Source organism: Allobosea sp. (assembly GCF_035944895.1).
Taxonomy (GTDB): Bacteria; Pseudomonadota; Alphaproteobacteria; order Rhizobiales; family Beijerinckiaceae; genus Allobosea.
Window position 1 is genome coordinate 1 of the sequence record NZ_DASZAT010000010.1, and the last position, 111,850, is coordinate 111,850.

106 protein-coding genes, 1 tRNA gene, 1 other RNA gene and 2 pseudogenes (1 of these 110 cut by a window edge) are annotated in these 111,850 nt (G+C 66.8%); 36 read left to right on the forward strand and 74 right to left on the reverse strand.

Features of this window, described 5'->3' with window-relative positions:
* The 7 genes and pseudogenes from VGV58_RS15545 to VGV58_RS15575 form a co-directional block, all read right to left on the reverse strand.
* Positions 1–1,101: pseudogene (locus VGV58_RS15545) on the reverse strand (DNA translocase FtsK); the annotation flags it as partial.
* A 684-nt stretch (positions 1,102–1,785) separates the two neighbouring features.
* Complete coding sequence (locus tag VGV58_RS15550; RefSeq protein ID WP_326874944.1) at positions 1,786–3,120, reverse strand: YncE family protein; 1,335 nt, start codon at positions 3,118–3,120, stop codon at positions 1,786–1,788.
* A 44-nt stretch (positions 3,121–3,164) separates the two neighbouring features.
* Positions 3,165–6,098, reverse strand: a complete 2,934-nt coding sequence (locus VGV58_RS15555; protein ID WP_326874945.1) for an FAD-binding and (Fe-S)-binding domain-containing protein — start codon at positions 6,096–6,098, stop codon at positions 3,165–3,167.
* A complete protein-coding gene (locus tag VGV58_RS15560; protein ID WP_326874946.1) occupies positions 6,095–7,624 on the reverse strand; it encodes a tripartite tricarboxylate transporter permease in 1,530 nt (509 codons plus the stop codon). The genes VGV58_RS15555 and VGV58_RS15560 overlap by 4 nt, the downstream gene beginning before the upstream one ends.
* 9 nt (positions 7,625–7,633) lie before the next feature.
* Entirely contained in the window at positions 7,634–8,134 is a 501-nt protein-coding gene (locus tag VGV58_RS15565; RefSeq protein WP_326874947.1) for a tripartite tricarboxylate transporter TctB family protein, read from the reverse strand.
* 140 nt (positions 8,135–8,274) lie between these two features.
* Positions 8,275–9,258: a Bug family tripartite tricarboxylate transporter substrate binding protein gene (locus VGV58_RS15570; protein WP_326874948.1), complete on the reverse strand. Its 984-nt coding sequence runs from the start codon at positions 9,256–9,258 to the stop codon at positions 8,275–8,277.
* A gap of 226 nt (positions 9,259–9,484) precedes the next feature.
* Positions 9,485–10,186, reverse strand: coding sequence for a GntR family transcriptional regulator (locus tag VGV58_RS15575; protein ID WP_326874949.1), 702 nt, complete (start codon positions 10,184–10,186; stop codon positions 9,485–9,487).
* Positions 10,187–10,334: 148 nt separating this feature from the next.
* On the opposite strand from VGV58_RS15575, the gene VGV58_RS15580 reads away from it, so the two are divergent.
* On the forward strand, positions 10,335–11,522 hold the full coding sequence (locus VGV58_RS15580) for a pyridoxal-phosphate-dependent aminotransferase family protein (protein WP_326874950.1): 1,188 nt from the start codon (positions 10,335–10,337) through the stop codon (positions 11,520–11,522).
* A 224-nt stretch (positions 11,523–11,746) separates the two neighbouring features.
* Here VGV58_RS15580 and VGV58_RS15585 read toward each other — a convergent pair whose 3' ends face one another.
* A complete protein-coding gene (locus VGV58_RS15585) occupies positions 11,747–12,229 on the reverse strand; it encodes a MarR family winged helix-turn-helix transcriptional regulator (protein ID WP_326874951.1) in 483 nt (160 codons plus the stop codon).
* A gap of 150 nt (positions 12,230–12,379) precedes the next feature.
* Between VGV58_RS15585 and VGV58_RS15590 the strand changes: the two genes are divergently transcribed.
* From VGV58_RS15590 to VGV58_RS15600, 3 genes are all read left to right on the forward strand, one after another.
* Positions 12,380–12,796, forward strand: coding sequence for an organic hydroperoxide resistance protein (locus VGV58_RS15590; RefSeq protein ID WP_326874952.1), 417 nt, complete (start codon positions 12,380–12,382; stop codon positions 12,794–12,796).
* Between the two features lie 75 nt (positions 12,797–12,871).
* Positions 12,872–13,894: an alpha/beta fold hydrolase gene (locus VGV58_RS15595; RefSeq protein WP_414643987.1), complete on the forward strand. Its 1,023-nt coding sequence runs from the start codon at positions 12,872–12,874 to the stop codon at positions 13,892–13,894.
* Between the two features lie 132 nt (positions 13,895–14,026).
* Positions 14,027–14,533: a cupin domain-containing protein gene (locus VGV58_RS15600; RefSeq protein WP_326874953.1), complete on the forward strand. Its 507-nt coding sequence runs from the start codon at positions 14,027–14,029 to the stop codon at positions 14,531–14,533.
* A gap of 101 nt (positions 14,534–14,634) precedes the next feature.
* Here the strand turns inward: VGV58_RS15600 and VGV58_RS15605 are convergent, their stop codons facing one another.
* The 7 genes from VGV58_RS15605 to VGV58_RS15635 all read right to left on the reverse strand — a co-directional run bounded on the left by VGV58_RS15605 (position 14,635) and on the right by VGV58_RS15635 (position 27,983).
* On the reverse strand, positions 14,635–19,443 hold the full coding sequence (locus VGV58_RS15605) for an autotransporter domain-containing protein (RefSeq protein WP_326874954.1): 4,809 nt from the start codon (positions 19,441–19,443) through the stop codon (positions 14,635–14,637).
* 737 nt (positions 19,444–20,180) lie between these two features.
* Positions 20,181–21,800 carry a GMC family oxidoreductase gene (locus tag VGV58_RS15610; RefSeq protein ID WP_326874955.1) on the reverse strand — a complete coding sequence of 540 codons (1,620 nt, stop codon included), beginning with the start codon at positions 21,798–21,800 and terminating at the stop codon, positions 20,181–20,183.
* Between the two features lie 146 nt (positions 21,801–21,946).
* Positions 21,947–23,578, reverse strand: coding sequence for an ABC transporter ATP-binding protein (locus VGV58_RS15615; protein WP_326874956.1), 1,632 nt, complete (start codon positions 23,576–23,578; stop codon positions 21,947–21,949).
* Positions 23,575–24,405, reverse strand: a complete 831-nt coding sequence (locus VGV58_RS15620; RefSeq protein ID WP_326874957.1) for an ABC transporter permease — start codon at positions 24,403–24,405, stop codon at positions 23,575–23,577. The genes VGV58_RS15615 and VGV58_RS15620 overlap by 4 nt, the downstream gene beginning before the upstream one ends.
* A gap of 3 nt (positions 24,406–24,408) precedes the next feature.
* The gene (locus VGV58_RS15625; RefSeq protein ID WP_326874958.1) at positions 24,409–25,386 is read right to left on the reverse strand and encodes an ABC transporter permease; all 978 of its coding nucleotides are present in this window, start codon (positions 25,384–25,386) and stop codon (positions 24,409–24,411) included.
* A gap of 40 nt (positions 25,387–25,426) precedes the next feature.
* Positions 25,427–27,031 carry an ABC transporter substrate-binding protein gene (locus VGV58_RS15630; protein WP_326874959.1) on the reverse strand — a complete coding sequence of 535 codons (1,605 nt, stop codon included), beginning with the start codon at positions 27,029–27,031 and terminating at the stop codon, positions 25,427–25,429.
* Positions 27,032–27,131: 100 nt separating this feature from the next.
* On the reverse strand, positions 27,132–27,983 hold the full coding sequence (locus VGV58_RS15635; protein WP_326874960.1) for a VOC family protein: 852 nt from the start codon (positions 27,981–27,983) through the stop codon (positions 27,132–27,134).
* Positions 27,984–28,312: 329 nt separating this feature from the next.
* On the opposite strand from VGV58_RS15635, the gene VGV58_RS15640 reads away from it, so the two are divergent.
* Positions 28,313–29,641 (forward strand): NAD(P)/FAD-dependent oxidoreductase, encoded by a 1,329-nt coding sequence (locus VGV58_RS15640; RefSeq protein WP_326874961.1) that lies wholly within the window; start codon positions 28,313–28,315, stop codon positions 29,639–29,641.
* On the opposite strand, the gene VGV58_RS15645 is transcribed toward VGV58_RS15640, so the two are convergent.
* The 10 genes from VGV58_RS15645 to VGV58_RS15690 form a co-directional block, all read right to left on the reverse strand.
* On the reverse strand, positions 29,638–30,471 hold the full coding sequence (locus tag VGV58_RS15645; protein WP_326874962.1) for an inositol monophosphatase family protein: 834 nt from the start codon (positions 30,469–30,471) through the stop codon (positions 29,638–29,640). The genes VGV58_RS15640 and VGV58_RS15645 overlap by 4 nt on opposite strands.
* A gap of 29 nt (positions 30,472–30,500) precedes the next feature.
* Positions 30,501–31,343: an endonuclease/exonuclease/phosphatase family protein gene (locus VGV58_RS15650; protein ID WP_326874963.1), complete on the reverse strand. Its 843-nt coding sequence runs from the start codon at positions 31,341–31,343 to the stop codon at positions 30,501–30,503.
* A gap of 1 nt (position 31,344) precedes the next feature.
* Entirely contained in the window at positions 31,345–32,184 is an 840-nt protein-coding gene (locus VGV58_RS15655) for a carbohydrate ABC transporter permease (protein WP_326876149.1), read from the reverse strand.
* 23 nt (positions 32,185–32,207) lie between these two features.
* On the reverse strand, positions 32,208–33,086 hold the full coding sequence (locus VGV58_RS15660; protein WP_326874964.1) for a carbohydrate ABC transporter permease: 879 nt from the start codon (positions 33,084–33,086) through the stop codon (positions 32,208–32,210).
* 4 nt (positions 33,087–33,090) lie between these two features.
* On the reverse strand, positions 33,091–34,380 hold the full coding sequence (locus tag VGV58_RS15665; protein ID WP_326874965.1) for an ABC transporter substrate-binding protein: 1,290 nt from the start codon (positions 34,378–34,380) through the stop codon (positions 33,091–33,093).
* 53 nt (positions 34,381–34,433) lie between these two features.
* Positions 34,434–35,474 carry an ABC transporter ATP-binding protein gene (locus VGV58_RS15670; protein ID WP_326874966.1) on the reverse strand — a complete coding sequence of 347 codons (1,041 nt, stop codon included), beginning with the start codon at positions 35,472–35,474 and terminating at the stop codon, positions 34,434–34,436.
* A 403-nt stretch (positions 35,475–35,877) separates the two neighbouring features.
* Positions 35,878–36,630, reverse strand: a complete 753-nt coding sequence (locus tag VGV58_RS15675; RefSeq protein WP_326874967.1) for an SDR family NAD(P)-dependent oxidoreductase — start codon at positions 36,628–36,630, stop codon at positions 35,878–35,880.
* On the reverse strand, positions 36,630–37,919 hold the full coding sequence (locus VGV58_RS15680) for an ABC transporter substrate-binding protein (protein WP_326874968.1): 1,290 nt from the start codon (positions 37,917–37,919) through the stop codon (positions 36,630–36,632). The genes VGV58_RS15675 and VGV58_RS15680 overlap by 1 nt, the downstream gene beginning before the upstream one ends.
* Before the next feature lie 54 nt (positions 37,920–37,973).
* Positions 37,974–39,275, reverse strand: a complete 1,302-nt coding sequence (locus tag VGV58_RS15685) for an ABC transporter substrate-binding protein (protein WP_326874969.1) — start codon at positions 39,273–39,275, stop codon at positions 37,974–37,976.
* The gene (locus VGV58_RS15690) at positions 39,247–40,038 is read right to left on the reverse strand and encodes a FadR/GntR family transcriptional regulator (protein ID WP_326874970.1); all 792 of its coding nucleotides are present in this window, start codon (positions 40,036–40,038) and stop codon (positions 39,247–39,249) included. The genes VGV58_RS15685 and VGV58_RS15690 overlap by 29 nt, the downstream gene beginning before the upstream one ends.
* Before the next feature lie 95 nt (positions 40,039–40,133).
* Between VGV58_RS15690 and VGV58_RS15695 the strand changes: the two genes are divergently transcribed.
* The 6 genes and pseudogenes from VGV58_RS15695 to VGV58_RS15720 form a co-directional block, all read left to right on the forward strand.
* Positions 40,134–41,258 (forward strand): mandelate racemase/muconate lactonizing enzyme family protein, encoded by a 1,125-nt coding sequence (locus VGV58_RS15695; protein ID WP_326874971.1) that lies wholly within the window; start codon positions 40,134–40,136, stop codon positions 41,256–41,258.
* Positions 41,258–42,130, forward strand: a complete 873-nt coding sequence (locus VGV58_RS15700; RefSeq protein WP_326874972.1) for a carbohydrate ABC transporter permease — start codon at positions 41,258–41,260, stop codon at positions 42,128–42,130. The genes VGV58_RS15695 and VGV58_RS15700 overlap by 1 nt, the downstream gene beginning before the upstream one ends.
* A complete protein-coding gene (locus tag VGV58_RS15705; RefSeq protein ID WP_326874973.1) occupies positions 42,123–42,950 on the forward strand; it encodes a carbohydrate ABC transporter permease in 828 nt (275 codons plus the stop codon). The genes VGV58_RS15700 and VGV58_RS15705 overlap by 8 nt, the downstream gene beginning before the upstream one ends.
* 5 nt (positions 42,951–42,955) lie before the next feature.
* Positions 42,956–43,840: a DUF6772 family protein gene (locus VGV58_RS15710; protein WP_326874974.1), complete on the forward strand. Its 885-nt coding sequence runs from the start codon at positions 42,956–42,958 to the stop codon at positions 43,838–43,840.
* Positions 43,840–44,175 (forward strand): hypothetical protein, encoded by a 336-nt coding sequence (locus VGV58_RS15715; RefSeq protein ID WP_326874975.1) that lies wholly within the window; start codon positions 43,840–43,842, stop codon positions 44,173–44,175. The genes VGV58_RS15710 and VGV58_RS15715 overlap by 1 nt, the downstream gene beginning before the upstream one ends.
* Positions 44,176–44,268: 93 nt before the next feature.
* A pseudogene (locus tag VGV58_RS15720) lies at positions 44,269–45,312 on the forward strand (IS3 family transposase); the annotation flags it as partial.
* 254 nt (positions 45,313–45,566) lie between these two features.
* On the opposite strand, the gene VGV58_RS15725 reads toward VGV58_RS15720, so the two are convergent.
* From VGV58_RS15725 to VGV58_RS15745, 5 genes are all read right to left on the reverse strand, one after another.
* A tRNA-Lys gene (locus VGV58_RS15725) sits at positions 45,567–45,642 on the reverse strand.
* 194 nt (positions 45,643–45,836) lie between these two features.
* A complete protein-coding gene (locus tag VGV58_RS15730) occupies positions 45,837–47,114 on the reverse strand; it encodes a solute carrier family 23 protein (RefSeq protein WP_326874976.1) in 1,278 nt (425 codons plus the stop codon).
* A gap of 167 nt (positions 47,115–47,281) precedes the next feature.
* The gene (locus tag VGV58_RS15735) at positions 47,282–49,498 is read right to left on the reverse strand and encodes a tetratricopeptide repeat protein (protein ID WP_326874977.1); all 2,217 of its coding nucleotides are present in this window, start codon (positions 49,496–49,498) and stop codon (positions 47,282–47,284) included.
* 157 nt (positions 49,499–49,655) lie between these two features.
* Positions 49,656–51,218: a 2-isopropylmalate synthase gene (locus VGV58_RS15740; protein ID WP_326874978.1), complete on the reverse strand. Its 1,563-nt coding sequence runs from the start codon at positions 51,216–51,218 to the stop codon at positions 49,656–49,658.
* Positions 51,219–51,543: 325 nt separating this feature from the next.
* On the reverse strand, positions 51,544–52,029 hold the full coding sequence (locus tag VGV58_RS15745; protein WP_326874979.1) for a hypothetical protein: 486 nt from the start codon (positions 52,027–52,029) through the stop codon (positions 51,544–51,546).
* A gap of 118 nt (positions 52,030–52,147) precedes the next feature.
* Between VGV58_RS15745 and VGV58_RS15750 the strand changes: the two genes are divergently transcribed.
* The 3 genes from VGV58_RS15750 (at position 52,148) to VGV58_RS15760 (ending at position 54,083) form a co-directional block, all read left to right on the forward strand.
* Positions 52,148–52,837, forward strand: a complete 690-nt coding sequence (locus VGV58_RS15750; RefSeq protein ID WP_326874980.1) for a YoaK family protein — start codon at positions 52,148–52,150, stop codon at positions 52,835–52,837.
* Between the two features lie 74 nt (positions 52,838–52,911).
* Positions 52,912–53,247, forward strand: coding sequence for a hypothetical protein (locus tag VGV58_RS15755; protein WP_326874981.1), 336 nt, complete (start codon positions 52,912–52,914; stop codon positions 53,245–53,247).
* Between the two features lie 101 nt (positions 53,248–53,348).
* Positions 53,349–54,083, forward strand: a complete 735-nt coding sequence (locus VGV58_RS15760; RefSeq protein WP_326874982.1) for a YbaY family lipoprotein — start codon at positions 53,349–53,351, stop codon at positions 54,081–54,083.
* A gap of 6 nt (positions 54,084–54,089) precedes the next feature.
* Here the strand turns inward: VGV58_RS15760 and VGV58_RS15765 are convergent, their stop codons facing one another.
* From VGV58_RS15765 to VGV58_RS15795, 7 genes are all read right to left on the reverse strand, one after another.
* Positions 54,090–56,165, reverse strand: a complete 2,076-nt coding sequence (locus VGV58_RS15765) for a M3 family metallopeptidase (RefSeq protein WP_326874983.1) — start codon at positions 56,163–56,165, stop codon at positions 54,090–54,092.
* Between the two features lie 23 nt (positions 56,166–56,188).
* Positions 56,189–56,914: an NUDIX hydrolase gene (locus VGV58_RS15770; protein WP_326874984.1), complete on the reverse strand. Its 726-nt coding sequence runs from the start codon at positions 56,912–56,914 to the stop codon at positions 56,189–56,191.
* Complete coding sequence (locus VGV58_RS15775; RefSeq protein ID WP_326874985.1) at positions 56,911–57,810, reverse strand: PhzF family phenazine biosynthesis protein; 900 nt, start codon at positions 57,808–57,810, stop codon at positions 56,911–56,913. Before VGV58_RS15775 ends, VGV58_RS15770 begins: the two co-directional genes overlap by 4 nt.
* On the reverse strand, positions 57,807–58,928 hold the full coding sequence (locus VGV58_RS15780; RefSeq protein ID WP_326874986.1) for an endonuclease/exonuclease/phosphatase family protein: 1,122 nt from the start codon (positions 58,926–58,928) through the stop codon (positions 57,807–57,809). Before VGV58_RS15780 ends, VGV58_RS15775 begins: the two co-directional genes overlap by 4 nt.
* 5 nt (positions 58,929–58,933) lie before the next feature.
* Positions 58,934–59,782, reverse strand: a complete 849-nt coding sequence (pdxY, locus tag VGV58_RS15785) for a pyridoxal kinase PdxY (RefSeq protein ID WP_326874987.1) — start codon at positions 59,780–59,782, stop codon at positions 58,934–58,936.
* A gap of 98 nt (positions 59,783–59,880) precedes the next feature.
* Positions 59,881–60,288 carry a nuclear transport factor 2 family protein gene (locus VGV58_RS15790; protein ID WP_326874988.1) on the reverse strand — a complete coding sequence of 136 codons (408 nt, stop codon included), beginning with the start codon at positions 60,286–60,288 and terminating at the stop codon, positions 59,881–59,883.
* A 76-nt stretch (positions 60,289–60,364) separates the two neighbouring features.
* A complete protein-coding gene (locus VGV58_RS15795; protein ID WP_326874989.1) occupies positions 60,365–60,781 on the reverse strand; it encodes a hypothetical protein in 417 nt (138 codons plus the stop codon).
* Between the two features lie 273 nt (positions 60,782–61,054).
* Between VGV58_RS15795 and VGV58_RS15800 the strand changes: the two genes are divergently transcribed.
* Entirely contained in the window at positions 61,055–61,864 is an 810-nt protein-coding gene (locus VGV58_RS15800; RefSeq protein ID WP_326874990.1) for a cupin domain-containing protein, read from the forward strand.
* Positions 61,865–62,025: 161 nt separating this feature from the next.
* Here the strand turns inward: VGV58_RS15800 and VGV58_RS15805 are convergent, their stop codons facing one another.
* Positions 62,026–63,051 carry an ABC transporter substrate-binding protein gene (locus tag VGV58_RS15805; protein WP_326874991.1) on the reverse strand — a complete coding sequence of 342 codons (1,026 nt, stop codon included), beginning with the start codon at positions 63,049–63,051 and terminating at the stop codon, positions 62,026–62,028.
* Positions 63,052–63,306: 255 nt separating this feature from the next.
* Between VGV58_RS15805 and VGV58_RS15810 the strand changes: the two genes are divergently transcribed.
* The gene (locus tag VGV58_RS15810; protein WP_326874992.1) at positions 63,307–63,819 is read left to right on the forward strand and encodes a hypothetical protein; all 513 of its coding nucleotides are present in this window, start codon (positions 63,307–63,309) and stop codon (positions 63,817–63,819) included.
* On the opposite strand, the gene VGV58_RS15815 is transcribed toward VGV58_RS15810, so the two are convergent.
* The 3 genes from VGV58_RS15815 to VGV58_RS15825 all read right to left on the reverse strand — a co-directional run bounded on the left by VGV58_RS15815 (position 63,816) and on the right by VGV58_RS15825 (position 66,908).
* Positions 63,816–65,183, reverse strand: coding sequence for a DUF3592 domain-containing protein (locus tag VGV58_RS15815; protein ID WP_326874993.1), 1,368 nt, complete (start codon positions 65,181–65,183; stop codon positions 63,816–63,818). The two genes, VGV58_RS15810 and VGV58_RS15815, sit on opposite strands and share 4 nt — an antisense overlap.
* Positions 65,184–65,250: 67 nt before the next feature.
* On the reverse strand, positions 65,251–66,042 hold the full coding sequence (locus tag VGV58_RS15820) for an ABC transporter permease (RefSeq protein WP_326874994.1): 792 nt from the start codon (positions 66,040–66,042) through the stop codon (positions 65,251–65,253).
* Positions 66,039–66,908 (reverse strand): ABC transporter ATP-binding protein, encoded by an 870-nt coding sequence (locus VGV58_RS15825; RefSeq protein ID WP_326874995.1) that lies wholly within the window; start codon positions 66,906–66,908, stop codon positions 66,039–66,041. The genes VGV58_RS15820 and VGV58_RS15825 overlap by 4 nt, the downstream gene beginning before the upstream one ends.
* Positions 66,909–67,099: 191 nt before the next feature.
* Between VGV58_RS15825 and VGV58_RS15830 the strand changes: the two genes are divergently transcribed.
* Positions 67,100–67,636, forward strand: a complete 537-nt coding sequence (locus tag VGV58_RS15830; RefSeq protein ID WP_326874996.1) for a DedA family protein — start codon at positions 67,100–67,102, stop codon at positions 67,634–67,636.
* A 190-nt stretch (positions 67,637–67,826) separates the two neighbouring features.
* Positions 67,827–68,198: a ComEA family DNA-binding protein gene (locus VGV58_RS15835; RefSeq protein WP_326874997.1), complete on the forward strand. Its 372-nt coding sequence runs from the start codon at positions 67,827–67,829 to the stop codon at positions 68,196–68,198.
* A 71-nt stretch (positions 68,199–68,269) separates the two neighbouring features.
* Here the strand turns inward: VGV58_RS15835 and VGV58_RS15840 are convergent, their stop codons facing one another.
* The 6 genes from VGV58_RS15840 to VGV58_RS15865 form a co-directional block, all read right to left on the reverse strand.
* Positions 68,270–68,650 carry a DUF1127 domain-containing protein gene (locus tag VGV58_RS15840; RefSeq protein WP_326874998.1) on the reverse strand — a complete coding sequence of 127 codons (381 nt, stop codon included), beginning with the start codon at positions 68,648–68,650 and terminating at the stop codon, positions 68,270–68,272.
* 185 nt (positions 68,651–68,835) lie between these two features.
* Positions 68,836–68,961: a hypothetical protein gene (locus VGV58_RS15845; protein ID WP_326874999.1), complete on the reverse strand. Its 126-nt coding sequence runs from the start codon at positions 68,959–68,961 to the stop codon at positions 68,836–68,838.
* A gap of 67 nt (positions 68,962–69,028) precedes the next feature.
* Complete coding sequence (locus tag VGV58_RS15850) at positions 69,029–69,250, reverse strand: hypothetical protein (RefSeq protein ID WP_326875000.1); 222 nt, start codon at positions 69,248–69,250, stop codon at positions 69,029–69,031.
* Between the two features lie 24 nt (positions 69,251–69,274).
* Positions 69,275–69,460: a hypothetical protein gene (locus tag VGV58_RS15855; RefSeq protein ID WP_326875001.1), complete on the reverse strand. Its 186-nt coding sequence runs from the start codon at positions 69,458–69,460 to the stop codon at positions 69,275–69,277.
* Positions 69,461–69,649: 189 nt separating this feature from the next.
* Positions 69,650–70,669 carry a ketol-acid reductoisomerase gene (gene ilvC, locus VGV58_RS15860; protein ID WP_091840607.1) on the reverse strand — a complete coding sequence of 340 codons (1,020 nt, stop codon included), beginning with the start codon at positions 70,667–70,669 and terminating at the stop codon, positions 69,650–69,652.
* A gap of 34 nt (positions 70,670–70,703) precedes the next feature.
* Positions 70,704–71,354: a TetR/AcrR family transcriptional regulator C-terminal domain-containing protein gene (locus tag VGV58_RS15865; protein ID WP_326875002.1), complete on the reverse strand. Its 651-nt coding sequence runs from the start codon at positions 71,352–71,354 to the stop codon at positions 70,704–70,706.
* 146 nt (positions 71,355–71,500) lie between these two features.
* Here VGV58_RS15865 and VGV58_RS15870 point away from each other — a divergent pair, with 146 nt between their 5' ends.
* Positions 71,501–72,055: a DUF924 family protein gene (locus VGV58_RS15870; protein ID WP_326875003.1), complete on the forward strand. Its 555-nt coding sequence runs from the start codon at positions 71,501–71,503 to the stop codon at positions 72,053–72,055.
* Here VGV58_RS15870 and VGV58_RS15875 read toward each other — a convergent pair whose 3' ends face one another.
* The 9 genes from VGV58_RS15875 to miaA form a co-directional block, all read right to left on the reverse strand.
* Positions 72,056–72,781 (reverse strand): haloacid dehalogenase type II, encoded by a 726-nt coding sequence (locus tag VGV58_RS15875; protein ID WP_326875004.1) that lies wholly within the window; start codon positions 72,779–72,781, stop codon positions 72,056–72,058.
* Between the two features lie 99 nt (positions 72,782–72,880).
* The gene (locus tag VGV58_RS15880) at positions 72,881–73,618 is read right to left on the reverse strand and encodes a helix-turn-helix domain-containing protein (protein WP_326875005.1); all 738 of its coding nucleotides are present in this window, start codon (positions 73,616–73,618) and stop codon (positions 72,881–72,883) included.
* A 67-nt stretch (positions 73,619–73,685) separates the two neighbouring features.
* Positions 73,686–73,904, reverse strand: a complete 219-nt coding sequence (locus VGV58_RS15885; RefSeq protein WP_326875006.1) for a hypothetical protein — start codon at positions 73,902–73,904, stop codon at positions 73,686–73,688.
* Positions 73,901–75,175 (reverse strand): FAD-dependent oxidoreductase, encoded by a 1,275-nt coding sequence (locus VGV58_RS15890; RefSeq protein WP_326875007.1) that lies wholly within the window; start codon positions 75,173–75,175, stop codon positions 73,901–73,903. Before VGV58_RS15890 ends, VGV58_RS15885 begins: the two co-directional genes overlap by 4 nt.
* Before the next feature lie 75 nt (positions 75,176–75,250).
* Positions 75,251–75,787, reverse strand: a complete 537-nt coding sequence (gene ilvN / locus VGV58_RS15895) for an acetolactate synthase small subunit (RefSeq protein WP_137879610.1) — start codon at positions 75,785–75,787, stop codon at positions 75,251–75,253.
* A complete protein-coding gene (locus tag VGV58_RS15900) occupies positions 75,784–76,497 on the reverse strand; it encodes a glutathione S-transferase family protein (RefSeq protein WP_326875008.1) in 714 nt (237 codons plus the stop codon). Before VGV58_RS15900 ends, ilvN begins: the two co-directional genes overlap by 4 nt.
* 103 nt (positions 76,498–76,600) lie before the next feature.
* On the reverse strand, positions 76,601–77,308 hold the full coding sequence (locus tag VGV58_RS15905; RefSeq protein ID WP_326875009.1) for an aspartate/glutamate racemase family protein: 708 nt from the start codon (positions 77,306–77,308) through the stop codon (positions 76,601–76,603).
* Positions 77,309–77,448: 140 nt separating this feature from the next.
* The gene (locus VGV58_RS15910) at positions 77,449–79,212 is read right to left on the reverse strand and encodes an acetolactate synthase 3 large subunit (protein WP_326875010.1); all 1,764 of its coding nucleotides are present in this window, start codon (positions 79,210–79,212) and stop codon (positions 77,449–77,451) included.
* Positions 79,213–79,422: 210 nt separating this feature from the next.
* Positions 79,423–80,418: a tRNA (adenosine(37)-N6)-dimethylallyltransferase MiaA gene (gene miaA / locus VGV58_RS15915; protein WP_326875011.1), complete on the reverse strand. Its 996-nt coding sequence runs from the start codon at positions 80,416–80,418 to the stop codon at positions 79,423–79,425.
* Between miaA and serB the strand changes: the two genes are divergently transcribed.
* Positions 80,386–81,276, forward strand: coding sequence for a phosphoserine phosphatase SerB (gene serB / locus VGV58_RS15920; protein WP_326875012.1), 891 nt, complete (start codon positions 80,386–80,388; stop codon positions 81,274–81,276). The genes miaA and serB overlap by 33 nt on opposite strands.
* Before the next feature lie 3 nt (positions 81,277–81,279).
* Here the strand turns inward: serB and VGV58_RS15925 are convergent, their stop codons facing one another.
* Positions 81,280–81,621, reverse strand: coding sequence for a DHCW motif cupin fold protein (locus VGV58_RS15925; protein WP_326875013.1), 342 nt, complete (start codon positions 81,619–81,621; stop codon positions 81,280–81,282).
* Here VGV58_RS15925 and VGV58_RS15930 point away from each other — a divergent pair.
* Positions 81,614–81,745, forward strand: a complete 132-nt coding sequence (locus tag VGV58_RS15930) for a hypothetical protein (protein ID WP_326875014.1) — start codon at positions 81,614–81,616, stop codon at positions 81,743–81,745. The two genes, VGV58_RS15925 and VGV58_RS15930, sit on opposite strands and share 8 nt — an antisense overlap.
* Positions 81,746–81,763: 18 nt before the next feature.
* Here VGV58_RS15930 and VGV58_RS15935 read toward each other — a convergent pair whose 3' ends face one another.
* From VGV58_RS15935 to VGV58_RS15970, 8 genes are all read right to left on the reverse strand, one after another.
* Positions 81,764–83,302, reverse strand: coding sequence for a Do family serine endopeptidase (locus VGV58_RS15935; RefSeq protein ID WP_326875015.1), 1,539 nt, complete (start codon positions 83,300–83,302; stop codon positions 81,764–81,766).
* Positions 83,303–83,566: 264 nt separating this feature from the next.
* Positions 83,567–83,752: a DUF2065 domain-containing protein gene (locus tag VGV58_RS15940; RefSeq protein WP_091840576.1), complete on the reverse strand. Its 186-nt coding sequence runs from the start codon at positions 83,750–83,752 to the stop codon at positions 83,567–83,569.
* Positions 83,753–83,773: 21 nt separating this feature from the next.
* The gene (gene hflC, locus VGV58_RS15945) at positions 83,774–84,700 is read right to left on the reverse strand and encodes a protease modulator HflC (RefSeq protein WP_326875016.1); all 927 of its coding nucleotides are present in this window, start codon (positions 84,698–84,700) and stop codon (positions 83,774–83,776) included.
* Complete coding sequence (gene hflK, locus VGV58_RS15950; RefSeq protein WP_326875017.1) at positions 84,697–85,890, reverse strand: FtsH protease activity modulator HflK; 1,194 nt, start codon at positions 85,888–85,890, stop codon at positions 84,697–84,699. The genes hflC and hflK overlap by 4 nt, the downstream gene beginning before the upstream one ends.
* 169 nt (positions 85,891–86,059) lie before the next feature.
* Positions 86,060–86,575: a dihydrofolate reductase gene (locus tag VGV58_RS15955; protein WP_326875018.1), complete on the reverse strand. Its 516-nt coding sequence runs from the start codon at positions 86,573–86,575 to the stop codon at positions 86,060–86,062.
* A 4-nt stretch (positions 86,576–86,579) separates the two neighbouring features.
* Complete coding sequence (locus VGV58_RS15960; RefSeq protein WP_326875019.1) at positions 86,580–87,062, reverse strand: GNAT family N-acetyltransferase; 483 nt, start codon at positions 87,060–87,062, stop codon at positions 86,580–86,582.
* A complete protein-coding gene (locus VGV58_RS15965) occupies positions 87,059–87,511 on the reverse strand; it encodes a DUF4145 domain-containing protein (protein WP_326875020.1) in 453 nt (150 codons plus the stop codon). Before VGV58_RS15965 ends, VGV58_RS15960 begins: the two co-directional genes overlap by 4 nt.
* Positions 87,512–87,701: 190 nt before the next feature.
* On the reverse strand, positions 87,702–88,496 hold the full coding sequence (locus tag VGV58_RS15970) for a thymidylate synthase (protein ID WP_326875021.1): 795 nt from the start codon (positions 88,494–88,496) through the stop codon (positions 87,702–87,704).
* Positions 88,497–88,795: 299 nt separating this feature from the next.
* On the opposite strand from VGV58_RS15970, the gene VGV58_RS15975 reads away from it, so the two are divergent.
* The 6 genes from VGV58_RS15975 (at position 88,796) to VGV58_RS16000 (ending at position 92,203) form a co-directional block, all read left to right on the forward strand.
* Positions 88,796–89,092 (forward strand): PepSY domain-containing protein, encoded by a 297-nt coding sequence (locus VGV58_RS15975; RefSeq protein WP_326875022.1) that lies wholly within the window; start codon positions 88,796–88,798, stop codon positions 89,090–89,092.
* A 92-nt stretch (positions 89,093–89,184) separates the two neighbouring features.
* Positions 89,185–89,572, forward strand: a transfer-messenger RNA (tmRNA) gene (ssrA, locus tag VGV58_RS15980).
* Positions 89,573–89,732: 160 nt separating this feature from the next.
* On the forward strand, positions 89,733–90,329 hold the full coding sequence (locus tag VGV58_RS15985; protein WP_326875023.1) for an SspB family protein: 597 nt from the start codon (positions 89,733–89,735) through the stop codon (positions 90,327–90,329).
* A 23-nt stretch (positions 90,330–90,352) separates the two neighbouring features.
* Positions 90,353–91,747, forward strand: a complete 1,395-nt coding sequence (gene fumC, locus VGV58_RS15990) for a class II fumarate hydratase (protein ID WP_326875024.1) — start codon at positions 90,353–90,355, stop codon at positions 91,745–91,747.
* Positions 91,748–91,749: 2 nt separating this feature from the next.
* Positions 91,750–91,950, forward strand: coding sequence for a DUF4169 family protein (locus VGV58_RS15995; protein WP_326875025.1), 201 nt, complete (start codon positions 91,750–91,752; stop codon positions 91,948–91,950).
* A gap of 10 nt (positions 91,951–91,960) precedes the next feature.
* Positions 91,961–92,203: a ribbon-helix-helix domain-containing protein gene (locus VGV58_RS16000; RefSeq protein WP_326875026.1), complete on the forward strand. Its 243-nt coding sequence runs from the start codon at positions 91,961–91,963 to the stop codon at positions 92,201–92,203.
* On the opposite strand, the gene VGV58_RS16005 is transcribed toward VGV58_RS16000, so the two are convergent.
* Entirely contained in the window at positions 92,187–93,095 is a 909-nt protein-coding gene (locus VGV58_RS16005; protein ID WP_326875027.1) for a LysR family transcriptional regulator ArgP, read from the reverse strand. The two genes, VGV58_RS16000 and VGV58_RS16005, sit on opposite strands and share 17 nt — an antisense overlap.
* A gap of 93 nt (positions 93,096–93,188) precedes the next feature.
* Between VGV58_RS16005 and VGV58_RS16010 the strand changes: the two genes are divergently transcribed.
* On the forward strand, positions 93,189–93,797 hold the full coding sequence (locus VGV58_RS16010; RefSeq protein WP_326875028.1) for a LysE/ArgO family amino acid transporter: 609 nt from the start codon (positions 93,189–93,191) through the stop codon (positions 93,795–93,797).
* Positions 93,798–93,896: 99 nt separating this feature from the next.
* Here VGV58_RS16010 and VGV58_RS16015 read toward each other — a convergent pair whose 3' ends face one another.
* Complete coding sequence (locus VGV58_RS16015) at positions 93,897–97,595, reverse strand: AsmA family protein (RefSeq protein WP_326875029.1); 3,699 nt, start codon at positions 97,593–97,595, stop codon at positions 93,897–93,899.
* A 96-nt stretch (positions 97,596–97,691) separates the two neighbouring features.
* The gene (locus tag VGV58_RS16020; RefSeq protein ID WP_326876150.1) at positions 97,692–99,131 is read right to left on the reverse strand and encodes an FAD-binding oxidoreductase; all 1,440 of its coding nucleotides are present in this window, start codon (positions 99,129–99,131) and stop codon (positions 97,692–97,694) included.
* 152 nt (positions 99,132–99,283) lie between these two features.
* On the opposite strand from VGV58_RS16020, the gene VGV58_RS16025 reads away from it, so the two are divergent.
* Positions 99,284–99,850 carry a thioesterase family protein gene (locus tag VGV58_RS16025; RefSeq protein ID WP_326875030.1) on the forward strand — a complete coding sequence of 189 codons (567 nt, stop codon included), beginning with the start codon at positions 99,284–99,286 and terminating at the stop codon, positions 99,848–99,850.
* A gap of 22 nt (positions 99,851–99,872) precedes the next feature.
* Here the strand turns inward: VGV58_RS16025 and VGV58_RS16030 are convergent, their stop codons facing one another.
* The 4 genes from VGV58_RS16030 to VGV58_RS16045 form a co-directional block, all read right to left on the reverse strand.
* Complete coding sequence (locus VGV58_RS16030; RefSeq protein ID WP_326875031.1) at positions 99,873–100,466, reverse strand: YdeI/OmpD-associated family protein; 594 nt, start codon at positions 100,464–100,466, stop codon at positions 99,873–99,875.
* A gap of 105 nt (positions 100,467–100,571) precedes the next feature.
* Positions 100,572–101,372 (reverse strand): ion channel, encoded by an 801-nt coding sequence (locus tag VGV58_RS16035; RefSeq protein ID WP_326875032.1) that lies wholly within the window; start codon positions 101,370–101,372, stop codon positions 100,572–100,574.
* A 46-nt stretch (positions 101,373–101,418) separates the two neighbouring features.
* Entirely contained in the window at positions 101,419–102,084 is a 666-nt protein-coding gene (locus VGV58_RS16040) for a class I SAM-dependent methyltransferase (RefSeq protein ID WP_326875033.1), read from the reverse strand.
* Positions 102,081–103,331: a BtaA family protein gene (locus VGV58_RS16045; RefSeq protein WP_326875034.1), complete on the reverse strand. Its 1,251-nt coding sequence runs from the start codon at positions 103,329–103,331 to the stop codon at positions 102,081–102,083. The genes VGV58_RS16040 and VGV58_RS16045 overlap by 4 nt, the downstream gene beginning before the upstream one ends.
* A gap of 216 nt (positions 103,332–103,547) precedes the next feature.
* Here VGV58_RS16045 and msrB point away from each other — a divergent pair, with 216 nt between their 5' ends.
* Positions 103,548–103,982: a peptide-methionine (R)-S-oxide reductase MsrB gene (msrB, locus tag VGV58_RS16050; protein ID WP_326876151.1), complete on the forward strand. Its 435-nt coding sequence runs from the start codon at positions 103,548–103,550 to the stop codon at positions 103,980–103,982.
* 71 nt (positions 103,983–104,053) lie between these two features.
* On the opposite strand, the gene VGV58_RS16055 is transcribed toward msrB, so the two are convergent.
* The gene (locus tag VGV58_RS16055) at positions 104,054–105,694 is read right to left on the reverse strand and encodes an acyl-CoA dehydrogenase family protein (RefSeq protein ID WP_326875035.1); all 1,641 of its coding nucleotides are present in this window, start codon (positions 105,692–105,694) and stop codon (positions 104,054–104,056) included.
* A 151-nt stretch (positions 105,695–105,845) separates the two neighbouring features.
* On the opposite strand from VGV58_RS16055, the gene VGV58_RS16060 reads away from it, so the two are divergent.
* The 5 genes from VGV58_RS16060 to VGV58_RS16080 all read left to right on the forward strand — a co-directional run bounded on the left by VGV58_RS16060 (position 105,846) and on the right by VGV58_RS16080 (position 111,022).
* Positions 105,846–106,760: an alpha/beta hydrolase gene (locus VGV58_RS16060; RefSeq protein ID WP_326875036.1), complete on the forward strand. Its 915-nt coding sequence runs from the start codon at positions 105,846–105,848 to the stop codon at positions 106,758–106,760.
* 120 nt (positions 106,761–106,880) lie between these two features.
* The gene (locus tag VGV58_RS16065; protein WP_414643993.1) at positions 106,881–109,262 is read left to right on the forward strand and encodes a UvrD-helicase domain-containing protein; all 2,382 of its coding nucleotides are present in this window, start codon (positions 106,881–106,883) and stop codon (positions 109,260–109,262) included.
* 32 nt (positions 109,263–109,294) lie between these two features.
* The gene (locus VGV58_RS16070) at positions 109,295–109,717 is read left to right on the forward strand and encodes a GNAT family N-acetyltransferase (protein ID WP_326875037.1); all 423 of its coding nucleotides are present in this window, start codon (positions 109,295–109,297) and stop codon (positions 109,715–109,717) included.
* 104 nt (positions 109,718–109,821) lie between these two features.
* Positions 109,822–110,406: a TetR/AcrR family transcriptional regulator gene (locus VGV58_RS16075; RefSeq protein ID WP_326875038.1), complete on the forward strand. Its 585-nt coding sequence runs from the start codon at positions 109,822–109,824 to the stop codon at positions 110,404–110,406.
* Positions 110,407–110,533: 127 nt separating this feature from the next.
* A complete protein-coding gene (locus tag VGV58_RS16080; protein ID WP_326875039.1) occupies positions 110,534–111,022 on the forward strand; it encodes a hypothetical protein in 489 nt (162 codons plus the stop codon).
* Between the two features lie 30 nt (positions 111,023–111,052).
* Here the strand turns inward: VGV58_RS16080 and VGV58_RS16085 are convergent, their stop codons facing one another.
* On the reverse strand, positions 111,053–111,448 hold the full coding sequence (locus VGV58_RS16085; protein ID WP_326876153.1) for a winged helix-turn-helix transcriptional regulator: 396 nt from the start codon (positions 111,446–111,448) through the stop codon (positions 111,053–111,055).
* A 124-nt stretch (positions 111,449–111,572) separates the two neighbouring features.
* Between VGV58_RS16085 and VGV58_RS16090 the strand changes: the two genes are divergently transcribed.
* A protein-coding gene (locus VGV58_RS16090) for an SDR family oxidoreductase (protein ID WP_326875040.1) crosses the window boundary here: on the forward strand, positions 111,573–111,850 show its 5' portion. 478 nt of this gene lie beyond the right edge of the window; the window shows 278 of its 756 coding nt (coding positions 1–278); it begins with the start codon at positions 111,573–111,575; the stop codon falls past the right edge of the window.

A 111,850-nucleotide genomic window follows, 5' to 3' on the forward strand; every position in this document is an offset into this window, starting at 1 on the left:
GTCGATGTTGCGCACACCGAGCTTCGACATCTTCTTGTAGCGCTCCTCCATCTCGCGCACCGCCCATTTCAGCGCGACCACCGCCTTCTTCGGGTCGGTGACGACGGGGGTGAGCAGATGCGGGATGCCGTCATAGACGGAAAGCTCGAGCATCTTGGGGTCGACCATGATCAGCCGGCACTCCTCCGGCTTCAGCCGGTAGAGGATCGACAGGATCATGGTGTTGATCGCGACCGACTTGCCCGAGCCGGTGGTGCCGGCGACGAGAAGGTGGGGCATGCGGGCAAGGTCGGCGATCACCGGCTCGCCGCCGATGGTCTTGCCGAGGCAGAGCGCCAGCTTGTGCTTGGTGCCCTCGAAATCCTGGGAGGCCAAGAGCTCGCGCAGGAAGACGGTCTCGCGCTTGGCGTTGGGCAGCTCGATGCCGATCGCGTTCTTGCCCTGCACCACCGCCACGCGCGCCGACACCGCGCTCATCGAGCGCGCGATGTCGTCCGCAAGCGAGATCACGCGCGAGCTCTTGGTCCCCGGAGCAGGCTCAAGCTCGTAGAGGGTGACCACGGGGCCGGGGCAGGCCTGAACCACCTCGCCGCGGACGTTGAAGTCCTCGAGGATGCCTTCGAGCAGACCGGAATTCTGCTGGATGATCTCGATCGGGATCGCGGTCGCGATCTGCGGCGGCTCGGCCAGGAATTCGATCGGCGGCAATTCGAAGCCCATCGACGCGATCGGCTTGGACACCGGCATGGCCGCGCGCAGCTTTGGAGCCGCAGGCACGACCGAGACCTTCGGCGCTGCGGTCGCAGGCGCGACCTCAGCCTCGGCCACCTTCGGCACGGGCGCAGCCACCGGAACGGCGTCGGGAGCAAGCTGCCCCATGATTCTGCGACGGGGAGCCTGGGCCTTCGGGACCGGTACCGGTGCAGCCGCCTCCACTGCGGCCGGCATGGGAGTCGGCGCGATGACCTGCAGAGCGGGTGGCGTCAGGCTCAGCTCGAAGCGATAGGGCTGCGTCCAGCCGAAGGTCATCGTCGCCGATGCAGGCGCGGGAACCGGCGCAGGCGCAGGGCGCACCGGCTCGGCTGCCACCACCGGCGCGATCGGCTGGGCCGTCGCCAGCGGCGCCCTCGCCGCGACAACCGGCGGCGCGCTTTCGAACGCTGTGTCGTCCTCCTGCTCGGCATCCGGGATGAACTCCCAGAAGGCGGCATCGGAGAGGAAGGCGAAGGGCGTCGTCACTGCCTCGGCCGGATTCTCCTCCGGCAGCGAGGAATCGAGGCCCGGCGCCATCAGCGCATCCTCGCCCTCCCCTGCCATCTCAGACTCGACCTGCGGCGACGATTCGGACGCCGGAGCCTCCAGAGCTCCACCCCCCCAGACCTGCTGCAACATGCGTTGGGGCGTGCGCCAATAGCGCACGCGACCGGGATCGACGGGCGCCTCCGGCTCGGGCTCGGGCAGCGGGATTGCCGCTTCCGCGGCAGCACGCTCGACCTCCTGCCGACGAGTCTTGTCGGGGGTGCGTCCGTAGCGGACGAGCCCCGACGCGCCGGCGCGGGAATCGGCCGGGGCCGGTGCCGGAATATCCGCGAAATCAGATAGTTGATCAGAGATTCGCGCGGCGGGAGAAGCGCTGTTCGTCTGGAGATTGCGATGGATTCGACGCATGGATCAACGCTGGCCCGACACTCACTCGACTGAGTATCGAGAGGTACCGGCGCAGGGTTAACAGCCCCTGAATTCGCGCCGCAGATTGCTGTGAATCGTGGCCCGCTCCCTGTGCACTCAATCGGCCCGGAAGGTGCCGATCATATAGCTCTCATTGCCGATCTCGGTGACGCGACCCTTCACCTCATAGCTCTGGAGATCGACGATCCAGACCACGCTGGAGTTCGATTTGCCCTTGGGCGCGCCGGTGATCGCCGCATATTTCCCGTCCGGCGTGATCGCGATGCCGCGCGGCCGCGACGGCTCGCCGCCCGGGGTCTTCAACTCGACGCGCTTGATCGTCGCAGGCTGCCCAGCGAGCGCCTTGGCGACATCGATGATGTCGATGTTGTTCGAGCGGAACTGCGTCGAGAGGATGCGCTTTCCGTCCGGCAGGAAGGCGGCGACGAAGGGCCGGGTCGGCGTCTTCTCGTCATCGGTGCCGACGCGCACGCGCGCCACCTCCGCCTTGGCGGGATCGCTGAGCGCCTTCTCGACATCGACGATCGTGACGGTGTTGCCGGGCGTGTCGGTCTGGGCATTCTCGCGCGAAGCATGGGCGACGAGCCTGCCGTCCGGGCTGGTCGAGATGCCGAAGCCGCCGGCCTGGACCGGAATGCGCGCCACCTCCGCACCGCTCTCGCCGGCGATCGCCTTCTGCAGGCTCATCACCGTGATGTCGTCGGTGCCGCCATTGGCGCCGAAGATCGTGCCGCCGCCGAGCGCGCTGATGGTGACGCCATTGGTGTCCGGGAAACAGCCGAACTTGGGATCGGGCGCGCGATGCGGGATCGGATTGGGCGGGCAGGGAAAGCCCGGCTTGCCATAGGCCTGCTCGACCTTGCGGATCACCTTGTTGGTGGAAAGATCGACGATGCTGATATGGCGCCCGCCATCCTCGTCGCCCTCCTGCTCGGCATGGGCGAGGACCGCATGCTTGCCGTCGGCGGCGATGGCAAAGCCGGTCGGGCCGAAGCCGCCGGTCTCGATATAGCCCTCGACCGCGCCGAGCGTGCCGTTGCTGGCGGGATCCAGCGCCTTCTTGAGATCGACCACCGTCACCGTGCCGGCATGGCCATGCTGGAAAGCGGCCGCCGCTTCCGGCGTCGAGCGGCCGGAATGGTTGACGACATAGGCGCGGCGCTGGTCCGGCGCGATCGCGATCGAGATCGGTTGGCCGCTGGAAATCACCGTCTTGCCGTCGACCTGGATGTCCGGGGTGACGCGCAGACGGTTGACGACGGCTTTCGGCGTCCCATCATTGGCCGGGTCGATCGCCTTATCGAGATCGATGACCAGGACGACATTGTCCCAGCGTCCGCTCGCGAGGAAATAGTCTTTCGCCATGACCTGGTGTGCGCCTCCGATCGCGCAAAGCGCCAGCGTAGTCCCGAGCAGCCTAGTCGATAGCATGATCGTCCTCCCTCGGTTGTCCCGTTCTCCGGATTCGTCGTTCGCTATGACGGCGAGTTGGTCTCCTTCAGCGCCTCGTCCAGCACCCTGACGACATGCACGGCCTCGCGGCCGGCGCCGTCATGGATCTGGTGGCGGCAACTCGTGCCATCGGCGACGACGAGGTCACCCACCCCGGCCTTGCGCACCGCAGGCAGCAGCGAGAGCTCGCCCATTGCCAAGGAGACGTCGATCGTCGCGGCGCCATAGCCGAAGGCGCCCGACATGCCGCAGCAGCTCGATTCGATCGACCTGACTTCGAGTCCCGGCACCGCCCGCAGCGTCTTCTCCACCGCGCCCATCGCGTCGAAGGCCTTTTGATGGCAATGTCCATGCAGATGGGCAACGCGCCCGGCCTGGTTCTGCAATGGCAGACTGATTTTGCCCGCGGCCATGTCGGCGGCGAGCAGTTCCTCGACCAGCAGCGCTGCCTTGGCCAGCGGCTCGACCTCGGCCTTGGGCAGGAGCGCGCCGAACTCGTCACGGAAGCTCATCAGGCAGGAGGGTTCGAGCCCGACCACACGCGCGCCCTTGGCAACGAACGGTGAAAGCGCATCGAACGTGCGCCGCGCCTCGACGCGGGCCTCGTCGACCAGCCCGGCCGAGAGGAAGGTGCGCCCGCAGCAGAGCGGCCGCCCGCCCTCCGCCGCTTCGACGCGATGCAGGCGATAGCCGCCGGCGAGCAGTACGCGCTCGGCCGCCTCCAGGTTCTCGCGCTCGAAATAGCGGTTGAAGGTGTCGCCGAAGAGCACGATGTCGCGGCCATCGCCCTTAACTGCAGACACGCTCGCCGGTACGGCCGCCTCACGCCAGGGCTTGCGCCAGACCGGCAATGAACGCCGTGCCGAGAAGCCGAGCCAGCGTTCGCTGAGCCTGGCCAGCAGCGGAATGCGGTCGCGCAGGTTCATCAAGGGCGCGAGCTTCGCGGCGAATGGCGCATAGCGCGGCAGGAAGGCGATTAGGCGCTCCTTCAGCGGCAGGCCGTGTTTCGCGTGATAGTGATGCAGGAACTCGACCTTCATCCGGGCCATGTCGACGCCGGTCGGGCAGTCGCGCTTGCAGCCCTTGCAGGAGACGCAGAGATCGAGCGTCTCCTTCATCTCCGGCGAGGTGAAGGCGTCCTCGCCGAGCTGGCCGGAGATGGCGAGCCGGAGCGTATTGGCCCGCCCCCGGGTGAGATGCTGCTCCTCGCGCGTCGCACGATAGGACGGGCACATCGTGCCGCCGACCATCTTCCGGCAGGTGCCGTTGTTGTTGCACATCTCGACGGCGCCGCCGAGACCGCCCCAATCGGACCAGTCGAGCGCCGTTTCCACCGGCACCGGCGTGGCATAGCCCGGCGGGAAGCGCATCAGGCTACGGTCGTCCATATGATAGGGCCGGACGATCTTGCCGGGGTTGAGATGGTTGCCCGGATCGAAGCCGTCCTTGACCGCCTCGAAGGCGCGGGTCAGCGGCCCGCCGAACATCGGCTCGACGAAATCCGAACGCGAGATGCCATCGCCATGCTCGCCCGAGAACGAGCCCTTGAAGCGGCGCACCAGCTCGCAGGCTTCCTCGGCGATGCCGCGCATCGCCTTCACCCCGGCTTCGGTCTTCATGTTGAGGATCGGGCGGACATGCAGGCAGCCGACCGAGGCATGCGCATACCAGGTGCCGCGCGTGCCGTGCCGCTCGAACAGGGCGGTCACCGCGTCGGTATAGTCGGCGAGATGCTCGAGCGGGACAGCGCAGTCTTCGATGAAGGAGACCGGCTTCCCGTCGCCCTTCATCGACATCATGATGTTGAGGCAGGCCTCGCGCACCTCCCAGACCGGCTTCTGCCGGGCGGGCTCGACCACCTCAACCACAGCATCCGGAAACCCATGATCGGCCATGCACTGGTCGAGCCGCCTGAGGTCCCGCTTGAGCTCGGCAAGGTCATCGCCGGCGAACTCGACAAGCAGCAGGCAGTTCGGCTTGCCCTTGGTGATGTCGGCAAGCGTGCGCACGAAGAGCGGAATGTCGGCGCCGAGCACCAGCACATTGTTGTCGACGAGCTCGACCGCGACCGGCCCGAGCGCGACGATGTGCTGCGTCGTCTCCATGGCGGCGCGGAAGTTCGGGAAATGGCAGACGCCCATGACGCGGTGCTGCGGCAAGGTCGAGAGCTTTAAGCTCGCCTGCGTCGTCAGCGCCAGCGTGCCCTCCGAGCCGACCAGCAGATGCGACAGGTTCGGCCGCGGCACGATCAGCTCGTCGAGATTATAGCCGCCGACGCGCCGCTGCACCTTGGGGAAGATCGCCTCGATCTCGTCGCGATGCCGGCCGGCCAACGCCAGCATCTGCTCCATCAAGGCCTGCGCCCGCGGCGAGGCATTGTCGCCGACCGGCCCCTCGCCGAGCGCGAAGGGCTCGCCGTCATGGAACATCGCCTTCAGGCCGACGACGTTGTCGACGGTCTTGCCATAGCGCAGCGAGCGCGCGCCGGAGGAATTGTTGCCGACCATGCCGCCGATGGTGCAGCGGCTCGCGGTCGAGGGCTCGACCGGGAAGAACAGCCCGTCCTTCTTTACATGGCCGTTGAGCGCTTCCAGCACGATACCGGGCGCGACCGAGACCGTCCGCGCGGCCGGATCGTAGTCGCGGATCGCGTTGAAGTGCCGGCTCATGTCGAGGATCAGCGCATCGCCTATCGGCTGGCCGTTCTGCGAGGTGCCGCCGCCGCGCGCGATCACCGGCACGCCGTGCTCGGCCGCGATCGTCAGCGCCGCTGCGATATCGGCCTCGCTCTTCGGGAAGGCGACGCCCTGCGGGACGATCTGGTAGATCGAGGCGTCGGTGGCATAGCGCCCGCGGGTGAAAGCGTCGAAACGCACCTCCCCTTCCAGCGCCTGCGACAGCTTCCGTTCGAAGCCGAGATTGCGGCTGTGCGGGCGCGCCAGCGCGTCCTGCGTCATCTTGTGGCCTCTGCTGTCTCGGGATCTTGCCGGCCGCGTCCGCGCAGGGCGGCAATCGCATCGCCGGCCGGCCCCCAGCATAGCAGCAGCAAGGCCAGCACGACGAGCGTTCCGACCAGCCCGTTTGCCCAGAACACGCCGAGCGAGCCGCCCGAGCCGAGCAGCGCCTGGCGGAAGGCATCCTCGGCTCGGTCGCCCAGCACCAGCGCCAGGATCATCGGCGCGAGCGGATAGTCGAGCTTCTTGAAGACATAGCCGACGACGCCGAAGATCAGCATCAGCCAGATGTCGAAGATCGAGTTCGAGATCGTGTAGGCGCCGATGGCGCAGACGATCAGGATCACCGGCGCGACAAAGGAGAACGGGATCCGCATGATCGCGGCGAAGAGCGGCACCGTCGCCAGCACGATGATCAGGCCGGCGAGATTGCCGAGATACATCGAGGCGATCAGCCCCCAGACGAAATCCTTCTGCTCGACGAACAGCATCGGTCCAGGCTGGAGGCCCCAGACCAGCAGGCCGCCGAGCAGCACCGCCGCCGTCGCCGAGCCGGGAATGCCCAGCGCCAGCATCGGCAGCAGCGCGCTGGTTCCCGCGGCGTGGGCGGCGGTCTCCGGCGCCAGCACGCCCTCGATCTCGCCCTTGCCGAAGTTCTTGCCGTGCTTCGAGAAGCGCTTGGCGAGACCATAGCCCATGAAGGAGGCGGCGATCGCCCCGCCCGGCGTCACGCCCATCCACATGCCGACAACGGCCGAGCGCAGCAGCGTCGCCCAGTAGCGCGGCAGGCCGGCCCAGGTCCGCAGCACGACCTTGAGGTCGATCTTCGCCTGCTTGCCCTTGAACACCAGCCCTTCCTCGACCGTCAGCAGGATCTCGCTGACGCCGAACAGGCCGATCACCACGATCAGGAAGTCGAAGCCGCGCATCAATTCGGTCGAGCCGAAGGTCATGCGCAGGTCGCCCGAGATCGAATCGAGGCCGACCGCCGCGAGCAGGAAGCCGATGCAGAGCGAGGCGATGATCTTGGCGCGGTTCTCCCGGCCCATGCCGATGAACGAGCAGAAGGTCAGGAGGAAGACCGCGAAGAACTCGGCCGGGCCGAAGCGCAGCGCGAACTGCGCGACCAGCGGAGCGACGAAGGTGATCAACACGACGCCGGAGAGCGCGCCGATGAAGGAGGCGGTGAAGGCGGCGGTCAGTGCCTCCGCCGCCTTGCCTTGTACTGCCATCGGATAGCCGTCGAAGGTGGTCGCGACCGACCAGGCCTCGCCGGGGATGTTGAACAGGATCGAGGTGATCGCGCCGCCGAACAGCGCACCCCAATAGATCGAGGACAAGAGGATGATCGCCGAGGTCGGGTCCATGCCGAAGGTCAACGGCAGCAGGATCGCGACGCCGTTCGGCCCGCCAAGGCCCGGCAGCACCCCAACGATGATGCCGAGGATGACCCCGACCGCCATGAAGCCGACATTGTGCCAGGAGAGCGCGACCTGGAAACCGGCGATGAGCGAGGAAAGATCGTCCATCTGTCGTCCTCAGTAGCCGAGCATGGCTTCGAGCGGGCCCTTCGGCAGCGGCACGCGAAACTGCAGTTCGAAGACCCAGAAGCAGGCGATCGGCACGAGCAGCGCCGTCAGCCCGATCGACCACCAGCGCGAGGTGCCGACCACCGCCATGAAGGCGATGATGAACAAGGCCGAGGCGACATAGATCCCGAGCGGGCCGATCAGCGCCACGAACAGGATGAGCGGCCCCAGCACCCGGACGACCTGGCGCAATTGCTCATAGGTCACGAAGATCCCGTCCGGCCGGCGGAAGGACTGCCAGAGGATGAAGAGCGAGGCGGCGAGGAATATCCAGCCGACGCGGGCCGGGAAGAAACCGTTCTGCGGCCCGCCATCCCAGCCGGCGCCACGGCCATGCGAGTCGTAGAGGACGATGCCGGCGAGCCCGATCAGCAGCAGCGCCGTGGCGATCTCGACTGGGCGGCGCGAGATGCCGGGCTCCTGGGCCTCAGCTTCGACTGGCTGTGTCATTCACCGTTCCTCGCGCGTCATCCCGGACAAGCCGCGTAGCGGCGCCGATCCGGGATCCATTCCTGAAGCGTTCCGGAATGGATCCCGGGTCTCCCTTCGGTCGCCCGGGATGACGAAGCATCCCGGCAACGGTCACCCGCTCACTTCGCCATGAAGCCGGCTTCGGTCATCAGCTTCTCGTGCTTGGCTTCGTCCGCCTTGAGGAAGGAGACGAAGGCCTCGCCGTCGCGGTAGTCCGCCGCCAGCGCATTGCGGGCGAGGTAGTCCTTCCACTCCGGCGTTTCGGAGACCTTCTTGAACAGGTCGACATAGAAGGCCTGCTGCTCCTTGCTGACCTTGCCGGGCATGAACATGCCGCGCAGCATCTGGTAGCTGACGTTCAGCCCCTGCGAGGCGCAGGTCGGGATGTCGGCCCAGGACTGCCCGTCGGCGACCTTCTCGGTATAGGCCATCTTCTGCTCGGCGAAGACGCAAAGCGGCCGGGTGGCGCCGCCGCGCCAATTGGCGAGATCCTCGGCCGGATTGTTGGTGGTGGCTTCGACATGCCCGCCCGACAGCTGCGTCGAGGCCTGGCCGCCGGAAGTATACGGGATATAGGCGAACTTGGTGCCGCCCTGCTTCTCCATGGCGAAGACGAGCAGGTTGTCCTCGCGCTTGGACGAGGTGCCGCCGATCTTCATCGCCGGATTGGCGCTCTTGGCCGCCGCCATCAAGTCGCCCGCGTTCTTGTAGGGCGACTTGGCGTTGACCCAGAGCAGGAAGGAATCCTGCGCCAGCATCGCGACGGGCGTGTAGTCGGTCCAGTTCAGTGCCAGCTTGGTCGCCATCGGCGTCATGAAGATGCCGCTCGAGGTGGTGATCAGCTTGTGCGCGTCGCCAGCCGATTTCTGGATGTCGAGCATGCCTTCGGCGCCGCCGGCAGCCGGCTTGTTGACGACGATGATCGGCTGCTTGGTGAATTGCTGCTTCTGGATGATGCCCTGGATCGTCCGCGCCATCTGGTCGGACGCACCGCCCGCCGAGAACGGCACAACGATCTCGATCGGCTTCGTCGGCTCCCAGGCGGAGGCCGGCGCGATGCCGGCGGCCAAAATCGCGGTCGCGGCAAGCCATTGCTGCTTCATGATCGCACCCTCCCTGTGATTGCGCTCTGACGGCGCGGTGAAGGGAGCTTAGATCAAAAAATTTTGCATTCAATCTGAAATTTCTGAGATTCAGAATTGACGACGATCCGTATCCACTCCGTCGTCATGACGGGGAAAGCAAAGCAATCCAGGGGCAGCAGCACTCTACGCCCCCCCCCTGGATCGCTTCGTCGCCCACGCTCCTCGCAATGACGACGCGGTCGATCTACGCCGAGGCCTGCGCCGCTTTCCGCTTGTTGCGCAGATGCAGGAAGAGGATGTCGGAGAGCTCCGAGCCCGCGCGCCGCCGCAGCGCATCGAGAATCGCCTCGTGCTCGCGCATGGCCTCACCGAGACGATCACGATCCTTGGCGAGATTGGCCGAATAACGCACCCGCCGGATCCGCCCGGCAACGCTCGCATAGGTCGCGGCCAGCGTCGCATTTCCGGCAGCCGCGACGATCATTTGATGGATCGCCTGGTTGCAATGGAAATAGCCATGCATGTCCCGGCGCAGGTAAAAGCGATACATATCGTGATGGATTCGTTCGATTTCGGCGAATTCGACCTCCGAGATCCGCTCGCAAGCCAGCCGTCCCGCCAGCGCCTCGAGCCCGCCCATCACGTCGAAGAGCTCGCAGACGTCCTCGGGGCTGAGCTCGCGCACCCGCGCACCGCGATTAGGCAGGAGCTCGATCAAGCCTTCCGCGGCCAGCACCTTCAGCGCCTCGCGCAATGGCGTGCGCGAGATGTTGAAACGCTCGCACAGCGCCCGCTCCGGGACGCGCACGCCATCGGCGAGATTACCCTCGACGATGAAGTCGCGCAGCGCGACCAGCAGCCCCTCATGCAATGAGGCGACCGGCTTCGCAGCCTCGGCTGGCGCCAGGCCCGGCTCATCGATGGTATCGAGAAAAGGCTCGTTCATGCATCATCGCTAAGTTGGTCCGCGCCCGCTGTCGAGCCCGATCACCCATAATCAGCATACCAGATTGCGATTGATCTTCCAAAAAATGAATGCAAAATATCCAGTGAACGCACAAAGCCGCCAAGCCCTCAGGGAGGATAAGACCATCATGCAAGGGCGTCACTTCCTGCACATCCCCGGCCCGAGCCCGATTCCGGACCGGATTCTGCGCGCCATCGCCATGCCGATCATCGACCATCGCAGCGCCGAATTCGCCGCGCTCGGCAAGACGGTGCTGGAGGGCAGCAAGGCCGTCTTCAAGACGAAGCAGCCGGTGGTGATCTACCCCTCCTCCGGCACCGGTGCCTGGGAAGCGGCGATCGTCAACACGCTCTCGCCGGGCGACACCGTACTGATGGCCGAGACCGGGCATTTCGCTACGCTGTGGAAGAACATCGCCACGCGCTTCGGCGTCGAGGTCGAGTTCATCCCCGGCGACTGGCGCCGCGGCGCCGATCCGGCCGCGATCGAGGCTAGGCTCACCGAGGACAAGGCCCGCAAGATCAAGGCGGTGATGGTCGTCCACAACGAGACCTCGACCGGCGCGACCAGCCGCATCGCCGAGATCCGCAAGGCGATCGACGCCGCCGGCCATCCGGCCCTGTTCATGGTCGACACCATCTCCTCGCTCGCCTCGGTCGATTACCGCCATGACGAATGGCAGGTCGACGTCACCGTGTCCGGCTCGCAGAAGGGGCTGATGCTGCCGCCGGGCCTCAGCTTCAACGCCGTCTCGGAGAAGGCGCTGGCCGCCTCGAAGACCAACACGCTGCCGCGCTCCTTCTGGGATTGGCAGGAGATGATCAAGATCAATGCCGGCGGCTTCTTCCCCTATACGCCGGCGACGAACCTGCTCTACGGGCTGAAAGAGGCGCTCGCCATGCTGCAGGAGGAAGGACTGGACCAGGTCTTCGCCCGCCACCGACGCCTCGCCAGCGCCTGCCGCGCCGCGGTCAAGGCCTGGGGGCTGGAAGTGCTCTGCGAGAACCCGGCCGAGCAATCGCCGGTCCTGACCGCCGTGCTGATGCCGCCGAGCCATGACGCCGATCGCTTTCGCAAGATCGCGCTGGAGAAATACAACATCTCGCTCGGCTCCGGCCTCGGCAAGGTCGCCGGCAAGGTCTTCCGCATCGGCCATCTCGGCGAGTGCAACGAGCTCGCTCTGCTGGGCGCCCTCTCCGGTGTCGAGATGGGCCTCGCCGCAGCCGGCGTCCCCCACCGCAGCGGAGGCGTCGCCGCGGCGATGGCCGATCTCGAAGGCGCTGAAGCTGGCAACCAGGCGAAGGCCGTCGCCTGAGCTTCGCAAAGAAGTCATGCAATATCGAACAAGCGCGAGATCCCCTCTCCCGGATGGGAGAGGGCTCGGGGGTGAGGGCCTGCCGCTGAATACTGAGGCGCAACGGCGCCGTTGCGCCTTCTAAGGTTAGGGCAGGCCCTCATCCCTGCCCTTCTCCCACACGGGAGAAGGGTTCCCCACGGATGTCACGCCGATCATCGCCCGTAGGAAACTAGGCGCGAACCTCACTCAGCCGCTGCCACCACCTTCTCCCCCTGCCCCCGCGCCGCCTTGAGCAGGTTCTCGCGCAGCCTGACCACGGCCTTCTGCACCACCGGAAAGTCCTCGCCGAGCCCGGCAGCCGCCACCAGGTTCATCGGCAGCGCCTTCTCGCGCAGCGCCCGGCCCTCCGGCGTCAGGCTGACGCGCACCTGGCGCTCGTCGGCCGGGTCGCGCTGGCGGCGGAGATAGCCGAGCGCCTCCAGCTTCTTCAGGATCGGGGTCAGCGTGTTCGACTCCAGGAACAGCTTCTCGCCGAGGCTTCCGACGCTCTGATTGTCCTCCTCCCAGAGCGCGATGATCGCGATGTACTGGGTGTAGGTCAGTCCGAGCTCGTCGAGGATCGGCTTGTAGGCGCGCCCATAGGCCAGATTGGCCGAATAGATCGCAAAGCAGAGAAAATCCGCCAGTCTGGGCGCCTTCGGATCGTCGGGTGTCAGAGCGGGCATGGCCGGACCTCGTCGTGAACGCGTCATCGTCGCCTCTATATATATCGTATCCGATTAAATCGGAAGTGTTGACATCGGCTCCGAGCATCACATATAAACCCGCATCCGATTAGATCGGATGCGATCTAACGAAGCAGAAGGAAGTCAGACATGTCCAGCACCGACAAGGTTCTCTACACCGGCCGCACCCACACCACCGGCGGCCGCGACGGCGCCGCCCGCAGCTCGGATGGCCGCCTCGAGGTCAATCTGACCTCTCCCGGCGCGCCCGGCGCGGGCACCAATCCCGAGCAGCTCTTCGCCGCCGGCTGGTCGGCCTGCTTCATCGGCGCGATCGGTCTGGCGGCGCGCGAGCGCAAGGTCGCGGTTCCCGCCGAGACCGCCGTCGATGCCGAGGTTGACCTGCGCCATGGCGAAGCCGGCTATTTCCTGCAGGCCCGCCTCAACGTCGCCCTGCCGGGGCTGGATCGCGACACCGCCCGCGCTCTGGTCGATGCGGCGCACCGGACCTGCCCCTACTCCAAGGCGACCCGCGGCAACATCGAGGTCGAGATCAACCTCGTCTGACCCCATCGGACGGCGCCGCGCGGTGATCCCCGCCGGCGCCTTTCCCGACTATCCCCTGCGCAAAGGCATTCCCCCATGGCCAAGAACTCCGAAACCGTCGATCCCAGCCGCCGCTTCTTCGTCGGCGCCATGACGACAGCGATCGCCGCAGCCGGGCTCGGCCTGAACCGGTCAGCTTTGGCGGCCTCGCCCGCACTGTCGTCCTTCGGTACGCTCAAGCAGATCAACGCTGGCGCGCTCAGCGTTTCCTATGCCGAGCAGGGTCCCGCCGACGGCCCCGCCGTCATCCTGCTGCATGGCTGGCCCTATGACATCCACACCTATGTCGATGTCGCCCCGCTGCTGGCGGCCAAAGGCTACCGAGTCATCGTGCCTTCGCTGCGCGGCTATGGCGGAACCCGTTTCCTCGCGGCCGACACGCCGCGCAACGGCCAGCAGGCGGCGTTGGCGGTCGACGTGATCGCGCTGATGGATGCGCTCAAGCTCGACAAGGCGCTGCTCGGCGGCTGCGATTGGGGCGCTCGCACGGCCTGCATCGTCGCTGCGCTGTGGCCCGAGCGCGTCAAGGGCCTGGTCTCGGTCAGCGGTTATCTGATCGGCAGCCAGAAGCTGAACGAGGCTCCGCTGCCACCCAAGGCCGAGCAGCAATGGTGGTACCAGTTCTACTTCGCCACCGAGCGCGGCGCAGCCGGCTACGCCAGGAACACCCGCGACTTCGCCAAGCTGATCTGGGAGACCGCTTCTCCGAAGTGGAAGTTCGGCGATGCGGTCTTCGCCCGCTCGGCTGCATCCTTCGACAATCCCGACCATGTCGCGATCTCGATCCATAACTACCGCTGGCGCCTTGGCCTGGCGCAGGGCGAGCCGCAATTCGATGCCCTGGAGGCGAAGCTCGCAGCCTTCCCGGTCATCACGGTGCCGACCTTCACCCTGGAAGGCGATGCCAACGGCGCTCCGCACCCCGATCCCTCGGCCTATTCGAAGAAGTTCTCCGGCTGGTATCGGCATCGGACACTCGATGGCGGCATTGGTCACAACCTGCCGCAGGAGGCTCCTGCCGCCTTTGCCGAGGCGATCATCGCGGTCGATCGCGCCTGAAAGCGACGTTGCGGAGAGCGGCTCGGGAAGAGTTACCCGAGCCGCTTCCGGATGCAGACAAGTGTAGGAAAATCCCGAGGGCCGCCTTTACGCCTCCTCCCTTACGATCCCCGCGATTTTAGGGAGGTATTGATGGCCTTGAAGATGATGCTTGCCGGCGCGGCCGCCATGATGCTGCGGCAGATCCCGCTGGCCGCACCGGTGGAGCAGGCGCCGGTGGTGTCGCATGCCTTGGACGACCTGCCGATGGAGCCCGCCCCGATAGAGCCGTCCTGGGTCATCGCCGGCGAACCGATGGCCCGCGTTGGCCTGCATTCGCGCAGCGGCGACGACGCCGCCTCCACTGCGGTCTGGGATTGCACCGCTGGCGAGTTTCGCTGGTTCTTCGACTGGGACGAGACCGTGATGATCCTGGAGGGCGAGGTGCACGTCACCGCACAGGACGGCTCGCAACGGACGCTGCGCCAGGGCGACATCGCCTATTTCGCCGGAAAGACCTGGGCAACCTGGCGGATCGATACATATGTCCGCAAGATCGCCTTCTGCCGCAAGCGCTTCCCGGCGCCGGTCGCCCTCGCCTACCAGCTGCGCAACATGCTGCGCGGCGATCGCGGATCGCAGGGCGGCCTCGCCGCCTGAGATGCTGCCGGCCAACCGCCCGGCAGGTCCAGAGATGACCTTTGCCGGGTCTGTCCCGTACCGCGGGCGCCGAACTGCGCCCTGTCCGAAGATCTCTTCCGTCAGAACCGCATCTCGACCCTGCCCTTGAGAGCGTGGTCGCGGGAGCGTTCGCCGATGGCGGCGGAGTAGGTCAGGCCGAGGGCCGTGGCCTGCGATATCCGCCAGTCGAGCCCGGCCTCGGCGACGAGGGCCTCGCGATCGATCGGGGCGGCGAAGACGGCGGCCGGGGTCGTGCCGGCGACAAAGGCGGTCTTGGCCTGCGCGGTGAGATCGCCAAAACCGTGGCGCCAGCCGAGCATGCCGCGGGCGAACAGCGGCATCGCCCCGATCTGCGCCTCGGCCCGCAGGCCCAGCGTGGTAAAGCCGAGCGTCTGGTCGCTGGAGAGGACGCGCAAGGCCGCCGCGCCGCCGCGCTCCGTACCGGCATCGGTGCTGACCCGGATCAGGGCGAGCTGGGCGAAGGGTTCGAGTGCAATGCCCTGGAAAGCGAAGGCATAGCCGAGCTCGGCAAACCCTTGCGTCACCGAACCCGGCCGCTGCAGGCGCAGGAGATCGCCGAAGCCGCGGATCTGAACCTGGCGGCGGATGTCGCTCTCGCTCCAAGTGTAGGCCGCACCGGCATCGAGCCTGAGGTTGCCGAAGCGGGCGCCGGCATAGAGCGCGGCATGGCCGCTCTCGAGTTTGCCCGAGGACAGGCGGGCATCGAGATCGAAGCGCGACTGGCTGTAGCCGCCGGCGACACCGAGCTTCAGCGAGGAGCCCGGCGCGTCATAGAGCATGACATCCGCGCCGAGCAGCGCACCGCCGCTGCGGCGGCTCATGCTGGCAGCGTTGCCGTCGGCGTCGGTATTGCCGGTGCTACCGAAGGCCGTGCCCCAAAGCGCGTAGCGGGGTTGTGGGATCGGCGCGGGCATCGCGATCCCGCCCTTGCGACCGGGCAGATCGGCGGTGAACGCGCCTGCGACCTGGCCGGGAGCCTGCGTCAGCAGCGGCCCGCGCAGATGGCCGAGGATGGTATCGCGCACCAGCCGGCTCTCGTCGATCATCACGCTGACGGCTTGGGCATGCGCCTCGCCCGAAAGCAGGTCGAAGCCGGCGCGGGCCTCGGCCGCCGTCGCCGAGATCAGCGCGTCATAGACCGGGTTGCCGACCCCCAGCCGCTCCGCCGCGATCGCGATGAAGCCCTGGTTGCGCGTCGCGGCGACCGCGTTGCCGGCTGTGCCGCCGCCATTGTCGGGGCCGAAGGAGTTGCCGTTGCGGGTCATCGTCAGCGTCACATTCTGGCTGTCGTAAGCCAGCGACGGCGTCAGGAAGGCCAGGTTCGACGAAACGCTGCTGAAGGTTCCGCTGACCCCGCCACTCGCGGTCAGGATGGTGTAGCTCGTCGCGGCCGCGTAATTGCCGTTCTCGGCCAGCACCTGCACCGTGCCGCCAGTAATGATCGCCGAACCGGAGGCCACGATCCTGTCGCTCTGGCCGGCGGCGTTGACCTCGACCTGATAGGTCGAGCCGGAGGCGAAGGCGACATTGCCCGAGACGGTCAGCGTCCCGATCGAGTTGCCGGGCGCAACCGTGCCGCCGCTATTGGTGACGATGCCGCCGACCGTGCCGGAACCGCCGAGCGTGCCGCCATCGAGTGTCACCGTGCTGGTGATCGAGCCGTTGACCACGAGCTTGCCGCTCTCGACCTTGGTCGCGCCGCTATAGGTGCTGGTGCCGGTAAGACTCAGCGTACCCGAGCCGCGCTTGGTGACACTGCCCGAGCCGCTGATCACAGCCGCCAATGTCGCGCTGTCGGTAAAGTCGGCGACGATCGCTCCGTCGTTGAGGATCGTGCCGGCATCGAGCGTGACCGTGCCCGCCTTGCCGCCGGCGCCGATGTTGAGCGTGCCGAGCGTGTCGATCCACAGGTCGCCCGAGGTGAGCGCGAGCGCCCCGCCATCGGCGACCGTGACCGAGGCCGCGAAGGTCGCGCCCGAGGCGCCGATCTCCAGCCCGCCGCCGACGTTCCAGCGGGATCCGGCTCCGGTCACCAGCACCGAAGCGGTCGATCCCAGCCCAAGGACGCCATTGACGGCAAGGTTGGCGGTGGAGGTCAGCGTCGCGCCGCCGGAGATCGTCATCGTGACCGGATCGATCCAGCCCTGGACGAAGGTGTCGCCGGTCGTCACCTGGGTGCCGGCGCCGTCGATGCGCACCGCCGAATTGGCGAGGAAGAGATTACTGCCGTTGTCGAGCCTGCCGCCCTGGTCGACGACGAGGGTGCCGCCGCCGACCATGATGTAGTCGCCGAGCGTCAGCGAGCCGCCGCGGATGATGAAGGAGCCGGTGCCGCCACAGGCACAGATCGAGAGATTGCCGCCGAGCGTGCCGGTGCCGGTGTAAATCTGCGAGCCGTTGCCGTCGAATTCGAGCGAGCCGTTGCCGGAGAAGCTGCCTGAGAAGGTCGTGGTCTGGCCGGTCGCGCCCATGCTCAGCGTCGAGCCGAAACCGATCTCGACGGCGCCGGCGCCGGAGAGCGAGCCGATATAGGTGACCACGATGCCGTCGGAGACCTTCAGGGTCGCGCCGGTGGCGACGGTGTAGTCCGAGTTCGCCGAGAAACCGCCCGAGCTGTCGGCGATCAGCGTCCCGCCCAGCACCGCCGTCGCGCCGGAGTAATCATTGTTGCCGGTCAGAGTGGTCGAGCCGGAGACCTGGCGCACCGAGCCCAGGCCGGTGATGTCGGCCGCGAGACTGTAGCCGGCGGTGTGGTTGAAGACGAGCTTGCTGGCGCTGGTGTTCAGCGAGACCGTGTCGACGACGAGGTCACCAGCCGCGGCAGCGGCACTGCCCTCGGCCGCGCCGATATTGATGACGCCGCCGGCGCTGCCGCCGACCAGGCCCGCCTGCAGGACCGAGCTGGCCCCTGTGAGCTCGAACTTGCCGCCATTGGAGAGCGTCAGCGTGCCAGCATTGGAATGGCCGACATAGAGCTCGGTGCCGTTGCCGATCCATTGCGAGCCCGAGCCGGTGATGGTGACGGAACTATCGCCGCCACCGCCGACGATGCCGACGGTACCCGCACCGCCGCCGGTCGTGACCGAGCCGCCGGCCTCGATCCGCAGCGTACCCGAGCCGTGCTCGCCGACCCGCATCGCGCCGGCAGTCTCCCAGCTCGAGCCGATGCCGGTGACGATCGCGGTCGCGCCATTGCTGATATAGGCCTGCCCGCCGACGCTGTTGCTGCCGAGCTTGCCGCCGCCCTCGATGCGCAGCGTGCCCTCGTTGACCCAGGTCCGGCCTTCATAGCCGACCGAGCTGTCGCCGGTCAGCACCAGCGTACCGGCGCCCTGCTTGATGAAGCTGGGGGTGGTGCCGACGGCGCTGATCGTGCCGGTGAGCGTCAGCGTGGTGCCCGCATCGGTCTCGATCCGCCCGCCGCCCTGGTTCAAGGCACCATCGCCGAACACAATGTTCCGGTTGCTGGAGAAGCTCGTCGTCGTGCGCAGGATCGCATCGGCCCCGGTCCCGGCCCCGCCGACGACCGTCGAATTGTTGAAAGTGATCGACGTGCCGGACGCGCCGAGATTGGCATCCGACGAGACCGAAACCGTGCCGGCCGAAATCGTGGTGCCACCGCTATAGAAATTGGTGCCGGTCAGCGTCAGCGTGCCGATGCCGGTCTTGACGACGCCACCCGTACCGATGATGGCGCCGCCCATGGTGAAATTCTGGCCGGTGGTCACCTCGACCGTGGCGTTGGCGTTGAGCACCACCCCCCGCGCCGTCGTGAAGCTCGACGTCACCTGCAAGGTGCTGGCGCCACCAAAGGTGAGTCCGCCCGCCGCATTGCCGAGATTGGCGTCCTGCGAGATCGAGAGCGTGCCCTGATTGAGCGTCGTGCCGCCGGTATAGGTATTGGCGCCCGTCAGCGTCAGCGTGCCGGCGCCATCCTTGGTCACGCTGCCGCCGCCGCTGATGACGTTGCCGACCGTGACCGCAGTCGGCTGGTTGAAGGTCAGTGTGCCGCTGTCGACGACGATGCCGCCGGAGAGGCCGCTGCTGGCGTTGAGGAAGGTGAGCGTATTGTTGCCGCCGGTGAAGTGGATCGCCGCGGCCTGGGTCGCACCGTTGCCCGACATGCCGCCTTCGATCGTGCCCGACGTGGTGATGGTCAGGTTCGAGCCGACGATGCCTTCGCCGCCTGCGCCGGCCGCGCCCGGGCCGCCGGAGCCGTTCGAGCCGCCGGCCGCGCCGCCGTCGCCGCCCCGGATCGTGCCGGTGACCGTAAGGTTCGCATTGCCAGAGTTGAAGAACAGGCCGATGCCGCCCGAGCCGCCGGAACCGCCCTGATCGAAGCCGCTGCTCGACGTCCCGCCCGCGCCACCCGCGCCACCCGTGATCGCGCCGCTGACGGTGCCCGTCTCGCCGGCTCCGTCCACGACCGCGCCATAACCGCCGGCACCGCCGCCGCCGCCGGCACTGATACTGGAGCTGCCGCCGTCGCCACCGACGGTGCCGGGCGTCGCACTCCCCGGAATCGTCAGTTGCGCGGTGCCGTGGACACCGCCGGCACCGCCATTGCCGGCTCCTCCGACGCCCGCCCCGCCAGCTCCACCGGCTCCGGCCCCGGCTCCGCCGCCGCCGCCACCGCCATGGACGTTGCTGCCATTGCCGCCATCGCCGCCAACCCCCGTCGGCGCGTCGATGCCCCCCGCACCGCCACCGGAGCCAGAGATAAAGGTGTTGCCGCCGGCACCGCCATTGGCCAGCACCGGGCCGGCGAGCACCATGGCGAGCAGGACGAGCGCCGTGCCGGCGCGCAGGCGCGCAGCAAGCCGTACGCGGCACGGCTTCTCAACTTCGGCAAAGCGCGCGAATCTCACGAAATCCCCCCAACCAAGCCGCAATCTACCGCGCGGCGCCCCGGCAAGCCATGAACCACCGTTCACATCCGTTGTCGGCGGCACTGTGTTGCAGACTTGCCGCAGCGCACGGGTCCATCGCCTTCGGACGCAATCGCCGAATGTCACAGACGCCGAAGCCGCAGCGATCCCCTTATAGTTTTGGTAATCCCCTCAAAGAACACAGCCATACTGCCTCAACGTCAAGTTGCAACTATTTCGTACGGCTTTTCACGCGGAAAAGCGTTCCGCCGTGGCACTCATCCCCGGTGAACTGCAACCCCGCCGCCCCAAGGACTGGGCGCCGGCGGCAAGTCTTGCTCAGCGGCCCAGCGGGGATATCCGCGCAATCAATCCTCGCCGTGGAAAGCTGAGTTATCCTCCCGTCGTCCTGTCCGACCAAGGGGGCTGTCGCAAGGCATCGTGCGGCCGGGCGGGAGAGCGGTGTCCGTCTTGAACAGCCGTTGCGGGCTGGAATGGCGGAGGGGCTTCGTCGTCCGGGTTAAGCCCGGTCCTGCCGGACCTGAAAGCACGGCGAGGCATCTTACAGAAAACCGCGCGCGGGGTTCGGCAGCGGCGAGCATTTGGCTGCTTCGACACTCGACATCGACATTCGACACAGCGGCGTAATGCTGCCGCGACCGGACCCCGCGCACCCCTTGGGCTTGCGCTCGCCTTTCAGACCCTCGCGGCGGGAGTCGGCGAGGCCATCGGCGCAGCTAGCGCGCGTCCTCGCGCACCATCTGCGCGCCCTTCTCGCCGATCATCATGCTCGGCGCGGCGGTGTTGCCCGAGGTGATCGCCGGCATCACCGAGGCGTCGACGACGCGCAGACCGGCAACGCCGCGCAGGCGCAGGCGCTCGTCGAGCACCGCCATGGCGTCGTCCTCGCGCCCCATCTTTACCGTGCCGACCGGATGGAAGATCGTGGTGCCGATCCGCCCGGCGACCTCGGCCAGCGCCGCGTCGCTCTCGAAGCCCGGCCCGGGCAGATATTCCTGCGGTTTGAAGCGGGCGAGTGGCGGCTGCGCGACGATGCGGCGGGCGAGCTTCAGCGCATCGACCGCGACCTGCCGGTCCTCTTCGGTCGAGAGGTAGTTCGGCGCGATCGCAGGCGCTGCGGCCGGATCGGCCGATTTGAGGTGGACGCTGCCGCGGCTCGACGGGCGCAAATTGCAGACGCTGGCGGTGAAGGCGCCGAACGGATGCAGCCCGTCGCCCCATTTGTCGAGCGAGAGCGGCTGGAAATGGAATTCGAGATTGGCGCTGGCGTAATGCGGCGCCGATCTGGCGAAGGCGCCCATCTGCGAGGGCGCCATGGTCAGGGGGCCGGTGCGGCGCGCCGCGTATTCCAGCGCCATCAATGGCCGGCGCCAGAGCTTGGCATAGTCGGTGTTGAGGGTGCGCACGCCCTCGACCTTGTAGATCGGCCGCAGTTGCAGATGGTCCTGCAGGTTCTCGCCGACGCCGGGAGCGTGCCGGACGGTCTCGATGCCGAGCCCCTGCAACCGCTCGCCATCGCCGATGCCCGAGCGCTCGAGGATGGCGGGCGAGCCGACGGAACCGGCGCTGAGCAGCACCTCGCCCGAGACCGCGGCGTGATAGCGCTCGCCATTGCGCGTCAGTACGACGCCCGTGGCGCGGCCATCCTCGACGACGATGCGCTCGACCATACAGGCGAGCTCCACCCGCAGGTTGTCGCGGTCGAGCGCCGGCTCCAGGAAGGCACGCGCCGCGCTGAAGCGCCGGCCGCGCTTCTGGGTGACCTGGAAATAGGAGGAGCCCTCATTGTCGCCGGTGTTGAAGTCGTCGATCTTGCGGATGCCGGCCGCCTCTGCCGCGTCGCGCACGGCATCGAGGATGTCCCAGCGCACGCGCGGATGCTCGACGCGCATCTCGCCGCCCGAGCGGTGGAAGCGGCCATCGGGCGCGATATGGTCCTCATGCTTGAGGAAGAGCGGCAGGACATCGTCCCAGCCCCAGCCGGTCAACCCCTGCTGGCGCCAGCCATCGTAGTCGGCCGCCTGGCCGCGCATATAGATCATCGCATTGATCGCCGAGCTGCCGCCGACAACCTTGCCGCGCGGATAGGCGAGCGAGCGCCCGCCAAGCCCGGCCTCGACCTCGGTCTGGAACAGCCAGTCGGCGCGCGGATTGCCGATGGCGTAGAGATAGCCGACCGGGATGTGGAACCAGATCCAGTCGTCCTTGCCGCCCGCCTCGACGATCAGCACCTTGCGGCGAGGATCGGCCGAGAGCCGATTGGCCAGCACGCAGCCGGCCGAGCCGGCGCCGATGACGACATAGTCGAAGCTGCCGATGCTGGTCTCGCCGGCCATGGTCGCCGCCCTGCCCTGTTCGCCCTAGTCTCCCGTCAGGGATAGAGTGGTGATGCGGCCTCGGCAACGCATGCCGGGCCGAAACGACGGGACAGCGCCGGAGAGCGGCGTTCGGCCTGCCACGACCCGCAGTTATCGCCGGCTGGTCAAGCCATTGTCTCTTGAGCGAGCCCTCGCTGCTCGCCAAATTCGCGACCGGGGATCGAGGCGAGCAATGCCTGCGTATAGGGGTGCTGCGGCTCGCCGAAGACAGTGCCAATCGGCCCGGCCTCCACCACCTCGCCGCTCTTCATCACCGCGACGAGATCGCAGACCTGGGCGGCGACGCGCAGATCATGGGTGATGAAGACGATCGAGAGACCGAGGCGCTGGCGCAGTTCCGCCAGCAGCTTCAGCACCTGCGCCTGCACGGAGACGTCGAGCGCCGAGACCGGCTCGTCCGCGACCAGCACCGCCGGCTCCAGCGCCACGGCCCGGGCAAGGCCGATGCGCTGACGCTGGCCGCCGGAGAACTCGTGCGGATAGCGTTCGGTCGCCGCCGGGTCGAGCCCGACCAGCCCGAACAGCTCCTTGGCACGGGCCAAAGCCTGCGGCCGCGCCATGCCATGCACGATCAGCCCCTGCGCCACCGCCTCGCCGGCCTTGCGGCGCGGATTCAGCGAGGCGAATGGGTCCTGGAACACCATCTGGATATGGCGGGTCGCCGAGCGCATCTCCTCGCGGCTGAGGCTGGCGAGATCGATGCCGTTCAGGCGGATCTCGCCGCTTTCCGGATCGATCAGGCGCACGAGGCAGCGCGCCAAAGTCGACTTGCCCGAGCCGGATTCGCCGACGATGCCGAGCGTCGCGCCCTTGGGCAGCACCAGCGAGACATCCTTGACCGCATGGGTGATGCGCTGGCCGCGGCCGAGGAAACCACCGGTGCGATAGGTCTTCGAGACATGGCCGATCGTCATGATCGGTTCGTCGGAGAGCACCCGCGCCGGCGGCGCCTTCAGCGGCGGCACCGCGGCGATCAGCTGGCGGGTATAGGCGTGCTGTGGGTTGCCGAGCACCGAGGCGGTCTCGCCGGCTTCGACGACCTCGCCCTTGCTCATCACCGCGACCCGGTCGGCGATCTCGGCGACCACGCCGAAATCATGGGTGATGAACAGGACGGCCGTGCCCTTGCGGCGCTGCAGGTCGCGGATCAGCTTCAGAATCTGCGCCTGGGTGGTGACGTCGAGCGCCGTCGTCGGCTCGTCGGCGATCAGCACCTTGGGATCGAGCGCCAGCGCCATCGCGATCATGGCGCGCTGGCGTTGCCCACCCGAGAGTTCGTGCGGATAGGCCTTGAAGGCGAGTGCCGGATCGGGAATGCGCACTTCCTCGAGCAGAGCGAGCGTGCAGGCCTTGATCTCGGCCGCCGACAAGTCGCTGTGCAGCTCGAACATCTCACCGATCTGGTCGCCGATGCTGCGCAACGGGTTCAGCGCCGTCATCGGCTCCTGGAAGATCATGGCGATGCCGGCGCCGCGCACCTTGCGCATCTCGGCTTCGCCGAGCCCGCAGAGATCGCGCCCCTCGAACAGGATGCGGCCGCCATCGATGCTGACGCCGCCGGGCAGCAGCCGCATGATCGCATTGGCCGTCATCGACTTGCCGGAGCCGGATTCGCCGACCACGCAGAGGATCTCGTTCGCTGCCAGCGCGAGCGAGACATTGGCCATCGCATGCGAGCGATCGCCGCCGGCCGGCAGCTTCACGCTGACATCGTCGAGGACGAGGATCGGGCTCATCGGCTCTTCAGCCTCGGATTGAGGGCGTCGTTGAGCCCCTGCCCGACCAGCGAGACGGCGAGCACGGTGACGAGGATGGCGATGCCGGGAATGGCCGAGACATACCATTGCACCCGCAGTACGTCGCGGCCGGCGCCGATCAGATTGCCCCAGGAGGCGACGTTCGGGTCGGAGAGCTTGAGGAAGGCGAGCGCGCTTTCGAGCAGGATCGCGATTGCCATCACGACGCTGGCATAGACGATCACCGGCGGCAGCGCATTCGGCAGGATCTCGCCGAAGATCAGCCTCATATCCTTGAGGCCGAGTGTCCGGCCCGCCTGCACGAATTCGCGGTTGCGCAGCGAGAGGAACTCCGCCCGCGTCAGCCGAGCCGAAGCCGGCCAGGAGACGATGCCGATCGCGACCGTCACGGTGGTGATGGTCGAGCCGAAGACGGCGACCAGCACCAGCAGCAAAAGGAAGTTCGGCAGGGTCTGGAACGCCTCGGTGACGCGCATCAAGGCAGTATCAACCCAGCTGCCGTAATAGCCGGCGAGCGCGCCGATGGTGATGCCGATCATGATCGAGATCACCGTCGCGACGCCGCCGATCAGGAGCGAGATGCGGGCGCCGTGGAAGATCTGGGCGGCGATGTCGCGGCCGGAATTGTCGGTGCCGAGCAGGAAGCGCGGATTGCTGAACGGCCAGATCAGCGGTCGGCCGGCCAACGCCAGCGGGTCGCGCGGATAGAGAAAGTCGGCGCTCGCCGCCATGGCGAGGACGAGGATGAGCAGCACGAGGCCGATGACAGCCGGAGGGCTGCGGAAATAGAGCTTCACCAGGTCCATGGCTCAGCTCCCCGTCGTGATGCGCGGGTCGAGCCGGGCATAGAGCAGGTCGACGATGAAGTTGACCGTGATCACCAGCAGCGCCGAGACGAAGACGATGCCGAGCAGTGTGTTGAGATCGCGCTGGATCACCGATTCATAGGCGAGCCGCCCGAGCCCCGGCAGCGAGAACACGCTCTCGACCACGACTGAGCCGCCGAGCATGGTGCCGGCCTGCAGGCCGATCAGCGTCACCATCGGCAAGAGCGCGTTGCGCAGGACATGCCGCACGACGACGCGGGTCTCGTCCATGCCCTTCGAACGCGCGGTGCGGACGAAGTCGAGATTGAGCACCTCGAGCATCGAGCCGCGCATGATCCGCAGATAGATCGCCATGTAGAACAGGCCGAGCGTCAGCGTTGGCAGGACGAGGTGCAGGGCGATGTCGAGCACCCGCCGCAAGCCGGTCAAGCTGACCGTGATGTCCTCGAAGCCGCCGGCCGGCAGCCATTGCAGGTAGATCGAGAAGACGACGATCGCCATCAGCCCGAACCAGAAGGTCGGCATCGCATAGAACATCAGGCCAAGGGTGGAGATCAGCGTATCCGGCCATTTGTTGACGCCGCGCGCCGCGACGACGCCGAGGATCAACCCGAAGAAGAAGGCGAAGGAGAGCGAGGCGGTCATCAGGAGGATGGTCGCCGGCAGCCGCTCCGCAATCACCGTCGCCACCGGCTTGCCGTAGATCGCCGAGAAGCCGAGATCGAGCCGGACCAACCGCCAGAGATAATTGCCGAGCTGGGCCCAGACCGAGAGGTCGAGCCCGTAGAACTCGCGCAGCTGCTTGGCGGTGGCGGCATCGCCGCCGCCCATCTGCGCCATCAGCGCGTCGACGGTGTCGCCGGGCGCGAGCTGCAGCAGCAGAAAGACCCCGATCAGGATCAGGAACAGGGTCGGGATCGAGGCGGCAAGACGCCGCCCCGCGAGACTTAGGACACGCATGGGTACTGGCCGGATCCGGCTGCGGGGTTAAGCGAAGAGGTCACTCCGCCAGCCACAGATCGTGCCAGGAGGCCGAGCCCCAGCGCGGCGTGTTGGAGTGGTTGCGGGCCTTGGCGCTGATCGCGGTCAGGAAGATCTGCTCGATCGGCGTCCAGATCGGCAGCTCGGTATTGGCACGCCGGACGAAGTCGCCGTAGAGCGCCTTGCGCTTGGCCGCATCGACCTCGGTCGCCGCATCGTCGATGATCTTGTCGATCGTCGGGTCGGTCCAGTCCCACTGATTGGTCCAGGGCGCGCCCTTGGGCTGGCCGGAGCGGTACCACACCGTGGTCGAGACGGCCGGGTCGTTGCGGTACTGGTGCCAGCCGGTGGCGAGGTCGAAGGCGTGGTCGTCATAGACCTGCTTCAGGAAGCCGCCGCCATCGGTGCGGACGATCTCGATCTTGATGCCGACATCGGCGAGCGATTGCTGGATGAAGGTCGAGAAGAGCGAGATGTCCTCGCCCCAGGGCGCCGGCAGCAGCCGCAGCGAGAAACGCGTCCCGCCGGCGCCCGGCTTGAAGCCGGCCTCGTCGAGCAGCTTGGCGGCGAGCTTCTTGTCGAACGGGTACTGCGGGCCGTTGTCGGCCGGATAGAAATCGGTCGAGACCGAGGGGATCGGCCCGGTACCGCGCTTGGCGAAGTCGCCGAGGAAGTTCTCGATGAAGAACGGGATGTCGAGCGCGTGCGCGATGGCGCGCCGGACGCGGATATCTGCGAGCTCCTTGCGGCGGAAATTGAACTCGATCGTGTTGGTGCGGGCGTTGCCCTCATTGCCCTTGGTCGAGACGATGAAGCGCGGATCCTTGCCGAGGCGGGCCGAGTCCGAGATCGTCAGGCCGGAGAACGGGCTGTAATGGATCTGCCCGGCTTCCATCTGGGCGGCGGCCGCGGCGCGGTCGGTGACCACGCGCCAGACGATCCGGTCGAGATAGGGTGCATTGGCGCGCCAGTAGTTGGGATTGCGCTCGGCGATGACGTGCTGGCCGCGCTCGTACTGGACGAACTTGAACGGGCCGGTGCCGACCGGGGCGAGATTGACCGGGTTCTGGCGGATGTCGCCCTTGCCCTCGTAGAGATGGCGCGGCGAGATATAGCCGAGATCCGGCAGCGCCCGCAGCAAGAGGTTGAGCGGCATCGGGCGCTCATAGCGGAACACCGCCGTCAGCGGGTCGGGCGTGTCGACCGCAGTGAGGAAGAGCTGCAGCGTCGAGCCGTAGTTCAGGATCTTCTTCCACATCTCCATCGCCGTGTACTGCACGTCGGCGGAGGTGAAGGGCTTGCCGTCATGCCAGGTCACGCCGGAGCGGAGCTTGAAGGTGATCGTCTTGCCGTCGGGCGACGATTCCCAGCTCTCGGCGAGCACGCCGACCGGCTGGCCCTTGGCGTCGAGATCGACCAGCTGTTCCTGGATCTTGCCGCCGATGATGTAGACGCCGGTCGAGGCCTGCAGGCTCGGGTTGAGCTGGCGCTGCTCGGCGCCGTAATGGACGGTGAAGACGCCGCCCTTGCGCGGCGTCTCCTGGCCGAAGGAGCGCATCGGGAACAGCACGCTGGAGGCGATGGCGGCGCTGGTCATCAGCGCGGCGCGGCGGGTCATGTCCATGGATGGTCTCCTGGGGGCCGGCGTGCAGGCTCGGCACGATGCGGTCGTCACAAGGCCCCGTCAATGCGACGGGGCCGTTCTCGAAAAGCGGAAAACCGCACTATTGCGGCAGGAAGCTCACGATCAGGCCATTGGCCGAGGCGGCCGGCACGCTGAGCGCCGCGCCATGGCGGACACCGACAGGACCGACCGCCTTGGCGGCGCCGTCGAGATCGGTACTCGCCAGCACGATCGCGACCGCTCCGGCAGGCCCCGCGCCGGCTCGCACCGCCTCCGGATAACGCTGGGCGAGGCCGGCCGCATCGTAGAACAGGAAATCGGCGCGCTTGCCGCCGGACGGGACCAGCCAGCCATCGTCCTGCTGCTTCACCGGCTCGTCGATCAGCCGGCTGAGATGCTTGGCCGCGGCCTTGGGATCGTCGGTGAGCACCTCGACGCGGACGATCCGGCTCGCGCCATTGGCATGGCTCTGCAGCTCGGGGATCCAGACGGTGTCGCGAGTCAGGTGCTGGCAGGCGAAGATGCGCAGACTGCCGGGGTTCTCGTCGAGCGGCCAGCGGAAGACATTGAACTTGGCCTCGCCCTTGCCGCCATTGGGCAGGTCGACCGGGCGGCCGAAATGCACCGGGCCGAGCGCTTCGAGGCCGCGGCTCTTGAGTTCGTCCGCGCCGGCAGCGGCGTCATCGGTGGTGAAGGCGGCCCGCTCGATGCCCTCACGCTCTTTGAGGAAGTCGCGGGTCGGCTTGTTGTGCTCGGTCTCGGCGAGGATGCCGAGCAGCTCGACATAATCGTCGCCGAACATGATCGTGTAGTTGCCGCTGCCGAGGATCGGCGAATGCGTGCCGCGCGGTGAGACGGTGAAGCCGAGGCTCTGCCATTGCCGGGCCGAGGCGTCGAGATCGCGAACCGTCACCACGACGTGATCGAGGCCGAGAATGTGCTTGAGCGGCATGACGCCCCCTTTGTGACCAGAACTCAACAGAAGGGAGAGTTCATCCGAACGGAGGTTAGGGCGCAACCATTTCGGGATGACGTTTCCTGCAGCCCCCGCTGCGCGGGAGACATAGCGTCGGGAGAATAGTCTTTTCAAGAACCCGGAAACAGAAGCCAAAATTTGGTAAAATCCAGTCGTTTCAGGCCAGAAAAATAGAAAACTATTCCCCATCAGATAATGTGCCGGGAACAGCCTACTTGCAGGCCCGCAGCCATGGCGGCAAGGATATGGACACGCCCGCTATGCGGGTTCTTGCTCACCCCCTGCCTGGTCGAAAGATGTCGCCGATGACTGCCCCCTCCCCTGTCGCCTGGCCGCCCTCGCTCTGGGCCGCGACGGCCCAGCCCGGCCCCGTGCTCGGGACGCTGGAAGGCACGGTCGAGAGCGACGTCGTGGTCATCGGCGCCGGCTTCACCGGGCTTTCGACCGCGATCCATCTGCGCGAGAGCGGGGTCGGCGTCACCATCCTGGAAGCCGCCGAACCGGGCTGGGGCGCCTCGGGTCGCAATAACGGCCAGGTGATCCCGACGCTCGCCGGCCATGACCCCTCCGCCATGACCGCCCGGCACGGCGAAGCTGGCGAACGCTTCAACGCCGTGCTGCGCGACGCCGCGCAATACCTCTTCGACCTCGTGCGCAAATACGAGATACCGGCCGAGGCCGAGCAAGCCGGCTGGGTCCAGCCAGTGCATTCGCCGGGGCGATTCAAACTGGCCGAGAAGCGCGTTCGGGAATGGTCGGCGATCGGCGCACCGGTCGAATTGCTCGATCGGGCGGCGACGGCTGAGATGCTCGGCTCGGATGCCTGGTTCGGCGGCTTCTGGAACCCCACCGGCGGCCATATCAACCCGCTCGCCTTGACCCGGGGCCTCGCCGAGGTCGCGCTCCGGCTCGGCGCGACCATCCATGCGCGCTCGCCCGCGGTGAGCATGGTGCACCAGAACGGCCGCTGGGTAGTGACGACGGCGAAGGGCTCGGTGACGGCCCGCGCACTCGTGCTGGCGACCAATGCCTATACCGGCGAGTTCGAGCCCAGCCTCGCCCCTGAGATCGCCAATGAAGTGATCCCGGTCCTGTCCTGGCAGATGGCGACCAAGCCGGTCAGCGACAACGTCGCCAAGACCGTCATCCCCGGCCGGCAGGCGATGTCGGACACGCATCGCGAGCTCTATTTCGCCCGCTGGGACGCGCGTAACCGTCTGGTCACGGGTGGCGCCGCGATCCTGCCCGGAGCCGGCGGCGCCAATCTGCGCCCGGCGGTCGCGGCACGGCTGAAGCGGCTCTGGCCGCAGCTCGGCGATGTCGAGTTCGACTATGTCTGGTCCGGCTATGTCGGGATGACCCCCGACAATCTGCTGCAGCCGCAGGTGCCGGGCTATCCGCGCATCCACCAGCTCGGGCCGAACGGTTTTGGCTGGGTCGGCTGCAATGGCCGCGCCGTCGCGTTGTCGATCTCGCTCGGCCGCGAACTGGCGAAGGCAATACAGGGGACAGCGCTGGAGACGCTGGGGCTGCCACTGTCGACGCCGAAGCCGCAGCCCTTCCAGGGCTTGGTCCGCCGGATCGCGCCGCTGGCCCTGCCGCTCTACCGCAGGCTGGACGCGCAGGAGATTTAGGCAGTCTCCCCCAAAAGGATCGCGCGGATTTCCTGCCAGCTCTGCGCATCAGGCGCACAGAGCAGGCCGAGTGTCGGCTGCGCCGGCCGGTAGGGTTGGCCGTCGAGCATGCGGACATGGCCGCCGGCCTCGGCATGGATCAGCGAGCCCGGCGCGTGATCCCAGGCATTGAGCCGGCCATAGAGCAGGAAATGGCCGTTGCCCGCAGCAGCCAGCCGGTATTCATGGCCGCAGCAGCGCAGAGAGCAGACATTGGCGAAGGCCGGTGTGCGCCCCGGCAGCGTGCTGCGCAGCGGCTCGGGGAAATACTGCCAGCTCATCATCCCGGTCATCTCGCGCGGAGTGGCCGCCTGTGCCACCCGCAGATCGCGGCTCTTGCCGTCATTGCTGCCAAGCCAGGCGCCCTCGCCGCGCAGCGCCATGGCGCTGTCGGCGACGACGGGATCGTGGATCACCGCGGCGACGACCTCGCCCTTGACGACTGCCGCCGCCATCACCGCGAACAGCGGCAGGTCGGAGGCGTAGTTCAGGGTACCGTCGATCGGATCGATGACGAAGGCGAGATCGGCATCGCCAAGCCGCTCGATCAGGGCCGGGTCGGCAGCGGCAGCTTCCTCGCCGATCAGCGCCGCGCCTGGAAAGGCGCGCGCGAGCTCGGCGCTGATGAAGCGCTCCGCCGCCTCGTCGGCCTCGGTGACGAGATCGGTCGCCGAGCGCTTCTCGCGGATCTCGCCTTCGCCCAAATTGCGGAAGCGCGGCATGACCTCGCGCCGGCCCGCTTCGGCGAGGATGCCGGCGAGCCTCTCATGGTCCTGGCGGGTGAAGATCATCGTAGTCCAGTCAAGGATTGGGGGGTGAGCTAGCCGAGATCGAACTCGACGAGAATCGGCTGATGGTCGGAGACCTTGGTCTCGACATCGCAGATGACGGTGCGGGCCCGGGCCGCAAGATCGGGCGTCGCCAGCACATAGTCGAGGCAGCCGGGCTGGCCATAGGTCTGGTCGAACAGGTTGGCAGTCGGCGGATGCGGCATCTCGCCCTTCACCGCTGCCCAAAGATCGACCAGCGGCGGCTCGCCACCGTCGAAGGGCGCGAGCAGCCGCGCCAGCACCGGATCATCAGGGCGCATGTTGAAATCGCCGGTCAGCACCGCGCTCGGCGAGCTCGGCGTCATCCGGTAGGTGTGCGGCCCGGCCGCCCGGGGTTTGGCATGGCGGGCCAGCGCCATGCGGTGGGCCTCGCGAATGCCCTCGACCTGCGCGGCGCGCAGCTCCGAGGCCGAATACTCCAGATGCGTCGTCATCAGCCTGACCGGGCCGAGCGGCGTCAGCGCCATCGCCTCGATCAGAACGCGCGGCATATTGCGGGTCTCGGCGGCCTCCCAGGGCAGGAGGTGGCGCAGAGCCTGCGCCACCGGATAGCGGGTCAGCAGCAGGTTGCCGAAGCGCTGGCGACCGCCCTTGCCGTCAGCGACATCGACGCCGATGCCCTCGATCGCGGTGAAGCCCGGCAGCAATTCTGCGAAGCGGGCGAACTGGTCGGTCTCGTCGTTGAAGTCGAGCTCGGGGAAGTTGTCGGCGACCTCCTGCAGGCAGAGCACGTCGAAATCCGCCATCTGCCGGGCATGGGCGACGACGCGCGCCGGATCGACGCGGTTGTCCATGCCGCGGGCCCACTGAATGTTCCAGGTGATCAGCTTCATCTCACTTGATTCCCGCGCGCATGAAACTCTGCACGAACTGACGCTGGAACAGCAGGAAGCCGACCAGCAGCGGCGCCGAGGTCATCAGCGTCGCCGCGCAGATCACCGCCCAGTCAATGCCCTGGTCGCTCGACGAGAACACCTGCAGGCCGACCGTCAGCGGCCGCGACTCCACCGAATTGGTGACCAGCAGCGGCCAGAGGAAGTTGTTCCAGTGATAGCTCACCGAGACCAGCCCGTAGGCGATATAGGTCGGCTTGGCGAGCGGCACATAGACCCGCATCAGCACCTGCAGCGGGCTGGCCCCCTCGACGCGGGCGGCATCGTCGAGTTCCTTCGGCACGGTCTTGAAGGTCTGCCGCAGCAGGAAGATGCCGAAGGCCGAAGCGATATAGGGCAAGGCGATCGCCGGGATCGTGTCGATCAGGTTGACCCTGGCGAGGGTGCGGTAGTTCTCGACGATCAGCGCGTCCGGCATGATCATCAACTGCGCCAGGATCAGCGCGAAAGCGATGTCGCGCCCCCAGAAATCCTGCCGCGCCAGCGCATAGGCGGCGAGCGTGCCCAGCACGAGCTGGAAGGCGAGGATCATCGTGACCAAGATGAAGGTGTTGAGGAAATAGCGGGCGAAGGGCGCCGCCGCCCAGGCGCGGGTGAAGTTCTCGAAGGTGAGCGGCGCGGTCAGCTCGAACCGGGTGGTGTACTCGGCCGGGTGGATCGCAGCCCAGACGGCATAGGCCAGCGGCAGCACCCAGATCAGGGCGAGCAGGATCGCACCCAGGGATTCGAGCGTCAGAGCCAGGCCCTTCGGCGCGTAAGGATCGGGACGGGTCGCAGCCATCGGCTGTGGGTGAGGTGCAGCACTCATTGGTAATGCGTCCTGCGTTCGAGCCAGCCGTACTGGACGAAGGCGACGAGCGCGAGCAGCGCCAGCAGCACGCAGGTCAGCGCCGCCGCATAGGCGGTGTCCCAGAAGCTGAAGCCGACCTGGTAGATGTAGAACAAGAGCAGCGTCGTCGCATTGTCCGGGCCGCCGCGCGTCATCACGAAGATATGGTCGACCATGCGGAAGGCGTTGATCACCGCGTTGATCAGCACGAACAGCGTCGTCGGCATCAGCAGCGGGAACTGGATGCGCCGGAAGAAGGTCCAGCGCGAGGCGCCCTCGATCGCCGCCGCCTCGCCGAGGCTGGGCGGGATCGCCTGCAGCGCCGCGAGGTAGAAGATCATGAAGAAGCCGGCTTCCTTCCAGATCGCGACGATGGTGACGGCATAGAGCGCCGTATCCTGCGAGCCCAGCCAGTTGGTCGAGCGCCCACCGAAGGCGCCGACGATCTGCTCGAGCAGGCCGTATTGCGGGGTGAAGAAGAACAGCCAGATATTGGCGACCGCGATCATCGGCAGGATGGTCGGGGTGAAATAAGCCATCCTGACCAGGGTCCGGCCGGCGATCCGGTCGTTGACCCAGACGGCCATCAGCAAAGCGAGCGCGATCGAGGTCGGGATGGTGCCCATGGCGAACCAGAGATTGTTCGCCATCGCCTTCCAGAAGATCGGGTCGGCCGCCATCTGCTCGTAATTGTCGAGCCCGACGAAGCGCGCCGGACGGCGCGCCCGCGGCGTCGACATGAAGCTGTCGATGAAGCTCGCGACCGCGGGCCAGTGCGTGAACAGGGCCAGGCACGCCATGGCCGGCAGCAGGAGCAGCCAGCCATGGATCGTCGCGGTCGCGCGGTTGCTCATCGGCTCAGCGATAGGACTTCAGGATACGCTCGGCCTCGGCCTGAGCATCAGCCATCGCCGGGCCCGGTTGCTTGGTGCCGGTCAGAGCCGCCTGCAGGCCGTCGTTCAGCGCCTTGGTGACGCGCTGGTTCTCATGGGTCGAGAGCTCGGCGACGGCGGTCGGCAGCTGGTCGCGGGCGACGAGGGCCTGTGGGAAGTCGGCGACGTACTTCTTCATCGCCTCGGTCTCGTAGGCCGCCGGCGTCACCGCGACATAGCCGGTATCGGCACTCCATTGCGCCGCGCGCTCGGGCGTGGTGATCCAGCGCACGAACTTGAACGCCGCTTCCTGCTCGGCCGGGCTCGCCTTCTTGGAGAGGTAGAAATTGCCGCCGCCGGTCGGGCTGCCCGGCTTCTTGCCGGCGGGCAGGACCGCGACGCCGAAGGGGAACTTGGCGTTGGCGCGGACATTGGTCAGGTTGCCGGTGGTGGTCCACATCATCGCGACCTTCTTCTCGAAGAAGTCGCGCGGCGTCGTGCCCCATTCGACGATCCCCGGCGGATGGACCTTGTGCTTCTGCGCGAGGTCGACCCAGTACTGCAGCGCCTCGACCACTCCCGGATTGGCGTAGTCGGTCTTGTCGCCGGCAGCATTGGCGAGGATGGCGCCGGCCTGCGTCGTCAGCCCCTGGAAGAGCCAGTATGGAAAGCCCGAAGACGGGATCTGGATGCCCCACTGGCTGGTGTTGCCGGCGGCATCGCGCTTGGTCAGCTTCTGGGCGAATTCGAGCTGCTCGGCCCAGGTCTTCGGCGGCTTCTCGGGATCGAGCCCGGCCTCCTTGAACAGTTCCTTGTTCCAGTAGAGCACCACCGTGGAGCGCTGGAACGGGATGCCCCAGGTCTTCCCCCCGGTCTGGCTGTTCTCCATGAAGCCGGGGAAGAAGCTGGAAAGCCACTTCTTGTCGTCCTCGGTCTTGATGAAGGGATCGAAGGGAACAATCGCTTCCTCGTCGATCAGGGTGAACATGTCGGTCGAGAGCAGCACCGAGAGCACCGGCGGCGTGCCGCTCTTATGCGCGGTCAGCGCCTTGACGATGGTCTCCTGATAGGTGCCGGCATAGATCGGCTTGACCTTGATGGTCGGGTTTTCCTTCTCGAAGCCGGCGGCATAGGCGTCGATCAGCTTGGTGATCGGCCCGCCCACGGCGACCGGATAGAAGAATGACAATTCGGCGGATTGCGCGAATGCGGGTTTCGCCACGGCGAGCGAGCCGGCAAGAGCTGCGGTCCCGCCCAGAAATTCACGCCTGTCCATAGTCGTATTCTCCCCTGCTACGGCGTTTTGAACGCCTGGTTGTTCAGACGTCGTCAGTCGAGGACGAGCCTGTGCTCTGTCTTCAGGTCGAACCAGTGCACCGCCGATTGCGACAGCCTGATGTGGACCTTATCGCCTGCCACAGCACGGACCTTCCCGGGCCGGCGCACGATGAAGGGCTGGCCGTCGATCCGGGTCTCCACCAGCGTGTCGGCGCCGAGATATTCGACGGCGACGACATCGGCCGCGATGCCGGCATCGGTGAGCTCGGTCATCTCGGGCCGGATCCCGACCGCGAGCGAACCCGGTTCGGCACGGGCCGGCGGCGAAAGACCGTCACCGCCTGCCGCCAGGATGGAAGCAAGCGGTATGACGTTCATTGGCGGCGTTCCGACGAAGCGCGCGACGAAGATCGTCGCGGGGTTCTCGTAGAGCTGGTCGGGCGGTGCGTCCTGCTCGATCTGTCCGTTGCGCATCAGCACGACCTGGTCGGCCATGGTCATCGCCTCGACCTGGTCATGCGTGACATAGACCATGGTGATGCCGAGGCGCTGTTGCAGCTCGCGGATCTCGCGGCGCATCTCGACGCGCAGCTGGGCGTCGAGATTGGAGAGCGGCTCGTCCATCAGGCAGACCGGCGCCTCCGCGACGATGGCGCGGCCGAGCGCGACGCGCTGCTGCTGGCCGCCGGAGAGCTGCGAAGGCTTGCGCTCGAGCAGGTTCGCAAGTCCGAGGATCGAGGCGGCGCGCTTGAGCCGCTCGTCGCGCTCGGCGCGCGAGACCTTGCGCACCTTCAACCCGAACAGGATGTTCTCGGCGACCGAGAGATGCGGGAACAGCGCGTAGTTCTGGAACACCATGGCGATGCCGCGCTGCGAGGGCGCCGCGCCGGTGACGTCGCGCCCGCCGATCGCGATCGTGCCGCTGCTGCTGTCCTCCAGCCCCGCGATCAGCCGAAGCGTGGTCGACTTGCCGCAGCCGGACGGGCCAAGCAGCGCGACGAGGTCACCGCCCTTGACTGTGAAGCTGATGTCGTCGACCGCGGCCGCGCCGCCCCAGTGCTTCGAAACGGCCTTGAGATCTACCGAAACCATGCGCGACCCGGCCATCCCCAGTGCCATCGTGAGCCGGCGCATAAAACTGGACTTACCGGCTACGAGCAAGCGGTCAGCTTGATGCTAAAATTCGTGCTGAGACAAGGGAGGCCAGCACGCATTCGCGAACTCCTGTGCGAACTGCGGCAAAGCTGGCGAGTTCTCTCCACGCCTGCCCATCGCACTCCTAAGCAGCATGCAGCTGGGGTCGACATTCGCTCTGGGACAGTGAATTGCGTGGGTTCGGAGTTCAAATTGAACCGGCAGCAGGCAAAAATATCGAGCCTCATGGCAGGGGGTTACAAGAGCCGCCTTGCGCCAACACCTGACATTGGATCGGTGCCGAAAAACGGACGTTGGCTGATCTCTACACCCGGGGCTTCACAAGAGGTCGCGGTGCCTGTCACAGTCGCAGGCCGCCATCGACTGCGATCTCGGCGCCGTTGATATAGCTGCCCTCACGTGAGCAGAGCAGCAGGGCGACACCCGCACAGTCATCGGCACGCCCGAGCCTGCCGACCGGAATGCGCGCGAGCACCTGCTCCTCGCGCCCGGGCTGGGCAAGAACGGCGCGGTTGCGGTCGGTCAGGATCGCGCCGGGCTTGACGATGTTAAAGGTGAGGTCCGGTGCCTGCGTCGTGCGGGCGAGGTTCAGGATCATGTTGGTCTGCGCGGCCTTGGTGGCCGCGTAATAGAAATGCGTCGGATTGGGGCGCGCCTCCTGCACGCTGCCGATCGCGATGACCCGGCCGAAGCCGCGCGCCAGCATGCCGGGCAGGAAAGCCTGCAGCAGCCTCACTGTGGCATGAAGGTTGATCTCGGTTTGCGCAGCCATCGCGGTTTCCGAGACCGCATCCCAAGTCTCCAAGGTTTCGACGGAGGCGCAGAGCACGAGGATATCGGGCTCGCATCGCTTCGCCTTCAATTCCACTGCCATGGCAGCCGGGGCTGCCGCCTCGGCGAGATCGGCGATCAGGGCCAAGGCTGCAAGGCCTCTTGCCCGCAGATCAGTCGTTGCCGCGTCGGCTGCAACGACATCCCGGTCATGGATGATCGCATGCGCGCCGGCCTCGGCGAGCCTCGTGGCGATCGCAAGGCCAATCCCGCGGGCCGCACCGGTGACGAGGGCGTGACGCCCTGAAAGCGGTCCCGCCATCAGCCGAGCAGCGGCTTCACGCGGGCGACCGCATCGTCCATCGCCTGCTGCGGTGGCTTGCGGCCGAGCACCGCGGCCTGCGTTTCCTCGACGAAGATGTCATGGGCACGCGCCTGCTCGTCGAAGGCGGGCAGATGGATGCGCGAGGCTTTCAGCGCCGCAGCCTCGTCGGCCGCGTAGGGCATCGCCACCTTGAGCTTCTCGTCGGCATAGGTCGAGATCCGGGTCGGGCCGTTGCCGTTGAGCGCCATCGCGGTGGTACCGGCCTTCGACGACAAGGCGCGGATGAACTCCCAGGCGAGCGGCTTCTGCCTGGCGTTCTTCGGGATCATCAGCGACCAGAACTCGACCGTTGGCGCGAAGGCCACCTTGCCGGAAAGATCAGCCGCCATCGGCGGCAGCAGCGACTTGAAGCGCCCGCCATACTTGCCCTTGGCCGGATCGTTGTAGGAGACCAGGCGCGCGAACGGGTTGATCGTCATCGCCGCCCGGCCCTGCTGCATCCAGGTGGTGATCTCCTCATTGTTCACCGTGGCGAAATTCCGTGGCAGCACGCCGGATTTGTAGAGATCGGCGAGGATCGTCAGCGCCTTGACCATGGCCGGCTCGTTGGCGGTGAGCTTGCCGTCGGCGGTCATGTAGTCGCCGCCGAGGCAGCGCGAGAATGTCAGGAAGTTCGAGGCGAAGACGGCGGTGAAGGCGAGGCCGTGAACCTGCGTGCCGTCCTCGCGCTTGAAGGTGAGCTTACGCGCGGTCTCGACCAGTTCTTCGAAACTCGCCGGCAGCTTGCCGATGCCGCGCTCCTCCAGCAGCGCCTCGTTGTAGATCAGTGCATTGGTGGCGTGGCGGACCGGGATGCCATGCAGCGCGCCATCGAGCTTGAGCGGGCCGATCAGGCCGGGCGCGAAATCGTCGAAAGCCTCGATCGGCGCATCCTTCATGAATGCATCGAGTGGCTCGAACAGCTTGAGATTGCGCGGCACAGCGCGACCATTAACGAGATAGGCGACATCGATCGAGGTCTCGGCCAGCGACGCTTCGCGCAGCAGGCGCTCATGCACGGCGTTGACGTCGCCGAAGGTGACCCAATTCAGGTTCGTTCCACTCGCCTGGCGGAAGGCCTCGGTGGCGTCGCCGCCCGGCCCGGTCGTTGCGGCGGTCCGATGGACGCGATGGCCGAGCACGGTCAGCGTCTTCGCCTGCGCGAATGTGCGGCTTGGCAATGCGGTTGCGAGCGCCGTTACGCCGGCAAGCGCGCCGAACCGGCGGCGCGAGATCGACTGTGACATGGACTTCCTCCACAAGCTTTTCGGGCGCTGTGACCGCGCCTTGACGCGCCTGTCTCAGGCCGGCAGCAGCGGCTGGACGCGCTTGACCAGCGAGGCCATCGCCTCCTCCGGCGTCTTCATGCCGAGCACCGCGGCTTCCGCTTCCTCCTTGAAGAGGTCGCCGGCGCGGGCCGCCTCGTCGAAGGCCGGCAGCGGCACGCGCGCCACCTTCAGCACCTTCAGCTCCTCGGCCGCATAGGGCACGGTTCCGGAAAAGCTCTGGTCGGCATAGGTCGAGGCGCGCACCGGCCCGTTGCCGTTGAGCGCGGCCTTCAAGGTCGCCTCCTTCGAGGCCATCGCCTTGATGAAGCTCCAGGCGAGGTCCTTGCGCCTGGCGTTCTTCGGGATGACCATGCCCCAGAACTCGACCTTGGCAGGGGCGGCATCGTATTTACCGGCCAGCGTCTTCGAGGCCGGCACGGCGATGGTCTTGATCTTGCCGGAGAATTTCGACTTCTGCGGATCGTTGTAGATGCGGTTGCGGCCCATGCTCTGCAGGCTCATGGCTGCGCGGCCCTGCTGCATCCAGACATTGACGTCCTCGGGCGACAGCGTCGCGAAATTGCGCGGGAAGGCATTGGCCTGGAAGAGCTCGCGCAAGGTCCGGATCGCGTTCAGCATCGGCGGCTGGTCGGCGGCGCATTTAAAGTCTGGCGTGATGAACTCGCCATCCCAGGCGCGGGCGAGGTCGATCACATTGGGGTAGGTCACGCCCGGCGTGCACAGGCCGACGACCTGCGTGCCGTCGGCGCGGCGGTAGCTGCAAGCCCTGGCGATCTCGATCATCTCCTCGATCGTCGCGGGCGGCTTGGAGAAGCCTTTCTCGGCCAGGATCTCCTCATTGTAGTGCAGGCCGGAGGAGGCATGGCGGAACGGCACGGCGAGCTGCTTGCCGCCGACATTCATGCCCTTCATCAGTCCGGGGAAGATGTCGGCGAGATCCTCGACGGGGTCGCGCTTGAGATAGTCGTCGAGCGGCTCGAACAGCGCCGCGGCGCGCGGCACGACTTGCGTGTTGACGACGAAGCCGACATCGACCGAGGTCTCGCCGAGACTCGCCTCGCGGAATAGCCTCTCCTGCAGCGGACCAGTGTCGAAAGTCGTCCACTGGACGCTGACGCCGTTCTTTGCGGCCCAGTCCTTGGTGATGTCGCCGCCCTGCGCGCCGGTCGCGACCGTCTGCATGACGCGATGGGTGAAGACGTTGAACGGCCCGCCTTGCTGCCCGCGCGCCGCGCCAGCGCCCAGCGCCGTGAAGCTCAGCCCGAGAATGCCGGCGCCGAACTGCCTACGGTTCAGCCCTGTCTCCGTGCTCATGCCTGTCCTCCCGATGGTTCGCGAGTTCCGCGATGGCGGCTTCAGCCGCTTCGAAATGCTTGTTCATGGCGGCGAAAGCCGCGGCCGGATCGCCGGCGCGGATCGCCTCGACGACGCGGACATGCCGCTCATAGGTGCGGCGCCAATCGTCCCTGGTGCGCTTCCCGCGCGAATTGAAGATCTCCATGACCTCACGGATCACTGGCCTGAGGCCCCTGATCTGGAAGTCGAGCAGGCGGTTGCCGGAGGAGGCCGCGATCGCCTCGTGGAAATCGAGATCGGCCTCGATCCAGCGCGGCACATGGCCGAGTGCGTCTTCCATGCGGGCGAGGATCAGGTCGAGCTTCTCGATATCCTCGGCCGAACGACGTGCCGCGCTATGGGCCGCGATCGGCGGCTCGAGAATGCGGCGCAATTCCACTGCCTCGGTCAGACCATTGGCGCGGCCACGCACGGCGAAGCGATAGAAGCGATCGAGCGGGGCGGCGTCGAGCGCCTGAATGCGGGTGGGCTTGCCCTGCTGGATATGGACGACGCCCATCGCCGCGAGCTGGCGGATCGCCTCGCGGGCGATCGGCTTGCTGACGCCGAACGAAGCGGCCATCCGCGATTCCGACGGCAAGGCGTCGCCGGGCTTCAGCCTGCCATCCTGGATCGCCTGGGTGATGCGCTGGATCACGGCGTCGCCCAGCCGCATCGGCACGACGTCGCCGCCGGCGAATGGGTCGACTCCGCCCAGCAGGGATGAAGCGGCATCGCTCATCGATCACCTCCGTTCGGAGATCATTGACAGATGCCGCTCAACTTGGCAACTGTTCAACCTATCAGATAAGATGAACACCTAGAGGACGCCGCTTCATGCCGGCCAGCCGCATCTCGAAAGTCGTTGCACATCCGCTGCGGGCGACGCTGCCCAAGGTCCAGCGGACCTCGCAGGGCGATTATCCGGCGATCGAGATCGTCGTGGTCGAGATCGAGACAGAGGACGGCACCGTCGGTTTCGGCGAGGGGCTCTGCCGCCGCGGCGCCGCCGGCTATGCCCGCTTCATCGAGGAGGCTTTGGTGCCGCGCCTGATCGGGCGCGATGCCGCCGACCGGCGAGCTCTGTGGAAAGCCATGCGCGCCGCGCTGTCCGGACGCCCGGGCGGCCAGATCGTCGAGGCGATCGCGGCGGTCGACATCGCGCTCTGGGACATCGCCGGCAAGCAGGCGGGCCAGCCGATCCACCAGCTGCTCGGCGGCATGGGACGTAGCGAAGTCGCGGCCTATGCCTCCTCGATCAACTGGCTCGACGATGCCACGGTCGAGGCCGAAGTCGCCGCCGTGCTGAAAGCCGGCTTCCGCGAGATCAAGGTCAAGCTCGGCCATCCGCTCCGGGAGGCGATCGCCCGTGCGAAACTCGTCCGCAAGCTCGCCGGCGACGACATCGCCCTCTATGTCGATGCGAACTGGGCCTATGACGTCGACGATGCCCTGATCGTCGGGCGGGCGCTGGCCGATCTCGGCTATGGCTTCTTCGAGGAGCCGATCGCACCGCAGGACCGCGAGGGCTATCGCCGCCTCGCCCAGCATCTGCCGATTCGGCTCGCCGCTGGCGAAAGCGATTTCGTGGCAAGCGACGCGCTGATCTCGCTGCAGGATCGCTCGCTCGGGCTGATCCAGCCTGACGTGACGCGTTCCGGCGGGATCAGCGAGACCTGGCGGATCTGCGAGCTCGCCGCCGCCTTCAACACGGCTTACGCCCCGCATGTCGGCTGGTCCGGCGCGATCTGCGTCGCCGCCAGCCTGCAGCTCGCCGCCGCGGCCGAAACCTTCCGCACCTTCGAGTGTATGGTCTACCAGAACCCGCTGCGCGACGCCTTCACCCACCCGATCGTCGGCGAAGGCTCGCAACTGGTCGACGGCAAGCTTTCCGTGCCGCAGGGGCCGGGGCTGGGGATCGAGATCGACCGCGAGGCGCTGGCGCGCTTCAGGATCGCCTGATGAGCGCCCGCACGCCCCTCTCCGCCGTCGCGTTGGTCACGCCGGTCCAATTGATGATCGGCGGCATCATCTTCCTGCCGGCGATCTATGTCTTCTGGCTCAGCCTCAACCAGTCCTCCTTCGGCCAGGCGGCAAGCTTCGTCGGCTTCGCCAACTACGCCAAGGTGCTGAGTGACGCCTATTTCTGGAAGGCGCTCCTCAACACGGTGATCGTCGTCGCCGTCGTGGTGCATGTCGAACTGCTTCTTGGCCTCGGCATGGCGCTGTTCTTCGCTTCGGGCGTGCCGTTCCGAGCGCTGCTGCTGGCGATCGTGCTCGCGCCCTATGCGGTCAGCGAGGTCTCGGCGGTGGTGATGTGGCGCTTCCTGTTCGAGCCCGATGTCGGGATGATGAGCCGGCTCCTGACAACGCTCAGCCTGCCGCCGATCGAATGGGCGGTGAACCCGAGCCATGGTCTCGCCATGGTCAGCCTGCTCTCGATCTGGCTGCACCTGCCCTTCAGCTTCATCATCCTCTATGCGGCGAGGCTCTCGATCCCCGGCGACCTCTATGAAGCGGCTGCGATCGACGGCGCCTCGCCCTGGACCTCGTTTCGCCGGATCACGCTGCCGCTCCTGATGCCGGCGCTGCTGATCGCTGCCCTGTTCCGCTACATCTTCGCCTTCCGCCTGTTCTCCGAGGTCTGGCTGATGACCGGCGGCGGTCCGGCGCGCTCGACCGAGGTGATGGCGGTCTATCTCTATCTCGAGGCCTTCCGCTACAACGCCTTCGGCCCGGCCGCCGCCACCGGCTGGTTGCTGGTACTCGCCTCGCTCCTGCTCGCGCTGTTCTATCTGCGCCGGCTCTACAAGGAGATGTTCGCGCGTGCCTAAGCTCCTGCGCCATCTCCTCAAGCTTGTCGGCGTTGCCGCAATCGTCGCCTGGTCGCTGGTGCCGATCGGCCTGATCGCCATGTCGTCCTTCAAGGCCGACCGCGACATTTTTTCGACCACAGGCACGCTCTCTTTTTCGCCGACCCTGGCGAACTACCAGGCGCTCTGGAGCCGCTGGGGCGATTTCTTCTTCGGGCTGTGGAACAGCTTCCTGGTCACGGTTGGCGCGACGGTGCTCGCCGTCGGCGTCTCCCTCCTCGCAGGCTTCGCCTATTCGCGCTTCGCCTCCAGGGGGCTGCAGGCCTCGGCCTTCTTCCTGATCTTCATCCGGCTGATCCCGCCGATCGTGATCACGCTGCCGCTGTTTCCGGTAGTGAACTGGCTCGGCCTCAACGACACGCATTTCGTGCTGATCGTGCTCTACGCCACCTTCTTCGTCTCGCTGGGCACGGTGGTGATGCGCACCTTCATCGACCAGATCCCGCGCGAGCTCGACGAAGCCGCGATGATGGACGGCGCCTCGCAGATGCAGATCATCGCGAAGGTGATCCTGCCGATGGCGGCTCAGGGCATGCTCGCCGTCTCGGTCTTCGTCATCGTCTACGCCTGGAACGAGTTCCTCTTCGCCTTCATCTTCACGACAACCAAGGCGAAGACCGCGCCGCTGGTGATCTCCGAGATGATCGGCGCCGTCGAGGGCGTCGAATGGGGCGTGCTCTTCGCCGCATCGACCGTGCAGCTCGTGCCGGTGCTCGCCTTCGTTATCCTCATGCAGAAGCACCTCGTCGCGGGCCTGACCGCCGGCGCGGTGAAGGGGTAATCGCCATGACCGACATCGACGCCCTGCGTCGCGCCATCCGCGAGGCCGACCCGCAGCTCAGCCGTTTCGACCCCCTGCCCCGCATCATCTGCCTCGACGATTTCGACCGTGGCATGTGCGGCTGGACGCAGCTCGTCGGCAATTACGAGGACACGCTGGACGCGATGCTGCCGGGCTATGCCCAGCACAGCCACGCCATGCTCTCGACCCTGCCGAACTGGGACTTCGGCTCGCATGGCGGCGTCGACGGTTCCTATGCGCTGAAGATCGCGACACGGCCGAAGAAGGGCGCGCAGAACGTCGCGATCAAGCGCCTGACCTTCCGCAAACCGGGGCCGATCCGGCTCGAGGCCTATTTCACCTTCAAGCCCGAGGCGAGCGAACTGCAGCTCTCGGAGACCGATATCCGCTCCTTCGGCTTCCTCTACGATCTCCAGATCGGCGATACCTCAGGCCCGGGCGACCGCGTCATGCCGCATTTGCGCTTCCTCAACGCGCAGGACGGCAAGCACATCCAGAGATGGCAGTTCAAGCGCAGGACCACGCCGATCAAGCCGGTCGGAACGGCCGGCAAGACGATCACACATTATCATCTCGCGCCCGATGACTGGGAGGACTTAGCCGGAGGCGAGCAGCGGCTCTGCTACAATGAGATCCCGACCAAGGTGAACTGGCACTATCTGCGCTTCGATTTCGATCTCGCCTCGATGCAGGCCACGCGTTTTCAGGTGAACGACCGGATCTTCGCCATGGATGGCTTCGACTGCATCCGCATCCCCGCGATGAAGAACCTGTGGTGCATGCTCAATCTCGCCTTCTTCGCCGAGACCGACACCGACAAGCGCGCCTTCGCCTATCTCGATTCCGTCTGCCTGTCGGGGGATTTCTGATGCTGCCCGAGAACCTCACCGCCGTCGTCGCCCGCAACGAGAGCTGGATCGGCGAAGCTGCGACCGAACCATACGAGGCCGGCTGGGCCAAAGAGGCGATCGTCTTCGTGCGTGCGTTGAAACAGCCGAAGGGAGCACTGCCAAAGGCGCGTATCGAGATCTCGGCCGATGGCATGCACTGGTGCGCCGAGGGTTCGGAGTTTCCACTGCCGGCGACGAAAGACGCGGTGACCTTCCAGCGCCTCGCCCATTTCGGTAACTTTGTGCGCGTGGCAGCGACACTGCCGGATGGCGCCGAGGTCACCGTGCTGGTGACGCTGCATCTGAAGGCTTAACCGCGTTGGCGCTGACCTGAGACCCCGATCATCCTCCAGATTTGAGTAGAGTCCGTCACTCACGGAGACGGACGATGCGCCCCTCACGATTCACGGAAGAACGGCATCCCCTCGGCGACCTTCTACAAGTTCAAGGCGAAGTATGGCGGGATGGACGTGTCGGATGCGCGCCGGTTGAAGACCCTCAAGGACGTCGCGATAAACCCGGAACGAGTTTACACTGTGAACGCCCGCCTCAAGAATCTGCTGGCCGAACAGATGCTCGACAACGCGATCCTGAAGGATGTCGCCGCAAAAAAATGGTGACGCCCGATGCGAAGCGGAAGGCGGTGGCTCATGCCTGCACGGTGCATGCAGTGAGCCAGCGTCGGGCGTGCCTGGCCTTGACGATCGACCGCTCGACGGTGCGCTACGCGAGCACCCGGCCGGACGATGCCCTGTTGCGCGAGGCGATGAAGGCCGTGGCAGGAGAGCGCCGGCGGTTCGGCTATCGCAGGATCCACATCATGCTGGACCGCCAGGGCATCGTGATGAACCAAAAGAAGCTGCGGCGGCTCTATCGCGAGGAGAAGTTGCAGATGCGCCGGCGCGGCGGCCGCAAACGGGCACTGGGCACGCGCAGGCCCATGCTCGTGCCTGATCGGGTCAATGCGCGCTGGAGCCTCGATTTTCTGTCCGACACGATCTCGGACGGTCGCCGCTTCAGGGTGCTCGCCATCGTCGACGACTATACGCGCGAGTGCCTGGCACTCGTCGCCGACACCTCGCTCTCGGGCCTGTGTGGCTCGCGAACTGGATGGCGTCATTCGCCTGCGCGGCCGGCCGGGGACGATCGTGTCCGACAACGGCACCGAGTTCACCGCGATGGCGATCCTGCGCTGGTGCCAGGAGACCGGCGTCGCGTGGCACTACATCGCCCCCGGCAAGCCGATGCAGAATGCCTTCGTCGAGAGCTTCAACGGGCGCTTTCGGGACGAGTGTCTCAACGACACGCTGTTCTCGACGCTCGTCGAGGCCCGCAGCGCCATCACCTCATGGAAGGAGGACTACAACCGCCACCGACCCCACTCGGCCCTCGGCAACATGACGCCCGCCGAGTTCGCCCTCAAATCCGCGCTGGAAAAGCAGGCCGCCTGAGGCCAGAAATGAAACCTAGGACTCTCCCTCAGACCGGAGGAGAAATGGGTCTCAGGTCAATCGTGTTCTTTCAGCGGATCGGCAACGCGGCAAAGCCTTTTCGTGTCTGCGAACCCAATAAGCCACTAAAAGCCCATCGACTCGTTTGAAGCTTCATATCCCGCGAATGTCCCGCAAATTATAGGAACGTGGACAGCAGAAACGTCGCAATCCGCCATCAGGCGGGAGCTTCACCAGCTAAGTGCTTGATTTCGTGGTGGGTGATGTAGGGCTCGAACCTACGACCCGCTGATTAAGAGTCAGCTGCTCTACCAACTGAGCTAATCACCCATACGCCACGAAGACGTTGTCGGCGAGGCGTGGACCGCGTCCCGACGGGCGGCGATGTAGCAAACACCCCCGCCCCTGTCCACCTGTTTGCGACAGAAATATGCAAACTCGTTTTGGACAACCTCGGCTCGCCTCGTAGCGAGCTCGACGAAAACCTGCCGCACCAGGTGCGACAGGCTGTTTTCCAGGCGATTTCAGGCCGCCGAGCGGCGATTGAGCAGATGATAGAGACCGATCGCGGCGAAGGTCGCCGTACCGATGCCGCCGAGCTCGTAGCCGAAGATCGGCAGCTTGAGATCGCCCGCGCCGAGAATCAGCGCCGTCGCCACTGTCAGCAGATTCTTCGGCTCGGCGAAGTTGACCTTGTTCTCGACCCAGATCCGGCCGGCGGTCGCAGCGATCAGGCCGAAGACGACGACGGCGAGACCGCCGAGCACAGCCACGGGAATCGTGCCGATCACCGCGCCGAACTTCGGCGAGAAGCCGAGCAGCAGCGCGATCACACCGGCTGCGACGAAGACCAGCGTCGAATAGACCCGCGTCACCGCCATCACGCCCATGTTCTCGGCATAGGTGGTGACGCCGGTGCCGCCGCCGGAGCCGGCGATCATCGTGCCGACGCCGTCGGCGAAGAAGCCGCGCCCGATCAGCCCGTCGAGATTGCGCCCGGTCATCACCGAGATGCCCTTGATGTGCCCGAGGTTCTCCGCGACCAGGATGATCGCGACCGGCACGATCAGCGCAATCGCCTTCGAATCGAACACCGGCGCGACGAAGTTCGGCAGGCCGAACCAGGCGGCCGCCGCGACCTTGCCGAAATCGACCGGCGGCGCGCCGAAGCTCGTCGCCGTCGCGGCGTAGAGGATATAGGCCGCGAGCCCGCCGATCAGCACCGGCAGACGCTGCGCCAACCCGCGCCCATAGACGGCGACCAGCGCCACCGCGACCACGGTGAATAGCGCGATCCATTTGGTGTAGGGGCTGGCCGAGATCATGTTGATCGCGACCGCGGTCAGGTTGAGGCCGATCGCCGCGACCACCGCGCCGGTCACCACCGGCGGCAGCAAGGTTTCGATCCAGCGCGTGCCGACGCCCTGCACGATCAGGCCGATCGCGGCATACACCGCGCCGCAGGCGATGATGCCGCCGAGCGCGACTGGCAGATTGGCGTTCGGGCCGGTGCCCGCATAGCCGGTCGCGGCGATGACGACGCCGATGAAGGCGAAGGAGGAGCCGAGATAGCTCGGCAGCCGCCCGCCGGTGATCACGAAGAACAGCAGCGTCGCGATGCCGGAGAAGAGGATCGCGACATTGGGGTCGAAGCCCATCAGGATCGGCGCCAGCACGGTCGAGCCGAACATGGCGACGACATGCTGCAGGCCGGCGATCACGGTCTGCCCGGTCGGCAGGCGCTCATCCGGCATCACATCGCCGGAGGTCTTCAGCGTCCAGTTCGGAAAATAGCCAGCCATCTCGCCCGCTCCCAGCCAACGCGCCTGCGCGCACCGGGACGCAATAGTGGCAAGAATCGGGCCTGCGCCAAGCGAGCGGCAGGCGCCGTCCACCGCAAACAGCGGGCTAGCGCGGAGAACCTTGTTGAAACCAGGCGCTCATCGCCGGGAGGAGCGACGGGTCTCTCTCAGGGCGCCATGCCGAAGGCGCGGTAGCGCTCCTCGGCCTGCGCATCGAGCGCCTTCGCCTTGGCGAAGTCGGCCGCCGCTTCGGCTGCATCGCCACGGCGCTGATGTGCCAGCGCACGGCCGTACCAGGCCTGCCCGAGGCGGGCGTCGAGCGACAGCGCCCGGTCGAAATCGGCGATCGCCGCATCGGTCTGGCCGAGCGCCGTGCGTAGCGCGGCGCGCGCCACCCAGCCATCCGGATCGGCCCGGTCGGCCGCGACCGCGGCGTCGAGATCGGCCAGCGCCCGCTCATATTCGCGCGCATGCTGCAGCAGCAGCGCCCGGTTGAGCAGAGCCGCGGCATTGGCGGGCGCGACCGCGACGAGATCGTCATAAGCCTTCAGTGCGGCCCCGAGCTGGCCGCGCGCCGTCAGTGCCCTCGCCCGCTGGAACAGCGCCTCGATCGAGCGTGGCTCGCTGCGCAGCGCAGCATCCGCATCGGCCTGCGCCGCGACGAAGGCGCCGTCGCGGAAGTTCAGCCGGGCGCGCTGCACCAGCGCTGCCGAATTCTCCGGCTCGAGCAGCAGGGCGACGGCGAGATCGGCCCGCGCCTGCGCCTCGCGCTGCGGCTGGCCGATGCTGAACTGGGCCCGCCGGATCAGGCGCGGCACGTCGAAGGCGTCGAGCGCCAGCGCGGCATCGAGCGCCACGAGAGGGCTCGGCGGGACAGGCAGGGCAACCGCGGCCGGCTGTTGCGGCCGCAGTGCGCGATAGACGCCTTGCAGCGCGGCGCGCTCCCGCTCGTAGCTGTCGCCTGCGCTCCGCCACAGCCCGGCCAGCCGCGCCGGCCAGACCTCGATCGAGCGGCCGAGCGCCGGCAGCAGCTCCTCGCGCCGTTCGAGCGCCCCTTCATGCTCCGGATCGACTGCGAGCAGCGCGCCATAGGCGGCGGCAGCCGCGCTGCGATCGCCACGTATCTCCTGCGCCAGCCCGAAGCCGAACAAAGTGGCGCGGTCCTGCGGCCTCAGCGCGAGCGCGGCGCGATAGGCCTCCAGCGCCGGCACCGGCCGGCCGAGCGCCAGCAGCGCATCGCCGCGCATGCCGTGCCAAGCTCCGGCATCGTGCCCGGGCCCGGCCCGGTCGAGATCGCGCAGCGCCTTGTCGTTGCGGCCGAGCTGCAGCAGGAGCTGCGCGCGGTTACGCAGCGCATTGCCGTCGCCGGGAACGAGCGCGATGGCGCGGTCGAGATCGCGCAACGCCTCCTCGCGCCGGCCGAGCCCGGCGAGCAGGCCGGCGCGGTTGTTGAGACCGAAGGCAGCATTGGGCTGGACCGCGAGCAGCCGGTCATAAGCCGCGGTCGCCTCCTCGGCGCGGCCCATCCGCTGCAGCAGGAAGGCGCGCCGGGACAGCGACGCCTCGTGCCGACCGTCGAGGCGCAGGGCCCGCTCGTAGCTGGCCAGCGCTGGCCCATCATGGCCGAGCGCCTCGAAGGCCCGCCCGCGCTCCAGCCAGACCTGCACGACGGTCGGCTCCAGCCGCAGGGCGCCATCGAAGGCGGCGATGGCCTCGCGCGGCCGCGCCAGTGCGACAAGCGATAGCCCGCGCCGGTAATGATAGGAGGTGACCTCCGGTTCGAGCGCCAGCGCGGCATCGAAATCGACGACCGCCGCCTCGTGCTCGCCCTCGTCCTGCCGGAACCGCCCCCGCGTGCCGCGCGCCCAGCTGTTGGAGGGATCGAGGGCGATGGCATCGTCGAGATCGGCCCGCGCTCCCGCGATGTTGCCGGCGCGCTCGCGCAGCAGGGCCCGGTCGGCCAGCAGCGTCGCGCGCCCGCCGAGGACCATCGCCCGTTCGATCAGCGCTGCCGCCTCGTCATGCCGGCCGAGCTCGGACAAGGTGTGCGCCCGGCCACGCAGGGCAGCCAGATGATTCGGCACCGCCTTGAGCGCCGCATCGAAATCGCGCAGCGCCTCATTGAGGGCGTTCTCGGCCTCGGAGATCCAGCCGCGGCTGGCGAGAAGATCGGCTCGAACGGTGCGATTGAACTCGCCGGTCAGGCTCTCGTCGCAAGCCGCCCGCCGCTCGGCGCCGCCGGCCTCGATCGCGCCCATGCAGACGCGCACGCGTTCCTGCGCTCGCTCGGCCCGCTCAGGCACGGTGGCAGGCGCATAAGCCGCGGCGGGCCCTGCGCCCAATACGGCAAGCGCGCCCAGCGACATCAGGCGCAGCAACTTCATCGACGGACTCTCACCATGGCTCCCCGGCCGGCGATGATGAGATCGGCAAAGGCCGCCAAAGGTCCAGAGGCCGCTGCACCGACGCAGTGAAAAAGAAACGAAAAAGCAGCCACTGTGCCGCGCCGGTGACAGCGGCACAGTGGCTGTGGACAGGCCTTTACTCCGCCGCCTGGGCGTGCACGCGGCTGCCGCGGGCGACCAGCTTGTTGAGCGCCGCCAGATAGGCCTTGCAGGAGGCGACCAGCGTGTCCGGATCGGCGCCGCGCCCGGTCACCGCTGCGCCGTCGCTCGACAGGCGCACCGTGACCTCGGCCTGCGCGTCCGTGCCTTCGGTGACGGCGTGAACGTCGTAGAGCTCCAGCACCGCCTCGTGCGGGACCAGCGCCTTGACCGCGTTGAACACCGCGTCGATCGGCCCGTTGCCTTCGGCCTCCTCGGCCACGACCCGGCCGTCGATGTCGAGCTTCAGCATGGCGCGCTGCGGGCCGCGCGTGCCGGCGATCACCGTCAGCGAGACCAGCTTCACCCGGTCATGGGCGGTGGCCAGATTCTCGTCGACCAGCGCCTCGATATCCTCGTCGTAGACATGCTTCTTGCGGTCGGCGAGCGCCTTGAAGCGGGTGAAGGCGTCCTCCAGCTGGTTGTCGCCGAGTTCGTAGCCCATCTCGGTCAGCTTGGAGCGGAAGGCGGCGCGGCCGGAATGCTTGCCCATCACCAGCGAGGTCTTGGTCACGCCGACAGAGGCCGGGGTCATGATCTCGTAGGTCTGCTGGTGCTTCAGCATGCCGTCCTGGTGGATGCCGCTCTCATGGGCGAAGGCGTTCCGGCCGACGATCGCCTTGTTGTACTGCACCGGGAAGGAGCAGGCACTCGACACCGCCTTGGAGGCGCGCATCAGATAGGTCGCGTCGATGCCGGTGTCGTAGGGCATGACGTCGCCACGCACCCGCAGCGCCATCACGATCTCCTCCAGCGCCGCGTTGCCGGCGCGCTCGCCGATGCCGTTGATCGTGCACTCAACCTGTCGCGCCCCGCCCTCGACCGCCGCCAGCGAATTGGCGACGGCGAGCCCCAGATCATTGTGGCAATGCGCCGAGAAGATCGCCTTGTCGGCATTGGGCACGCGCTCGCGCACCGCCTTGAACATGGCGCGGTATTCGTCCGGCGTGGCGTAGCCGACGGTATCGGGCAGGTTGATCGTGGTAGCCCCTGCCCTGATCGCGGTCTCGACCGCCCGGCAGAGATAATCGATCGGCGTGCGGGTCGAATCCATGCCCGACCATTCGACGTCCTCGACCAGGTTGCGCGCCTGCGTCACCGTTTTGGTGATGATCTCCAGCACCTCCTCCTCGCTCTTGCGCATCTGGTGCTGCAGATGGATCGGCGAGGTCGAGACGAAGGTGTGGATGCGGGGCTTCGCCGCATGGCGCACCGCCTCGCCGGCGCGGGCGATGTCGGCGGCGATGGCGCGCGCCAGGCCCGCGACACTCGCGCGCTTGATCCGGGAGGCGATCGCCGAGACCGCCTCGAAATCACCGTCCGAGGCGATCGGAAAGCCGGCCTCGATGATATCGACGCCCATCGCGTCCAGCATGTCGGCGACCTCGAGCTTCTCCTCGAAGGTCATGGTCGCGCCGGGGCATTGCTCGCCGTCACGCAGCGTGGTGTCGAAGATCAGAACCCGGTCCTTGGCGGAGACGGTGTTGCCTGCATTGCTCATGGGTCTTGTCCCTGGTCAGGGCGCGCCGCATCTCGGTTTCGGGCTGGCGCGCGAGGTCTGGAGCTTGTGTTCTCGTCACCCCCTGAGCGCCCAGGCACACGTGCCCGGCCGGCCCTCAGGGGCAGGTAAGAAGAAGCAGCTGACCAAGGAGCGAGGGAGCGCGCGACGGCGCACACATGCCGGCCGTCCGCGCAACGGCGCGGTTCAGGCTCTCGGCATGGGTGGCGGATGCGGCCACGAACGATCCTCTCGACGACTTGGGCTGTCTACCGGATCGGAGGATAGGAAGGCAAGCCCGGGAGGTCTTGAACGTTCGTGCGCGGCCTCAGCCGGCCGCCCCCGCCCGCTCCTTCAGCGTCCTCGTCGGCGCGACCGGCCCCGGCCAGACCTGCAGCCGGTAGAAATCGTCGCCCTCAAGCCCGTCCTCGCTCAGGTCGTCGAGGCCGACATAGGAGACCCGCAGGCGATAGCTCCCGGGCGCCAGCGAAAAGCGCGCCCGCTCCTGCGGCGAGCCTTCGGTGCAGCCTATCAGCATCATCTGGCCGGAACGCACCCTGAAGGAACACTCGTTGACCAGCTCCCATTCGCCGAAATCAGTCTCGGGCGCCGCGTCATGGACGGAGAGCACGACCGGGACGTTCATGTTCCGGGCCGTGGCGATGCCGACCGAGCATTCGCCAACGGCGAGCATCCGCTCCACCGTCTCGTCGGTCCAGAACGCCCCCCAATCCTCGTCGACCGCCTCGTCCTGAAGATAGAACTGGAAGTAGTCGGCGAAGATTTCGAGCTCGGCGGTATGCAGCACGGTCATGACGATCAGGGTTCCGTCGAATTGTGACGGGAGTAAGAGGCTCAGATGCGCAGGGCCCGCTCTTGCATTGGCAGGACGGGCTCTCTGCATGGATTAACTGCCCGGTGCGATTCGGCCCATGACCGCGCGCACCGAACGCCCACTTCTCGACCGGAGTGCCTTGCCTGTGCTGCGCTATGATCGTCCCGCCATCGGGCTCGCCTTGGGCCTCTCAGGGCTCGCCGGCTTCGTCGATGCGCTCGGCTTCCTGAACATCGGCGGCTTCTTCGTCTCGTTCATGACCGGCAACACCACCCGCCTCGGCGTCGAGCTGGCGGAAGGCCGTTTGGACGGCGTCTTGGTCGCCGGCATGATCATCCTCCTCTTCGTCTTCGGGGTGATCTGCGGTTCGCTCGTCGGCCATGTCGGCAAACACCGGCGCCAGGCCGCCGTGCTCGCTTTCGTCACGCTGGCGCTGGCGCTCTCGGCCGGGCTCTATAGCACCGGGCTGACGATAGCTGCCGCCGGCATCCTCGCTCTGGCGATGGGCGCCGAGAACGCCGTCTTCCAGCGCGACGGCGAAGTCACGATCGGCCTGACCTACATGACCGGCACATTGGTCAAGATGGGCCAGCGCCTTGCCGGCGCGCTGCTCGGCGGTTCCAAGCGCGCCTTCCTGCGCCATTTCGTGCTCTGGCTCAGCCTGCTCGTCGGCGCATTCCTGGGCGCCTTCGCGCATGGGCATGTCGGGCTGGGGGCGATCTGGCTGGCGGCGGTGGCGGCGGGCGGCTTCACGATCGTCGCCTTCTTCATGCCGAGTCAGGATTAGGCCTCTCCGGGAAGGTCTTTGCCTCGCGGGCGGAATCAACCATGGTTCCGCTCCGACCAGCCGGAGCTCCACTTATGCGCGCCGCCCTCCTCGCCGCCGCCCTCGGCCTTTCCCTTGCGGCCTGCCAGACGGCTGCTCCGCCGCCGGCGCCCTCGCCCGAGCAGGCACCGACCGGCGTCACGCCGAACACCTTCCGCATGCCGACCGGCTCGGGCTGCGCCGGCGAGGTCGACCGTTTCCAGGCGGTGATGGACAACGATCTGCAGACCGGCCACACCACCAAGGGCGTCCACAGCCGCGTCAGCGCCGAGATCGACACGGCCCGCAAGACCTGCGCCGCCGGCAATGACGCCGGCGCGATCTCCCAGATCCGCGCGACACGGACGAAGTTCGGCTACCCGGCAGGCTGACATCCGCCTGGCCAGCGAAGCACGACCGTTGGTTGCTTCGCCCTCCCGGCAATGACAGGGTTCGCCGGTGAAAGCCGGACCGAAGCGAGAGGCGTTGCACCATGATCACCCGCCGCATCTTCGCCGCTGCGCCCCTCGCTCTCGCTGCGCTGCCGCTGCCCGCGCTCGCCGCGCCGCGCACGCTCTCGGGCACGGTCAGCTATCGCGAGCGGATCGCGCTGCCGCCTGGCGCAGTGGTCGAGGTCAGCCTGCTCGACGTCTCGCTGGCGGATGCCCCGTCCCGCACCATCGCCCGTGCGCGGGTCGCCGCGCGCCGGCAGGTGCCGATCCCCTATCGCTTACGCTTCAACGATGCGGTGATCCGGCCCGGTCATCGTTATGCCCTGCGCGCCGAGATCAGGGTGCGCGGCCAGCTCTGGTTCACCACGACCGAGCACCACGCCGCGCTCGTGCCGGAGGCGAGCGGCGAGATCGTCGTCCAGCGCGTCGCGCCGCCGGCCGAGGTCGGCGGTCCCACCGGCTCATGGCGCGTCGAGAGTCTGCGCGGCCGGCCGCTCCCTGAGGGCGTCCGCGTCACGCTGCAGATCGACTCCAATGGGCGCGTCTCCGCCCATGGCAGCTGCAACGGCATGGGCGGGCAGGCGACGATCCGCGACCGGCAGATCCGCTTCGGACCGCTGGTCGGCACGATGATGGCCTGCCCCGAACCGCGCATGCAGGTCGAAAACCAGTTCCGCGCAGCGCTGGAAGCGACGCGGAGCTGGCGCATGGAGCGCGGCGCGCTCACCCTGCTGAGCGGGCGCGGCGCGCGGCTTGTCGTGCTGGCGCGGGAGTAGCGGCCTTCAGGCCGCCAGCCCGCGCTTCTCCAGCAGCGCATCCGGGGTCGGCAGGCGGCCCCTGAACAGCGTATAGGCCTCGGCCGGATCGCGGGTGTCGCCGGCCGAGTAGATGTAGCGCTTCAGCTTGCCGGCGACCTCCGGGGCGAAGACGTTGCCCGCCTCGATGAAGGCGTTGAAGGCGTCGGCGTCCATCACCTCCGACCAGAGATAGCTGTAATAGCCGGCCGAATAGCCGTCGCCCGAGAACACGTGCGAGAAATGCGGCGTGCGGTGGCGCATGGTGATCTCGGCGGGCATGCCGATCCGCGCCAACTCCTTTGCCTCGAAGGCAAGCGGATCGACCTCCGCCGGCGCTTCCAGCGAGTGGAAGGCGAGATCGACCAGCGCCGAGGAGGTATATTCCACCGTGGCGAAGCCCTGATTGAAGGTCTGCGCCCGCTTGATCTTCTCGATCAGCTCGTCGGGGATCGGCTCGCCGGTCTCGGCATGCAGGCAGAAGCGCTGCATCACCTCCTTCGTCAGGAACCAGTGCTCGTAGAGCTGCGAGGGCAGTTCGACGAAATCGCGCGAGACCGAAGTGCCGGCGAGCGAACCGTAATGCACGTCCGAGAGCAGGCCGTGCAGGGCATGGCCGAACTCGTGGAAGAGCGTGCGGGCATCGTCGATCGAGAGCAGCGCCGGCTTGCCCTCCGCCGGCTTGGCGAAATTGCAGACGTTGACGATGATCGGCCGGACCTCACCGTCGAAATTGCGCTGGCCGCGATAGGCGCTCATCCAGGCGCCCGAGCGCTTCGAGGCGCGGGCGAAATAGTCGCCGAGAAAGAGGCCGATATGCCGGCCGGTGGCGGTCTCCTTGACCTCGAAGACGCGGACATCCGGATGATAGCCCTTGAGGTCCGGACGCTCGGCGAAGGAGAGCCCGAACAGCTTGCTGGCGGTGTCGAAGGCGGCGGCGATGATCCTGTCGAGCTGGAGATAGGGCTTCAGCACGGCCTCATCGAGCGCATAGGTCTTCTGCCGGACCTTCTCGGCATAGAAGCGCCAGTCGGACGGGCGGATCGGCGCGTTCTCGCCCTCGCTTTGGGCGAGCGCGGCGAGATCCGCAGCTTCCTGCCCGGCGCGGGCACGCGCCGGCTTCCAGACCAGTTCGAGCAGGTTGCGCACGTTCTCCGGCGTCTTCGCCATGGAATCGTCGAGCTTGAAATGGGCGAAGGTGGCAAAGCCCAGGAGCTTCGCCTTCTCGGCCCGGAGATTCACCATCTCAGCGACGATGGCGCGGTTGTCGGTCTCGCCGCCATTCTCGCCACGCTTGCTCCAGGCGGTGAAAGCCTGCTCGCGCAGCTCGCGCCGCGTCGAAAAGGTCAGGAACGGCTCGATGATCGAGCGCGCCAGCGTCACCGCATGCTTGCCGTCCTGGCCGCGATCGGCAGCGGCACGCGCCATCGCCGCGACGACGAAGGGCGGCAGGCCGTCGAGATCAGCCTCGTTCTCGATGATCAGCGCATAGCTCGCCTCGTCCTTGAGCAGGTTCTGGCCGAAGCTGGTGCCGAGGCCCGCCAACCGCTCGTTGATCGCCGCGAGCCTGGCCTTGGCCTCGCCCTCGAGCTTTGCACCCGAGCGGATGAAGCCGCGATGCGTCCGCTCCAGCAGTCGCAGCTGCTCCTCGCTCAGGCCGAGGCTCTCGCGCGCTTCGAAGACCGCATCGACGCGGGAAAAGAGATCGTGATCCATCATGATCGCCGACCAATGCCGCGACATCACCGGCGACATCTCGCGCTCGATCGCCTGCAGCGCCTCGTTGGTGTCGGCCCCGGCGAGATTGTAGAACACGCCGCCGAGCCGGCTCATGCCACGGGCCGAGCGCTCCAGCGCCTCGATCGTGTTGGCGAAGCTCGGAGCGGCCTTTTCTGCCTTGATCGCCTCGACCTCGGCCCGGTGCTGTTCCAGCGCAGCTGGATACGCCTCGCGGATATGCTCTGGCGTGATCTCGGCGAACGGCGGCAGGCCGAACGGCGTCTCCCAGGCGCGCCCGAACGGGTTGGCAGCGGGCAGGGCAAGGACTTCGGACGCATCGGCCATCGGCAACCTCGATCGGTAAAGGGTCAATCCCGCCCGTAGATATGGGCGAGATAGGACGTCATGAAGGGCGGCATGTCATAAGCCGCGCAATCGGCGAGATTGCGGACGATCACGATATCGGACAATTCCGGCTCGTCCTGTTGCGCGATCCGCGCCAGCATCAATTCACGCGCCTCGCCAGCCGGCAGGTCGATCCCGACCGGGCGCATGAAAGCGACACGACCGGGCACGATCACCGCCGTCCAGCGTTCATCGACGGCAATCTCGTCGAGCGTCAGCCCGGTCTCCTCGCAGAGCTCGCGGGTGACGCTGCCGGCGAGGTCGAGCGTGCCATCCGGGCGGGCATCCTCCCTGTCCGGCGTGCCGGCGGCGAAATAGACCTTGCCGGGGTTGGCGGTGTGATCGCCCATCCGGCCAAGCAGGAAGGCGCCGTCGGCCGCCCGCAGTGCCGCCATTGCGAAGCCATTGCGGATCGCCGGCGGCGGCAGGCCGAAATCGCGCCAGCTCAGGAAGGCGGCGTAATCGGCCTCGAAATAGCCGGCATGGAACACCCCGCCTTCGATCGCGGCGCGATGCTGCAGCATGACGCGGCCGTTGAACATCGCCGGCTTGCCGGCGCTAATCTTCTCCCAATGCGCCGCGATCTCATCGGCGCGATCGCGGGCAAAGCCCCAGTCGAACCCCTCGACCCGCGCCTCGACGCGATCGAGCGCGACGATCTCGCCATCGACGACACCATTCCCCGTCACAGCAGCACGCCCTCGCTCATCACCACCGCAGCGCCACCGATCGTCGCCGAGGCCAGCACGCCGCCCGCGACGGTCAGCGTCAGCTCGATCTGCGAGGGCCTACCCATCTCGTAACCCTGCTCGATGACGAGGCGGTGCGTGCCATCGCCCGGCCGGTCGAACGTCATGATCGCACCGGCGAAAGCGGCGACGGCCGAGCCGGTCGCCGGGTCTTCTATGATCCCGGTCTCCGGCCAGAACATGCGGGCATGATAGTGATGTCCCGCCTCCTCGGTTTCGCGGCAATAGACGAAGGCGTTGCCGTTCTGGGCCGGCGCCATCGTGCGCTCGAACGCTCCGGCGACACGCGCCTTCACGACCGCCTCCCGGCTGGCAACCGGCACCATCGTATAGGCGACGCCGGCCGAGAAGGCGCTCGCCCGATGTCCTTCGAAGCCGAGGTCGGCCACATCCAGCCCAAGCGCCTCCGCCAGCGCGGCATCGGCGACCGGCTGCGCGATCTGCTCCGGCAGCTTCGGCAGCGTGAAGGTGGCGCGGACGCTGCGCGCATTGCCGAGCGCGATCAGGCATGGCACCAGCCCGACCTTCTCTTCCAGCACGAGCCTGTCCACTGCCCGCCCCTCCGCCGCATCGCGCAGCGCCAGCAGCGCAGCGGTGCCGACCGTCGGATGGCCGGCGAAAGGCAGCTCCTGCCCCGGCGTGAAGATGCGGATGGCGGCGCGATGGGCAGGGTTCGCCGGCGGCGCGACGAAGACCGTCTCGGACAGGTTGAACTCGCGCGCGATCGTCTGCATCGCCGCGCTGTCCAGCCCGTCGCTGTCGAGCACCACAGCGAGCGGATTGCCGGCATGCGGCCTGGTCGTGAATACGTCGAGCGTGACGAAGCGGCGGCTCATGCGGTCTCCTTTGGGATCGAGAGCTCGATCGTCAGCGGACAGTGGTCCGAGGCCTTGGGTCGGTCCCAGCCGACGCGCGGATAGCGGTCGCAGGTCAGAGCGAGCTTGGCCATCGAGCGATCGGCCTCGCGCGGATCGAGCGGCACGCGATAAGGCAAGCCGCGCCGGATCATCTGCATCGCCGGGTTCGGATTGGCCGCGGCCAGCGCCGGCGAAAGCAGGATATGGTCGAGCGGCATATGGCTGTCGACCAGGCTTTGGCACTCCTCCGACCAGTAGCGCCGGAAATGTGTCCAGCGCTCATGCGGCGGCAGGCTCTCGATCGGATCGACGGCGAAATCCTCCAGCAGCGGCTCGATGCCGCTGTCGCCCTCGTCGACCGGCGCCGCCAGCGGCCCGAGCCCGATGCGGTAGCCATTGAGATCGCCGAGGATCGCCCAGTTCGCCTCGCGCCAGCCCGGCCCGAACCAGTCCTTGACGATTGTCTTCACCGCCAGCGCCTCGGCCCGGCGGATCGGCAGGGTCGCCTGCCGGCCATCGTCACGGCCATTGTTCATCGACTTGAAGTGGCAGCCGAACAGGGTGAGCCGCCGATCGCCGAAATCGAGCTCGACCGCCAGGCAATCGCGCGCGAAGACCTTGTCGCGCGGATTGATGCCGAAGGCGGCGATCTCGGGTGAGAACGCCTCCGCATCCGCAAAGCTCATGCCCTTGTAGGAGCGCACGGTGACCTGCGGCGGCTTCACCAGATCGCGCCTTGCGGCGAAGCCGATGTCGATATTGCGCCGGTCATTGCCGTCGAGCAGCGTGAAATGGCCGTAGCGATGATCGGCGATGCGGTGGACGTAATTGGCGAAGAAGGCCTGCAGGCTGGCGAGCGAGTCGACCTCCTGCAGCATCCAGAGATCGGCATTGGCCTCGGCGATAGCGAGCGCCGTCATCTGGCGCTTGTCGTCCTCGAGCGCGACCGCGAGCGAGCGCTCGACCGCATCGCGCTCGTCGGCGCGCGGGAAATGAAACAGCGACATCGCCGCTGCCGTCTCGGTCCGCCCACCGGGCTCGAAGCGATGGCGCGTCAGCAGGTTCTCGACGTTGAAGGTGCCGAGGCGCAGCTTCATGCGCGTCAGACCGCCTCGGGCGCGAAGAGCTGCGATGGCGTGACGAACTCGTCCTGCGCCGCCACGGTCAGTATCTCGCGCGAACCGGCCTCCTTGGTCCGCTTCAGCAGCCCGTAGATCGAGGATGCCGCCTTGCCGAGCGCGCTCGCGGCCGAGCCGTCGCGCAGATAGTGCACGAAGAACAGCGCAGCGATCGCATCGCCGGCACCGTTGATGTTGATGTCGATCTTCGGCGTGCGCACGCGATAGGTGCCCTGCCCGTCCGCCGCCATCAGGTCGATAGAATCGCCAGGGGTCTCGTTGGTGATCAGCGAGGTCACCAGCACGACCTTCGGCCCGGCATCGCGCAGCGCCTCGACGGCACGATGCGCGTCGGCCAGCGTCTTCACCTCGACATCGGTGAGCAATTCCAGCTCGAACTGGTTCGGCGTGACGATGTCGGCGGCCGGCACCGCCTGCTCGCGCATGAATTCCGGGATGCCCGGCCGCACGAAGACGCCGCGGCCGACATCGCCGATCACCGGATCGCAGCAATACATCGCCTTGGGATTGGCCTCGCGCACTCTGGCGACGGCGGAGAGGATGGCGTGGCCGATATCGGCCGAGCCCATATAGCCGGAGAGCACGCCATCGCATTTGGGAAGCACGCCGCGCTCGCCGATGCCCGCCATCAGCTCGTCAATCGTCGCGCCGTCGAAGACCTGCCCCTTCCAGGCGCCGTAGCCGGTGTGGTTCGAGAACTGCACGGTATGGATCGGCCAGACCTCGACGCCGAGGCGCTGCATCGGGAACACGGCCGAGGCATTGCCGACATGGCCATAGGCGACATGGGACTGGATCGAGAGGATGTTCATGGAGGATAGGCCAGCCTTCGACGACACGACGCGGCGAACCTAGCGGCTGGCGGGGCCCGCGCCAATCGAAAGCGGTGATGGGAGCGATCAGCCCGGCGCTATGGGCTCGACAATCGCGCGACGCCAGCCGTGTCGGTGAACTGGGTGAGGCTCTTCAGCTTGCCGTCGGCGATGGTGAAGATGTCCATGATCTCGAACGCAGCGCTGCGCCCGGTCGGCCTGCACTCGACATTGGCGCGCCAGTGCAGCGTCGCCTTGTCGCCGTCCACAGTCAGCGCAAGCTCCTCGATATCGCTGAAGACATAGGTCGCGATCAGCCCGGCCATCTGCTCGCGCACGGCCGCCTGCCCCTCGGGCTGCACGAAGACCGCGGCAACCTGCGGCCCACCGGCCAGCCGATAGCTGCAATCGGGGTGCATATAGCCCATCAGGGCATCGAGGTCGCCGCGGTGGCGGGCGGCATAGGCATTGCGGATCAGGGCTTCGACGGCAGCACGATCGGTCATGACACCTCTCCTTGCGTCAACCGCCACTCTCACGCCGTGGCGACTGCAAGTCCAGCGTGCTGTTGCCTGGACCTGATCAGGCCGGCGCGCCCATGATGTAGGGAACGCTGGCGATGACGATGGCAAGCTGAACAGCGTTGCACGCCATGCCGCCGCAATGCAGTCGGCGCAGACGGCGGCCGACATCGGCTGGCCAGGCGGCGATCTCGCCGTCCATCCGAGCCAGGAACCAGCGCCGCCCCAGCAGCGTCGTCGCCAGGACACCGACACCGATGACGAAGGCCCAGCGCTCCGTCAGCGCGAAGACGATAGTCCCGACGATGGCAGCGACGGCAAGCACCTGGAAATAGGCGCTGAACATCATCCGCATCAGCCGGGCGACCGGCAGGACATCAAGCTTCACGAACAGGAAGCCGGGGGCCGCCAGCAGCAGATAGCCCATCGGCAGGATCAGGATGACGAAGGCGAACAGGGCGGGGGCATTCGGCGTCATGCGAGCACCTTCTGGCCTCCTCCGCCGGAAGGGTTTTTCAGCGGACGCCGCCGCAATATTCATCCACCTGCAGTTGCAGACAATTGAACTTTCGGCTGATGAAAATCGAGCCGACGACCGAACGAATACAGGAAGAAGCGCGTTCGAAATCGAGACAATCCTCTGCCCCCGAGACGTCCCTTCAGAATCCGGCCCAGCCGCCGGGCAAAAACTGAGCCTAAGGTCTAGTTGTAGAAAATTGAATTCTTTATCACGCTACCTGCCGCAAGCTGGATGCTTGACGCAACAGCGCACCGGCCTGGCAATAAAAAGAAAAAGGAAGAACCAGAACAGCGGAGGATAGCGATGAGCAAGTTTTCCTGGCTTTGGCGCACGGTAAACAAGAACAAGCTCCAGGACAATGACAAGACGTCTTCTGAACAACCTGAAGGTGGCGATCGCCGTCGCCTGCTGCAGGCGCTTTCCGCGCTGGTCGGCGGCAGCGCCCTGACCGCGCTGTCGCCCCCCGCCGAAGCCAAGGATTCGAGCGAACTGCCGCCCCCGAAGCGGGCGCTGACCGGCCGCGATGCAGCCGGCAAGTCGGTGTTCAAATCCTTCGACGTCACGTCCAAGGTCGTGGAGATCGACTCCAATCCGGGACTGACCTTCTACGAACTCTACAGGACCGAGGGCGTGCCTCAGCTCACCGGGTTGGAGCCCGACCCGATGCTCGCGGGAACAGTCGCCTTTCCCGGGCCGGGCGGCACGATGTTCCGCCTGATCTCCTATCCGCCGCGGCGCCCCGAGGGCTGGAAACCGCCAGCCGGCGTGACCTTCAAGAGCGCGCTGGAGGAAATGTCGGAGAAGGTCCCGCGCATGGGCGACCATTTCGATCTCAGCGCTCCGGGCATGCACACCTCCGACACCATCGACTACGGCGTCGTGGTGCGCGGCGAGATGACGCTGGAGCTGGACGACGGACAAAGCGTCCATCTGCGCCAGGGCGACTGCATCGTGCAGAACGGCACCCGGCATCGCTGGCGCAATCCGCTCCCGGAGCCCTGCCTGATGGCGTTCATCTCAGTGGGCGGCAAGCGGGGTTAGGGCCTTCTCCTTCTCCCCTCGGGGGAGAAGGTCCCCGCAGGGGGATGGGGGCGGCATGACTGGGTGAAACGAGAAAGGGCCGCTGACGCGGCCCTTCCCTCATCCGTCAGCGCTTCGCGCTGCGACCTTCTCCCCCGAGGGGAGAAGGATTTCTGCAGCTATTACGATCCCGCAGCTGCCTTCTTGGCGAACGAATCGATGAAGGTCTTGGTCAGGTCGACATTCGAGTTGGTCAGCTCGGGATCGAGCAGCTTGAGCGAGTCGTACATGCTCTTCATCGCGTCGGCGGTCGGGATGCCGGTGCGCGAATAGCTCTCCTGCGAGTTCTTCACCGCGGTCAGGTAGAGCGGCTTGTCGCCAAGATGGTATTCCGGCGGCACGAGGTCGGCGACATCCTGCGGCTTGGCCGTCTCCAGCCATTTCAGCGACTTCATCAGCGCGTTGACGAGCTTCTGCGTCGTCACCGGGTTCATCTCGGCGAAGTCGTTCTTGAGATAGAGCACCGCCGCCGGGTTCGAGCCGCCGAACAGCGCCTTGGTGCCGGCCTCGGTACGGGTGTCGATCAGCGAGACGATGTCGCCATCCGATTCCAGCTTCGAAGTGACGGGGTCGAGATGCGAGATCACGTCGACCTGCTTCTGCTTGATCGCTGCGACCGCGCTGGCACCGGCGCCGACGCCGATGATCGCGGCGTCGGTCGCCTTCAGCCCCGCCTTGACCATGGCGTATTGCGCCGTCAGCGCCGTCGAGGAGCCGGGCGCGGTGACGCCGATCTTCAGGCCCTTGAAGTCGGCCGCCGACTTGACCTTGTCGGCGAGGTCCTTGCGCACCGCGATGGTGATCGCCGGGAAGCGCCCGAGCTCGATCACGGCGCGGATGTCCTGGCCCTTGGCCTGCATGCGGATGGTGTGTTCATAGGCGCCGGTGACTACGTCGACCGAGCCGCCGACGAGGGCCTGGAGCGACTTGGCGCCGCCGCCGAAATCGTTGATCTCGACGTCGAGCCCCTGATCCTTGAAGAAGCCCTTCTTCTCCGCGACGGTGAGCGGGAGATAGTAGAGCAGCTGCTTGCCGCCGACGCCGAGCGTCAGCTTCGGCTTCTCGGCATTCTGGGCGAAGGCCGGCGAGACGCCGAGCGCAGTGGTGACAGCGAGCGCGGCAAGCGCCGCACGACGAGTGAAAAACATAGGTTTCCTCCGGTTGAACGATGACGCGCTTCGAAAAAGGCGCGATTTCGCGACGAAGATAGGCGCATTGCCGCAAGCGGGGCAAGCGCAGGCATGCCGCTACAGAGCGCGCGAAACCGGGGCCGATCGCCGCGGAAGCGACGGGAAAGATTCAAGGCTTGTTAAAGCTCGCCTTCCACACTGGCTGGATGCGGTGAATCCCGACGACGCCTCGACGACGGCTTTCGACCAGAACGGACGAAACAGGAGACGGTCATGGTGGACGCAGTAGCGGCCCGGACTGCGCCTTTCCCCTACGCCACCCCACACAGCGCGCCCTCGGCAGGCGCGCCGGCTCCGGACAGGGCGAGTTCGTCGCCTGCCGTGATGGCATCGGCAACGCCTGATCGGGACGACGCCGTCATCCTCGACCTGTCCGACCAGGCCCGAACAGCCCTGGCTCAGGGCAGCACCGCTGCGCAGGCACCAGGAGCCGGCGTCGACGACCCAGCCGAGCCGAGCTGGGTCGAAAAGCGCTTCAAGCTGATGACCGAGTACACGGCGCTTCAACAGGAACTCGCCTGGCTCAGCGACCGAACCATGGCTCATGCGCTCGACGAGATGTTCCAGGGAGCCGTCGCGCCGCAGGACGGGAGCGGCACGGCGGACAAACAGGGGCAGTTCGATCGCGACATGCAGCGGCGCGAAGAGCTGATGCCGCGCTATGCCGAATTGATCCGGCTGCTCGGAGCCCAGCCCGGCCAGAAGGGCGCGGACGAATCGAGCTAGTGAAAAACGCGGCTCGCATAGAGCGCGATGGCGAAGCAGGCGAGCGCGATGCCGAGCAGGAGCCAGTTCGTTTCCGTCGGATTCTCCAGAGCCGCATTGGACGGGTCCTGCGGGTCGTAATGCACCTCGACCGGTGCGCCGGCCGGATAGCGATCGGCGATCCCTTGCGCAAGGCTCTCCGAGCCCGAAACCTCGAGGCCGAGCTTCACCTGCCGGCTGTGCAGGCGATTGCCATCGACGGTGTAGGCGAACTCGACGACGGGGAGATAGGTGGTGCGCGTCTTGCCGTTCTCCGTCGAGCGGCGTTGCTCGACGGCACTGGAGACGACCTCCCCCGCCGTAACCGGCCAGGCATTGGCGCGGGCGAGATAGCGCCGGTGTCCGACGAAGAACAGCAGCGCCGCAGCGCCAAACAGGCCGGCGAACAGCATCACCGGGACATCCGCATCCGGCATGCGCACCTTGAGGACTTCGGCCCCTTGGGTACCCACCCAGTAGAGCCCCCAGACGAGGATCATGACGACGAGCAGTGCGAGGCTGCAACCCTTGACCGCGCCCTTCGGCGCCTCGCGCTCCAGCACGCAGTCGCTGGGATCGGCGGGGTCGTAGTAGACGGTCACGTTCGCACCGGCCGGGTATTTCGCCAGCGCCTCCAGCGCAAATTTGCCGCTGATGTCGCCGAGGCTGACTCGCGTGCCCTGATAGGTCACCCCACCGACCGAGAAGGAATAGGTCACGGCTGGAACATTGACGGCGGTGCCGATCTCGTTGCCTTCAGGCGGTCGCCGCACCCCCATCTGCGATCGGATGACGCGCCCCGGCGCCTGCGACCAGTTGCTGGCGCGCCGCACTTTGAGCACGGCATTGATGATCATCGCCGCCACCATCACCACCATCGGCAGCGCGATCAGCGCGATATTGCCCATGGTCGTTCCGGCGAAGGGCAGCCGCTCGACCCAGCTCTCCGGCAGCACCTCCGCGATCACGAAGATCAGTGCCAGTGAGGCGACCACCGCCGCGACCGCCCAGGTTGGCGGCTCGCCCCTGGCCTCGGCCGCCTTGGCCGGCGACGCCTGGCGCTGCCAGGCCAGCTTGCCCCGCCAGCTCTTGTCGCCGCCGAGATAGGCAAGCAGTATCCGCTTCAGCGTCGCGGCATCGACCGTCTCGGCGGCATCGAACCGGGCCTTGCCGGAATGATAGGCCAGCCGGAACCGGCCCTTCCCTTCCAGCTCCGCTTCGACATAGCCGTCATCGTCGGAGAGGTTGATGAACCAGTCGGGATCGTCGCCGCGCTGATCGATGGCGCGGGTGACGTCCTCCCGCGTCGGGTCGGCCGTGATGCGATCGCAGACATCGAGTTCCATGATCGCCCCCGACAATGGAAGGGCAAGGATGGCGCTCGTTTGCTCCGGGAATCAAGCGGAGCTTACGTTAGGTCGTGGTGGTCGAGCTCTGCCCTGGCCGCCAGACGAGCAGCCGGTTCTCCACCAGCGTGACGATCGAATCGATCAGGATCACGAAGATCGCCAGGATCAGCATGCCCGAGAACACCCCGGTGACGTCGAAGACGCTCTCGGCCTCGTGGATCTTGTAGCCGAGCCCGGCAGAGGACCCCAGATATTCGCCGACCACAGCGCCGACCAGCGCGAAGCCGACCGAGGTGTGGAGCGAGGAGAACATCCAGGTCAGCGCCGACGGCCAGTAGACATGGCGGAAAAGCTGGCGCTCGTTCATCCCCAGCATGCGGGCATTGGCCAGCACTGTCGGCGAGACCTCGCGCACGCCCTGGTAGACGTTGAAGAAGACGATGAAGAACACCAGCGTGAAGCCGAGCGCCACCTTCGACCAGATGCCGAGGCCGAACCAGAGCGCGAAGATCGGCGCCAGCACGACGCGCGGCAGAGCGTTCGCCGCCTTGATATAGGGGTCGAACACCGCCGCCAGCAGCGCGTTCCGGGCGAAGGCGAAGCCGAAGAAGATGCCCGCGGCCGAGCCGATCACGAAGGCGAGCACCGTCTCGGTCAGGGTGATGCCGAGATGCCAGTAGATGTCGGCGCCGGTGAGCTGCTTCCAGGTCCGCGCCAGCACGTCGGCCGGCGTCGAGAAGAAGAACTGCGTCGTCTTGATGTCGCCGAACAGGCTGGTGGTGGTGACGACGTGCCAGATCGCCAGGAAGACGATCATGACGAGGACCTGGAGCGAAAGGAGCTTGACCCGGTTCATGACGCGGCCCCCTCGACCAGTTCCTTGCCCTCGCCCATGGCGTAGGCCTTCTGCACCTCGACCCGGAGCGAAGCCCAGATGTCGCGATGGATCTCGTGGAAGGCCTTCTCCAGCCTGATCTCGGCGATGTCGCGCGGGCGGGCCAGCGGCACCTTGTAATCGGCAACGATGCCGGCGGCGGGGCCCGCTGTCATCACCACCACCCGGTCGGAGAGCGCGATCGCCTCCTCGAGATCGTGCGTGACGAAGATCAGCGCCTTGCGGTCCCGGCTCCAGAGGTCGAGCAGGAGATTGCCCATGATCTGGCGGGTCTGCGCGTCGAGCGGCCCGAAGGGCTCGTCCATCAGCAGGATCTCGGGATCGCGGATCAGCATCTGGGCGAGCGCCACGCGCTTGCGTTGCCCGCCGGAGAGCATGTGCGGATAGCGCTCGACGAAGGCGCGCAGGCCGACCCGTCCGAGCCAGTCACGCGCCCGCTTGTCGGCCTCTGCATCGGAGACGCCCATCGGCTCCAGCGCGACCTTGACGTTGTCGAGCGCCGTCTTCCACGGCATCAGCGCGTCCTGCTGGAAGAGATAGCCGGCGCGGCGGTTGAGGCCGGAGAGCGGCTGGCCGAAGATCGTGACCTTGCCGGCGGACGGCGTCAGCAGGCCGGCGGCAGCGTTGAGCAGGGTCGACTTGCCGCAGCCGGTCGGCCCGACCACCGAGACGAATTCGCCCGGCGCGACGGCAAGGTCGACGCCCTTCACCGCCTGGTAGCGGCTGCCGCCCTTGAGATGGAAGGTGATGTCGATGCCGGCGAGCCTGACCGCCGGCTGCTCTCCTGCCGCGCCCCTATCGCCGGGCGGGCTGACCTTGGACTCCATGGATGATCCCGTTCCCTGCCGTCGGCGCCATCCCGGCGCGCGCGGCTTATCTCCGTTCGCGGGGAGACTAGGCGATCGGATCGTGAAGGCAACCCTGCGACACCGCGTCTGGCAAACGACACCGCGCTGGTAGCGAAAAGTCGACGCTTCTGCTCTATCGCTGGCCTGATCACAGGAGGAATCGCCCACCCATGCTTCAGCTCGAACAATGGATGCAGGACCTTGTCGAGTTCATGCATGCCAACCAGCAATGGGCGATTCCGATCGTCTTCCTGATCGCCTTCGCCGAATGCGTCGCGGTCCTGTCCTGGCTCGTCCCGGCGACGGTGTTCTTCACCACCTTCGGGGCGATCGCCGGCGCCTCCGGGCTCAACCTCGTACCGCTCTCGCTGGCGGCAGCGCTCGGCGCGGCCTCCGGCTTCTGGATTTCGTATTGGGTCGGGCTCGTGCTGGGCCCACGCGTCGGCGACCACTGGCCGTTGCGCGACAATCCCGCCCTGCTCCAGCGCGGCCATGACTTCTTCGAGAAATGGGGTGTGCTCGGCGTCGCCATCGGCCATTTCTTCGGACCGATCCGGGCGGTGGTCGCGCTTGTCGCCGGCATCGTGAAGATGCCGTTCTGGCCCTTCCAGATCGCGAACTTCGCAGCGTCCTTCGCCTGGGGCTTCGGCCTGATCTACGGCGCCGGCCGCTTCTCCGAATACATGCTGCGCTTCGCCGGCAAATAGCGGCGAAAACCCGGCGGAAAGCACAACGCCAGCTGAACGCTCGACTCAGATCGCGTTCAGCCGCGCCGGCCGAAAGTCCGGCCATCGCGTCGAGACCGGATGTTCCGGTCATTACCGGCGCGGCGGCGCGGATGGCCCGGCATCCACGCAGTTCAGCTCCTCCGGGCAGGACTTAACAGGAGTCCACGCCATGACGATGTCTCGTTTCGCTATCGGCCTCGCCGCGCTCGCCCTCGCCGCCGGCCCGGCCCTCGCACAGACCGCGACCCAGCCCACCACCCCGGCCAAGCCGGCAGCGCCCGTGACCACACCTGCCGCACCGGCTGCCCCGACCGCCAAGCCCGCGGCCCCCGCCGCGACCCAGGCCCAGGCCAAGAAGGTCAACATCAACACCGCCAGCGCCGCCGAGCTCGAGCAGCTCAAGGGCATCGGCGAGGCCCGCTCCAAGAAGATCATCGAGGAGCGCGGCAAGGCGAAGTTCAAGAACTTCGACGACCTGGTGAAGCGCAGCGTGCTGCCCTCGAACGTCGAGACCGACATCAAGGATCACGTCACCTTCTGATCCCGCTCATGCAAAAGGAGCCGGCCGCTGTCGCGGCCGGCTCTTTCGTTTTTACCGATCGCGGGCTGGGCTCATTCGGCCGCCCTGAGAAAGACCACTCGGCTGGCCGTGGCCCCGTTGGCTTCCGGACTGCTCCGCTCCGGCTGAACCGGCGCTCCTGCGCTCAGGCCACGCAAGGCCTGGTCGACGCTCTCGCCGCCCGCAAGGCCCCGCCGTTCCTCGGCGCGCAGCGAAATGATGCCAGTAGGATCGCCGAAGAAGGGCGCCGCCGTCGCGTCGCGCAGATCGCTGTCGCGCAGACCGAGATCGCGCAGATCGCGCTCGCTCATGTCGCAGAGGGTTCGATAGTCGCGGCGCGACTGCAGCCAGTGGTCGACTGCCCCGAGAAGCCGGCCAAGCAGGTCGAACACCGCGAGCACAGGCTTGGCCGATCCGATGATGAAGCTGATCATGACCTGTCTCCGTCGTTGTGGGACGGAACAGGACACCCTTGGGCTGACAGCGGCTGTCAGAAGCTCCAGGGTTCAGTGACAGCTTCTGTCAGCGGTGATCGTGCGAGCTCGATGGAGGGCATGATCCCAAGCGAAAGCCAGCCCGGTCAGGGTCTGACCGGGCCGGCTTCGAGGCATTTGGCACGCTACAGCAGGCCAAAGACGATCATTATCACCAGGGCGAACGAGGCGCCCAGCGCCAGATGCGCGACCTTGAACTGAAAACCCTGGGACGCAGGCATCGATCGGATCGGTGTCATCATCGCCTCCATCTGTTCAGCCTGAAATTGCTTCGTCGGGACATGTCTTTCGTGTCGGATATGTCAGGTCGCACCGGGCTCAGTACGCCCACATCTCGGCAAGGATCCAGCCGACGATCGCCAGCGCCAGTCCGGCGACCAGGACGACCAGCACGGGCCGGTCGAGGAAGCCTTGCCGCGCCTCCACCGGCGTCTCGACAGCCGGATCGGAGTCGGAGTGGACATCCGCCCGCATCGGCGGGATCGGCGCGCCACCCTTCTCCGGAATGCGCGCTTCGCGCACCTTCACGTCGTCTTGCATGACGGCCTCCGTCTAGCCTGGCCGTCAGCCTCCGACGGCGCGCATCAGCACGCTCGCCAGCAGCGTGACGGCGAGAAAACCACCCAGCAGCAGGATCGGGAGCTGATCGTCCCAGGATGCCGGCCTGGCGACATCGGCGAGCCCGTGGCGGGCATGGCGCTGATGCAGCCGCTCGATCGCCCTGTGCGTCAGCTCGTCCTGATGGGTCATCGCACGCTCCTGCAGCTATCGACTGGAGCATCAACGCCCAGCGCGGAGGCCGGTTCCCGCGACGGGTTCCTTCAACGCGAAACGGGCGCCTGTGGAGGCGCCCGTTCCCATTGTTGTCAAGCAGTTGCAAGCGTTTCCGGAATCAAATTCACACAGCGTTGAATCTGCGTGCGAAGCCGGGTGTTCGCCTCAGTTCTTGGTCTTGTCGACCAGCGCCTTGGCCTTGATCCAGGGCATCATGTCGCGCAGCTTGGCACCGACTTCCTCGATCGGGTGGGCGGCGTAGCGGGCGCGGGTCGCCTTGAACGAGGTCTGGTTGACCTTGTTCTCCAGCATCCAGTCGCGGGTGAACTTGCCCGACTGGATGTCGCTGAGCACGCGCTTCATCTCCGCCTTGGTCTCGGCGGTGATGATGCGCGGGCCGGTGACGTACTCGCCATACTCGGCCGTGTTCGAGATCGAGTAGTTCATGTTGGCGATGCCGCCCTCATAGATGAGGTCGACGATCAGCTTCACCTCGTGGAGGCACTCGAAATAGGCCATCTCGGGGGCGTAGCCGGCCTCGGTCAGAGTCTCGTAGCCAGCCTTGATCAGCTCGACCAGGCCGCCGCAGAGCACGACCTGCTCGCCGAACAGATCCGTCTCGCACTCTTCCTTGAAGGTGGTCTCGATGATGCCGGCGCGGCCGCCGCCATTGGCCGAGGCGTAGGAGAGGCCGAGGTCATGGGCGTTGCCGGTCGCGTCCTGGTGGATCGCGATCAGGGTCGGCACGCCGCCGCCGCGCTGGTACTCGGAGCGGACGGTGTGGCCCGGGCCCTTCGGGGCGACCATCAGCACGTCGAGGTCCTTGCGCGGCTCGATCAGGTTGAAATGGACGTTGAGGCCGTGCGCGAACAGGAGGGCAGCGCCTTCCTTCATGTTGGCGTGCAGCTCGTCGCGATAGATGTCGCCCTGCAGCTCGTCGGGGGTCAGCATCATCATGATGTCGGAGACCTTGGCGGCCTCGGACGGGGTCATGACCTTGAAGCCGGCCTCTTCGGCCTTCTTGCGGGTGGCCGAGCCGGCCTTCAGTGCGATGATGACGTCCTTGACGCCGGAATCGCGCAGGTTGAGCGCATGGGCATGGCCCTGGCTGCCGTAGCCGACGATGCAGACCTTCTTGCCCTTGATCAGGTTGATGTCGGCGTCGCGATCGTAATAAACGCGCATGTTGGCGTCCTTCCTTGGGGTTGATCTGTTTGCTTCAGGCTTTCGGTACGGTGTTCGGCCGCCCGTGAAGTGCGAGGAACTGGTCGGTGGCCCGGGCCGCGTCGCGCTGGATCTCGGCCTTGCCCGAGACGAGCGCATCGCCGAGCAGCAGCCTGATCTGAACGTCGCGGCCGACCAGGCCGAAGAAAGTGCGGAACGCCGTCTCGGCGTCGTCGAAATCGAGCAACCCGGCGGCGCGGCCAGCCTCCAGAACAGGCTTCAATCGCTCGCCGATGGCAACGCGCCCGTTCGCCAGCACGATCCCGCCGAGATTGCTCTTGCCTGAGGCCGCATGGCCGATGGCGGCGCGATTGAGCGCGATCGAGGTCTGGCTCGTGATCACGCTCAGCCAGTTCTCGGCAAAGTCCCGCAGGCTCTTGCGCAGCGTCGCCGCATCGAGTGCCTGGCGATCATAGTTGTCGGCACGGACCTTCGAAGCCTGCCACTGGACCGTCGCGGTCAACAGGCCGTCGCGGTCGCCGAACCATTTGTACAGCGTCTCCTTCGAGCAGCTCGCGCGCCGCGCCACCGCCGTCATGGTGAGCTGGTCGCCCTGCTCCACCATCAGCGCCAGCACGGCGTCGAGCACGGCCTGCTGCCGCTCGCTCAGCGCTTCGCCTTGGCTATGGGTCGGAGTGTCGCTCATCGATCCGCAGAGTACCGTACGTTACGGTTCTGGCATCTAGCGCACAGCTTGCCGGGGCGCAAGGGCACGCCGGAGAAATTTCATCGCTACTTGCGCCGCCAGGGCACCTATATCTTCTCCACGAGACAGCCCTGCCGGAGCCCGCGATGACACAGCCTACCCCGCCTGCAGCCGCCGAAGTCCTTGCCTTCTGGCGCGACGCCGGCCCGGACAAATGGTTCGCAAAGGACGATGCCTTCGACGCCGAGATCGCCCGTCGCTTTCGGCCACTCGTCGATGCCGCCGCGCGCGGCGAGCTCTCGGCATGGGAGGAGACGCCGGAGGGCGTCTATGCGCTGCTGGTCCTGCTCGACCAGTTCCCGCGCAATCTCAATCGCGGCTCGGCTCACGCCTTCGCCGCCGATCCGCTGGCACGCGAAGTCGCCGGCCGGGCGATCGCGCGCGGCTTCGACGAGGCCTTCGACAATCCGGAAAAGCGTTTCCTCTACATGCCTTTCATGCATTCGGAGGATCTCGCCGACCAGGAGCGCTGCGTCGCCCTGAGCGAGGCTTCGGGCGATGACGACTCGACTAAATACGCCATCATCCACCGCGACATCATCCGCGATTTCGGCCGCTTCCCCCATCGCAACGCCGTCCTCGGCCGAGAGAGCTCGACCGAGGAGCAACGTTTCCTCGATGATGGCGGCTTCAGCGGCTGATCAGCCTCGTATTGCTTTCCGGTGAGCCTCGGCCAGCTCGGCCATGCTCTTGAAATGGAAGTCGACATTCGGCCGGTTCGCCGGAATCTGCGTGGCCCCGCTCCCCGCCATGCCGAAGCGCCGGTCGATCCAGGCGCGTGCCAACCCGGCCCGCTCGGCCGGGACATGGTCGTGGAACAGACTCTGCGCCGTATGCAGCACGTCGCCGGCCTCGAGGCCGAGATCGGCCTCCAGATGCGCGAGCAGATGAGCGAAGTTGCGCGGGTCGGGCTTGTAGGAGCCGATATCCTCGGCGGTGTAGATCGCGTCAAAGGTGACGCCGAGCTTGCGATTGCTGGCGGCGAAACTCGTGCGATCGACATTGGAGAGGATGACGAGCTTGTAGTGCCGCTTGAGATAGGCGAGCGCCTCGGCGGAATCCGGGAAGGCGGGCCAATCCGGCACCGAGCCGCCGAAGCGCTCGTTCAGATCGGCATGGATGTTGACGCCGAGATCCCTAGCCAGGCGGGCATGGACGGCGGCGAGCAATGTCGAATAGCGCAGCGACGGCCCCGCCTCCTCCACCTCGCCCTCGATCTTGCCGAAGCGAGCCAGCGCCTCCTCGCGGCCAAGATCGAGCCGGCCGGCGCTGATCAGCGGCTGCAGTGCGTTCCAGATCCCGGTCTCCCAGTCGATCAGCGTGCCGTAGCAGTCGAAGGTCAGAACCTTGAAATCGGTGAGTTTCATCGCGAATGGTCCTCATGGATGCGGAGTTGCATCGACCATAGCGAGCGCCCGCACCGCCGTGATGAGGCGAAGCTCCGAACGACTTGACCGAAGCTGCGCTTATCGGCTCCGGCCCGCGGCGCGGAACTCGGACGGTGTCAGGCCGAAGCGTCGCTTGAACTGCCGGTTGAAGGACGAAGCGTTCTGGTAGCCGAGGCCATAGGCGATCTCAGAGACCGGTAGCGCCGTCGCGACCAGCTGCTCGGCAGCCTCGTCGAACAACCGGGTCAGCTGTGATTGCTTCGGCGATTGTCCGGTCGTTGCCCGGAACAGGGCATGGAACCGACTCTGGCCGAGGCCGGCCGTCCGCGCCATCTCGGCGACGCTGCCTGCCCCGCCCTCGTGGGCAACATCGAGCACTCGGCCCTCCGCCCGCGACAAGGGCCTGGACGCGACGGTCGGCTGGATCAGCTGCAGCCCCGTCATTGCCATCCGCGCTGCATCCTCGGCCCGGCAGGCGCCGGCTTCGACCTCGGCCCCGAGCTGGCGGAACATCCGCCACAGCCAGGGCTCGACCCGCGTCAGCGACGGCACGGCATCGCGCAGCAGCGCCGGCTCGGCTTCGCCGGCGAAGGCTCCGGCCTCGACGTCGAGGATGAGCATGCTGCAGTCGGCGGTCGGCTCGAAATCATGCTCATGGTCGCGCGGGATGATGGCGACGCAGTTGCTCGACACGACGCTGTGATGCCCCTCGACATCGAGCCGCATCGCGCCCTGCATCGGCAGCAGGATCTGGCTGTAGTCGTGGCGGTGGCGGTCGCCGCCGCGATAGCTGCGGAGTTCGAGTTGGATCGACATCATCCACTCATGTGCAAGAGGTCATGCCGCGCATTTGCCGCCGATCGGCACAGACGATCAAGAGCCCTCAGCCACCCGTCGCCTGCTGCGCCACGATCCGCTGCAGGAAGATCGCCGCGACCGTCAGCACGAAGCCGGCCCACCACATCGGCGAGCGCAGGCTCTTGCCCGAGCCCAGTGGCTCGGCTTCGGCCTGGCCGGTCAGGCGCTGATAGATCGGCCAAGCGAAGCAAGCGAAGCCGAGGGCGCCAAGGCCGAGCGAGATTTCATTCAGTCCGATCGTCACCGCTCAGCCCCCTCCCCGGCGAGCGCCGGACGATCGCTTTCAGCAGCAATCGCAGGCTCCTTCAACCCCAGCCGCCGCAAGGGATCGCCGATCAGTCCGGAGACCAGCAGCGCCAGCATCCGGTCGATACCGGGCAAGCGCGCCAAAGGCGGCACCACCCGGTCACGGACCAATGGCAGCACGGCGCTGTCCGATTGATAGAACGGCGTGAACATCCGGCTCGCCGCCTGGTAGAGCCGGACATGCCAGCGGCGAAGCTGCGCATAGCGAAGCAGCGCCGCATCGAGATCAGCGGCCTGATCGAGCGCCATCGCCAGCGCATAGGCATCGAGCAGGGCCATGTTCGCTCCCTGCCCGAGCTGAGGGCTGGTCGAATGCGCGGCGTCGCCGATGAAGGCGATCCGCCGGCCATAAGGTCGCGGCAGCGTCTGGTGGCGGTAGTTCGCGAAGGTCAGTTGTGCGGGCTCGGTGATATGCGCGAGCAACGGAGCAGTCGCCGGCCAGACCCGCTCGACCTCCCCTTTCCACGCCGCGAGGCCAGCACTGCGCCAGGCATCGAGCGCATCGGCCTTCAGGCTCCAGAACAGAGCCGCCTGTGGCACCGGCTCGCCGCCATGGCATCCGATCGGCAGCACCCCGACCATCACGCTGGCGCGGCGATAACGCTGTTCCAGCGCATGGCGGTCGAAGCCGGTGCCACCGAGCGGGACATTGGCCCAGAGCGCGCCATAGCTCAGCGGCACCCGCACTGCTGGGCGAAGGGCATGGCCGAGCAGCGGCGAGCGTGTCCCCGACGCGTCGACGACGAGATCGAACGGACCGATGCGGCTGCCGTTTGCCGTAGCCAGCGAGACCCCGCCATCGCCGGAGGCATCGACATCCCCCACCTCGATCCCGGTCTCGATCGCGACCGATCGCTTCCGCACGGCCGCGAACAGCGTCTCGAACAGCGCCGCGCGGTGGATGCCGACGCCGAAGCGCTCCCGCTTCAGCGCCGCATAGCGCACATCGAGCACCACCGAGCCGGTGACGGCGTTGAGACCGAACAGCCGGTCGATCCGGCTGCCGGCAGCGATCAGCGATGCGGCGAGGCCGAGCTCATCGAGGACGGCGAGCCCGCTCGGCTGCAGGATCAGGCCGGAGCCGAGCGGCTGCGGCTCGTTGAAGCGCTCGACCAGCGTGACGGTGTGGCCGGCCCGTTCGAGCAGCAGCGCCGCCGCCAGCCCGGCGGTTCCGCACCCGATGATCGCGATCGTAAGGCTGCGACTCATGCCGCAGTCAGCTTAGCGCGCTTTCCGTTCGGCCGGGATCGGCCGAACGAAGAGAATTCGCGCAGAATCAAAACGTCACATCGCCTCCGCGCCGCGGCTCATCGCCGCGATGCCGGTGCGCGAGACCTCGGTCAGACCGACCACCGTCATCAGCTTGATGAAGCGCTCGATCTCCTCGGTCGCGCCGGTGAGCTCGAAGACGAAGGAAGTCAGCGTCGCATCGAGCGTGCGCGCGCCGAAGGAGGCGGCGAGCCGCATCGCCTCGACGCGGTAGTCGCCCTTGCCGACGACCTTGACCAGGCAGAGCTCGCGCTCGACCGCCTCACCCTGCAAGGTGAGATCGACGACGCGATGGACCGGCACCAGCCGGTCGAGATGCGCCTTGATCTGGTCGATCACGTTCGCCGTGCCGGAGGTGACGACAGTGATGCGCGAGAGGTGCTTCTCGTGCTCCGTCTCCGAGACGGTGAGGCTCTCGATGTTGTAGCCGCGGCCGGAGAACAGCCCGGCGATGCGGGCGAGAACGCCGGGCTCGTTGTCGACGATCACCGCCAAAGTGTGGCGAGCGATCGGCTGGGCGGTCGGGGCGCTGGGATAGTGCGTCGTGTTCATGTCTGGGCTCGGCTTCGGCTGATATGCGGACGGAAATCGGTGAGGATGGGCTCGTCGAGCTCGTCGACGGCTACGATCCAGGGCTCGGCCAGCGCGGCTTCGCGCCAGGCCTTGAACCCCTCGGTCGATTGTACCGCCTCGACATAGGCGGCGCTGACCGGATCGAGCGCGACCGAATAAGTGGTGAAGCGGGTCGCCACCGGCGCGAACATGGCATCTGCCGCGCTGAACTCACCGAACAGGAAGGGGCCGCCTGCCCCGAAACGCTGGCGGGCATCGCGCCAGATCTCGGTGATGCGCGCGATATCGGCCGCAACCGCCTCGCCGCGATCGCGCGCTGGATGCACCCAGGCGAGGTTCATCGGGCAGGCACCGCGCAGCGCCGTGAAGCTGGAGTGCATCTCTGCCGAGATCGAGCGGGCCAGTGCCCGCGCCGCCTTGTCGCGCGGCCAGATCGACAACTCCGGATGGGTTTCGGCGATGTACTCGATGATGGCGAGCGAATCCCAGACCGCGATCGCGCCATCGACCAGCGAGGGGACCTTGCGGGCGGGCGTATAGTCGGCGACGGCGCGCTTCCAGCCGGGATCGTCCATGGTCGGCCCGAACGGAATCAGCACCTCCTCGAAGGGAATGCCGAACTGCTTGAGGACGAGCCAGGGCCGCAGCGACCAGGAGGAATGGGTCTTGTTGGCGATGATCAGCTTCATGGCGCGCTCCATCCTGCGAAGGGAGCGCGGACGCTATCGAGACACGGAACGACGATCCCGCGCCTTTTCGTGATCTCATTCATGACCTGAAGCAATCGGCGGGTCACGCCGCCTGCTCCATCGCCAGCGTGAAGTCGAGGGCGGCCTCGACATGCAGCGCCGTGGTGTCGAAGGCCGGGATGTCGAAATCGGCCTGCGAGACCAGCAACCCGATCTCGGTGCAGCCAAGGATGACGCCGTCGGCGCCTTCTTCCCGCACCGCCCTGGCGACGATCTCGCGATAGCGCGCTCTGGAGGCCGGCTCGACCACTCCGCGGCAGAGCTCCTCATAGATGATGCGGTGGACATCCGTCCGCTCCGCCTCGTTCGGCACCAGTGCCTCCACGCCAAAGGCGCCGAGCCGGTCACGATAGAAGCGCTGCTCCATGGTGAAGCGCGTCGCCAGCAGCAGCGGCTTGCGCGCTGTCGTCTTGCGGATCGCCTTGGCGGTGACGTCGGCGAGGTGCAGGAAGGGCAGGTTCGTCGCCTGCGTGATGTGATCGGCGAGCTTGTGCATGGTGTTGGTCGCCAGCACGATGCAGACCGCCCCGCCCTGCTCGAGCCGGCGCGCGCTCGACGCCATCGCCGCCCCGGCCCGGTCCCAGTCACCCTTCGCCTGCATTTCGGCGATCGGCGAAAAGTCGACCGAGTGCAGCAGGACGTCGGCCGAATGCAGCCCGCCCTGGCGCACCCGCACGCCCTCGTTCAGCAGTCGGTAATAGACCGCCGTCGATTCCCAGCTCATCCCGCCGATCAGCCCGATGGTCGCCATGTGGTCCCCCACTCAAATCTGCCGGATCATCCCGGGCGAGCGCAGCTCGACCCGGGATCCACTCCTGAACGGCTCCGGCATGGATCCCGGATCGGCGCCGCTCCGCGGCTTGTCCGGGATGACGGGAACCGGGTTTGGGCTCAGACGAGCTGCTTGCCCTTGGCGTCGATGATCTCGCCGGTGTCGCCCTCGAAGTCTGGCAGGATCATCTCGTTATGCGCCTTGCCCGACGGGATCATCGGGAAGCAGTTCTCTTCCTTCGCAACCAGGCAGTCGAAGATCACCGGCCCGGGCGTTTCGATCATCTGCATGATCGCGGCGTCGAGATCGTTCGGGTCAGAGCAGCGGATGCCGTGGCCGCCATAGGCCTCGGCCAGCTTGACGAAGTCCGGCAGCGAGGCCGAATAGCTCTCCGAATAGCGCCCGCCATGAAGCAGTTCCTGCCACTGGCGCACCATGCCCATGTATTCGTTGTTGAGGATGAAGATCTTGACCGGCAGCCGGTACTGCACCGCCGTCGACATCTCCTGCATGTTCATCAGGATCGAGGCCTCGCCGGCAACGTCGATGACGAGCGCCTTGGGGTGCTTCATCTGCACGCCGATCGCCGCCGGCAGGCCGTAGCCCATGGTGCCGAGGCCGCCCGAGGTCATCCAGCGGTTCGGCTCCTGGAAGCGCAGATACTGCGCCGCCCACATCTGGTGCTGGCCGACTTCGGTGGTGAAGTAGGTGTTGCGGTCCTTGGTCAGCTCATAGAGCCGCTCGAGCGCATATTGCGGCTTGATCACCGAGCCGGACTGCTTGTAGCCGAGGCTGTTCCGGGCCCGCCAGGCGTCGATCTGCGTCCACCAGGCGGTGAGCGCAGTCTTGTCGATCTGCGGCGAGGTCTCGCGCCAGACCCGGACCATGTCCTCGAGCACATGGGCGCAGTCGCCGATGATGCCGATGTCGACCTTGACGTTCTTGTTGATCGAAGACGGGTCGATGTCGATGTGGATCTTCTTGGAGTGCGGCGAGAAGGCGTCGAGCCTCCCCGTGATCCGGTCGTCGAAGCGCGCGCCGATGTTGATCATGACGTCGCAGTCATGCATGGCGAGGTTCGCTTCGTAGGTGCCGTGCATGCCGAGCATGCCGAGCCACTGCTTGTCGGCGGCCGGGAACGCGCCGAGCCCCATCAGGGTCGAGGTCACCGGATAGCCGGTCAATCGCGCCAGCTCGCGCAGCAGCGCCGAAGCGTGCGGGCCGGCATTGATGACGCCGCCACCGGTATAGAAGATCGGCTTCTTCGCCTTGGCGATCAGCTCGACCGCGGCCTTGATCTTGTTGAGGTCGCCCTTGACCACCGGCCGATAGGTCTTGTGCTGGTTGTCCCGCGGGCGGCTATAGGCGCCGGTCGCGAACTGGATGTCCTTGGGGATGTCGATGACGACCGGCCCCGGCCGGCCATTGGCCGCGACATAGAAGGCCTCGTGCAGGACGCGCGGCAGGTCGGCGATGCTCTTCACCAGATAGTTGTGCTTGGTGCAGGAGCGGGTGATGCCGACCGTATCGCATTCCTGGAAAGCGTCAGAGCCGATCAGATGCGTCGGGACCTGGCCAGTGATGACGACGAGCGGGATCGAATCCAGCAGCGCATCGGTCAGGCCGGTGACGGCGTTGGTCGCGCCGGGGCCCGAGGTGACGAGCACGCAGCCGACCTTGCCAGGCGCCGAGCGGGCATAGCCCTCGGCGGCATGGACTGCACCCTGCTCGTGGCGGACGAGCACGTGCTTGACCTTGTCCTGCTGGAAGATCGCATCGTAGATCGGCAGCACCGCGCCGCCGGGATAGCCGAAGAGATGCTCCACGCCCTGGTCCTGGAGGGCGCGAACGACCATCTCGGCGCCGGTCATCATCTCGCTCATAACGGTCTCCTGCGGAGGTCTGTCTGTCGGTGTCGGTCGGAAAAAGGCAATAAAAAAGGCCCTCGGAGGGGCCTGGGCGTGCGCTGGCGTCGGGGACGCCCGGTTGTTAAACCGGCCCCTACCAGCGCACCTGTACGATAATAAGCTTGCGCATGTCGCAGCCCTGTCGAAACGAAAGTTGCCGGACGCTAAACGAGCAGCGCCGCATGGTCAAGCGGGATTAGAGCCGGCAATCGAGGCGTCATTGGCGCAGGCGGCGAGCGCCACATCCAGTGCCGCCTCCGGCGCGGCGGCGATCCAGCCCTCCATCTGATGACGGAACCAGGTCACTTGCCGCTTGGCATAGGCGCGCGTATCTGCCTTGCCGCGCGTCACTGCCTCGTCCAGCGAAAGCGTGCCATCGAGATAGGCGATCAGCCCCGGCACGCCATGGGCGCGCATCACCGGCAGCAAAGGATCGAGCCGGCGCTCGCGCAGGGCCGCGACCTCGTCGAGCGCGCCTTGGCTCATCATCACATCGAAGCGGGCATCGATCCGCGCGCGCACCAGCTCACGCTCCGGCGCAAGGAAGAGCTTGAGCAGTTCCTGCCCCGCCAGCGGCCCCGGCCGTCTGGAGCCCTGGAACGTCGCCAGCGAGCGCCCGGTCGCCTCGAACACCTCCAGCGCCCGCATCACCCGCAGGCGGTCGCTCGGCCGCAGGCGTGCCGCCATCTCCGGATCCTTGCCGGCGAGTTCGGCATGCAGCTCGCCGGTCTCGCGCTGCTCCGCCCTGGCTCGGAACGCGATGCGAACCTCGTCCGGCACCGGCGGGATATCCGAGAGCCCCTCGGTCAGCGCCTTGAAATAGAGCCCGGTACCGCCGACCAGCACCGGCAGCGCGCCCTGCCCGGCCAGCTCCTTGAGCAGCGCCGTGACCTCGGCCGCATAAGCCGCTGCCGAGTGGTTCACCGCACCGTCGATATGGCCGTAGAGCCGGTGCGGCACCTCGCCCATCTCCTCGGCCGTCGGCCGGGCAGTGATGACCTCAAGGTCGCGATAGACCTGCATCGAGTCGGCATTGACCACGACGCCACCGAAACGGCGGGCGAGTTCGACCGCCAGCGCCGACTTGCCGCTCGCGGTCGGACCTGCGATGAGCACCGCGCTGTATCTCACCTGCTGTCCGGCTCCCTCATGACCCTCGTCGCCACTCTCGTCTCCGCCCATGGTCAGGCCCTGCTCGACGACGGCCTGCTCGCCCGCCTCAGCGCCGCCGCGCCCGGCCCGGCAAGGACCGAGCGGCTCGATGGCAAGATCGCGGCCGACCTCTTCGCGGAAGCCGGCGATGCGCGCAAGCTCGAAGCGACGTTGCGCGAGGCGCTGGCTGGCGCCCCGGTCGACATCATCGTCCAGCCAGCTGCGGCCCGCCGCAAGCGCCTGTTCCTCGCCGACATGGATTCGACCATGATCGGCCAGGAGTGCATCGACGAGCTCGCGGCCTATGTCGGCCTCAAGGAGAAGGTTTCCGACATCACCGAGCGCGCCATGCGCGGCGAGCTCGAATTCGAGCCGGCGCTGCGCGAGCGCGTTGGCCTGCTGAAGGGCATCGCGCTCAGCGTCGTCGACGAGATCATCGCCAAGAGCATCACCCTGACGCCCGGCGGCAGCGCTTTGGTGCGCACCATGCGCGCAAATGGCGGCTATACCGCGCTGGTCTCGGGCGGCTTCACCGTCTTCACCGGCCCGATCAGCCAAACGATCGGCTTCGACGAGCATCGCTCGAATATCCTGCTCAGCGAAGGCGCCCTGCTCTCGGGACTGGTCGCCGAGCCCATCCTCGGCAAGCAGGCCAAGCTCGACACGCTGGTCGAACTACGGACCCGCTTTGGCTTGCCGGACGAGGCGACCCTCGCCGTCGGCGACGGCGCCAACGATCTTGCCATGCTCGGCGAAGCCGGGCTCGGCGTCGCCTATCGCGCCAAGCCGGCAGTCGCCGCCGCGGCCGATGCCCGCCTCGACCATGCCGATCTCACCGCTTTGCTCTATGCCCAGGGCTATCGCGGCGACGAGATCGTCCGGAGCTGAGCCTCAATCGACAATAAACAGTCGCGCTCCGTTTGGGGAGCGCGAACGGTGCGGCTCGGCCTTGTCCGCGACCTGGTAGCTCATCCCGGCTCGCAGCCACATGACGCGGCCATCGGCCAGGGTGGTCTCCAGTTCGCCCTCCAGGCAGAGCAGGATATGCCCCTTCTCGCACCAATGGTCCGAGACATAGCCGGGCGAGTATTCGACCATCCTGACGCGGATCGGGTTGTCAGCCGGCCCGAAGCGGCGCGTGCGCCAGGTCGCCTGCCCCTGCTCTCCCGCAAAATATTCAGGCTCGACGGTCGACCAGTCGGTCGTGCCGAAGGGGATGTCGCTCATGCGCATGGACGGCCTCTCTGACGCGTATCCCGGAAACCTGCCGGAGCAGCCATCACGCCGCCAATGCAAAAAGCTGATGGCGACGATCAGCGACAACAAAAAAGGCGGCCCGGAGGCCGCCTTTCCTTGATCGATCGTTGAGAGGCGATCAGCTCATCGTCACCGCGACGAAGCGGACCTCGCCCTGGGCGTTCGAGACCAGCAGCAGGGCCGACTTCTTGCCCTCCTTCTTGAGAGCGTCGAGCCGCTTGGTGACGTCCTCCGGCGAATTCACCGGCTCCTGGCCGACTTCGACCACGAGCTCGCCGACGAGGATACGCTTGTCGGCAGCGTTGGAGTTGGCATCGACCTTGGTGATGACGACGCCCTTCAGCCCGTCCTTGATCGAGTAGCGCTTGCGCAGATCGTCGTTCTGCGCCGAGAACTCCAGGCCGAGCGCCGAGGCGGTCACCGGCTTGGCGGCCTCGCCTGCGGGCTTGTTGGCCGAGGCCTGCTGGACCTTCTCGCCATCCTCGAGCCGGGCGAGCTTGACCGTCTTGCTCAGTTCCTTGCCCTTGCGCATCACCTGGATCGGCACGTCCTTGCCGACCGCAGTGCCGGCGACGATGCGCGGCAGTTCGCGCGAATCCTTGACGTCCTTGCCGTCGAACTTGACGATCACGTCGCCGACTTCGAGGCCCGCGGGCTTGGCCGGGCCCTTCTCGTCGATGCCGGCGATCAGCGCGCCGCGGGCGGTACCGAGACCGAGCGCCTCGGCGGCAGCGTCATCGACATTCTGGATGCGCACGCCGAGCCAGCCGCGGCGGGTCTCGCCGAACTCCTTGAGCTGGTCGACGATGTTCGTCGCCAGCGAGGACGGCACGGCGAAGCCGATGCCGACCGAGCCTCCGGTCGGCGACAGGATCGCGGTGTTGATGCCGATCACCTCGCCGGCCATGTTGAACAGCGGGCCACCGGAATTGCCCTTGTTGATGGCCGCGTCGGTCTGGATATAGGTGTCGTAGGGACCCTGGTTGATGTCGCGGTTGCGGGCCGAGACGATGCCCGACGAGACCGAGCCGCCAAGGCCGAACGGGTTGCCGATCGCCATCACGGGATCGCCGATCCGCATCTTGTCGGAATCGCCGAACTTGACGAAGGGCAGCGGCTTGTCGTGCTTCACGCGCAGCAGCGCGAGGTCGACCTTGGTGTCCTTGCCGACGACCTCGGCCTTGAGGCGCAGGCCATCGCTGAACACCACGGTGATCTCGTTGGCGTCGCCGATGACGTGGTTGTTCGTCACGACGAGGCCGGACGGATCGACCACGAAGCCCGAACCGGCCGATTGCGAGCGGCGTTGCTGCGGCGGCTGGTTCTGGTTCTGGCCCTGCTCGCCGCCGCGGCCGCGGCGGTTGAAGAATTCCTCGAACAGGTCGCCGAACGGCGTGTCGGGGCCGAGCTGCGGCAGCTGCGGCAGGTTGCGACCGCGCGTCTCGCTGGTCGTCACCGCCGCGATGTTGACCACGGCCGGCATCACCCGCTCGGCGAGATCGGCCAGCGAGATGGTGGTGCCGTGGGCCTGCGGCGTGGCCTGGACGTTGCCAGGCGCCGGCGCAGCCTGGGCGAAGGCAGGCACCGTCGCGAACGCCATGCCGGCGACCGTCGCGATCCGCGCCAGACGGTAGGCCTGGGAATGTGTGAGTGCCATCGATGTCCTCATGATCATGATGATGTCAGCGCCAAGAGACCGAGGTGGACGGGATCGCCTTGGCGGCATTGCAGCGCAGCCGGAATCCGAACGCAACTTAAGAACGCCAAAATACGGCGGAAGGGCGACGCAAGATCGCGTCATAATGCCGTGATCGCCGGAAAATGGCCCGGAGCCCCGGCCGAACCCGAGCGGCTCCCGTTTGAGAGCTTCAGAGCAGGATCCGCCCGGCTCGCAGCGCAAGCCGGGCGGATTCCGTTCCCGTCAGCTGCGCGCCAGCCAGACCAGACCGACGCCGACGATTGCCGAGACGATGCCGATCAGGCGCATCCGATCCGCCGGAGTCTCGGAGGCGCTGCGCAGCGCCTCCTTGGCGATCTCCGGTATCGACGCGAAAAGCAGTCCCTCGATGGCGAAGACCAGGCCGAGCGCCGCGAGGAAATCTGTCATGCGCAGCGCTCGGTCATATGATCAGGGCTTCGGGGCCGCCGGCGTCGCCGGGGCTGCATCGGTTGCCGCGCCGGCGCGCTTGCCGGCAGGGTCGTTGAAGAAGCGGAAGAACGGCGAGTCGGGCGTCAGCAGCATGCGCGTATCGCCGGACTTCAGGCTCGCTTCGTAAGCCTGCATCGATCGATAGAAGGCGAAGAACTCCGGATCCTTGCCGAAGCCCTCGGCGAAGATGCGGTTGCGCTCGCCTTCGCCCTGGCCGCGGATCTCGTCGGATTTCCGCTGCGCCTCGGCGACGATGATGATCGCGTCGCGTTCGGCCCGCGCCCGGATTTCCTGCGACTGCTGGCCGCCCAGCGCACGCGCTTCCGCCGCCTCGCGCTGGCGCTCGGTCTGCATGCGCTGGAACACCGCCTGCGAGTTGGCAGCCGGCAGGTCGACACGGCGCAGGCGAACGTCGACCACGGTCATGCCGAAGCGGCCTGCCTCGCGGTTCACGTCGTCGCGGATGCGATTCATCAGCCGCGAGCGGTCGTTGCGCACCATCGAGGTGAACGTCGCCTCGGCCAGGACCGAGCGGACGTTACCGTTGACGATCGAAGCGAGCTGCGAGTTGGCGCGCGGGATGTTGTTGACCGCCTGGAAGAAGCGCAGCGGATCGGAGATCCGGTAGCGCGTGAAGGCGTCGACCACGAGCCGCTTCTGGTCGGAGGCGATGATTTCCTGCGCAGGCAGGTCGAGATCGAGGATGCGGTTGTCGAGATAGGTGACCTGCTCGAACGGCGCCGGCAGCTTGAAATAGAGCCCCGGCTCGGTGACGACGCTGCGCACGGCGCCGAAGCGCAGCACGATCGCCGACTGGGTCTGCTGGACGACGAAGGTCGCGGCATAAAAGACAATCGCGACGATGGCGACGAGCGCCAGCACGGCAATGCGGAGGAAGCCGTTCATCGCGTCGCTCCCTGCTGGGCCTGGCCCTGGTTCTGGCCGGCCGGCCGGCGCTGCTGATGCTGGCCGATTTCACCGAGGGGCAGATAGGGCACGACGCCGTTGCCGGTGCCGTTCTGGTCGAGGATCACCTTGTCCATGCCGCCGAAGACGCGCTCCATGGTTTCGAGGAAGAGCCGCTCGCGCGTGACGGCGGGGGCGTTCTTGTATTGCTCATAGACCGAGTTGAAGCGGCTGATCTGGCCAAGCGCCTCGTTGACCGTCTGGTCCTTGAAAGCTTCGGCCGACTGGATGAGCTGGGCCGCCTTACCGCGCGATTCCGGCACGACCTGATTGGCATAGGTCTCGGCCTGGTTGCGCAGGCGCTCCTGATCGGCACGCGCCGCCTGGACGTCGCGGAAGGCGTCAATGACCTGCTGTGGCGGGTCGACCTTCTGCAACTGCACCAGCCGGATCTGCACGCCGGCCCGGTAGGTGTTCAGCGTGTCCTGCATCAACTGGCGCACTTCGGTCTCGATCGCGGCGCGGTCGGTGGTCAGGACGGGCTGGATATTGCGCCGGCCGATCACCTCGCGCATCGCGCTCTCGGCCACGGCCTTCACCGTGCCCGGCGGATCCTGGATGTTGAAGACGAAGGCCTCGGGCGCGCCAGGGTCGATCTGCCACTGCACGATCACGTCGATGTCGACGATGTTCTCGTCGCCGGTCAGCATCAGGCTTTCCTCGGCGATATCGGTCTGGCGCGAGGTGCGCGCCGATTCGACCGTGCGGAAGCCGACCTCGGTGGTGATGACGTTGGTCACCTGCGGCTTGATCACGCTGCCGATCGGATAAGGCAGGTTGTAGTTCAGGCCCTGCCCGGTCTTGCCGACATATTTGCCGAAGATCAGATTGAGGCCGACCTCGTTGGGCCGCACCGTGTAGACGCCGGTGGCGAGCCAGAGCAGCACGAGGCCGAGGCCGACGAGCAGGAACCCGCGCCCGCCGAGATTGCCGCCCGGCATGAAGTTCTTGAGCCGGTCCTGGCCGCGCCGGATGATCTCCTCGAGATCGGGCGGAGTGTTGCCGCCGGAAGGACCACCGCCGCCCCAGGGGCCGCCGCCATTGCCGCCGCCGCCGCGCTGGCCCCAGGGACCACCGCCACCGCCGCTGCCACTGCCGCCGCTTCCACCGCTCTGGTTACTCCAAGGCATGCCTCAGCCGTTCCTCATTCTTTGCTTCGACCGTGCATAGCTGAACGGTTGAACGCTGTCAGCGCCATCAGGCGCAATGGGCGTTGAATTGGGCATCGGCCACGGATTCGTCAACGACGCAAGCGCCTTTGGTCGTAGACCCTTCGTCGCAGCCTTCTCCCTCGAGGGCTCAAGCGACCCGATCCAGCGTCGCGAAAGCGAAGGGGAACTCGTCCTCCGGGCCCGCCGGATGCTCGCTGCGGGCGCTCTCGCGGAAGGCCGAACGGTCGAAAACCGGGAAGACCGCATCCCCCTCGGGGTTGGCATGGACGAAGGTCAGCTCCAGCCGATCCACGAAGGGCAGTGCCTGCGCATAGACCTCGCCGCCGCCGGCGACGATGACGGCGCGCGCGCCCATCGCCTGCCCAAGCCGCTGCGCCGTCTCCAGCGCCTGGTCGAGTGTCGGCACGACGTAAACGCCGTCCGGCCCGAACTGCGGATCGCGCGACAGGACCACGCTCTGGCGCCCCGGCAAGGGCTTGCCGATCGACAGGAAGGTCTTGCGGCCCATGATGACCGGGCAGCCCATGGTCAGTTCGCGGAAGCGGCGCAGATCGGTCCGCAGCCGCCAGATCAACTGGTTGTCGCGGCCGATCACACCATTGTCGGCGATCGCCGCGATCAGGACGACGGGCAGCTTGCTCACCCGCTCAGCCTCCGGCCGCGAGCTTGTGCAGCGCCTGTCCGTCGACCCGCTTCACGGTCCACTCGCTCTGCGCCACCGCGCCGATCGAACGGTAGAATACCCGCGAGGGTTCGTTCCAGTTCAGCACCCACCAGGCGAAACGCGACAGACCTTCGTCGACGCAGCGCCTGGCGAGACGCACCATCAGCGCCTTGCCGATCCCGCGCCCGCGCTGCTCGGGCCGGACATAGAGGTCCTCGAGCCAGATGCCGTGCCGGCCGGTGAAGGTCGAATAGGTGTAGAACCAGATCGCGAAACCGGCGGGAGCGCCGTCCCATTCGGCGATGTCGCAAAACACCTTGGGGTCAGGCCCGAACAGGGCGGCCGCCATGTCGGCCTCGTTGGCCTCGACCTCGTGCAGCAGCTTCTCGTATTCGGCGAGCTCGCGCACGAAGGAAAGCACCAGCCCTTCTTCGCCCGGCCGGGCGGGACGGATGGAGAGAGTCATTTGGATGCCGGCTTTCCGCTAGCCAATAGCTTCTCATCCAGGAGTTTTTTTCTCCTCCGAGCTTCAGCTGGCTTCACATAAAAATGCTCAAACAGCTCCTCGATCAGATCGAGGCACCATTCAGCTTCGTGCGGTTCAACCGCTATTACTTGAAGGGTGGTCTTATCCGTAACCGGGTGAGCAGAAAAATTACCGAAATTTCTGATCGCATCGATCGTCGTCCTCAATGATTCTGGTATCACGAGCGACGGATCGGAGGCAGCTAATAGAGCGTCTATCTCTTTGGAGAGATCTCGCTCTTTAATCCCGCGATCATGCAATATCCCCTGCAGGCAGCGTCGAGCAAGCGCCGCCGAAGCCTTAGGGCTGTCAGCGAGAACTAGGCAAGCCTCACGGTAATCCTCTGCCAAATGAACTGGCACTTCACCCGATACAGGCGACCGCAGCACGCTCTTAGGCTCAACTAGCCTGCCTTCCACTTCGGAATTTGGTGCCAAGTTAAAAATGTAATTTGAACATGCAGAGCAATGCCGAACTCGCAGTAGCCATCCCGTTATCTGGTGGCCATGCATAACTCTCATTATTGTCTGATTGTCGTGAAATGCGATATTACAATGAGGGCATTTCATCTTTTATCCCTTAGACAGCGATCGGCGCCTTGATCGCCGGATGCGGGTCATAGCCCTCGATCACGACATCCTCGAAGCGGAAATCCTCGAGCTTGCGCACCGCCTGATTGAGCCGGAGCGTCGGCAGCGCCCGCGGCGTCCGCGACAGCTGCTCGCGCGTCTGGTCGAGATGGTTGAGGTAGAGATGCGTGTCGCCGAAGGAGTGGACGAAATCACCGACGGCGAGTCCCGTCACCTGCGCGACCATATGGGTCAGCAGCGCATAGCTCGCGATGTTGAACGGCACGCCGAGGAAGACGTCCGCCGAGCGCTGGTAGAGCTGGCAGGACAGCCTTCCGTCCACGACGAAGAACTGGAACAGGCAATGGCAGGGCGCCAGCGCCATCTTCGGGATGTCTGCCGGGTTCCAGGCCGAGACGATCAGCCGGCGCGAATCGGGATTGCGCCTGATCTCGTCGACCAGCCAGGCGATCTGGTCGATCATGCCGCCGTCCGGCGCCGGCCAGGAGCGCCATTGCCTGCCGTAGACCGGGCCGAGATCGCCGTTCGCATCGGCCCATTCGTCCCAGATGGTGACGCCGTTTTCCTGGAGATAGCGCACATTGGTGTCGCCGCGCAGGAACCAGATCAGCTCATGGATGATCGATTTCAGGTGCAGCTTCTTGGTCGTGACCAGCGGAAAGCCCTCCGACAGGTCGAAGCGCATCTGGTGGCCGAACAGAGCGAGCGTGCCGGTCCCGGTCCGGTCGTCCTTGCGGACGCCTTCGTCGAGGACGCGCTGCAGAAGGGCATGATACTGGTGCATTGAACCCGAATTCGAATCTGAAAAGCCCGAGATATTAGCGCTCAGGACATTAGCGCCATCCGCGCCGGCGCGCTCCCCGCCCGCCGCAGCTCTCAACCGCTTTTCACGCAGCCCTCGCGGTATCGAAATAAATCGTGATCGCTCCGGATATTGCAATGGCGAGGCGGCGCCCCAATGTGAATGCCCGGTGAACAGAAGGGGCGCTTCGGGCCTGCGCTTGGAGCATCGGATGAAAGCGGCTTCCGGTTTCCGGAACGATCCGATGCTACATCAAAAGCCCGGCTGATGAGGATCGTATCATGAGCAGACTATCCATGCTGGCCGCGCTGCTTCTGGCAGCCGGCCTGGCAGGGCATGCTTCGGCGTCGGCCTCGGCCGAAGCCAAGCCTCAGAACCCGGCGACCGCCACCGCGCCGAAGATCACGGAGTCCCAGGCGCGCTCGATCGCCTTCCGCCACGGCCTTGTCCACATCGAGGAGATCGCCCTCTCCGATTGGCGCTGGGAGATTGCCGGGCGCGCCCAGGGCGGCGTCGAGGTGACGCTCGATCTCAATGCCTATGACGGCACCGTGGTCGGCGGCGCGGCAGCGCCCTGAGCCATCTAGGCTCCTGAAAGAACCCTGAAGCCGCGGGCGTTTCCCGCGGCTTTTGCGCGCTTGCGCAGAAATTAGCCGGGACGGCCTCCTGCTCTCTTTCCCCGCGCGCGCTCAGTCCCTATATTCGCCTTGCCGTTCGCAAGACCGGCTATGGCGATAAACGGACTTCGGAATAAGCCTTTCGGACCCGGGGGCGGTACCCGGCGCCTCCACCACAGCCCTGCGGCGCGAGCGGCAGGAGACTTGCAGCCCGCTGGGTTGCAGGGCTGCGGCGGGGGCGAAATAGGATCGACGAGGGTGTAAAGGTTGTTCTTTTGCTCGGCATGGTTCCGCCGTTATCGGGCCTAAAGCATAGTTGCCAACGACAACAATGCTCGGGTTGCTGTCGCCGCGTAAGCGGTGCTGGTTCCCAAACCAAAGCCCTTGCGTTTAGCCGCGTAAGGCGGGGCTCGGAGGCGCCTGGCAACAGAAGCCTCCACTTTTTTGTCTGGCTCAAGCAGCCGGCACGGAGCAGCAGGGGAGGCCCTTCCTTTGCATCAGAACTGCTCTAAACTAATGGAATCGGTCACGTTTTTCGTTTCGGGGAGCTTCCCACCGGTCGCGGCGTGATCTAGAGGAGCGGAAACGGAACCCGGACCTGATGACCAAGGATATTCTCCGCTACGACCTGATGGTGCAGGACGCGCTCAAGGGCGTCGTCCGCAAGATCCTGTCCGAGGCGGGCCGCGACGGGCTCCCGGGCGAGCATCATTTCTACATCACCTTCCGGACCACCGCGCCGGGCGTGCGGCTGTCGCAGCGCCTGCGCGAGAAGCATCCGGACGAGATGACGATCGTGCTCCAGCACCAGTTCTGGGATCTCAACGTCAGCGACCACGCCTTCGAGGTCGGGCTCTCCTTCTCCGGCGTGCCGGAGCGGCTGCTGATCCCCTATGACGCGATCACCACCTTCTTCGATCCGTCCGTCCAGTTCGGCCTGAAGTTCGAGACGCAGGACGCCGCCGGCGAGGCGCAGGCGAGCGAGCCGGCCGCCCCGGTGAAGGCGCCGCGCGGCGCCGCCTCCGAGCCCAGCATCGCCCCTGCCGCGCCACTCGCCTTGCCGCCCAAGCCAGCGCAGAAGGCGCTGCCAGCGAAAGCGAAGGATGCTGCCGAGGCGGATGCCGAGGCCAAGCCCGAGGCCGAGGAGGAAGGCGGCGCCCAGGTCGTCAGCCTCGACGCCTTCCGCAAGAAGACCTGAGACCAGCCTAGAGGCCCCCTGCCATGACCGGATTCCGCAGCGAGACCGATTCCTTCGGTCCGATCGACGTCGCCGCCGACCGATACTGGGCGGCGCAGACGCAGCGCTCGCTGCAGAACTTCAAGATCGGCGGCCCGGCCGAGCGCATGCCACTGCCGGTCGTGCATGCGCTGGTCCTGGTCAAGAAGGCCGCCGCCACGGTCAATGCCAAGCTCGGCCTGCTCGACGGCAAGGTTGAGAGCGCGATCGTCCAGGCTGCTGACGAGGCCCTCGCCGGCAAGTTCGACGAGCATTTCCCGCTCGTCGTCTGGCAGACCGGCTCCGGCACCCAGTCGAACATGAATGTCAACGAGGTCCTGGCCAACCGCGCCAACGAGATTTTGGGCGCCGGCCTCGGCAAGAAGAGCCCGGTCCACGCCAACGACCACGTCAACAAGGGCCAGTCCTCCAACGACAGCTTCCCGACCGCGATCCATATCGCCGCCGCGCTCGCCGTCTCCAAGGAGCTACTGCCGGCGCTGACCCGGCTGAAGGACGCCTTCGACGCCAAGGCGAAGGCTTTCGCCGACCTCGTCAAGATCGGCCGCACCCATCTCCAGGATGCGACCCCGGTCACGCTCGGCCAGGAATTCTCCGGCTATGTAGCGCAGATCGAGCTCGGCATCGCCCGCATCGAGCAGACACTGCCCGGCCTGCTGGCGCTCGCCCAGGGCGGCACCGCGGTCGGCACCGGCCTCAACGCCCATCCCGATTTCGCCAGGGCTTTCTCGGCTGAGGTAGCCAGGCTGACCGGCCTGCCCTTCCGCACCGCCGACAACCTGTTCGAGGCGCTCGCCAGCCATGGCGCGATCTCCTACAGCCATGGCGCGCTGACCGCGCTCGCCATGGACCTGTTCAAGATCGCCAACGACATCCGCCTGATGGGTTCGGGCCCGCGCTCCGGCCTCGGCGAGATCAGCCTGCCGGAGAACGAGCCGGGCTCCTCGATCATGCCGGGCAAGGTCAACCCGACCCAGGCCGAGGCGCTGACCATGGTCGCGACCCGCGTGCACGGCAACCAGGCGACCGTCGCCTTCGCCGCCAGCCAGGGCCATTTCGAGCTCAACGTCTTCAAGCCGGTGATCGCGCAGGCGTTCCTCCAGTCTGCCCGGCTGCTCGCAGACGCGGCAGACAGCTTCCGCACCAATTGCGTCGAAGGCATCGAGCCTAATCGCGAGCGCCTCGCCGAGTTGCTCTCGCGCTCGCTGATGCTGGTGACGGCGCTCGCCCCCGCGATCGGCTACGACAAGGCCGCCAGCATCGCCAAGGCCGCCCACCACAATGGCACGACCCTGCGCGAGGAAGCGCTGAAGGCCGGCGTCGATGCTGACCTGTTCGACAAGACCGTCGTCGCCGAAGACATGCTCAGCCCGGGCTGATCATGGCCGAGATCGTCAATCTCCGCCGCGCCCGCAAGGCCCGCGACCGGGCGAGCGCCGAGGCGCAGGCCGAGCAGAACCGGATCGCGTTCGGCCGGACCAAGGCCGAGCGCAAATTGACCGAGGCGGAGAAGGCGCTTGCCGAGCGCCGCCTCGAAGGCCATCGGCTCGAGGGCGATCCCGACGGCAAGGGCAAGGCGTGAGCGGCAGATTATGAGCGGTTTGCGCAAGCGCTCCCTCGCCATCGCCGGCCACCGCACCAGCGTCTCGCTCGAAGAGCCCTTCTGGGAAGCGCTGAAGGAGATCGCGGCGGCCGAGAAGCGACCGATCGCGAGCCTTGTAGTCGAGGTCGATTCCGGCCGGGGCGAACTCAATCTCTCCTCGGCATTGCGACTGCGCGTGCTGGCGCATTATCGCGGACGCGCCGAGACCGCGAAGCTCACGTCTGCGGACTGATCAGCAGGCGGCGTGCCGTCTCGACCACGGCGCGCGTCAGATCCGCCAGCCGCTCGGCCGCGACCCGGTTGACCTGCCAAAACAGCGGCGTGTCGAGCGTCTTGCCGGGCATGAGCTCTCGCAATCGTCCGGCATCGAGATGCTCCCGCACCAGCAATTCCGGATTGGCGCTCCAGCCGATGCCAAGCAGGCACGCATCGACGAAGCCATGCGTCGAGGGCACCCAATGCACCGGGTGGGCAGGGCTTTCGCCGAAGGCAGCCTCCATCCACTGGCTCTGCAAGCGGTCCTTCTGGTTGAAGATGAGCGAGGGCGCCTGCGCCAGCGCCGGCAAGGTCGCTCCGTCAGCGAAATGGCGCGCCATGAACCCCGGGCTCGCCGTCGCGAGATAGCGCAGCGAGCCGAGCGGGATCACTCGGCAGCCCTGGATCGGCTTCTCCAGCGCGGTGACGGCAGCAAGCACTCGCCCTCGCCTCAGCCACTCGGCCGTATGCTCCTGGTCGTCGACGGCGATGTCGAGCAGATGCGGGCTCCGCTCCGCAAACGTCGCGACGGCACGCAGGAACCAGGTGCCGAGGCTGTCGGCGTTGGCGGCAACCCGCAACGTGACGCGCTGTTGCGGCTGGTCCGGTTCGGCCAGCGCCGGCAGCCGCGTCATCAGCTCGCCTTCGAGCAGGCCGACCTGCTCCATATGCCGGCAGAGCCATTCGCCCCGTTCGGTCGCGGTGCAGGGCTGGCCCCGGATGATCAGCACTGTCCCGAGCCGTTCCTCGAGCTGTTTCACGCGCTGAGAGACGGCCGACGGCGTGACATTCAGCGCCTGCGCCGCCTTATCGAAACTGCCGGTCCTGACAACGAGCGAGACGGCCTGCAGAGCGGGATAGTCGAGCATCGCATTAGCTCAGCTTAATCAGCATAACGATGTTTAACTACACTAAGGCACACCAGGCAGCTAGGCGGGGACACAGAAACTGGACCGCCACCCATGCCTTTCTCCGTCTATGTCACCGGCTTCACCATGGGCCTCAGCCTGATCGTCGCGATCGGGGCCCAGAACAGTTTCGTTCTGCGGCAAGGCCTCAGGAACGAGCACGTCTTCGCGGTCTGCCTCACCTGCGCGCTCTCGGATGCGGTGCTGATCCTCGCCGGCGTCGTCGGCCTCAAGCAGGCGACGGCGCTGCTGCCCATGCTCGAACCGGCCCTGCGCTATGGCGGCGCCGCCTTCCTGATCTGGTATGGCGCACGCAGCCTGCTCTCGGCCCTGCGTTCCTCCGAGGCGCTCGCGGTCGGCACCGCCAGTGGCGCGACGCTCTCCGCCAGCCTCGTCACCTGCGCCGCGCTGACCTGGCTCAACCCGCATGTCTATCTCGACACGGTCCTGCTGATCGGCAGCATCGCCAGCCAGTTCCCCGGGCAGGAACTGATCTTCGCCGCCGGTGCGATGACCGCCTCGTTCCTGTTCTTCTTCGGCCTCGGCTATGGCGCCCGCTGGCTGCGCCCACTCTTCGCCGATCCCAGATCCTGGCGTGTTCTCGACGGCATCGTCGCCGCCACCATGTGGGCAATCGCCTTCAAGCTGCTGCAGGGCAGCTGAGCGATCACACCAAAACGAAAAGCTCGCCAGACCAACAACTTGCGAGCAAAGGCTGAATCAGCCCCGCACCTGCTTGAATCAGTTTGCCAGCGCCTTGACTCAATTCTGCAGCGGCGAGCGCGAGAGCGGCCGCGGCACCGACTGGATGTCGAGCGGCGGCGGCAATGGCGGCGCTTCTCCACGCGGCCTGCCATAGCCGGGCGGATCGCCCGGAATGTAGGAAGGCGGCGCGCCCTGCAGGATCATCGGTCCGGGCCGTCCTTCGATTGCAGCGCGGATTGCAGCCTGCCTTGCCCGCTCCTCGGCTTCGGCCCTGCGCCGCTCGTCCTCTGCCTTGCGCAGTTCCTCCTGGCGTTTCGCGATCTCCGCCTTGCGGGCCTCCTCGGCGATGCGCGCCTCTTCCAGCTTGCGGGCGATCTCGGCTCGGCGCGCCTCCTCGGCTTGCCTGGCTTCCTCGGCGCGCCGGGCGATCTCGGCCTTGCGAGCCTCTTCGGCGAGTCTCGCCTCCTCGGCCTTGCGCGCCTCCTCCGCCCGCTTCTCCTCGGCGATGCGGCGCTCCTCCTCGGCCTTCAGGAACTCGGCGAGCTTGCGCTCGTTCTCGCGGAGCTCACGCTCGGCCCGCAGGCGGCGGATGTGCATCGCCCGTTCGCGCTGATCCGCCTCGAAAGCCTCGACCCGCTCGATCTCGCGCGCCAGCGCCCGCGCCGCCACCACATTGGAAAGCGCGCCGACATCGGTCTCGCGCCGCGGCGCGTCGAGTGGCCCACGCCAGGCGACGCCGACCTGCGGCATCTGCTCCGGCCAACCCTTCGGCGCCGCGCCGAGCGGGCGCAGGTTCAAGCGCAGATCGGTCGTCATCGCCCGCCAGTCGACCAGCCCGGTCGCCTCGGCCCTGAGGCCCGCACGCTCGACCGAGACGGGCGAGACGCGCAGCACGCCCGCCGCCTGGGTGAAGGGGATGGTGACGTCGCCAAGCGGCCAGCTCGCTTTCTCCAATGCCTCGCCAATCCGGTCCTGCAGGCGCCCGGTCTCGCTCTCGGAGGCGTCTTCCCCCGTCGTTGCGATCACCTTCGAGATGGCAGTGGGGTCGAAGCGGGCCATGCCAGCGCCCGCAACGCTGATCGAGCCGGCACCGCCGAGCGCCGCAATCAGCCGTGCCGGGCTCTCGCCCGAGCCGCCAGCCTCGAAGCTCCCCGACAGTTTTCCGGTCAGCGCACCCTTGGTCAGCGCTGCCAGGTCGAGCCCGGCGAGACCGAGCTTGCCATTGATCTGCGCCAGCCCGCCATCGCGACGCGCGGTGAGCCGCCCGCTGACCTCGCCGCCGGCATGGCTGCCGCGGAGATTGTCGAGGACGAGCCCGTCCGGCCCTGCTGTCAGGTCGAGCCGAGCCTTGGACAGTGCGATCTTGTCGGTCAGGTCGAGCCGGTCGGCGGAAAGAGCCAACCTGATCTCCCCGAGCCCTGTCGCGCCCTGGAAGCGGCTCGGTGACCACTGGCTGCCCGCGACCGCCTGCGACTGGCCGAGCACCGCCGTGAGCGCAGGCTGCAAGGCGAAATAGGGCAGATCGAGCCGCCCGCCGATCCCGCGCTCGGCCGAGAAGGTCAGCACGCCGCGCGCCGCCTTGCCGCCGGCGTTGACGACGAGATCGTCGAGCCGTGCCTCATCGCCGAAGGTGACACGGCCGGAGGCATCGAGGACGCCATCCGGAACCAGCCGCGCCAGCCCATCCGGCAGGACCTGGTCAGGCCCGTCGGCCTGCAGGCTGAGCCGGGCCGCGTCTCCCGCTCCTTCCAGAACGAGCATCAGCCCTGGCCCGGCGAGCGAGCCGACCGGTCCATTCTGGCCAAAGCCGAGCGAAAGCTCGCCCGAGCCGCCTCGTGCCGGGCGCGGCAGGCCGAAGGCGGCGAAGGCGCGGCGCCGGTCGTCGAGCGAGAGCTTCACATCGCCGCCATTCCACTGGCCGGCGGCACCGAGCTTGCCGTTGAGCGAAAGCCGCCCGGCCTGGGCCGATCCATCCGCCACGACGCTGGTCTCGCCATTTGGCGCGCGCGCCAGCTTGAACCCGGCATCGATCCCGGCGAGCCCGTCCTCGATCCGCGGCAGCACGCGCCGGAAGCCCTCCGGCAGCAGCGGCCCGGCCAGTGCCGTCAGCGCGGCGAAGCGCGGCGCACGCACCCGCCCGGCGATCTCGCCGCCACCCGGCAGCAGCGCCCCCTCGCCCTCCACCTTGACGCCGCCGAAGCCATCGACCGCGAGGCGGCTGAGACGCCAGTCGCTGCCCTGCCGGGTCAGCGCGAGCCGGGCCGAGCCCGGTGGGGCCGAAAGATAACGCAAACCGTTCAGGGTGAGATCGAGCGCGAGATCGCGGCGGCCGACGAGAGCGTTGAGGCTGTCGCCGGCCGGCAAGGTCGAGAGGTCGAGCCCATTCAGCGTCAGCTTTGCATCGAGCCGGCCTGGCGTGATCGCGCCAGAACCTTCGAGCCGCGGCCCCGAGCCCGCCCGCGCGCTCATGCGGGTGATCGCGAGACGCTCGCTGCTCCAGTCCAGCGTCGCCGTGCCGTCGAAGCTGCGCAGCGCAGCGAAGCTGTCGGCCAGCCCGGCTTCGACACCGAGCCGCGCCAGCGCCAGCGCCGCCCGGCGCGCGTCGGGCGCCTTCGCCTCGAGGGTGCCGCGAAAGCCCTGGTCATCAAGTGCCCCGCGCGCCTCGATGACCGCGTTGGCGATCTTCACCGTGGCGTTGCCATCCTCGATCCCGTCGCCGTCGAGCTTGCCGCGCAGGGCAAAGCCGCTGAAATCCTCGCCGCGCCAGACGATCTGGTCGAGATCCAGCGAAAGCTCGACCGGTCCCGGCAGCGCCTGCAAGGCACGCTGATAGCCCGGCCGCTGGGCCAGCGCCTCGCTCAGCGCATCGGCATCGAGCCGGCGTGCCTTGAGCTGGAGGCTGCCCTTGCTGTCCGCCGGATTGAACGAGCCCTCGCCTTCCAGCCGCGCGGCTCCGCCGGCGATCTCGATGGCGAGGCCCGAGAAATCGAGGCGCCGGCTATCGCCGCTCACCCGTCCGGCGAGACTGACCGCCCCGCCGGGCGCGATCGTGAAGCTGCCCTCCAGCCCGGGCCGAACGCTCTGCTCGGCACCAGCCAGGATCAGCGAGCCGTCGAAGCCGAATTGCGTCTGCTCTCCGGTGACCGAGGCCTTGGTCCGCAGTCGCCCATCGGCTTCGATCGCGCCGGTGGCGAAGCGCAGGGACGAGCCCGCGATCTCGCCTTCGACACGCCAGGGTCCGTGCAGGGCAACGGCCGAGACGTCGACCGAGATCGGCGCCAGCGTCTGCGCCGGCTTGCCGGACTCGCGCCAGATCACGGCCGAGCGGCGGATTGCCAGCCGATCGATCGCCGTTTCGCTCGGCAGGCCAGCGCCCTGGCGGGCCGGCAGCGCGATGCTGCCGGTCTCATCAGCGATGAGATTGAGCGTCAGGCCATCGACCTCGGCTTGGACCAGCCTGAACTCGCCGCGTGCCAGCGGCGCCAGCGCGAGCTCGGCCGTCAATGTCTCGATGGTCGCCGCACTTGCCGCGCTGCCGCCGGAGCCGAGGCGCACCTGGCCCAGCACCAGCCGCGGCGATGGCAGGAGCCGCAGCCCGATCTCGCCGGCGACGCGTGTCTCCACGCCGAGCGCGGCGCTGATGCGCTGCTCGAAATGGGGCCTGTACTCGCGCCAATCGACGAAGCCCGGCCCCAGCAGCGCGGCCAGCAACGCCGCGACGAGCAGCCCGGCCAGAAGGGTCAGGGCCTCACGCACGCTCTTGCATTGATCCTCAACATGTCGACGGCGCAATCATGCACGCAAGTCGCGGCAGGATCACGACATTCTTGCGAATGATCCCCGTTCGGAATGTCACAAGGCGATGATCTTGCCGGGATTGAGGATGTTCTGCGGATCGAGTGCGCGCTTGATCAGCCGCATCGTGGCGAGTGCGGCCGGGCTGTGCTCGATCGTGAGGTACTTCATCTTCTTCTGGCCGACGCCATGCTCGCCGGTGCAGGTTCCCTCCATGGCCAGCGCCCGCTTGACCAGCCGATCGATGAAGGCCTCGCAGCGCGCGACCTCGTCGGGATCGTTAAGATCGACCAGCGGCTGCGTATGGAAATTGCCGTCGCCGACATGGCCGACGATCGGCGCGATCAGGCCCGACGCCTCGATGTCGCGCTTGGTCTCGTCGACGCATTCAGCCAGCCGCGAGATCGGCACGCAGACATCGGTCGCAACCGATTCCGCGCCGGGCCTGAGCGCGCGCGCCGCCCAATAGGCGTCGTGCCGCGCCTGCCACAGCTTCGTGCGATCCTCCGGCCGGGTTGCCCAGTCGAACGACCCGCCACCGAATTCGGCCGCGATCTCGCCGAAGCGCTCGGCCTGTTCCTTCACGCCCTCCTCGGAACCATGGAACTCGACGAACAGCATCGTCGTCTCCGGCAGGCCGAGCTTGGAATGCAGGTTGACGCCGCGCATCATCACGTCATCGACCAGCTCGATCCGCGCGATCGGCAGGCCGGACTGGATCGTCATGATCGTCGCGTCGCACGCCGCCTTCACCGAGGGGAACGCACAGACGCCCGCCGACATCGCCTCGGGAATGCCGTGCAGCTTCAGCGTCACCTCGGTGATGATGCCGAGCGTGCCTTCCGAGCCGACGAGCAGGCGGGTGAGGTCGTAGCCAGCCGAGGATTTGCGCGCCCGGCTCGCGGTCTTGACGATCGAGCCGTCGGCCATCACCGCGGTCAGCGCGATGACATTGTCCTTCATCGTGCCGTAGCGCACGGCATTGGTGCCGGAGGCGCGTGTCGCCGCCATGCCGCCGATCGAGGCGTCGGCGCCGGGATCGATCGGGAAGAACAGCCCCTGGTCACGCAGGTGCTCGTTCAGCTCCTTGCGGGTGATGCCGGGCTCGACGGTGCAGTCCAGGTCCTCGGCATGGACCGCGACGACCCGCTTCATTTGCGACATGTCGATGCAGACGCCGCCGAAGGGCGCGTTGACATGGCCCTCCAGCGAGGTGCCGGTGCCGAAGGCGATCACCGGAACCCCGTGCTTGGCACAGAGTTTCACGATGGAGGCCACCTCTTCGGTGCTCTCAGGATAGACCACCGCATCCGGCGGCTGGTTGGGGATCCAGGTCAGGGTATGGCCGTGCTGTTGCCGGACCGCGAGGCTGGTGACGAGCCGGTTGCCGAACAGCGCCGCCAGTTCCTGCGTCAGCGCAGCGACAGCTTGCGGCGATGGCGGCAGCTCTGCGGCAGGAGCAGAGGTGGCTTGAGGCACGGCAGTGGTAGAAGGCATTGTCATGGCTGGAGAACTTCGCCTAGTCTGGAATGGTTCGGCCTTGAGAGCAGCGGCTCGTGTTGTTTTCACGCGCCGCGACCGCGCCGGCAAGGGCCGGCGGTGCAGAGCCGCCTACGCATCGACGAAAGACGGACCGAAAGGAGGAGCCGATGCCGGACGATATTCGCACGCCCGCTTTGTTTTTCGCTCCCTTCGTCTCGTCCCCCATGCGGGTCGAGCCGCACTGGATCGACTATAACGGCCATCTCAACATGGCCTATTACCATGTCCTGTTTGACCGCGCGGTCGACGAGGCCTTCTCGCTGATCGGCCTCAACCAGGACTATGTCGACAGCCGCCACGCCTCGTTCTTCGCCGCCGAATGCCATGTGCTCTACAAGCGCGAGCTGACGGAAGGCGATCTCGTGCGCGTCACCGCGCAACTCATCGCCTTCGACGACAAGCGGCTGCATTATTATCTCGAAATGCGCCATGCCAGCGAAGGTTGGCTCGCTGCGACCTCCGAGAACCTCTCCTTGCATGTCGACATGACCAGCCGCAGGGTGACGCCCTTCCCGCCCGACATCCTCGCCAATCTCGCGATCATGAAGGCGGCGCATGCGCAGATGCCGCGCCCGGCCACGGTCGGTCGCATGATCGGCATGCCGCAGAAGAGCGCGATCACCCTCGGCGAACCGGCGCCGGAAGCCGAACGCGAGACGGAGACGCGGCACTAGCCGCGCTCGCTATTTGGCCCGTCTAGCGCTGCGGATAAATGGTTTCGCCGCGCTTGAGCATCGCGACGAAGGCCGCGATCTTCTTGCGCCGCCCGGCTTCCGTCTTGAGATTGTGGACGCGGAACGCCAACGCAAAGCGGTTCTGCGCGCTCAGTTTCGCGAGCATCTCCTTGGCCTGAGGCTCTGCGTCGATCGCAGCCTGGAGATCGTCGGGGATCTTCAGGTTTCGGCCGGCGCCATAAGCGCGCGCCCAGCGACCGTCGGCCTTGGCGGCATCGACCTGCACCAGGCCGTGGCCGGTCATGCGCCCCTCCACGATCAGGCGGGCGACATTGTCGACATTGATCTGGCTCCAGATGCTTTTGGCTGTCCTCGGCGTATAGCGCTGCAGATAGCTGCGCTCGTCGAGCCCCTTCTTGACGCCATCGATCCAGCCCCAGCACAGCACGACGTCGATCGCTTCCTTGGGTGTGATCGAGCGCAGGCCGGATGAGAGCTTGTGGATCTTGATCCAGACTTCGTCCGTGCGGTCATGATGCGCGCCAAGCCATTCGTAGAAGCGCGCGGCATCCTCGAATTCGCGGACCTTGTCAGGGTCGACCACAACCGGCGCCATCGCTGCTCCAACATGTTCAGTTCGGCCGAAAGGCCGCACGCCGCTCTACGCGCCGAGAAGGTTCGCTCCTGTCAGCACAGAAGCCGCTGACCGAAGGCCAGCCGGCTACTCGTCGCCGTCCGGTATCTTCAGCAGGTGGCCACAGGCTTTGCAGTGCACGGCGTCGGGCTCGTGGCGCTGAAGAGCGCATTGCGGACAGGGAAAGGTCACCTTGTGCGGGCGGAACACCGCCTGCGCCAATCGAACGAACAGCGAAATGCCGGTGATCATCACCACGATCGAGGTGAGCTTGCCGGCGATGCCCGGCAAGGTGATGTCGCCGAAGCCGGTCGTCGTCACCGTCGTGACGGTGAAATAAAGCGCCTCGACATAGCCCTCCAGCCCCGGCCGGCTCATGAAGAAGAAGGTGTAGACAAAGCCGCTGACCACGAAGAGGAAGGTCGCCAGGTTGATCAGGGCCCGCGCCACATCCTCCCAGTCGCGGTAGCGCGTCTCGCGCAACTGCGCCCAGATCAGGCCGCGCTGCGACAGCGACCAGAGCCGCAGGATGCGCAGGAAGCCGAAATTCTCCAGCCATTGCGGCGCCAGCAGCGTCGCCAGGATGAAGAGGTCGAGCAGCATGGTCGGCTGGCGCAGCAGCCGCAGCATGTTCGAGGAGGCGAGGAAGCGCGCCGCGATCTCGGCGGCGACGATGATCGCGACGGCGTAGTCGAGCCAGAGGAATTCCGGCCGGTCGCGCAGCATCGGCGTCGCGACGAAGAAGCCGATGATCAGGATATCGACGATCAGCGTCGCGAACCGGAAGCGAAGCGCCATCGGCGTGCGGCCATGATAGAGCTGCCGGAGCCGGTCGCGCAGGCCGGAGCTGCCATTGCTGCTGTCGTCAGGATCGGCGGCTGCACTCATCCCATCGGCGTAGCAGCGCGGCGGCGACGGCGTCCAGCCCCGGCGCTCACGCCGGCCGGATCGCGACCGCCTGCACGCTGTAGCCGCCGAACAGCCGCGTGGTGCCGCCGATGGTCCCGGTCTCGGCGCAGAGATCGGTCACGACCATATCGAGATCCCGGCGCGGCGTGACATGGAACAGCGCCAGCCAGCGGTTGAGCACCGCCTTGAACGGCCCCGGCAGATGCGCCTGGTCGCCGAAATCGACGATATGCAGCGCGCCGCCGGGCGCAACAACCTGCATCGCCTGCGCCAACGCTTCGCGCCAGGGCGGGATCATCGAGAGCGCATAGGAGATCACCACCCGCTCGAACCCAGCGCGGCCGAACAGCGCCTGCGGGTCGAAACTGGTCGCATCGGCCTGCGCCAGCGTGATGCGCTCGGACAAGCCGGCCTTCGCTACCTGTTCGCGGGCGGTGCGCAACATCTCCTCGGAGACGTCGAGCCCGTAGCAGCGCACAAGCGGGTAGCGCTGCGCGATCTTGATCAGGTTCCGGCCGGTGCCGCAGCCGACCTCCAGCACCGCACCGCCCGGTGGCGGCTTCAAGCCTGTGATCAGCCCGTCCCGGCCGAGCAGGTAGAACTTGCGGGTCGCGTCGTAGATGTGCCGCTGGAAGCGATACATCCGGTCCATCAGGCCGGCGGCATCCGCCCTGCCCTCGACCGCACTCACGCAGCCGCTCCGCGGACATAGAGATGGAAGGCGCCGTAGATCGAGGAGCGGTCGCGCGCCCCGAGTTCGCGGCTGCGCTCTTCCTGATACTGCCATTGCGACAGGATCGCCTCCGGCACGCGGCCGGGCAGCAGGCGCTCGTCGGCGGCGGTGCGGAAGATCACGCGGGCGCCAGGCGCGGCACTGCGGGTGATCTGCGTCCACAGCGCCGTCAGATCGGCATCGTTCATCCAGTCCTGCGCATCGAGCAGCACGAAACCGTTGCAGCTTTCGGCCGGCTGCTTTTCGAGGAAGGCGGTGATCGCGCTCTGATGATAGGAGACGCGGCCGGCGCGCGCCTTCACCGTCTCGAAATTGCCCTGTTCCAGATAGGGCGGCACCGCCGCATCAGGCTCCGGCCCGTAACCGCGGCCGAAGGCCTGCCAGGCGAAGTAATTGGTCTTGAGGTCGAAGCCGCAGGCCAGCCGTTCCAGCCGATGGCGCAGCACGGCGCGGATACCGGCATCGCCATCGGCGGCCAGCGCCTTGTATTGCGCCGGCGGGATGCCGAGCCCGTAAAGCGAGGCCGGCTGGCGCACCAGCCAACGCACCAGCTTTGTCTCGAACACCGGCGCCAGGTGCCGGTCGAACAGCGCCCGCTGCTCCTCCATCGTCTTGGCCTGCAGCATCACCCTTGGGTCGCAGCCGAGCCGGCGGGCGAGGAAATGCCCGGTGCCGATAAAGCGGCCGAGCAGGCCGTAGCGGTAGAAATTGCGGGCGAAGACCTCGACCCGGCGCCGGCCGGCAATGTTGCGCCCTTCCCAATAGGCGCGGCTGACGGCGTCGAGCCGCAGCGCGATCAGGCGGTCATAGATCTCGACATTGGCCTTCGACTGCGCCTGCCCGAAGAAGCGGCGAAAGACCGCGTGATCGTCGATCTCGGCCAAGGCAGCCAGCTTGAGATGGCCGAGCGCGATATGGGCGCCGTTGAGGTCGATCGCGCTGATCTTCGCCGGGTCGGCGGTGAGATAGGACAGGATGTTGCAGGAACCCGAGGCGATCGCGACGAGATGGTCGCTGGGCTGCAGCGCCAGCGCCTCCATGTCGACGACCGGATCCTCCCAGATCTGCGGATAGACCAGGCCGGAGAAGGCGAACGTGAACATCCGCTCCAGCATGCCGGCGCGCGAGAGCGGCTTGCTGCGATGGACGGCGGTGGTCAGCCCGAGATTCGTCGTGCGCTTCACCGCGCGGATCGTCTGCGTCACGAGAGCCTCGTTTCCGCCCATTGCGATGGCGAGCCGACTAGAGGAGTCGCGTGACGGTTGGGTGACGCGCCGGGCGCCCGGAGAAGAGACCGGTCGCCGCCCAACGCGGATGTGAAACAGGCCGTGTTGCAGAGGGCTGAAAACAGGAAGACAAATCCCCATATCTCGCGCGACAATCGAACAAGAGCTGGTGGAAAGGAGCCTTGCATGGGCCTGATGGACATGTTCGCCAAGACAGGGAAGCCGGCAGAGCGTGAATTCCCCTTCCAGCTCAGCGATGCGGAGTGGCGCCAGAAGCTGACGCCGGAGCAGTACCAGGTGCTGCGCGGCCACGGCACCGAGCGGGCCGGCTCCTGCGCGCTGAACTTCGAAAAGCGTGCCGGCACCTTCTCCTGCGCTGGCTGCGGCCAGCCCTTGTTCCGGTCGCACAAGAAGTTCGAGAGCGGCACCGGCTGGCCGAGCTTCGACCAGCCGCTGGAAGGCGCGGTCGAGGAGAGCGAGGACTACAGCTATGGCATGCACCGGGTCGAGGTTCACTGCGCCAATTGCGGCGGCCATCTCGGCCATGTCTTCCCCGACGGCCCCCCGCCGACCGGCCTGCGCTACTGCATCAACGGCGTGGCGATGGATTTCGCCCCGGAAGCGGGGTGAGACCCTCACTCCGTGACTAAGCGCGGGGAACCCTCTCCGTCCAGGAGAGGGTTCCCCGCGCTGTCCGAGCCTCAAATCTCCGGCACCGCCCGACGTGCCAGCGTCGCCGCATCGACCGCCAGCGGCAGGTCGCCGAAATGCCCGGACCAGTGCCCGCCGAGCCGCGTCGCGACGAAAGCATCAGCGACCGCATGCGGCGCATGGCGGATCAGCAGCGCGCCCTGCAACATCAGCGCCAGACGCTCGGTCAGCAGCCGCGCCTGGCCTTCATGGCGGATCAGGTCATGCAGGTCGTTCTCCAGCGCCTGCAGCGCCGCATCATAGCGCCGGTCCTGGCCGGAGACAGAATGCAGTTCCGCGCGCAGCGCCTGCAGCGAGCCCGGTTCGCGCTCCAATGAGCGCAGCACGTCGAGGCAGATGACGTTGCCCGAACCTTCCCAGACAGAATTGAGCGGCGCCTCGCGATAATGCCGCGCCATCGGGTTCTCCTCGATGAAACCGTTGCCGCCATGGCATTCCAGCGCCTCGGCCACGACCGCCGGCGTGCGCTTCGCCACCCAGTATTTCGCCAGGGGCGCGCCGACCCGGGCCAGCAGCTTCTCGCTCTCCGACTGCTCCTGCCGGTCGACCGCGGCGAAGAGCCGGAAGGCGAGCCAGGCGGCGGCCTCGGCCTCGATTGCGAGGTCGGCTAGGACGTTCTGCATGATCGGCTGATCGATCAAGAGGCGCTGGAAGGCGGTGCGGTGCTGGGCGTGATGGCCGGCGAGCATCACCGCCTGCCGCATCAAACCGGCCGAGGCCGCGGCGATGTCGAGCCGCGTATTGTGGTTCATCGACAGGCCGGTGCGCAGCCCCCGGCCGGGATCGCCGAGCATATGGCCGATCGCGCCCCTGAACTCGACCTCGGAGGAGGCGTTCGAGCGGTTGCCGCATTTGTCCTTGAGGCGCTGGATCGCGATGCCGTTGCGCTCGCCATCCGGCCGCCAGCCCGGCACGACGAAGCAGGAGATGCCCTCCTCATTGCGCGCCAGCGTCAGGAAGACATCGGAATGCGGCACCGAGAAGAACCATTTGCTCCCGTGCAGCGAATAGGTGCCGTCGCGATTGTCATAGGCGATGGTCTGGGTCTGGCGCAGGTCAGAGCCGCCTTGCGTCTCCGTCATCGCCATGCCGACGGTCGCGCCAGTCTTCCCGGCGGCAGGCCCCTGGTTCTTGTCATAGGTCTTAGAGGAGATCAGCGTCCCCCATTGCGCCCACAGCGCCCGATCCTGTTTCAGCACCGGGATCGCCGAATAGGTCATCGAGATCGGACAGCAGATGCCGCTCTCGCAGCCATACCAGAGATATTGCAGGGCGGCCCGCGCCACCTGCGCCCCCGGCCCCGGCTTGTTCCAGGCGAGCGCATGCGTCTCCTGGCCGATGGCGCGGGTCATCAGCGCATGCCAGGCCGGATGGAACTCGATCTGGTCGATGCGATTGCCGAAGCGGTCATGGCTGCGCAGTTCCGGCCCGTGCCGATTGGCGAGTCTGGCCATCTCGATCGTCTCGGCCGCGCCGACCGTCCGCCCGGCCTCGTGCAGCCGCTCATCGGCCCAGCCGGCATCGAAAGCGGTGATCGCCGCCTTCAGCACGGGATCGGCGGCATAAGCGTCGTAATCGGCCAGCGGCGGCACCTGGTTGGTGACCTGATGGGCGTGCGATGCCTGGGCCATGGGCTTCCCTTCCGATCCGCGAACCGCCCCCGTCATTAACCAGCAGACTATGCTGATGCCCGGGAATTGCGAACCTGCCCGATTGCCGCCCGAGTTCACCCGGCACTTCGCCGCGCGCCGTCATCGGCGCGAGCCCATGGAGAACCTTCACGTGCTGCGACGCGTCCTGAGTACCCTCGTGATCACACTGGCCGCCGGCTTCGGCCTTGCCGCCATTCCGGCAAAAGCCCAGCCCCAATCAGCAGTGAAGGTACAGGCTGGCGATGGCCGGCCTTATGAGATCGCCGACAGCGAAGTCTGGGACGTGCCCGATCCGGTCTCGCGGCGCGGCTACCAGGTCTTCGTCGCCCTGCCGCCTTCCTACGCCAAGGAGCCGCAGCGGACATATCCGGTGCTCTACGTCACCGACGCCGACTACGCCTTCCCGATCCTCCGCCAGATCAGCCGCCGCCTGAACGGCGAGGGTCCCAAGGTCGAGGAGTTCATCCTGGTCGGCTTGTCCTATGCCAACGGCGAGGACGGCGCGGCCAGCCGCCGGCGCGACTACACGCCGACGCCGAAAGGGGCTGACGACGACACGCATGGCAAGGCGGGAGCCTACCAGGCTTATCTGCGCAATCAGGTGAAACCGTTCATCGCCCAGCGCTATCGCACCGACCCGGCGCGCAGCGTCTTCCTCGGCCATTCCTATGGCGGGCTGCTCGGGGCTCAGATCCTCCTCACCGAGCCCACAATGTTCAGCGGCTATATCCTCGGCAGCCCGTCATTCTGGTTCGCCAGAGAGCATTACCGCGAGCTGGAATCCGGCTATGCCGCCCGCAGCAAGGACCTGCCGGCCAAGGTGTTCCTCTATGTCGGCGAGTACGAGACAGTCCGGAAAGGCGATCCGCGCTTCAACAGGACCGGAGACATGGTCGGCGACAACCGTGCCTTCGAGAAGGCTCTGAAGGAGCGGAAGTATCCGAACCTCGGCCTGAAATCGGTCGTCCTAAACGACGAGGACCATCTGACCGTCGCCCCGCGCGGCTTCACCCAGGGGCTGAGATACCTGCTGCCATCGCGCTGATGCGGCGGGGTTTATGATCGCCTGCTCGCCATCGCGGAAAACCATTCCTGATGGCGAGCAATCCAAGACGCCTGCCCCTATATTGACCGTGAACGAATCACGATCACGCAAGCCAAGCCATTGTCCGACCAGAGCACCTCCGCCCCCCTGCCCCGTCCCGGCGGTCTCGCCGCGCGCGCCGCCGCGCAGCCGGCGGCCGGCTATCTGCAGGGGCTCAACCCGGAGCAGCGCCAGGCGGTCGAGGCGACCGACGGGCCCGTGCTGGTCCTGGCCGGCGCCGGCACCGGCAAGACCCGCGTGCTCACCACCCGCATCGCCCATCTGATCGCGACCAATCGCGCCTACCCCTCGCAGATCCTCGCCGTGACCTTCACCAACAAGGCGGCGCGCGAGATGAAGGAGCGCGTCGCCCATCTCGTCGGCCCGGTCGCCGAGGGCATGCCCTGGCTCGGCACCTTCCACTCGATCTCGGCCAAGCTGCTGCGCCGCCATGCCGAGCTGGTCGACCTGCGCTCCGATTTCACCATCCTCGACACCGACGACCAGATCCGCCTGATGAAGCAGGTGATCCAGGCGGAGGGCATCGACGAGAAGCGCTGGCCCGGCCGGATGCTGGCCGGCTTCATCGATAGCTGGAAGAACCGCGGCCTCGCACCCAAGGATGTGCCGCCGGGCGAATCCGGCGTCTTCGCTTCCGGCAAGGGCGGCAAGCTCTACGCCGCCTATCAGGACCGGCTGAAAACGCTGAACGCCGTCGATTTCGGCGATCTGCTGCTGCACTGCCTGACGCTGTTCCGCGCGCATCCGGAACTGCTCGCGAGCTATCACGAGCGCTTCCGTTACATCCTCGTCGACGAGTACCAAGACACCAACGTCGCCCAGTATCTCTGGCTCAGGCTTCTCGCCCAGGGCCGCCGCAACATCGCCTGCGTCGGCGACGACGACCAGTCGATCTATGGCTGGCGCGGCGCCGAGGTCGATAACATCCTGCGCTTCGAGCACGATTTTCCGGGCGCGACCGTGGTCCGGCTCGAGCGCAACTACCGCTCGACCGGCCATATCCTCGCCACCGCCGCCAAGCTGATCGCCCGCAATGAGGGCCGTCTCGGCAAGACGCTGCGCACCGAGGACGAGGCCGGCGAGAAGGTCACCATCACCGGCGCCTGGGACAGCCAGGAGGAGGCCCGCCTGATCTCCGACGAGATCGAGGCGATGCAGTCCAAGGGCGAGAACCTCTCCGAGGTCGCGATCCTGGTCCGCATCTCCGCGCAGATGCGCGAGATGGAGGAGCGGCTCATCCATGTCGGCGTGCCCTATCGCGTCATCGGCGGCCCGCGCTTCTACGAGCGCGCTGAGATCCGCGACGCAATGGCCTATCTGCGCTGCGTGGTGAGCCCCACCGACGACCTCGCCTTCGAGCGCATCGTCAATGTGCCCAAGCGCGGCCTCGGCGACGCCACCATCCAGCTGCTGCACAATTACGCTCGCGCCGCGCAGATCTCGCTGCTGCAGGCGGCCCGCGTCGTCGTCGAGAGCGACGAGCTCAAGCCCAAGGCCCGCACGACCTTGCGCGAACTGGTCGAGGCCTTCGCCCGCTGGCAGGGCAAGGCCGAGGCGATGCCGCAGGGCGAGCTCGCCGAGCTGGTGCTGGAAGAGAGCGGCTACACCGAGATGTGGCAGAAGGACCGCTCGGCCGACGCCGCCGGGCGCCTGGAAAACCTCAAGGAGCTGGTGCGCTCGCTCGACGAATTCCCCGACCTGCCGTCCTTCCTCGAGCACGTCTCGCTGGTGATGGACGCCGACAGCGGCGATGGCGGCGCCCGCGTCTCGATCATGACGCTGCACGCCGCCAAGGGTCTGGAATTCGACACCGTCTTCCTGCCCGGCTGGGAGGAAGGGCTGTTCCCGAGCCAGCGCGCCCTCGACGAGAACGGCCGCGCCGGGCTCGAAGAGGAACGCCGCCTCGCTCATGTCGGCCTGACCCGTGCCCGCAAGCGGCTGAAACTCTATTTCGCCTCGAACCGCCGCATCCACGGCCTCTGGCAGTCGAGCCTGCCCTCGCGCTTCATCGACGAATTGCCGGAGGACCATGTCGAGGTCGTCCAGGCGCCGACCGCCTATAGCCAGGGCGGCTACGGCGCCTCCCGCTTCGAGCGCATGGAGAGCTTCGGCTCCTCCTATCAGACGCCGGGCTGGCAGCGCGCCCAGGAGAACAAGGCCAAGTTCAACTCCGGCGGGGGCTCGGGCTTCTCCGACGCCGGCCAGCGCGGCTTTGGCCAGGGGACCGGCTTCGGCAGTCGCCAGCGTGGCCCGATGCTGATCGAGGGCGAGCTGACGGCAAAATCGACGGGAAGCTCCGCCTTCGACCCCGGCGCCCGCGTCTTCCACGTCAAGTTCGGCCCCGGTTCGGTCGCCAGCGTCGACGGCAACAAGCTGACCGTCGATTTTGACAAGGCCGGTCGGAAAATGGTGCTGGACTCGTTCGTTCAGAAAGCAGGCTAGGGTCCGGTCTCGCGATTCCCGGAGACCGCCCCATGCATCCCGACATCATCGTTACCGACAGTATCGACGAGACCTTCCTGTCGGTGCTTCAGGAGGGCTTGCGGGGCTATAACGAGGAACAGGCCGGCGCGACCGATCTGAAGCCGATCCAGGTCAAGATCCGCGATCCCGAAACCGGCGCCCTCGCGGGCGGCCTTTCCGGCCGGACCTCGCGCGGCGTGCTCTTCATCGACTATGTCTATCTGCCGCAGAGCCTGCGCGGCTCCGGTGTCGGCAGCCGCATGCTCGCCATGGCCGAGCATGAGGGCAAGAGGCGCGGCTGCAGCAAGGCGGTGCTCTTCACCATCACCTTCCAGGCCCCGGACTTCTACAAGCGCCTCGGCTGGAAGGTCCTCGGCGAGGTCGCGCCCAAGCCGCCCGGCGCCACCCGCATCTACCTGACCAAGGACCTGTGAGCACCGGCGATCTCGGCGTTTCGCGCTGCCGGCTCGCGACGGTGTGATCGCTCCGGCCTCTCCCTTGCCTTGACGAATCTACTTACTAGTAGGTAGAAAACTGCATGACCAACCCCTCAGCGACCTATGACGACATCCTGCGCTGCGCGCGGTCGCTGCTGATCGAGGGCGGCTATAACGGCTTCAGCTATGCCGACATCGCCAAGGTAGTCGGCATCCGCAATGCCAGCATCCACCACCATTTTCCGACCAAGTCCGAGCTCGTTCGCACGCTCGTTGCCCGCTATCGGCAGGAGGCCGAGGCAGGCATTGCCGCGCTGGAACGTCAGGTCGCCGACCCCGCCGATCAATTGCGCGGCTATGTCGGCTACTGGGAAGCCTGCATCGTCGATGCCAGTGCTCCGCTCTGCCTCTGCGCCCTGCTCGCAAGTCAGATCCCGGTGCTGCCCGAGGAGATCACACTGGAGGTGCGTGCGCATTTCAGGACGTTCTCGGCCTGGCTGACCTCGCTGCTCGAACGCGGGGCACGACAAGGCAGCCTGCATTTCACCGGCACGGCCAAAACCGAGGCGGAAGCCTTCCTGGCCGGCGTCCATGGCGCGATGCTCTCGGCGCGCGCCTATGGCGATCCCAGGATGTTCGGCGTCATCACCCGCCCGCTCCTGGAGCGCCTCACGATCCGGAACTAGAGCACTCCGCCCGGCGGGTGAAAGCATCGCCTCCAAACCTACCGACTAATAGGTAGATACATCCCCCCCTGACGGCCGAAGTGCTGGCTTTCGCTGCCTTCAGCCACTCGATGAAAGGACACTCCTCATGTTCGGCATCTCGACGCTCGGCTGGGTGCATACGCTCGGCAGCCTTCCCGCCATTCCGGCAGCGGCCTACATGCTCGCGGTCCACGGCCGGATCGTGCCGCGCTCGCCGGCCGGCACGATCTATCTGGTCTCCATGGTGATCGGTGCCGCTACGGTCTTTCTCGTCGGGCATCAGCCGGTGAGCTACGTCATCGGCACGCTGACGCTCCTGCTGCTCGCTTTGGGTTATTCCGTCGGCCACCTGCCGATCTCGCGAGCCGTCGCGACTTATGTCGAGACGATAACCCTCAGCGTGACGGTGTTCCTGCTGATGCTGCCGACCGCCACCGAAATCCTGCGCCGCGTTCCCGACGGCCATCCGCTTGTCACGGACTTGAAGTCCCCGCTGCTTCTCAGCGTGCAGGGCGGCATCCTCGCCGCGCTCGTGATCGGAGTGACCGCGCAGATCATCTCCCTGCGCAGGAAGGGCAAGACGGCGGCCGCTTGAGCCAAGGCGTTCGGCCTGACGGCCAGCCCTCTACCCTTCCTCCCGCTCCCGGAATGCCCGCCGCGCCGCCGAGACCTCGGCATGATAGGTCTCGGCCCAGGTCCAGACCCCGCAGAAGGCCGCGCTGAGCTCGCGGCCAAGCTCGGTCAGCGTGTAGTCGACATGCGGCGGGATCACCGGGTGGACGGTCCGGACCACAAGCCCGTCGCGCTCCATCTCGCGCAGCGTCTTGGTCAGCATCTTCTGGCTGATGCCGCCGACGAGCCGCCCGCATTCGGTGAAGCGCAGCGTGCCGTGCTCCTCCAGTGCCTCCAGCACCAGCATCGTCCATTTGTCGGCGACCTGAGCGATCACCTGCCGGACCAGCGATTCGACCGCCTTCGAGACCGGCGGGATCTCCTCGCTGCGCTTGTGCATCGCCGCCATCGCCTCGCGGATCGCATGCATACCGACACTTTCCTTTTGGTGCGTATCGAACTTTTGGGCGCCTTCTTTCCGCTGGAGAGTAGCGACGCCAGCTGATGTCTCGCAACCAGGAAAGGGATTTGCGATGAACATCAGCGGCAACACCATTCTCATCACCGGCGGCGGCTCCGGCATTGGCCGCGCTCTGGCCGAGGCCCTGCACAAGGCCGGCAACCAGGTCGTCATCGCCGGTCGACGCGAGGCGCTGCTCAATGAAGTGACCTCGCACAATCCAGGCATGGAGGCGCTCCTGCTCGACATCCAGGACAAGGACGATGTTGCCGCCTTCGCCAGGCAGGCGGTCGAGAGCTTCCCGGCCCTCAACGCCGTCATCCACAATGCCGGCATCATGCGCAGCGAGGC

Excerpts from the sequence above, each read along its gene's own strand:
- VGV58_RS16070 (WP_326875037.1), top strand. The coding sequence starts at position 109,295 with ATGCATCCCGACATCATCGTTACCGACAGTATCGACGAGACCTTCCTG.
- VGV58_RS15960 (WP_326875019.1), bottom strand. The coding sequence starts at position 87,062 with ATGACTCTCTCCATCCGTCCCGCCCGGCCGGGCGAAGAAGGGCTGGTG.
- VGV58_RS15660 (WP_326874964.1), bottom strand. The coding sequence starts at position 33,086 with ATGAGCAACCGCGCGACCGCGACGATCCATGGCTGGCTGCTCCTGCTG.
- VGV58_RS15615 (WP_326874956.1), bottom strand. The coding sequence starts at position 23,578 with ATGAGCCCGATCCTCGTCCTCGACGATGTCAGCGTGAAGCTGCCGGCC.
- serB (WP_326875012.1), top strand. The coding sequence starts at position 80,386 with ATGACCCTCGTCGCCACTCTCGTCTCCGCCCATGGTCAGGCCCTGCTC.
- VGV58_RS15550 (WP_326874944.1), bottom strand. The coding sequence starts at position 3,120 with ATGCTATCGACTAGGCTGCTCGGGACTACGCTGGCGCTTTGCGCGATC.
- VGV58_RS15560 (WP_326874946.1), bottom strand. The coding sequence starts at position 7,624 with ATGGACGATCTTTCCTCGCTCATCGCCGGTTTCCAGGTCGCGCTCTCC.
- VGV58_RS15985 (WP_326875023.1), top strand. The coding sequence starts at position 89,733 with ATGACCAAGGATATTCTCCGCTACGACCTGATGGTGCAGGACGCGCTC.
- VGV58_RS15995 (WP_326875025.1), top strand. The coding sequence starts at position 91,750 with ATGGCCGAGATCGTCAATCTCCGCCGCGCCCGCAAGGCCCGCGACCGG.
- VGV58_RS15755 (WP_326874981.1), top strand. The coding sequence starts at position 52,912 with ATGCGCGCCGCCCTCCTCGCCGCCGCCCTCGGCCTTTCCCTTGCGGCC.
- VGV58_RS15555 (WP_326874945.1), bottom strand. The coding sequence starts at position 6,098 with ATGACGCAGGACGCGCTGGCGCGCCCGCACAGCCGCAATCTCGGCTTC.
- pdxY (WP_326874987.1), bottom strand. The coding sequence starts at position 59,782 with ATGAACATCCTCTCGATCCAGTCCCATGTCGCCTATGGCCATGTCGGC.
- VGV58_RS15975 (WP_326875022.1), top strand. The coding sequence starts at position 88,796 with ATGAGCAGACTATCCATGCTGGCCGCGCTGCTTCTGGCAGCCGGCCTG.
- VGV58_RS15595 (WP_414643987.1), top strand. The coding sequence starts at position 12,872 with ATGGCCAAGAACTCCGAAACCGTCGATCCCAGCCGCCGCTTCTTCGTC.
- VGV58_RS15800 (WP_326874990.1), top strand. The coding sequence starts at position 61,055 with ATGCTTGACGCAACAGCGCACCGGCCTGGCAATAAAAAGAAAAAGGAA.
- VGV58_RS16020 (WP_326876150.1), bottom strand. The coding sequence starts at position 99,131 with ATGCCTTCTACCACTGCCGTGCCTCAAGCCACCTCTGCTCCTGCCGCA.
- VGV58_RS15925 (WP_326875013.1), bottom strand. The coding sequence starts at position 81,621 with ATGCGCATGAGCGACATCCCCTTCGGCACGACCGACTGGTCGACCGTC.
- VGV58_RS15935 (WP_326875015.1), bottom strand. The coding sequence starts at position 83,302 with ATGGCACTCACACATTCCCAGGCCTACCGTCTGGCGCGGATCGCGACG.
- VGV58_RS15780 (WP_326874986.1), bottom strand. The coding sequence starts at position 58,928 with ATGAAGCTGCGCCTCGGCACCTTCAACGTCGAGAACCTGCTGACGCGC.
- VGV58_RS16055 (WP_326875035.1), bottom strand. The coding sequence starts at position 105,694 with ATGGCCCAGGCATCGCACGCCCATCAGGTCACCAACCAGGTGCCGCCG.
- VGV58_RS16080 (WP_326875039.1), top strand. The coding sequence starts at position 110,534 with ATGTTCGGCATCTCGACGCTCGGCTGGGTGCATACGCTCGGCAGCCTT.
- VGV58_RS15930 (WP_326875014.1), top strand. The coding sequence starts at position 81,614 with ATGCGCATGGACGGCCTCTCTGACGCGTATCCCGGAAACCTGCCGGAG.
- VGV58_RS16030 (WP_326875031.1), bottom strand. The coding sequence starts at position 100,466 with ATGGCGCCGGTTGTGGTCGACCCTGACAAGGTCCGCGAATTCGAGGAT.
- VGV58_RS15810 (WP_326874992.1), top strand. The coding sequence starts at position 63,307 with ATGGTGGACGCAGTAGCGGCCCGGACTGCGCCTTTCCCCTACGCCACC.
- VGV58_RS15735 (WP_326874977.1), bottom strand. The coding sequence starts at position 49,498 with ATGAAGTTGCTGCGCCTGATGTCGCTGGGCGCGCTTGCCGTATTGGGC.
- VGV58_RS15805 (WP_326874991.1), bottom strand. The coding sequence starts at position 63,051 with ATGTTTTTCACTCGTCGTGCGGCGCTTGCCGCGCTCGCTGTCACCACT.
- VGV58_RS15645 (WP_326874962.1), bottom strand. The coding sequence starts at position 30,471 with ATGATCTTCACCCGCCAGGACCATGAGAGGCTCGCCGGCATCCTCGCC.
- VGV58_RS15825 (WP_326874995.1), bottom strand. The coding sequence starts at position 66,908 with ATGGAGTCCAAGGTCAGCCCGCCCGGCGATAGGGGCGCGGCAGGAGAG.
- VGV58_RS15570 (WP_326874948.1), bottom strand. The coding sequence starts at position 9,258 with ATGAAGCAGCAATGGCTTGCCGCGACCGCGATTTTGGCCGCCGGCATC.
- VGV58_RS15585 (WP_326874951.1), bottom strand. The coding sequence starts at position 12,229 with ATGCCCGCTCTGACACCCGACGATCCGAAGGCGCCCAGACTGGCGGAT.
- VGV58_RS15690 (WP_326874970.1), bottom strand. The coding sequence starts at position 40,038 with ATGAGCGATGCCGCTTCATCCCTGCTGGGCGGAGTCGACCCATTCGCC.
- hflK (WP_326875017.1), bottom strand. The coding sequence starts at position 85,890 with ATGCCTTGGAGTAACCAGAGCGGTGGAAGCGGCGGCAGTGGCAGCGGC.
- VGV58_RS15970 (WP_326875021.1), bottom strand. The coding sequence starts at position 88,496 with ATGCACCAGTATCATGCCCTTCTGCAGCGCGTCCTCGACGAAGGCGTC.
- VGV58_RS15830 (WP_326874996.1), top strand. The coding sequence starts at position 67,100 with ATGCTTCAGCTCGAACAATGGATGCAGGACCTTGTCGAGTTCATGCAT.
- VGV58_RS15855 (WP_326875001.1), bottom strand. The coding sequence starts at position 69,460 with ATGACCCATCAGGACGAGCTGACGCACAGGGCGATCGAGCGGCTGCAT.
- VGV58_RS16000 (WP_326875026.1), top strand. The coding sequence starts at position 91,961 with ATGAGCGGTTTGCGCAAGCGCTCCCTCGCCATCGCCGGCCACCGCACC.
- VGV58_RS15760 (WP_326874982.1), top strand. The coding sequence starts at position 53,349 with ATGATCACCCGCCGCATCTTCGCCGCTGCGCCCCTCGCTCTCGCTGCG.
- VGV58_RS15665 (WP_326874965.1), bottom strand. The coding sequence starts at position 34,380 with ATGGACAGGCGTGAATTTCTGGGCGGGACCGCAGCTCTTGCCGGCTCG.
- VGV58_RS15695 (WP_326874971.1), top strand. The coding sequence starts at position 40,134 with ATGCCGGCCAGCCGCATCTCGAAAGTCGTTGCACATCCGCTGCGGGCG.
- VGV58_RS15745 (WP_326874979.1), bottom strand. The coding sequence starts at position 52,029 with ATGACCGTGCTGCATACCGCCGAGCTCGAAATCTTCGCCGACTACTTC.
- VGV58_RS15900 (WP_326875008.1), bottom strand. The coding sequence starts at position 76,497 with ATGAAGCTGATCATCGCCAACAAGACCCATTCCTCCTGGTCGCTGCGG.
- VGV58_RS15625 (WP_326874958.1), bottom strand. The coding sequence starts at position 25,386 with ATGCGTGTCCTAAGTCTCGCGGGGCGGCGTCTTGCCGCCTCGATCCCG.
- VGV58_RS15590 (WP_326874952.1), top strand. The coding sequence starts at position 12,380 with ATGTCCAGCACCGACAAGGTTCTCTACACCGGCCGCACCCACACCACC.
- VGV58_RS15580 (WP_326874950.1), top strand. The coding sequence starts at position 10,335 with ATGCAAGGGCGTCACTTCCTGCACATCCCCGGCCCGAGCCCGATTCCG.
- VGV58_RS15795 (WP_326874989.1), bottom strand. The coding sequence starts at position 60,781 with ATGACGCCGAATGCCCCCGCCCTGTTCGCCTTCGTCATCCTGATCCTG.
- VGV58_RS15845 (WP_326874999.1), bottom strand. The coding sequence starts at position 68,961 with ATGGAGGCGATGATGACACCGATCCGATCGATGCCTGCGTCCCAGGGT.
- hflC (WP_326875016.1), bottom strand. The coding sequence starts at position 84,700 with ATGAACGGCTTCCTCCGCATTGCCGTGCTGGCGCTCGTCGCCATCGTC.
- VGV58_RS15675 (WP_326874967.1), bottom strand. The coding sequence starts at position 36,630 with ATGGCGGGACCGCTTTCAGGGCGTCACGCCCTCGTCACCGGTGCGGCC.
- VGV58_RS16010 (WP_326875028.1), top strand. The coding sequence starts at position 93,189 with ATGCCTTTCTCCGTCTATGTCACCGGCTTCACCATGGGCCTCAGCCTG.
- VGV58_RS15640 (WP_326874961.1), top strand. The coding sequence starts at position 28,313 with ATGACTGCCCCCTCCCCTGTCGCCTGGCCGCCCTCGCTCTGGGCCGCG.
- VGV58_RS15620 (WP_326874957.1), bottom strand. The coding sequence starts at position 24,405 with ATGGACCTGGTGAAGCTCTATTTCCGCAGCCCTCCGGCTGTCATCGGC.
- VGV58_RS15905 (WP_326875009.1), bottom strand. The coding sequence starts at position 77,308 with ATGGCGACCATCGGGCTGATCGGCGGGATGAGCTGGGAATCGACGGCG.
- VGV58_RS15880 (WP_326875005.1), bottom strand. The coding sequence starts at position 73,618 with ATGTCGATCCAACTCGAACTCCGCAGCTATCGCGGCGGCGACCGCCAC.
- ilvC (WP_091840607.1), bottom strand. The coding sequence starts at position 70,669 with ATGCGCGTTTATTACGATCGCGACGCCGACATCAACCTGATCAAGGGC.
- VGV58_RS16085 (WP_326876153.1), bottom strand. The coding sequence starts at position 111,448 with ATGGCGGCGATGCACAAGCGCAGCGAGGAGATCCCGCCGGTCTCGAAG.
- VGV58_RS15600 (WP_326874953.1), top strand. The coding sequence starts at position 14,027 with ATGGCCTTGAAGATGATGCTTGCCGGCGCGGCCGCCATGATGCTGCGG.
- VGV58_RS15850 (WP_326875000.1), bottom strand. The coding sequence starts at position 69,250 with ATGCAAGACGACGTGAAGGTGCGCGAAGCGCGCATTCCGGAGAAGGGT.
- VGV58_RS16035 (WP_326875032.1), bottom strand. The coding sequence starts at position 101,372 with ATGAGTGCAGCCGCCGATCCTGACGACAGCAGCAATGGCAGCTCCGGC.
- VGV58_RS15910 (WP_326875010.1), bottom strand. The coding sequence starts at position 79,212 with ATGAGCGAGATGATGACCGGCGCCGAGATGGTCGTTCGCGCCCTCCAG.
- VGV58_RS15575 (WP_326874949.1), bottom strand. The coding sequence starts at position 10,186 with ATGAACGAGCCTTTTCTCGATACCATCGATGAGCCGGGCCTGGCGCCA.
- VGV58_RS15750 (WP_326874980.1), top strand. The coding sequence starts at position 52,148 with ATGACCGCGCGCACCGAACGCCCACTTCTCGACCGGAGTGCCTTGCCT.
- VGV58_RS15650 (WP_326874963.1), bottom strand. The coding sequence starts at position 31,343 with ATGAAGCTGATCACCTGGAACATTCAGTGGGCCCGCGGCATGGACAAC.
- ilvN (WP_137879610.1), bottom strand. The coding sequence starts at position 75,787 with ATGAACACGACGCACTATCCCAGCGCCCCGACCGCCCAGCCGATCGCT.
- msrB (WP_326876151.1), top strand. The coding sequence starts at position 103,548 with ATGGACATGTTCGCCAAGACAGGGAAGCCGGCAGAGCGTGAATTCCCC.
- VGV58_RS15680 (WP_326874968.1), bottom strand. The coding sequence starts at position 37,919 with ATGTCACAGTCGATCTCGCGCCGCCGGTTCGGCGCGCTTGCCGGCGTA.
- VGV58_RS15840 (WP_326874998.1), bottom strand. The coding sequence starts at position 68,650 with ATGATCAGCTTCATCATCGGATCGGCCAAGCCTGTGCTCGCGGTGTTC.
- VGV58_RS15630 (WP_326874959.1), bottom strand. The coding sequence starts at position 27,031 with ATGGACATGACCCGCCGCGCCGCGCTGATGACCAGCGCCGCCATCGCC.
- VGV58_RS15765 (WP_326874983.1), bottom strand. The coding sequence starts at position 56,165 with ATGGCCGATGCGTCCGAAGTCCTTGCCCTGCCCGCTGCCAACCCGTTC.
- VGV58_RS15685 (WP_326874969.1), bottom strand. The coding sequence starts at position 39,275 with ATGAGCACGGAGACAGGGCTGAACCGTAGGCAGTTCGGCGCCGGCATT.
- VGV58_RS15865 (WP_326875002.1), bottom strand. The coding sequence starts at position 71,354 with ATGAGCGACACTCCGACCCATAGCCAAGGCGAAGCGCTGAGCGAGCGG.
- VGV58_RS15940 (WP_091840576.1), bottom strand. The coding sequence starts at position 83,752 with ATGACAGATTTCCTCGCGGCGCTCGGCCTGGTCTTCGCCATCGAGGGA.
- VGV58_RS15670 (WP_326874966.1), bottom strand. The coding sequence starts at position 35,474 with ATGGTTTCGGTAGATCTCAAGGCCGTTTCGAAGCACTGGGGCGGCGCG.
- VGV58_RS15635 (WP_326874960.1), bottom strand. The coding sequence starts at position 27,983 with ATGCCGCTCAAGCACATTCTCGGCCTCGATCACGTCGTGGTGACGGTT.
- VGV58_RS15715 (WP_326874975.1), top strand. The coding sequence starts at position 43,840 with ATGCTGCCCGAGAACCTCACCGCCGTCGTCGCCCGCAACGAGAGCTGG.
- VGV58_RS15710 (WP_326874974.1), top strand. The coding sequence starts at position 42,956 with ATGACCGACATCGACGCCCTGCGTCGCGCCATCCGCGAGGCCGACCCG.
- VGV58_RS16075 (WP_326875038.1), top strand. The coding sequence starts at position 109,822 with ATGACCAACCCCTCAGCGACCTATGACGACATCCTGCGCTGCGCGCGG.
- VGV58_RS15790 (WP_326874988.1), bottom strand. The coding sequence starts at position 60,288 with ATGACCGATCGTGCTGCCGTCGAAGCCCTGATCCGCAATGCCTATGCC.
- VGV58_RS16005 (WP_326875027.1), bottom strand. The coding sequence starts at position 93,095 with ATGCTCGACTATCCCGCTCTGCAGGCCGTCTCGCTCGTTGTCAGGACC.
- VGV58_RS15870 (WP_326875003.1), top strand. The coding sequence starts at position 71,501 with ATGACACAGCCTACCCCGCCTGCAGCCGCCGAAGTCCTTGCCTTCTGG.
- VGV58_RS15890 (WP_326875007.1), bottom strand. The coding sequence starts at position 75,175 with ATGAGTCGCAGCCTTACGATCGCGATCATCGGGTGCGGAACCGCCGGG.
- VGV58_RS15565 (WP_326874947.1), bottom strand. The coding sequence starts at position 8,134 with ATGACACAGCCAGTCGAAGCTGAGGCCCAGGAGCCCGGCATCTCGCGC.
- miaA (WP_326875011.1), bottom strand. The coding sequence starts at position 80,418 with ATGGGCGGAGACGAGAGTGGCGACGAGGGTCATGAGGGAGCCGGACAG.
- VGV58_RS15835 (WP_326874997.1), top strand. The coding sequence starts at position 67,827 with ATGACGATGTCTCGTTTCGCTATCGGCCTCGCCGCGCTCGCCCTCGCC.
- VGV58_RS15700 (WP_326874972.1), top strand. The coding sequence starts at position 41,258 with ATGAGCGCCCGCACGCCCCTCTCCGCCGTCGCGTTGGTCACGCCGGTC.
- VGV58_RS15655 (WP_326876149.1), bottom strand. The coding sequence starts at position 32,184 with ATGGCTGCGACCCGTCCCGATCCTTACGCGCCGAAGGGCCTGGCTCTG.
- VGV58_RS15740 (WP_326874978.1), bottom strand. The coding sequence starts at position 51,218 with ATGAGCAATGCAGGCAACACCGTCTCCGCCAAGGACCGGGTTCTGATC.
- VGV58_RS15610 (WP_326874955.1), bottom strand. The coding sequence starts at position 21,800 with ATGGCCGGCGAGACCAGCATCGGCAGCTTCGACTATGTCGTCATCGGC.
- VGV58_RS15820 (WP_326874994.1), bottom strand. The coding sequence starts at position 66,042 with ATGAACCGGGTCAAGCTCCTTTCGCTCCAGGTCCTCGTCATGATCGTC.
- VGV58_RS15775 (WP_326874985.1), bottom strand. The coding sequence starts at position 57,810 with ATGAGCCGCCGCTTCGTCACGCTCGACGTATTCACGACCAGGCCGCAT.
- fumC (WP_326875024.1), top strand. The coding sequence starts at position 90,353 with ATGACCGGATTCCGCAGCGAGACCGATTCCTTCGGTCCGATCGACGTC.
- VGV58_RS16025 (WP_326875030.1), top strand. The coding sequence starts at position 99,284 with ATGCCGGACGATATTCGCACGCCCGCTTTGTTTTTCGCTCCCTTCGTC.
- VGV58_RS15730 (WP_326874976.1), bottom strand. The coding sequence starts at position 47,114 with ATGGCTGGCTATTTTCCGAACTGGACGCTGAAGACCTCCGGCGATGTG.
- VGV58_RS15815 (WP_326874993.1), bottom strand. The coding sequence starts at position 65,183 with ATGGAACTCGATGTCTGCGATCGCATCACGGCCGACCCGACGCGGGAG.
- VGV58_RS15875 (WP_326875004.1), bottom strand. The coding sequence starts at position 72,781 with ATGAAACTCACCGATTTCAAGGTTCTGACCTTCGACTGCTACGGCACG.